This is a genomic window from Chromohalobacter sp. 11-W (genome assembly GCF_029889905.1).
Classification (GTDB): Bacteria; Pseudomonadota; Gammaproteobacteria; order Pseudomonadales; family Halomonadaceae; genus Chromohalobacter.
In genome coordinates this window covers 288,112-403,454 of sequence record NZ_JARANZ010000001.1, presented here as the reverse complement: position 1 = coordinate 403,454, position 115,343 = coordinate 288,112, and the positions used below count along the sequence as shown (strand labels likewise).

General features: G+C 62.8%; 91 protein-coding genes (2 of these 91 only partly in view). 48 read left to right on the top strand and 43 right to left on the bottom strand.

What is annotated here, in order from left to right; translation table 11 throughout:
* A protein-coding gene (locus OP494_RS01770) for a GTP cyclohydrolase II (protein ID WP_280539030.1) crosses the window boundary here: on the top strand, nucleotides 1–676 show its 3' portion. 479 nt of this gene lie to the left of the window's left edge; only the last 676 of its 1,155 coding nucleotides appear in the window; its start codon lies off the left edge, out of view; it ends in the stop codon at nucleotides 674–676.
* A 13-nt stretch (nucleotides 677–689) separates the two neighbouring features.
* Here OP494_RS01770 and OP494_RS01765 read toward each other — a convergent pair whose 3' ends face one another.
* The 4 genes from OP494_RS01765 to recC are packed head-to-tail and all read right to left on the bottom strand — an operon-like array spanning nucleotide 690 to nucleotide 10,895.
* Entirely contained in the window at nucleotides 690–1,523 is an 834-nt protein-coding gene (locus tag OP494_RS01765) for a creatininase family protein (RefSeq protein WP_280539029.1), read from the bottom strand.
* Nucleotides 1,520–3,487: an exodeoxyribonuclease V subunit alpha gene (gene recD, locus OP494_RS01760; RefSeq protein ID WP_280539028.1), complete on the bottom strand. Its 1,968-nt coding sequence runs from the start codon at nucleotides 3,485–3,487 to the stop codon at nucleotides 1,520–1,522. Before recD ends, OP494_RS01765 begins: the two co-directional genes overlap by 4 nt.
* The gene (gene recB / locus OP494_RS01755; RefSeq protein WP_280539027.1) at nucleotides 3,484–7,266 is read right to left on the bottom strand and encodes an exodeoxyribonuclease V subunit beta; all 3,783 of its coding nucleotides are present in this window, start codon (nucleotides 7,264–7,266) and stop codon (nucleotides 3,484–3,486) included. The genes recD and recB overlap by 4 nt, the downstream gene beginning before the upstream one ends.
* Nucleotides 7,263–10,895, bottom strand: coding sequence for an exodeoxyribonuclease V subunit gamma (gene recC / locus OP494_RS01750; RefSeq protein WP_280539026.1), 3,633 nt, complete (start codon nucleotides 10,893–10,895; stop codon nucleotides 7,263–7,265). The genes recB and recC overlap by 4 nt, the downstream gene beginning before the upstream one ends.
* Before the next feature lie 233 nt (nucleotides 10,896–11,128).
* Between recC and bioB the strand changes: the two genes are divergently transcribed.
* The 8 genes from bioB to OP494_RS01710 all read left to right on the top strand — a co-directional run bounded on the left by bioB (nucleotide 11,129) and on the right by OP494_RS01710 (nucleotide 18,787).
* The gene (gene bioB / locus OP494_RS01745) at nucleotides 11,129–12,241 is read left to right on the top strand and encodes a biotin synthase BioB (RefSeq protein ID WP_280539025.1); all 1,113 of its coding nucleotides are present in this window, start codon (nucleotides 11,129–11,131) and stop codon (nucleotides 12,239–12,241) included.
* A gap of 3 nt (nucleotides 12,242–12,244) precedes the next feature.
* Nucleotides 12,245–13,405, top strand: coding sequence for an 8-amino-7-oxononanoate synthase (bioF, locus tag OP494_RS01740; protein ID WP_280539024.1), 1,161 nt, complete (start codon nucleotides 12,245–12,247; stop codon nucleotides 13,403–13,405).
* Nucleotides 13,402–14,130: an alpha/beta fold hydrolase gene (locus tag OP494_RS01735; RefSeq protein WP_280539023.1), complete on the top strand. Its 729-nt coding sequence runs from the start codon at nucleotides 13,402–13,404 to the stop codon at nucleotides 14,128–14,130. Before bioF ends, OP494_RS01735 begins: the two co-directional genes overlap by 4 nt.
* Nucleotides 14,127–14,927, top strand: a complete 801-nt coding sequence (locus OP494_RS01730) for a methyltransferase domain-containing protein (RefSeq protein ID WP_280539022.1) — start codon at nucleotides 14,127–14,129, stop codon at nucleotides 14,925–14,927. Before OP494_RS01735 ends, OP494_RS01730 begins: the two co-directional genes overlap by 4 nt.
* 1 nt (nucleotide 14,928) lies before the next feature.
* On the top strand, nucleotides 14,929–15,630 hold the full coding sequence (bioD, locus tag OP494_RS01725; RefSeq protein WP_280539021.1) for a dethiobiotin synthase: 702 nt from the start codon (nucleotides 14,929–14,931) through the stop codon (nucleotides 15,628–15,630).
* A 62-nt stretch (nucleotides 15,631–15,692) separates the two neighbouring features.
* A complete protein-coding gene (bioA, locus tag OP494_RS01720) occupies nucleotides 15,693–16,973 on the top strand; it encodes an adenosylmethionine--8-amino-7-oxononanoate transaminase (RefSeq protein ID WP_280539020.1) in 1,281 nt (426 codons plus the stop codon).
* Nucleotides 16,974–17,117: 144 nt separating this feature from the next.
* A complete protein-coding gene (locus tag OP494_RS01715) occupies nucleotides 17,118–18,122 on the top strand; it encodes an amidoligase family protein (protein ID WP_280539019.1) in 1,005 nt (334 codons plus the stop codon).
* Nucleotides 18,086–18,787: a type 1 glutamine amidotransferase gene (locus OP494_RS01710; RefSeq protein WP_280539018.1), complete on the top strand. Its 702-nt coding sequence runs from the start codon at nucleotides 18,086–18,088 to the stop codon at nucleotides 18,785–18,787. Before OP494_RS01715 ends, OP494_RS01710 begins: the two co-directional genes overlap by 37 nt.
* Nucleotides 18,788–18,884: 97 nt before the next feature.
* Here the strand turns inward: OP494_RS01710 and OP494_RS01705 are convergent, their stop codons facing one another.
* The 3 genes from OP494_RS01705 to OP494_RS01695 form a co-directional block, all read right to left on the bottom strand.
* A complete protein-coding gene (locus tag OP494_RS01705; RefSeq protein WP_280539017.1) occupies nucleotides 18,885–20,192 on the bottom strand; it encodes an MFS transporter in 1,308 nt (435 codons plus the stop codon).
* A gap of 242 nt (nucleotides 20,193–20,434) precedes the next feature.
* Nucleotides 20,435–20,866: an OsmC family protein gene (locus tag OP494_RS01700; protein WP_246896889.1), complete on the bottom strand. Its 432-nt coding sequence runs from the start codon at nucleotides 20,864–20,866 to the stop codon at nucleotides 20,435–20,437.
* A gap of 84 nt (nucleotides 20,867–20,950) precedes the next feature.
* Nucleotides 20,951–21,550, bottom strand: coding sequence for a DUF1415 domain-containing protein (locus tag OP494_RS01695; protein ID WP_280539016.1), 600 nt, complete (start codon nucleotides 21,548–21,550; stop codon nucleotides 20,951–20,953).
* A gap of 131 nt (nucleotides 21,551–21,681) precedes the next feature.
* Between OP494_RS01695 and OP494_RS01690 the strand changes: the two genes are divergently transcribed.
* Entirely contained in the window at nucleotides 21,682–22,569 is an 888-nt protein-coding gene (locus OP494_RS01690) for an aldo/keto reductase (protein WP_280539015.1), read from the top strand.
* A gap of 22 nt (nucleotides 22,570–22,591) precedes the next feature.
* Here the strand turns inward: OP494_RS01690 and OP494_RS01685 are convergent, their stop codons facing one another.
* The 3 genes from OP494_RS01685 to OP494_RS01675 are packed head-to-tail and all read right to left on the bottom strand — an operon-like array spanning nucleotide 22,592 to nucleotide 24,461.
* Complete coding sequence (locus OP494_RS01685; protein ID WP_280539014.1) at nucleotides 22,592–23,248, bottom strand: FMN-binding negative transcriptional regulator; 657 nt, start codon at nucleotides 23,246–23,248, stop codon at nucleotides 22,592–22,594.
* A 10-nt stretch (nucleotides 23,249–23,258) separates the two neighbouring features.
* Nucleotides 23,259–24,002 (bottom strand): GNAT family protein, encoded by a 744-nt coding sequence (locus OP494_RS01680; RefSeq protein ID WP_280539012.1) that lies wholly within the window; start codon nucleotides 24,000–24,002, stop codon nucleotides 23,259–23,261.
* Nucleotides 24,003–24,014: 12 nt separating this feature from the next.
* Entirely contained in the window at nucleotides 24,015–24,461 is a 447-nt protein-coding gene (locus OP494_RS01675) for a GNAT family N-acetyltransferase (protein ID WP_280539011.1), read from the bottom strand.
* A gap of 92 nt (nucleotides 24,462–24,553) precedes the next feature.
* Between OP494_RS01675 and OP494_RS01670 the strand changes: the two genes are divergently transcribed.
* Nucleotides 24,554–26,056, top strand: coding sequence for a PLP-dependent aminotransferase family protein (locus OP494_RS01670; RefSeq protein ID WP_280539010.1), 1,503 nt, complete (start codon nucleotides 24,554–24,556; stop codon nucleotides 26,054–26,056).
* Here OP494_RS01670 and nfi read toward each other — a convergent pair.
* The gene (nfi, locus tag OP494_RS01665; protein WP_280539009.1) at nucleotides 26,053–26,772 is read right to left on the bottom strand and encodes a deoxyribonuclease V; all 720 of its coding nucleotides are present in this window, start codon (nucleotides 26,770–26,772) and stop codon (nucleotides 26,053–26,055) included. The genes OP494_RS01670 and nfi overlap by 4 nt on opposite strands.
* Before the next feature lie 93 nt (nucleotides 26,773–26,865).
* Here nfi and OP494_RS01660 point away from each other — a divergent pair, with 93 nt between their 5' ends.
* Nucleotides 26,866–28,149, top strand: a complete 1,284-nt coding sequence (locus OP494_RS01660) for an exonuclease SbcCD subunit D C-terminal domain-containing protein (RefSeq protein WP_280539008.1) — start codon at nucleotides 26,866–26,868, stop codon at nucleotides 28,147–28,149.
* Complete coding sequence (locus tag OP494_RS01655) at nucleotides 28,146–31,451, top strand: AAA family ATPase (protein ID WP_280539007.1); 3,306 nt, start codon at nucleotides 28,146–28,148, stop codon at nucleotides 31,449–31,451. Before OP494_RS01660 ends, OP494_RS01655 begins: the two co-directional genes overlap by 4 nt.
* Here the strand turns inward: OP494_RS01655 and OP494_RS01650 are convergent.
* The 3 genes from OP494_RS01650 to OP494_RS01640 form a co-directional block, all read right to left on the bottom strand.
* Nucleotides 31,448–31,729 carry a DUF86 domain-containing protein gene (locus OP494_RS01650; RefSeq protein ID WP_280539006.1) on the bottom strand — a complete coding sequence of 94 codons (282 nt, stop codon included), beginning with the start codon at nucleotides 31,727–31,729 and terminating at the stop codon, nucleotides 31,448–31,450. The two genes, OP494_RS01655 and OP494_RS01650, sit on opposite strands and share 4 nt — an antisense overlap.
* 60 nt (nucleotides 31,730–31,789) lie before the next feature.
* Nucleotides 31,790–32,080 carry a nucleotidyltransferase family protein gene (locus tag OP494_RS01645; RefSeq protein WP_247639354.1) on the bottom strand — a complete coding sequence of 97 codons (291 nt, stop codon included), beginning with the start codon at nucleotides 32,078–32,080 and terminating at the stop codon, nucleotides 31,790–31,792.
* A 191-nt stretch (nucleotides 32,081–32,271) separates the two neighbouring features.
* Entirely contained in the window at nucleotides 32,272–32,760 is a 489-nt protein-coding gene (locus OP494_RS01640) for a hypothetical protein (RefSeq protein WP_280539005.1), read from the bottom strand.
* A 289-nt stretch (nucleotides 32,761–33,049) separates the two neighbouring features.
* Here OP494_RS01640 and OP494_RS01635 point away from each other — a divergent pair, with 289 nt between their 5' ends.
* A complete protein-coding gene (locus OP494_RS01635; protein WP_280539004.1) occupies nucleotides 33,050–34,030 on the top strand; it encodes an alpha/beta hydrolase in 981 nt (326 codons plus the stop codon).
* 125 nt (nucleotides 34,031–34,155) lie between these two features.
* On the opposite strand, the gene wrbA is transcribed toward OP494_RS01635, so the two are convergent.
* The gene (gene wrbA, locus OP494_RS01630; protein WP_280539003.1) at nucleotides 34,156–34,761 is read right to left on the bottom strand and encodes an NAD(P)H:quinone oxidoreductase; all 606 of its coding nucleotides are present in this window, start codon (nucleotides 34,759–34,761) and stop codon (nucleotides 34,156–34,158) included.
* A gap of 109 nt (nucleotides 34,762–34,870) precedes the next feature.
* Here wrbA and argE point away from each other — a divergent pair, with 109 nt between their 5' ends.
* Both argE and OP494_RS01620 read left to right on the top strand, forming a co-directional pair.
* A complete protein-coding gene (argE, locus tag OP494_RS01625; RefSeq protein ID WP_280539002.1) occupies nucleotides 34,871–36,031 on the top strand; it encodes an acetylornithine deacetylase in 1,161 nt (386 codons plus the stop codon).
* Nucleotides 36,032–36,122: 91 nt separating this feature from the next.
* Nucleotides 36,123–36,938 carry an FCD domain-containing protein gene (locus tag OP494_RS01620; protein ID WP_280539179.1) on the top strand — a complete coding sequence of 272 codons (816 nt, stop codon included), beginning with the start codon at nucleotides 36,123–36,125 and terminating at the stop codon, nucleotides 36,936–36,938.
* A gap of 115 nt (nucleotides 36,939–37,053) precedes the next feature.
* Here the strand turns inward: OP494_RS01620 and OP494_RS01615 are convergent, their stop codons facing one another.
* Nucleotides 37,054–38,862, bottom strand: coding sequence for an IlvD/Edd family dehydratase (locus OP494_RS01615; RefSeq protein WP_280539001.1), 1,809 nt, complete (start codon nucleotides 38,860–38,862; stop codon nucleotides 37,054–37,056).
* 496 nt (nucleotides 38,863–39,358) lie between these two features.
* On the opposite strand from OP494_RS01615, the gene OP494_RS01610 reads away from it, so the two are divergent.
* Both OP494_RS01610 and OP494_RS01605 read left to right on the top strand, forming a co-directional pair.
* A complete protein-coding gene (locus OP494_RS01610; protein WP_280539000.1) occupies nucleotides 39,359–40,765 on the top strand; it encodes an MFS transporter in 1,407 nt (468 codons plus the stop codon).
* Nucleotides 40,766–40,799: 34 nt separating this feature from the next.
* Nucleotides 40,800–42,371 (top strand): glycoside hydrolase family 43 protein, encoded by a 1,572-nt coding sequence (locus OP494_RS01605; protein WP_280538999.1) that lies wholly within the window; start codon nucleotides 40,800–40,802, stop codon nucleotides 42,369–42,371.
* A gap of 112 nt (nucleotides 42,372–42,483) precedes the next feature.
* On the opposite strand, the gene OP494_RS01600 is transcribed toward OP494_RS01605, so the two are convergent.
* Nucleotides 42,484–44,229, bottom strand: a complete 1,746-nt coding sequence (locus tag OP494_RS01600; RefSeq protein ID WP_280538997.1) for an IlvD/Edd family dehydratase — start codon at nucleotides 44,227–44,229, stop codon at nucleotides 42,484–42,486.
* A 369-nt stretch (nucleotides 44,230–44,598) separates the two neighbouring features.
* Here OP494_RS01600 and OP494_RS01595 point away from each other — a divergent pair, with 369 nt between their 5' ends.
* Together OP494_RS01595 and OP494_RS01590 are read left to right on the top strand one after the other, a co-directional pair.
* Nucleotides 44,599–45,768 (top strand): fumarylacetoacetate hydrolase family protein, encoded by a 1,170-nt coding sequence (locus OP494_RS01595; protein WP_280538996.1) that lies wholly within the window; start codon nucleotides 44,599–44,601, stop codon nucleotides 45,766–45,768.
* Between the two features lie 207 nt (nucleotides 45,769–45,975).
* Nucleotides 45,976–47,553, top strand: a complete 1,578-nt coding sequence (locus OP494_RS01590) for an aldehyde dehydrogenase (NADP(+)) (RefSeq protein ID WP_280538994.1) — start codon at nucleotides 45,976–45,978, stop codon at nucleotides 47,551–47,553.
* Between the two features lie 143 nt (nucleotides 47,554–47,696).
* On the opposite strand, the gene OP494_RS01585 is transcribed toward OP494_RS01590, so the two are convergent.
* A complete protein-coding gene (locus OP494_RS01585) occupies nucleotides 47,697–49,409 on the bottom strand; it encodes a DEAD/DEAH box helicase (protein WP_280538993.1) in 1,713 nt (570 codons plus the stop codon).
* A 395-nt stretch (nucleotides 49,410–49,804) separates the two neighbouring features.
* On the opposite strand from OP494_RS01585, the gene OP494_RS01580 reads away from it, so the two are divergent.
* A complete protein-coding gene (locus OP494_RS01580; RefSeq protein ID WP_280538991.1) occupies nucleotides 49,805–50,263 on the top strand; it encodes a YaiI/YqxD family protein in 459 nt (152 codons plus the stop codon).
* 9 nt (nucleotides 50,264–50,272) lie between these two features.
* Here the strand turns inward: OP494_RS01580 and OP494_RS01575 are convergent, their stop codons facing one another.
* Together OP494_RS01575 and OP494_RS01570 are read right to left on the bottom strand one after the other, a co-directional pair.
* Nucleotides 50,273–51,274, bottom strand: coding sequence for a glutathione S-transferase family protein (locus OP494_RS01575; RefSeq protein ID WP_280538990.1), 1,002 nt, complete (start codon nucleotides 51,272–51,274; stop codon nucleotides 50,273–50,275).
* 115 nt (nucleotides 51,275–51,389) lie between these two features.
* Entirely contained in the window at nucleotides 51,390–52,304 is a 915-nt protein-coding gene (locus OP494_RS01570) for a LysR family transcriptional regulator (RefSeq protein ID WP_280538988.1), read from the bottom strand.
* A 93-nt stretch (nucleotides 52,305–52,397) separates the two neighbouring features.
* Between OP494_RS01570 and OP494_RS01565 the strand changes: the two genes are divergently transcribed.
* On the top strand, nucleotides 52,398–53,246 hold the full coding sequence (locus OP494_RS01565; protein WP_280538987.1) for a pirin family protein: 849 nt from the start codon (nucleotides 52,398–52,400) through the stop codon (nucleotides 53,244–53,246).
* A gap of 252 nt (nucleotides 53,247–53,498) precedes the next feature.
* Nucleotides 53,499–55,097 (top strand): peptidoglycan DD-metalloendopeptidase family protein, encoded by a 1,599-nt coding sequence (locus tag OP494_RS01560; RefSeq protein ID WP_348521689.1) that lies wholly within the window; start codon nucleotides 53,499–53,501, stop codon nucleotides 55,095–55,097.
* Between the two features lie 69 nt (nucleotides 55,098–55,166).
* On the opposite strand, the gene OP494_RS01555 is transcribed toward OP494_RS01560, so the two are convergent.
* Both OP494_RS01555 and OP494_RS01550 read right to left on the bottom strand, forming a co-directional pair.
* Nucleotides 55,167–56,381: a CmpA/NrtA family ABC transporter substrate-binding protein gene (locus OP494_RS01555; protein WP_280538985.1), complete on the bottom strand. Its 1,215-nt coding sequence runs from the start codon at nucleotides 56,379–56,381 to the stop codon at nucleotides 55,167–55,169.
* 9 nt (nucleotides 56,382–56,390) lie between these two features.
* Nucleotides 56,391–56,969, bottom strand: a complete 579-nt coding sequence (locus OP494_RS01550) for an ANTAR domain-containing protein (RefSeq protein ID WP_280538983.1) — start codon at nucleotides 56,967–56,969, stop codon at nucleotides 56,391–56,393.
* Between the two features lie 363 nt (nucleotides 56,970–57,332).
* Here OP494_RS01550 and OP494_RS01545 point away from each other — a divergent pair, with 363 nt between their 5' ends.
* Nucleotides 57,333–58,688, top strand: a complete 1,356-nt coding sequence (locus tag OP494_RS01545) for an MFS transporter (RefSeq protein ID WP_280538982.1) — start codon at nucleotides 57,333–57,335, stop codon at nucleotides 58,686–58,688.
* Nucleotides 58,689–58,785: 97 nt separating this feature from the next.
* Here OP494_RS01545 and OP494_RS01540 read toward each other — a convergent pair whose 3' ends face one another.
* Nucleotides 58,786–60,291: an NCS1 family nucleobase:cation symporter-1 gene (locus tag OP494_RS01540; RefSeq protein ID WP_280538981.1), complete on the bottom strand. Its 1,506-nt coding sequence runs from the start codon at nucleotides 60,289–60,291 to the stop codon at nucleotides 58,786–58,788.
* A gap of 623 nt (nucleotides 60,292–60,914) precedes the next feature.
* Here OP494_RS01540 and OP494_RS01535 point away from each other — a divergent pair.
* The 4 genes from OP494_RS01535 (at nucleotide 60,915) to preA (ending at nucleotide 66,193) form a co-directional block, all read left to right on the top strand.
* A complete protein-coding gene (locus OP494_RS01535) occupies nucleotides 60,915–61,781 on the top strand; it encodes a nitrilase-related carbon-nitrogen hydrolase (RefSeq protein ID WP_280538980.1) in 867 nt (288 codons plus the stop codon).
* Nucleotides 61,782–61,983: 202 nt separating this feature from the next.
* On the top strand, nucleotides 61,984–63,426 hold the full coding sequence (hydA, locus tag OP494_RS01530) for a dihydropyrimidinase (RefSeq protein ID WP_280538979.1): 1,443 nt from the start codon (nucleotides 61,984–61,986) through the stop codon (nucleotides 63,424–63,426).
* An 89-nt stretch (nucleotides 63,427–63,515) separates the two neighbouring features.
* On the top strand, nucleotides 63,516–64,895 hold the full coding sequence (locus OP494_RS01525; protein ID WP_280538978.1) for an NAD(P)-dependent oxidoreductase: 1,380 nt from the start codon (nucleotides 63,516–63,518) through the stop codon (nucleotides 64,893–64,895).
* Nucleotides 64,895–66,193, top strand: a complete 1,299-nt coding sequence (preA, locus tag OP494_RS01520) for an NAD-dependent dihydropyrimidine dehydrogenase subunit PreA (RefSeq protein ID WP_280538977.1) — start codon at nucleotides 64,895–64,897, stop codon at nucleotides 66,191–66,193. The genes OP494_RS01525 and preA overlap by 1 nt, the downstream gene beginning before the upstream one ends.
* 74 nt (nucleotides 66,194–66,267) lie before the next feature.
* Here preA and OP494_RS01515 read toward each other — a convergent pair whose 3' ends face one another.
* Nucleotides 66,268–66,888 (bottom strand): TetR/AcrR family transcriptional regulator, encoded by a 621-nt coding sequence (locus OP494_RS01515; RefSeq protein WP_075369997.1) that lies wholly within the window; start codon nucleotides 66,886–66,888, stop codon nucleotides 66,268–66,270.
* A gap of 175 nt (nucleotides 66,889–67,063) precedes the next feature.
* On the opposite strand from OP494_RS01515, the gene OP494_RS01510 reads away from it, so the two are divergent.
* Nucleotides 67,064–67,540: a peroxiredoxin gene (locus OP494_RS01510; RefSeq protein WP_277811873.1), complete on the top strand. Its 477-nt coding sequence runs from the start codon at nucleotides 67,064–67,066 to the stop codon at nucleotides 67,538–67,540.
* 76 nt (nucleotides 67,541–67,616) lie between these two features.
* Here the strand turns inward: OP494_RS01510 and OP494_RS01505 are convergent, their stop codons facing one another.
* Nucleotides 67,617–68,060 (bottom strand): Lrp/AsnC family transcriptional regulator, encoded by a 444-nt coding sequence (locus OP494_RS01505; RefSeq protein ID WP_280538976.1) that lies wholly within the window; start codon nucleotides 68,058–68,060, stop codon nucleotides 67,617–67,619.
* A 105-nt stretch (nucleotides 68,061–68,165) separates the two neighbouring features.
* Between OP494_RS01505 and OP494_RS01500 the strand changes: the two genes are divergently transcribed.
* The 3 genes from OP494_RS01500 (at nucleotide 68,166) to OP494_RS01490 (ending at nucleotide 70,653) form a co-directional block, all read left to right on the top strand.
* Nucleotides 68,166–68,765 (top strand): LysE family translocator, encoded by a 600-nt coding sequence (locus tag OP494_RS01500; RefSeq protein WP_040244184.1) that lies wholly within the window; start codon nucleotides 68,166–68,168, stop codon nucleotides 68,763–68,765.
* Between the two features lie 360 nt (nucleotides 68,766–69,125).
* Complete coding sequence (locus tag OP494_RS01495; protein ID WP_280538975.1) at nucleotides 69,126–70,166, top strand: serine hydrolase; 1,041 nt, start codon at nucleotides 69,126–69,128, stop codon at nucleotides 70,164–70,166.
* Nucleotides 70,167–70,221: 55 nt separating this feature from the next.
* Entirely contained in the window at nucleotides 70,222–70,653 is a 432-nt protein-coding gene (locus tag OP494_RS01490) for a GFA family protein (RefSeq protein WP_280538974.1), read from the top strand.
* Between the two features lie 55 nt (nucleotides 70,654–70,708).
* Here OP494_RS01490 and OP494_RS01485 read toward each other — a convergent pair whose 3' ends face one another.
* Nucleotides 70,709–72,199, bottom strand: a complete 1,491-nt coding sequence (locus OP494_RS01485) for a CoA-acylating methylmalonate-semialdehyde dehydrogenase (RefSeq protein WP_280538973.1) — start codon at nucleotides 72,197–72,199, stop codon at nucleotides 70,709–70,711.
* A 96-nt stretch (nucleotides 72,200–72,295) separates the two neighbouring features.
* Complete coding sequence (locus tag OP494_RS01480) at nucleotides 72,296–73,639, bottom strand: aspartate aminotransferase family protein (protein ID WP_280538972.1); 1,344 nt, start codon at nucleotides 73,637–73,639, stop codon at nucleotides 72,296–72,298.
* Nucleotides 73,640–73,807: 168 nt separating this feature from the next.
* On the opposite strand from OP494_RS01480, the gene OP494_RS01475 reads away from it, so the two are divergent.
* Nucleotides 73,808–74,749, top strand: a complete 942-nt coding sequence (locus OP494_RS01475; RefSeq protein WP_280538971.1) for a LysR family transcriptional regulator — start codon at nucleotides 73,808–73,810, stop codon at nucleotides 74,747–74,749.
* Here the strand turns inward: OP494_RS01475 and OP494_RS01470 are convergent.
* Nucleotides 74,733–75,677 carry a DMT family transporter gene (locus tag OP494_RS01470; RefSeq protein ID WP_280538969.1) on the bottom strand — a complete coding sequence of 315 codons (945 nt, stop codon included), beginning with the start codon at nucleotides 75,675–75,677 and terminating at the stop codon, nucleotides 74,733–74,735. The two genes, OP494_RS01475 and OP494_RS01470, sit on opposite strands and share 17 nt — an antisense overlap.
* 96 nt (nucleotides 75,678–75,773) lie before the next feature.
* Here OP494_RS01470 and OP494_RS01465 point away from each other — a divergent pair, with 96 nt between their 5' ends.
* Entirely contained in the window at nucleotides 75,774–76,712 is a 939-nt protein-coding gene (locus tag OP494_RS01465) for a LysR substrate-binding domain-containing protein (protein ID WP_280538968.1), read from the top strand.
* Between the two features lie 16 nt (nucleotides 76,713–76,728).
* On the opposite strand, the gene cobA is transcribed toward OP494_RS01465, so the two are convergent.
* Nucleotides 76,729–77,544: a uroporphyrinogen-III C-methyltransferase gene (cobA, locus tag OP494_RS01460; RefSeq protein WP_280539178.1), complete on the bottom strand. Its 816-nt coding sequence runs from the start codon at nucleotides 77,542–77,544 to the stop codon at nucleotides 76,729–76,731.
* Nucleotides 77,545–77,593: 49 nt separating this feature from the next.
* On the bottom strand, nucleotides 77,594–80,290 hold the full coding sequence (locus tag OP494_RS01455) for a nitrate reductase (RefSeq protein WP_280538967.1): 2,697 nt from the start codon (nucleotides 80,288–80,290) through the stop codon (nucleotides 77,594–77,596).
* Nucleotides 80,291–80,881: 591 nt separating this feature from the next.
* Here OP494_RS01455 and OP494_RS01450 point away from each other — a divergent pair.
* The 3 genes from OP494_RS01450 to nirD are packed head-to-tail and all read left to right on the top strand — an operon-like array spanning nucleotide 80,882 to nucleotide 85,102.
* Nucleotides 80,882–82,147 (top strand): FAD-dependent oxidoreductase, encoded by a 1,266-nt coding sequence (locus OP494_RS01450; RefSeq protein ID WP_280538966.1) that lies wholly within the window; start codon nucleotides 80,882–80,884, stop codon nucleotides 82,145–82,147.
* 2 nt (nucleotides 82,148–82,149) lie between these two features.
* On the top strand, nucleotides 82,150–84,711 hold the full coding sequence (gene nirB / locus OP494_RS01445; RefSeq protein WP_280539177.1) for a nitrite reductase large subunit NirB: 2,562 nt from the start codon (nucleotides 82,150–82,152) through the stop codon (nucleotides 84,709–84,711).
* Nucleotides 84,712–84,739: 28 nt separating this feature from the next.
* Nucleotides 84,740–85,102, top strand: a complete 363-nt coding sequence (gene nirD, locus OP494_RS01440; RefSeq protein ID WP_280538965.1) for a nitrite reductase small subunit NirD — start codon at nucleotides 84,740–84,742, stop codon at nucleotides 85,100–85,102.
* Nucleotides 85,103–85,116: 14 nt separating this feature from the next.
* Here nirD and iadA read toward each other — a convergent pair whose 3' ends face one another.
* From iadA to OP494_RS01425, 3 genes are read right to left on the bottom strand one after another with little or no spacing between them, the layout of a single operon-like run.
* The gene (gene iadA / locus OP494_RS01435; protein ID WP_280538964.1) at nucleotides 85,117–86,286 is read right to left on the bottom strand and encodes a beta-aspartyl-peptidase; all 1,170 of its coding nucleotides are present in this window, start codon (nucleotides 86,284–86,286) and stop codon (nucleotides 85,117–85,119) included.
* Nucleotides 86,283–88,922 (bottom strand): cyanophycin synthetase, encoded by a 2,640-nt coding sequence (cphA, locus tag OP494_RS01430; RefSeq protein WP_280538963.1) that lies wholly within the window; start codon nucleotides 88,920–88,922, stop codon nucleotides 86,283–86,285. Before cphA ends, iadA begins: the two co-directional genes overlap by 4 nt.
* Nucleotides 88,919–89,773 carry a cyanophycinase gene (locus OP494_RS01425; RefSeq protein ID WP_040244207.1) on the bottom strand — a complete coding sequence of 285 codons (855 nt, stop codon included), beginning with the start codon at nucleotides 89,771–89,773 and terminating at the stop codon, nucleotides 88,919–88,921. The genes cphA and OP494_RS01425 overlap by 4 nt, the downstream gene beginning before the upstream one ends.
* Before the next feature lie 350 nt (nucleotides 89,774–90,123).
* Here OP494_RS01425 and OP494_RS01420 point away from each other — a divergent pair, with 350 nt between their 5' ends.
* The 4 genes from OP494_RS01420 (at nucleotide 90,124) to OP494_RS01405 (ending at nucleotide 96,227) form a co-directional block, all read left to right on the top strand.
* Nucleotides 90,124–91,425, top strand: a complete 1,302-nt coding sequence (locus OP494_RS01420; RefSeq protein WP_280539176.1) for an ATP-grasp domain-containing protein — start codon at nucleotides 90,124–90,126, stop codon at nucleotides 91,423–91,425.
* A 42-nt stretch (nucleotides 91,426–91,467) separates the two neighbouring features.
* The gene (locus OP494_RS01415) at nucleotides 91,468–93,510 is read left to right on the top strand and encodes a CocE/NonD family hydrolase (RefSeq protein ID WP_280538962.1); all 2,043 of its coding nucleotides are present in this window, start codon (nucleotides 91,468–91,470) and stop codon (nucleotides 93,508–93,510) included.
* 163 nt (nucleotides 93,511–93,673) lie between these two features.
* On the top strand, nucleotides 93,674–94,582 hold the full coding sequence (locus tag OP494_RS01410) for an NAD(P)-dependent oxidoreductase (protein WP_280538961.1): 909 nt from the start codon (nucleotides 93,674–93,676) through the stop codon (nucleotides 94,580–94,582).
* 232 nt (nucleotides 94,583–94,814) lie between these two features.
* Nucleotides 94,815–96,227 carry a PhoH family protein gene (locus tag OP494_RS01405; protein ID WP_280538959.1) on the top strand — a complete coding sequence of 471 codons (1,413 nt, stop codon included), beginning with the start codon at nucleotides 94,815–94,817 and terminating at the stop codon, nucleotides 96,225–96,227.
* 173 nt (nucleotides 96,228–96,400) lie between these two features.
* Here OP494_RS01405 and OP494_RS01400 read toward each other — a convergent pair whose 3' ends face one another.
* From OP494_RS01400 to OP494_RS01385, 4 genes are all read right to left on the bottom strand, one after another.
* On the bottom strand, nucleotides 96,401–96,643 hold the full coding sequence (locus tag OP494_RS01400) for a hypothetical protein (protein ID WP_280538958.1): 243 nt from the start codon (nucleotides 96,641–96,643) through the stop codon (nucleotides 96,401–96,403).
* Nucleotides 96,644–96,819: 176 nt separating this feature from the next.
* A complete protein-coding gene (locus tag OP494_RS01395) occupies nucleotides 96,820–97,452 on the bottom strand; it encodes a DUF938 domain-containing protein (RefSeq protein WP_280538956.1) in 633 nt (210 codons plus the stop codon).
* A complete protein-coding gene (locus tag OP494_RS01390) occupies nucleotides 97,452–98,126 on the bottom strand; it encodes an alpha/beta fold hydrolase (protein ID WP_280538955.1) in 675 nt (224 codons plus the stop codon). Before OP494_RS01390 ends, OP494_RS01395 begins: the two co-directional genes overlap by 1 nt.
* A 121-nt stretch (nucleotides 98,127–98,247) precedes the next feature.
* Nucleotides 98,248–100,017 (bottom strand): SLC13 family permease, encoded by a 1,770-nt coding sequence (locus OP494_RS01385; RefSeq protein ID WP_075369979.1) that lies wholly within the window; start codon nucleotides 100,015–100,017, stop codon nucleotides 98,248–98,250.
* Between the two features lie 120 nt (nucleotides 100,018–100,137).
* Here OP494_RS01385 and OP494_RS01380 point away from each other — a divergent pair, with 120 nt between their 5' ends.
* Nucleotides 100,138–101,715, top strand: coding sequence for an alkaline phosphatase (locus tag OP494_RS01380; RefSeq protein ID WP_280538954.1), 1,578 nt, complete (start codon nucleotides 100,138–100,140; stop codon nucleotides 101,713–101,715).
* Between the two features lie 25 nt (nucleotides 101,716–101,740).
* Here OP494_RS01380 and OP494_RS01375 read toward each other — a convergent pair whose 3' ends face one another.
* The 3 genes from OP494_RS01375 to OP494_RS01365 form a co-directional block, all read right to left on the bottom strand.
* Nucleotides 101,741–102,730: a TerC/Alx family metal homeostasis membrane protein gene (locus OP494_RS01375; RefSeq protein WP_075369977.1), complete on the bottom strand. Its 990-nt coding sequence runs from the start codon at nucleotides 102,728–102,730 to the stop codon at nucleotides 101,741–101,743.
* 224 nt (nucleotides 102,731–102,954) lie between these two features.
* Nucleotides 102,955–103,200, bottom strand: coding sequence for a hypothetical protein (locus OP494_RS01370; protein ID WP_075369976.1), 246 nt, complete (start codon nucleotides 103,198–103,200; stop codon nucleotides 102,955–102,957).
* 201 nt (nucleotides 103,201–103,401) lie between these two features.
* Nucleotides 103,402–105,495, bottom strand: coding sequence for a methyl-accepting chemotaxis protein (locus OP494_RS01365; protein WP_280538952.1), 2,094 nt, complete (start codon nucleotides 105,493–105,495; stop codon nucleotides 103,402–103,404).
* Between the two features lie 376 nt (nucleotides 105,496–105,871).
* Between OP494_RS01365 and OP494_RS01360 the strand changes: the two genes are divergently transcribed.
* From OP494_RS01360 to OP494_RS01335, 6 genes are all read left to right on the top strand, one after another.
* A complete protein-coding gene (locus OP494_RS01360; RefSeq protein WP_280538951.1) occupies nucleotides 105,872–106,486 on the top strand; it encodes a sigma-70 family RNA polymerase sigma factor in 615 nt (204 codons plus the stop codon).
* A complete protein-coding gene (locus OP494_RS01355) occupies nucleotides 106,483–107,247 on the top strand; it encodes an anti-sigma factor (RefSeq protein ID WP_280538950.1) in 765 nt (254 codons plus the stop codon). The genes OP494_RS01360 and OP494_RS01355 overlap by 4 nt, the downstream gene beginning before the upstream one ends.
* Before the next feature lie 111 nt (nucleotides 107,248–107,358).
* Nucleotides 107,359–107,787 (top strand): hypothetical protein, encoded by a 429-nt coding sequence (locus OP494_RS01350; protein WP_246893880.1) that lies wholly within the window; start codon nucleotides 107,359–107,361, stop codon nucleotides 107,785–107,787.
* 232 nt (nucleotides 107,788–108,019) lie between these two features.
* Nucleotides 108,020–108,616 carry a transcriptional regulator gene (locus OP494_RS01345; RefSeq protein WP_052046591.1) on the top strand — a complete coding sequence of 199 codons (597 nt, stop codon included), beginning with the start codon at nucleotides 108,020–108,022 and terminating at the stop codon, nucleotides 108,614–108,616.
* On the top strand, nucleotides 108,603–109,277 hold the full coding sequence (locus OP494_RS01340) for an isochorismatase family cysteine hydrolase (protein WP_280538949.1): 675 nt from the start codon (nucleotides 108,603–108,605) through the stop codon (nucleotides 109,275–109,277). Before OP494_RS01345 ends, OP494_RS01340 begins: the two co-directional genes overlap by 14 nt.
* 28 nt (nucleotides 109,278–109,305) lie before the next feature.
* Nucleotides 109,306–110,184 carry a glycine betaine ABC transporter substrate-binding protein gene (locus OP494_RS01335; RefSeq protein ID WP_040244240.1) on the top strand — a complete coding sequence of 293 codons (879 nt, stop codon included), beginning with the start codon at nucleotides 109,306–109,308 and terminating at the stop codon, nucleotides 110,182–110,184.
* Between the two features lie 159 nt (nucleotides 110,185–110,343).
* Here the strand turns inward: OP494_RS01335 and OP494_RS01330 are convergent, their stop codons facing one another.
* From OP494_RS01330 to OP494_RS01320, 3 genes are all read right to left on the bottom strand, one after another.
* Complete coding sequence (locus OP494_RS01330) at nucleotides 110,344–113,025, bottom strand: bifunctional acetate--CoA ligase family protein/GNAT family N-acetyltransferase (protein ID WP_280538947.1); 2,682 nt, start codon at nucleotides 113,023–113,025, stop codon at nucleotides 110,344–110,346.
* Between the two features lie 35 nt (nucleotides 113,026–113,060).
* Nucleotides 113,061–114,089: a zinc-dependent alcohol dehydrogenase family protein gene (locus OP494_RS01325; RefSeq protein WP_280538946.1), complete on the bottom strand. Its 1,029-nt coding sequence runs from the start codon at nucleotides 114,087–114,089 to the stop codon at nucleotides 113,061–113,063.
* Nucleotides 114,090–114,780: 691 nt separating this feature from the next.
* A protein-coding gene (locus OP494_RS01320) for a P-loop NTPase fold protein (protein ID WP_280538945.1) crosses the window boundary here: on the bottom strand, nucleotides 114,781–115,343 show its 3' portion. 2,788 nt of this gene lie beyond the right edge of the window; 563 of the gene's 3,351 nt are visible here — the last part of the coding sequence; its start codon lies beyond the right edge, outside the window; it ends in the stop codon at nucleotides 114,781–114,783.

The window sequence follows — 115,343 nt, the reverse complement described above, 5'->3', positions numbered from 1 at the left end:
CGAAGGCGATACGACGTCGCTCAAGCGTATCAGCGAAGCCAACGTGCCCCTCGCCGAGGCCGAAAACGCCCGTTTCGTGCTGTTCCGTGAAAGCGACGGCCTGCGCGAGCATCTAGCGGTGCTAGTCGGCGACCCCGCCGACTGGGCGGATGCCGTGCCGGTGCGTCTGCATTCGGCCTGCCTGACGGGCGATCTGTTCGGCAGCCTACGCTGCGATTGCGGCGAACAACTACGCACCAGCGTGGCGGCCATTAGCGAACGTGGCGGCGGCATCTTGTTGTATCTCGCCCAGGAAGGACGCGGCATCGGCCTGGCCAACAAGCTGCGCGCCTATGGCCTGCAGGATGCAGGACTGGACACCGTCGATGCCGATCAGGTGCTGGGTTTCGGCGAGGACGAGCGGCAGTACCGCGCAGCGCTGCAGATGCTGGCCGAGCTTGCCGTCACGCGCATCGCGCTGCTGACCAACAACCCCGAGAAGATCGCGGCCATGAGCCTCGGCGGCATCGACGTGGTGGGCCGCGAGGCCTGTTACGGCCAGCTCAACGAGCACAATCGACGCTACCTGAGCGCCAAGGCCGAACGCGCCGGACACTGGCTGGAGGACCTGCTCGAAAGCCCCGACGCCACCGACAGGCGCACCCCGCGCCGCGATACGTCGGGCTCGCTCGAATGACGTGACGTACCGCTCACTGCAGCGAACGTGCACGCAGTTGGGTAAGATCGAAGCAGCAGGCTTCCTCGATCACGCGCGCCAGGCGCGCGGCGAAATGAGCGACCAGCCGTTCCCCCAGGGCCGGCGTGGCCAGGGTTGCGTTGCCGACCACGCCGCTGGGGTGCAGGTCCTGCGCCATCCAGGCGAAACCGGCATCGCCCTCGGGGAGTAGCGTGCGCCCGGCGCGTTCCTGATGAGCCCCTAGCGAGACGGCCTCGCCGAGCGCGGCCTGGCGTACCTTGTGCGGCGCCAAATGCATCATCATCGCGGTTTCCAGCGCGCCGCCATGCAGCCCGTGCCGCAACTCCTCGGCGGGCAGCGCGTCGTCGGGCGGCGTAAAGCGAAAGTAATTTGCCTTGACCACCAGTAAGCCATGGCGCTCGCGCAACTTGAGTGCCGCCAGATCGACCACCGCCTTGTTGCCGCCATGGCTATTGAACAGTACCAGGCGACGAATCCCCGCTCGCGCCACGCTGGCGCCGATATCCACCAGATGCGCGATGGCCGTCTCCGGCGTCAGACTCAAGGTGCCAGCGAAGTCACCATGCTCGAGGCTCGACCCCACCGCCAGCGTGGGCAGTATCAGCAAATCCCGCGACGCCGCGACACGTTCACGCATCGCCGCCACCAAGCCCTCGGCGATATCCACGTCGGTGGAAAGCGGCAGGTGCGCGCCATGTTGTTCGATGGCCCCCAGCGGCAACAACGCCACGCTCTCCGGGCCGACGCGACGGGCCAGCTCGGGGCTGCTCAACGACGCCCAGTCGACGCCACCGATCGCGGCATGTTCAGGCGATGAAGCGCTCATGATGTCTCCTCCTCTTCCAGAGCCGACACCCAGTCGGCGAAGCCGCTGTCACGCACCACGCGTCGGTGCAGGGCGCTGTCCATGACCCGCGCGTCGCCGCCGGCCAGCGTCAACTGACGCTTGGCGCGGGTAATGCCGGTATACACCAACTCGCGGGTCAGAATCGGGTTGGCGTGCTCGGGCAACACGAACAGTACATGGGCGAACTCGGAGCCCTGCGATTTATGCACCGTCATCGCGAACACCGTCTCGCAGGCCTCGAGACGCGAAGGCAACACCGCCCGCGCGCCATCGGCGGTCGCGAAGAACACCCGCAGACGCTGCTGCGCCTCGGGGTCGGGCAAGACGATACCGATGTCACCGTTATAGAGCCCCAATTGCGGGTCATTGCGTGTCACCATCACCGGGCGCCCGGCGTACCAGCCCTGATGATCGTCGATGAAGCCCTCGCGCCACAGGCGTGTGGCGATACACGCGTTGAGCCCTTCGACGCCCCAGGGGCCACGTTTGAGCGCGCACAACACCTGGAAGTCCGTGAGCCGTTCCAGCGCCTCCGTCGCCGTGGCGCCTGCCACGATACGCCGGTAGAGATCGCGATAGCCGGCCAACGCGGCGCGCTCGACGGCCGCCTGGTCGCGCGCCGCCGAAAGCCACTGTATATCCGCGTACCCCGCGTCCCACGCGCGGCGAAACGCCACGACGTCGCCGGCATTGGTCGCCGCCGCCAGGGCGCCGATGCCGCTATGCGCATCGAAGCGGTAGCTCTTGCGCAGCATGACCACATGATCGGCCAGTGGCGAGCACGCGGCATCGGGTGTCATCGAGATCCCCGCCAGCCGCTCGAGAACGTCACAGGCATGAGGCGAATAGCCCTGATCCAGAGCATTGGCGCAAAGATCGCCAAGCACCGAGCCGGCTTCCACCGAGGCGAGCTGATCCTTGTCACCGAGCAGAATCAGGCGCGCCTCCGCCGGCATGGCTTCGAGCAGTGCGGCCATCAGTTCCAGATCCACCATCGAGGCTTCGTCCACTACCAGCAGGTCGAGACTCAGTGGATGCCCGGCGTGATGGCGAAAGCGTCGCGTATCCGGACGCGCGCCAAGCAGGCGGTGCAGCGTCAACGCCTCGCGTGGCAAGGCCGCCTTGACGTCATCGCCGACGTCGAGGTCCTTCACCGCGCCGGCAATCGACTCGGACAAACGCGCTGCCGCCTTACCGGTGGGCGCGGCCAGTTGGATACGCAGGCCGTGGCTCGCCTCCGCCGACGACAGCGCCTGCGTCTGAAGCAATGCCAAAAGCCGCGTCACGGTCGTGGTCTTGCCGGTGCCGGGGCCGCCGGAAATGATCGTCAGTCGGTTACGCAGCGCCAGCGTGCAGGCCACCTTCTGCCAATCCGGCGCATCGTCGTGCGCGGTGTTCGCGGCAAACAGCCGCGCTAGAGGCTCGGCCAGCGACGCCTCCACCGCCAGGGGCCGTCCCAGGCGCTCGCCGAGATGCGCCGCCACCGCCCGTTCGGCCGACCAGTAGCGGCGTAGATACAACCGCCCGCCCGCCAGCACCAGCGGCGTGGTGCCCGGCCCCGGCGGCGACACCAACGGCGACGCGGCCAAGCGCGCAGCCCAGGTGGCGCTATCCAACCCCTGCAGGAAGTCCTCGGGGAGCGGCACCTCGGCCTGCGGCGCGCTTTCTTCCAACGGCGGCAGCGAAAGCACATCGCGCGGCGCCGCCAAGGCACGCGACAGCGCCAGGCAGACATGGCCACGCCCCAATTGATGGCTGGCGAGCGCCGCCGCCAGCAGTACCTCGGCGGGTGCGTCGGCGTCGTGCTCGGCGAGAAAGCGCACGAAGTGGGCGTCCAGCGCGCGCAACCAGCCCAGCGCCTCCCACCACGCCAGACTCTCGAACAATCTCGCGCGCGAAGGCGGGGTCGCCTCCAGGGTCAAGGAATATTGCGCGTCGCTCATGCATTCTCTCCCGGGGCAGTCTCAGGCGCGGCGACGCCGTGTTCGCGACGCAGCGCCTCGACGGGCGCCGCGTCGCCGGCGAGCCAGGCATCCAGGGCCTCGATCAAGCGCCGTTCGGGGCGCCGCTGGAAGACGCCATGACCCGGCGTGCCATCGAAGCCGCGCAGGAACACGTAACAGACCCCGCCCATGTGGGTATCGTAATCGTAACCTTCGAGACGCGCCGTCAGCAGGCGGTGCAATGCCAGCACGTACAACACGTACTGCAGGTCGTAGCGATGCGCGACCATGGCCTCGGCCAGCGCCTCGTGGTGATAGTCGGCCAGGGCATCGCCGAGATGATTGGACTTCCAGTCGAGGACGTACCAGCGACCGTCCTCGGCCTCGAACACCAGATCGATGAAGCCCTTGAGCATGCCATTGAGCTTGCGCGGCGCCAGTCGGGGGCGCGGCGTCGGCAAGGGCTCCAATGCGCAGACCAGCGCATCGAGCGGCGTACTCCAGGCATCCTCGGTAGGCAGCCAGAACTCCAGCTCGGCACGCCAGGCGGTCAGTCCATCGAGACGGATCGCCGCGCCCTGATGGCCGGCGAACGGTGCCGGCAGGGCCTGGCACAACCAATCGAGCAATACCGGCGCCCACTCGGCGTCGAAGCCACCGAGGTGCAGGCGCGTGCTGACCAGACGCTGCAATTCGTCGCGATAAGCCGGTTCGCCCAGGCGGTCGAAGTCCACCGCTTCCAGCAGGCCGTGCAGAAAGGTCCCCGGGCGCGGGCCGCGCGGAAAATCACGCAGCGTGCGTGCGGCGGGACGCGGCACCGGATCGCGCTCGCGGCTGACCTCGACATCCAACGTCGCTGGGGCGTCCCAAGGCAGCGCCTGTGCGCCCCCGCCGGTCTCGAGACGCGCGTCGACGATCAACGCCGAATACGAGGCGATCCACCAGTCATCGTCGATGCCCCCCGTAAAACGTCGCGCCGGCGCCATTTCCGGAGCGCCGTCGCCGAGGCTCAGGCGATGCCCGGGCGGCTCGGGCAGTTCTTCGACGTTCAGCGCCGCCGCAAGACGTTCGCGCAAAGCATGGCCGTCGTCATCGGCCTGGCAGCCCAGCAATCGGCCCAGCGCCGTCTCGTGCAGGCAGCTCGACGCTCCGCGCCCGCGCCCCAGTTGCGCGACGCCCAGGCGACAGGCATGCGCGGCCCGCGTGAGCGCGACATAGAGCAGCCGCACGTCTTCGTCCAACCGCGCCTGCTCGGCGGCCGCCAGCTGCGTGTCGTCGGCACCATGTACCCAGACTCGGCCTTGTTGCGGATCGCGCCATTCGAGCAAGCCGGTGCCGCGATCCGGCGTCGCCGGCCGGTAATCACAAACGAACGGCAGCAACACGATGGGATACTCGAGGCCCTTGGCCTTGTGGATGGTGATGACCTTGACCAGGTCCTCGTCGCTTTCCAGCCGCTGGCTGACGGCCTCGGCATCAAGCTCGGCCGCCCCTTCGAGGAGCGCGCGATGCCACCAGCGCAACAGCGCATGTTCGCCGTCGAGCCGGGCCGACACCGTCTGCGCCAGCTCTCCCAGATGCAACAGGTCGGTCAGTGCTCGCTCGCCGTCGTCGCGCTGCCCCAAGCGTTCGGCGACCCGGAAGTCACGCATCACCGCACGCAACATGGGCAGCACACCACGCCGCTGCCACTGGCGATGATAGTCGGCGAAACGCTCGACTTCGCGCTCCCAGGCCAGTTCATCGGCGAGCAGCGTTTCCAGCGTCGCCGGCGTATCGCATAAAAGGCGCGTCGCCAGCGCCGCCTTGAGGCGAGCGTCCTGACGCGGCTGCGCCACCGCCTCGAACAACTGCAACAGCTCGAAGGCCAACGGCGTATCGAAGACGCTGGTGCGCTCGCTGAGATAGACGCTGCGAATGCCGCCCTCGGCCAGCGCGCGACGTACCGCCAACGCCTCGGTGCCCTTGCGCACCAGAATCGCGATGTCCGCGGGACGTACCGGACGCCGGGCGCCGCTGGCAGCGTCGGAGCTGTTATCTACAAAATAAGCACCACCCTCGAGCATCCGCTGGACCTCGGCACGCGCGGCGCTTGCCATGCGGGCCTGATAATCCGCCTTGGTGTGGCGTTCCTCATCCGGCCACCAAGCGCCGAGCGCCGCCATGTCGTGGCCATCGGCATCTACCAGACGCGTCGACTTGCCTTGGGCTTCGACCTCGACGAAAGGGATCTCGTCGCTGCCGAACGGTTCAGGATGGCGCGCGAACAGCGTATTGACCGACTCGACCATGGCGTGACTGGAGCGAAAATTGCGCGCCAGGGTGAAGCGACTCGGGGTTTCGCGCCGCGCCGCCAGATAGGTGTCGATATCGGCACCGCGAAAGGCGTAGATCGCCTGCTTGGGGTCGCCGATCATCAGCAAGGTGGTCGTAGTCTCCACCTCGGGCGCCCGGTAAATGCGCGAGAAGATGCGGTACTGCAGCGGATCGGTGTCCTGAAACTCGTCGATCAGCGCCACCGGTAGCGCCCGACGAATGCGCCCCGCAAGGCGCAGCGCGGCCTCTGGAGCCGCGTCGGGGTCGAGCGCGGCGTCCAGGTCGCACAACAGATCGCCGAATTCCCACCAGCCCTGACGACGCTTCTCGGCGGCGAACATCGCCGCCACCGTGTCGCGGGCATGGGCCAACACTTGCGGCGCCAACTGATCAAAAGGCGTGGCGGTCTCGGCCAGCTCATCGAGCAGCGCGAAAAACGCATGCGTGGGCGCCTCATGCCCCTTCTTGCTAGCCCCTTCGAGTTTGGCCTGGCTCAGCCAGAAGCGGCCTTGGCTGTCGGTCGTGTCGCCATCGCCGCCCGCTTCGAGTGTCGTCAGCCACTGCTCGAATGCCGCCAGGCGTGTCTCGAGCTCTTCCGGCTTGTAACTGCGCTTGTTGAGGGCGCCGCGCTCGAAGGCGTCCTGCAGGCAGGCCGCGATGGCCTCGCGATCCCACGCTTGGCGCAGCCGGGCTTCCAGTTCACTGCGAACGGCCAGCGAGCGCTCGGCGCTCTCCAGCAACGCGCTTAACGACGCGGGCGCCTGGATATACGTATCGTCCCACCACAGCGGCTGTGCCCGGCCTTCCTTGAGCAGCGGCGTCAAGGCACGGCTCAGCGCCTCCGGCCCCTCCCAGCGGCGGCGAATTTCGCGCTGCCAGTGCGCGGCGAGGGGATAGAAATGGCAACGCCAATAGTCCTCCACGACCCGCGTCAACAAAGCCGAGCCGTCTTGCAGCAGCTCGGCACCGAAACGCGCGCCGGCATCGAAGGCATGGCGCGTCAGCATGCGCTGGCAGAAGCCATGGATGGTGAAGATCGCCGCCTCGTCCATCAGGCGTGCGGCCTGGTCGAGGCGCTTGGCGGCACCGGCCAGGGCGTCGTCACCGGCCTCGACCAAGGGCCCCAGCAGCGCTGCGAGGACCTTGTCATCACGCGTTTCTTGCGATGCCAGCAACCAGTCTCGGGCCTCCTTGAGACGTGCGCGAATGCGCCCACGCAGCTCGGCGGTGGCGGCTTCGGTAAAGGTCACCACGAGAATTTCCGGCGGCAACAGCGGGCGCGGGAAATCGTGCTCTTCGCGCCCGGGCAACGGGCCGAGCACCAGACGCACATAAAGCGCCGCCAGGGTGAAGGTCTTGCCGGTGCCCGCACTGGCCTCGATCAGGTGGTAGCCGGTCAGTGGCAGGGTCTCGAGCACCAAGGGCTGAACGGCCGGCGGCGTGGCATGGCGGGGCGACGTCATGAACGACCTCCGTGTACCCGCTGGGTGATTCGCGCCAGCATGTCCATCAGCGGCGCATATTGGATGAGCGAGGCGGCGATGCCGCCCGCTGCCTCGAAGGTGGCGAAATCGGGCCACAGTTGCCCCAGTGCGCCGTCACTCGCGCGCAGCGCCGCCGGCCCGGCGAAGGCATCGGTCTCGTAGCGCGCGATGAGCGCCTCGCGCACGCCGGCATCCGGCGCCTCCCCGGTTGCCAACGGCACCCAGTCGGCACGCGGCAAGCGCTTCCAGACCTCCTTGGCAATCTCGTCGATGGCCGGCCACGGTGCTCGATAGGCACGCGCCCAGGCCGCCAGCAGGCCATCGAGCTCGCCTGCGGCGCTGGCCTTGTCCAGACCCGGAAGGCTCAGGCAGCGATCCTCGAAGATCGCCGTCCATGCGCACGATGCCTCCAACGTGGCATTGGCAAGCAGCCAGCGCAGATAACCGGCATACAGCCGATGCAACTTGCCGACGTGACGATAAGGGCCTTCACCCTCGACCTTTAGATGCCCGTAGTGTCCCGGCTCTAGCGTCACCAGCCGCCAAGGTGCCGAGGCCTCTGCGGGCGCCGCGAAAAGCCCATCCAGACGCGCCTTCAGAGTGAGTGCTTTGTCGTCCAGTGCTTCATGGACAGCGACATAACGCACCAGCGGCGGCGTCGCCGCGGCGCACTCGGCCACCTCGCGGCGCCAGCTTTCCACCTGACGCGACAGGCGCGCCAGGCGCGGTTCGATCAAGGCCTCGCCGAAACCGGCCGTCGGCAAGCGCCCGGCCATGCGCAGCCGCTCGGCGACCGCGGTAAGCGGCACACCATCGCGCGCGCCCTCGAGCAGCTCGCGCTTGAGACCGTGATCTTCCAGGCCATCCGGCGCGAACGGCTCGTTGTCCTCGTCGGGCACATGAGCGTCGGCGAAATGCACGCCCAGGCGCCCGAGATAGACCGTCCAGGGGCGACGCAGCACGCGTTGTAGATCGCCCAACCCAAGCGGTTCACTGGGCAGTTCGACCGTCGTGGCGGCATTCGGTAGCACGGATTCGTCGCGCTCGGGTGGCATATACAGCGCCTCCCAGCTCGACTCATAGGTGAAGCGCGGGTCGTCGCGCTCGAAGTAGCGTCGCGAGAACGGCTGCAGCGGATGTGTCTCGATCAGGCGCTGCGCCAGGCGGGTGGCACGATCGGCGGCATCGCTCTCCGGCACGTCCCAGCCCTGTTCGAGGGTATCGAGCAACTCGCCGAGCAACACCGACGGCGGGCGCGGGGTATTGTCGCGCACGTCGCGCCCCACCCAGGAAAGCGTCAGGCGTTCACGCGCCGAAAGCATGGCTTCGAGCATCAGATAACGGTCGTCGTCGCGCCGCGAACGGTCGCCGGGGCGTGGCCGCGTCGCCATCAAATCGAAATCCTGGGGCTGGCGCACGCGGGGATAGTCGCCGTCGTTCATGCCCAGCAGATAGACATGACGAAAGGGAATCGCGCGCATCGGCATCAAGGTCGCGAAGTTGACCTTGCCGGCCAGAAAGCGCTGCGCGAGGCCGCCTTCGTCGAGTTCGGCACGCAGCGCATCGCGCACCACGCCGAGTCCCACCGGGGCCTCGAAACCGGCCTGCCGACATTGCTGCGACCAGCGCCCCAGCGCCGCGTCGAGACGTGCCACGACATCGTGTTCTTCTGCCGTGGTAGGGCTCAGGCAGGCCGCGAACAAGGCTTGCAGATGCCCCAGCCATGCCTCGGGGGACAACCGCTCGCTCAACGCCGCACACTGCGTTTCCAGAGTGTCGAGCAACGCCGCCACACGCCCGGCGAGATCGGCCTCGAGACCACCCACTTCGGCATACGGCACGATGCCCTGGAAGTCCCAGCGCGGCGGACGCCCCAGTGAGTCATCACTTTCGCCCTGAGCGCCGGTCGAAGCCGGTTCACCCACGGCATAGCCGAGCAGCATGCGCGACAGCCCGAAGCGCCAGCTGTTCTCGCCCAGCGCGGGGAATCCCAGCGAATGGCGATGCTCGGCGCTCAGCCCCCAGCGCACACCGCTGCCGGCCAGCCACTGGCGCAGCCTCTCGAGCTCGGCCTCGTCGATGGCGAAGCGGGCTCGAAAGGCGGGCACTTCCAGCGCATCGAGCACCTCGCTGACCGTCAGACGACGCTCGGGCAAGTCGAGTAACAGCAAGGCCAGCACCATCAGCGGATGCGCCTCGCTGGCGACCTGGTCGGCAATGGTGAAGGGAATATGCCGGGGATGCGACGGCGGCAACTGGCCGAAGACCGCCTCGATGCAGGGCGCGTAGCGGTCGATCTCGGGCACCATGACCACGATGTCGCGAGGCCGCAGCGGTTCGCCCGCCGCCTCGGCGTCCTCGAAGGCCGCCAACAAACGGTCGTGGAGGATCTCCACCTCGCGCAGCGGTGAGTGAGCGCTGACCAGGGCCAGGGAGTCGTCGTCCTCGGCGATCGTTCTCGGCGCGCCTTCCTGTCGGGCGCGCTCGCCGGGGTGCGCCAGTTCGAGCACGTCCTGCTGCAACTGTTGCAACAGCGTCGGCGACTGCGCAGGCGCCATGTCACGAAAGACATCGGTTTCCAGATCGAAGCCGCGCGCGCTCTCGAATTCGTACAGGCCGACGATGAAATCACGCCCCTGGGTGCCCCACCCCGCCAGCAGCGGATTGGCGTGCAGGTGCAGGGCCTCCTCGTCGAGTTCGGCCAACCACGGCGCCTCGGGGTGGCGCGTTTCCTGTTCGTGGCGTGCCTGGGCCGATAACCGCCCGGCGCGCTTGATGGCATCGCGGTCGGAAACGATATCGCCCCAGTAGTGGCGACACGGGTTGGCGATCATCAAAAACACATCGACCACGCCGGAAAGCGCGTGCAAGGCCTCCAGCGTCTGCGCCGGCAACGCCGAGATCCCGAACACGAACAGCCGTGGCGGCATCTCGCGGGGGCGCTCGCGAAGCTGCCGGGCGGCGTCGAGAAAACGCCGGTGCAGACGCGCGCGATGGTGCTCGCGCGCCTGCGCGGGGGCATCTTCGATCAGCGCCCGCCACAGCGCCGGCTGCCAGCGCTGGTCGTCGGGCAACTCCAGAGGCGCGGTCTCGCCGCGCTCCCAGGCTTCGATCCATTCGGGCCGGTAGATCAGGTACTGATCGAAGAGATCGGCGAGGCGCACCGCCAGATGCCAACGGCGCCGCTCTTGCGCCTCATGCGCGGCGCCCGGCATGGGGCTGGCCTCCAGCGCCTCACTCTGCAAGTAATCGCGAAGCGGCGCGTAACAGCTCGGATCGTCAGGCGCGGCCTGCGGATCGAGGCAACGCTCCAGCAGGTGCATCAGGCGCCAGGCCAAGGGCGTCTTGTCGAATGGCGATTGCTCGGGAATGTCATCGCCGAGCACCGCACGATAGGCGCGCCACACGAAGCTCGAAGGCAGCGGGAAATCCACCGAGGCGGCGATGCCGTCGGCTTCCGCAAGCGTCAGGCGCAACCACTGCGCCATGCCGTTGGATTGCACGAGGAAGGTTTCCGGCACCAGCGGCGGTTGGCGATGGCGCCGAATGACATCGAGCGCCAGGGTTCCCAGGTCCTCGAGATGATTGGCGTGTATGACGCTGAACATGGGGGCTCCCGGCGGTCGAGGTAACGTCCAGCGGTATCTTACACCATCGTGTGGATGGCCCCGAGCCCCGAAGGAAGAGGAAGCCGATGCGCCTGGAAGCGACCGCATTCCACAAAACGTGGCCTCGCCGTCGGTTAACCTAAACTAATTAAAAGGTTGACATAGACATGCATCCTCGTACCCTCACGGTTAACTTTTCAACTCACTACAAGTTAACAGATAGCGAGAGCATTATGCCTGCCCGGTTACACGACAACGCTTGGGCCGATCCCTCCGCGGCTCCCCTGGCGGCCATTCGATACGACTGGTCCCTGGAAGAGATCGAAGCGCTGTTCGCGCTACCCTTCAACGACCTGCTGTTCCGTGCCCAGCAGGTGCACCGGGAATATTTCGACCCCAACGCCGTGCAGGTCTCGACGCTGTTATCGATCAAGACTGGCGCCTGCCCGGAGGACTGCAAGTACTGCCCGCAATCCGGGCACTACAACACCGGGCTCGGCAAGGAAAAGCTGCTCGAAATCGAGAAGGTGGTGGAGCAGGCCAAAGCGGCCAAGGATGCGGGGGCCAGTCGCTTCTGCATGGGCGCCGCCTGGCGCAGCCCGCAGGAGAAGGACCTGCGGGTGGTGATGGAGATGGTCGGCCGGGTCAAGGCCCTGGGGCTCGAAACCTGCATGACGTTGGGCATGGTCGACGCCAGTCAGGCAAGTCGGCTGGCCGAGGCAGGCCTGGATTACTACAACCACAACCTGGACACCTCGCCGGAATACTACGGCGAGATCATTACCACCCGTTCCTACGCCGACCGCCTGGATACCCTATCCAACGTCCGTGAGGCGGGCATGAAGGTCTGTTCGGGCGGCATTCTCGGAATGGGCGAAGCACCGCGCGACCGCGCGGCCCTGCTGCAACAACTGGCGGGCCTTGAGCCGCATCCCGAGTCGGTGCCGATCAACATGCTGGTCAAGGTACCGGGCACACCGATGGAAAACGTCGAAGACCTGGACCCGCTCGAGTTCATCCGCGCCATCGCCGTGGCCCGCATCCTGATGCCGATGAGCCACGTGCGGCTGTCCGCCGGCCGCGAGCAAATGAACGAGTCGACTCAGGCCATGGCGTTCCTCGCCGGTGCCAACTCCATTTTCTACGGCGACACCCTGCTGACCACCGGCAACCCTCAGGTGGAACGCGACCGGGCACTGTTCGACAAGCTCGGCCTGCACCCCGAGCACGTCGAAACGAGCGCGCACGAGGCCCACAGCGACGACGAACAGGCCGAAACCGTGCTGGCCCATGCCATCCAGCGCCAGCGCGACGAGGCCCTTTTCTACGACGCTGCCCGGGCCTGAGCCATGCTGTCGCGTGCGGACCTCTGGCCAAAGCGGCTATCGAACGCCGCCGCCCAACGGCAAGCGGGTGGCGGCTGGCGACAGCGTTCTTTACTTAGCGAAGACGACGCCTGCATCGACTTCGCCGGCAACGATTATCTGGGTCTGGCCGACGACCCGCGTCTGGTCGAGGCTCAGGCGGCGGCTGCGAGACGCTTCGGCGCCGGCGCCAAGGCATCGCACCTGGTCTCCGGGCACCTCGACATCCACGAACGACTCGAACGACGCCTGGCCGCGCTGACCGGACGCCCCCGGGCCCTGCTGTTCTCCACCGGCTACATGGCCAACCTGGGCACCCTGCAGGCGCTGTGCGACCGCCACACCTCGGTCTTTCAGGATCGCCTCAACCACGCCTCGCTGATCGATGGCGCAAGGCTGGCCGGCGCGCCCTCACGGCGCTTTCACCATCGTGATTTGACGAACCTCGAACGGCTTCTGGCCCGGGCCCCGAACGATGCCCCGGCGCTGGTGGTCAGCGATGGCGTGTTCAGCATGGACGGCGATACCGCCGACATCGCCGGCCTCGCCAGCACCTGCCGACACCAGGGCGCCTGGCTGATGATCGACGATGCGCATGGTCTCGGCGTGCTCGGCGCACATGGCGACGGTTGCGTGGGACGCGCCCACGGCGTCGACGAGGTGCCGATACTGGTTGGCACCCTGGGCAAGGCACTGGGCAGTGCCGGGGCCTTCGTGGCCGGCGATGCCGCCCTGATCGACCACCTTATCCAGTTCGCCCGCCCCTACATCTACACGACGGCCCAACCGCCCGGCGTGGCGGCAGCCACTCTGGCCGCTCTGGACATCCTCGAAGACGAACCCGAGCGTCGCATCCAGTTATTTGAGCGCATCGCCCGCTTCCGACGCGAGGCCGCCACACTCGGCTTGCCGCTGGCCGACTCCCGCACGCCCATTCAGCCCATCGTGCTGGGCGCCAACGCGCGCGTCATGCGCTGGGCCGAGCGCCTGGCTCGGGCCGGATTACGCGTCGGCGCCATTCGTGCCCCCACCGTGCCGCGCGGCCAGGCACGCCTGCGCATCACGCTTTCCGCCGCCCACGACGATGATGCCCTGAACGCCCTGCTCGACGGGTTGGCCGCCTGCCAGCGAGAGGAGGTCACATGAGCGAATCGACGCCCCCTCGACTGGTGCTGCTCTCCGGCTGGGGCTGCGACGCCCGCCTCTGGCAAGCACTCGACGGATACTGGTCGACGGAAGTCGACGTCGAGACGCCGGACTGGCCGGGCTATGGCGGTCGCGCCACGCCCGACGATCCCGCCTCGCTGGACGAACTGGCCGACACCATGGCGGATGCGATGCCCAGTGACGCCGTCTGGGTCGGCTGGTCGCTGGGCGGTCTACTGGCCGGTGCCCTGATCGACCGGCTGCCCCCGCCCCGTGCCCTGGTGTTGCTGGGGATCGGCGAGCGCTTCCCTCATCCGCAAGGCGTCAGCGAAGCCGACTTGGCCAACTTCCGCGACGCCTTCCAGCGCCATCCGGAGGCTGCGCACGCCCGCTTCCTGCGCTGGCAACTAGGCGGAGAACCCTCCCCCAGGAGCGCCCATCGCCGGCTGCGTGCGATTCTAGGCGACGACGTCCCAACCTCGCCGGCCACGCTGGCCGCAGGCCTCGAGCAGCTCGCCACGCTCGACAACACTTCACGCCTTGCCGCCGCCTCCTGCCCGGTACATCGTCTGGTCGGCACACGCGATCCCTTGCTGGCCCCAGACGTTCTCGCGGGCGCCGATCAACGTATCGAGGACGCGGGGCACTGCCCGTTGCTCAGCCAACCACAGCAGTTGGCGGCGTTATTATCAGGCATCGCCGTCCGCTCGGGAGCGAGACCATGAATACCGCTCCGAGCGCCGTCGAGCCGGCCGAACACGACGAGGCCACCGAGTGGCGCACCCGAGTCGCGCATGCCTTTTCCCGCGCCGCGCCGCATTACGTGCGCCGTGCCACCGCCCAACACGCCATGAGTGAGCACCTGCTGACCCACCTGCCCAGCCAGGCCGAGTGCATCCTGGACTTGGGCTGCGGTCCTGGGGAACTCACCGCCCGACTGGCACGCCATTACCCCGACCACCGTCGAATCGAAGGTCTCGACTTGGCACCGGGGATGCTCGCCGAGGCGCGTCGACGCCATCCTGAAGCGATCCGTTGGGTATGCGGCGACGCCGCCATGTTGCCCCACGCCGACACCAGCTTCGACCTCGTCGTCTCCAACCTGGCGATCCAGTGGTGCCCGGACCTCGACCGGGTACTCAGCGAAATTCGCCGGGTGCTGAGGCCGGGAGGACGCGCCCTGCTCAACACCCTGGCGCCGGGCACCCTGGCCGAGGTTGGCCACGCCTGGACGCGACCCGCCGCGCTGCTCGAATTTCGCGACGCGGCCCGCCATCGCCGGGCGGCCCACGGAGCCGGCTTCCGCCGGGTCGAGGTCACGGCACGTACCGAGCGCTTCCACTATCCCGACCTCTCGGCCGTGATGGCCTCTATCAAGGGCGTCGGCGCCCAAGTGGCGCGTCCCGGCAAGCTGCTGACCCGCAGCGATCTGGCACGGGCCAGGCAGCGTTACGAGACACTGCGCGAAGCTCCCGGCCTCCCCGTGACCTATCACCTTCTGACGCTCGATCTGGAACGCTGAAATGACCGCTTATTTCGTGACCGGCACCGACACCGACGCCGGCAAGACGCTGGTAGCCAGCGGCCTGCTGGCGCTGGCCCGCCGCCGCGACCTGACCACCCTGGGGCTCAAGCCCGTGGCTTCCGGCTGTGACAACACGCCTCGGGGGTTGCGCAACATCGACGCCCTGACCTTGCAGGCCCAGAGCGAGCCTGCCACCGCCTACACCACCATCAACCCCTACGCCTATGCACCGGCCGTTGCCCCGCATCTGGCCGCCCGTCGGGCCGGCAAGATACCCACCCTCGACGCCCTGATCGAGCACGTCGCCGAACCGTTGGCCGAGAAGCGCGACCTGACGCTAATCGAGGGCGCCGGCGGCTGGCGTGTGCCGCTCAACGATACCGAGGACCTCGCTGGCCTGGCGGTGCGACTCGATCTGCCGGTGATCCTGGTCGTGGGTCTCAAGCTCGGCTGCCTGAACCACGCCCGGCTCAGCGCCGAGGCGATCCGCACCGACGGCCTGCCACTGGTCGGCTGGGTCGGCAACCTGATCGACCCGGGCCTGTCCTTCGACGCGGCCTGCTATCGCGACAACCTGGCAACTCTCGAGCGCACTCTGGACGCGCCCTGTCTCGGCATCGTGCCGCGCCTGGTCGCCGACACGCCGGCGGCGCGAGCAGCGGCCGCCGCCGATTACCTGGCGCTGCCCGGCGACGCTTGAGCATCAACAGCATCAGCGGACACCCACGCCACCGACATGCGATTTACATGCGAGGAACCCCGATGACCTCCCCCGTTTGGCACCCCTATGCCCATCTCAAGACCCAGGCGCCATCACCCAAGGTGGTCGGCGGCGAGGGGCCCCGCTTCACTCTGGAAAGCGGCGAGTCCTTGCTGGATGCCACCTGCTCCTGGTGGTGCATGATCCACGGCTATCGTCATCCCCGCCTGGTGCGCGCCATCCAGCAGCAGGCCGAGGAACTCTGCCATGTGATGCTCGGCGGACTGACCCACGCGCCGGCCGATCGCCTGGCCCGGGAATTGGTACGCATCACGCCGGCAGGCCTGAACCACGTGTTCTTCTCCGACAGCGGCTCGGTGGGCATGGAAGTGGCGATGAAAATGGCGGTGCAGTACCACTACCTGCGCGGCAAGCCAGGCAAGCATCGCATGCTGTCCCTGATGAAGGCCTACCACGGCGACACCGCCGGGTGCATGGCGGTGTGCGATCCCGAAGAAGGCATGCATTCGCTGTTCGCCGGGCTCCTGCCACAGCATCGCTTCGCGCCCGCGCCCACCGCCGGCTTCGACGCCAGCCGCGACGAGGTGCAGCCCGACCTCGACGCCCTGCGCGGCGTGCTGGAGGCCAACCATCACGAGATCGGCGCGCTGCTGATGGAGCCGCTGCTACAGGCAGCCGGCGGGCTCAACATGACCTCGCCCCACTATCTGCGTGGCGCCCGGAAGCTGTGCGACGAGTTCGACGTGCTGCTGGTGTTCGACGAGGTGGCCACCGGCTTCGGCCGCACCGGCAGGATGTTCGCCGCCGACCACGCCGACGTGACGCCGGACATCATGGTGCTCTCCAAGGGCCTCACCGGCGGCTACCTGGGCCACGCCGCGACGCTGGCCACCGACCGTGTACACGACGCATTCATCGGCGACAGCGAGCTGCACGCCTTCATGCACGGCCCCACCTTCATGGGTAATCCGCTGGCCTGTCGCGTCGCGCTGGAGAGCCTGGCGGTGTTCGAGGAAGACGACTACCTGGGCCGCATTCAGGCGCTGAACGGCGTGCTGCGCGAGGAACTGCTCGACGATGCGGAGCTGCGCGCGCACCCGGACGTGGCCGACGTGCGCGTGCTGGGCGCCACTGCGGTGATCGAGGTCCACGATGCCGAGGCGCTCAAAGGCGTGGCCGACTTCGCCCGATCCCGAGGCGTGTGGCTGCGTCCCTTCGGTCGCTGGCTATACACCATGCCGGCCTACATCACCTCGAGGCACGACTTGCGCCAAATTACCGGTGCCATGAAGCACTGGTTTTTCGAGTGCCACACTACTTGAGCACGCGATGAGACCGCTGAGCCCCCAATATCCAGATGCCCCGGCTAGGAGCCGGGTTACATCTTCGCCCATCGGCAATGTTAACCTATCGGGCTCATGTGCCCTTTCATTCACCGGCACCGCGAATTCCGCGAGGAGTCATCCGTGCAGCCATTGCCGCCTCCCTACCCGAATACCGCCGAGGGACGCCCACGGCGGGTCGGCGTGGAAATCGAATTCGCCGGCATCATGCCCGACACCGCCGCGCGGCTGGTCGCCGACTGCTTCGGTGGCGACATTGTGCACAGGAGCCCCCACCGCATGAGTGTCGAGGACACGCCCTGGGGTAAGTTCACCATCGAGCTGGACAGCAAGTACGTCCATCCCGACGACGCGGTCATGAAGGCTAACAGGATGGCGCCCGGGCAGGCGGCGTCAGCGGGACGCGAATGGCGCGTGGAGTTCCATCAGCGTTCGCGCGAGTGGCTCGGCGAAATGGTCGCCGGCCTGGTGCCCACCGAAATCGTCTCGCCGCCGATTCCATGGTCGGAACTCGGCGAGTTCGACCGACTCTTCGAAGCCTTGCGCCGGCATGGCGCAGAAGGCACCGATGCCAGCGTCTTCTATGGTTTCGGGCTGCATCTCAACCCCGAAGTCCCCGCGACCGATACGCCGAGCGTCCTTGCGCATCTGCAGGCCTATATCATCCTCGCCGCCTGGCTGCGCGATCAGATCCGGGTCGACATCACGCGCGAGATACTGCCGCATACCAACCCCTTTCCCAAAGCCTATGCCTTGAAGGTTCTCGACCCTGATTACGAGCCGACACAGGCACAGTTGATCAGCGATTACCTACGCGACAACCCGACGCGCAACCGGGAACTCGACATGTGCCCCTTGTTCGCCCACCTCGCGCCCGAGGCCGCGCATCCCTTGCTCCAGGAAAGCCTGGTCAAGCCGCGCCCCACCTTTCACTATCGTCTGCCCAACGCCCAGCTCGACACGCTCGACTGGGGCAGCGTCACGGAATGGAACCGCTGGGTAACGGTCGAACGCCTCGCCGCCGACCCGCACAGTCTGCGTACTCAGATGCAGGCTTATCGCGCCCACCATACGCAATCGACGATGGGGCAATGGCGGGACAAACTGAAACGCTGGGTCGAGAAATGAGTTCACGACCGCTGATCGGCATCACCACCTCGGACCACAAGAGCTTCCTGGCATGGGCATGCGACCGGCTGGCCGTGTGGCGTGCCGGCGGCCAACCAGTGCGGCTATCGCCCTCGCGCGAGATTCCCGAAGGGCTGTCGGGATTGATGATCGGCGGTGGCGACGACATCGGCGCCCAGCTCTACGGCGGAGAAATGCGACTCGACGTGCGCGTCGACCCGGCACGCGACCGGCTGGAGCTCGCTCTGCTCGAGCGCTTTCTGCCCCAGCAGTTGCCCGTGCTAGGCATCTGCCGAGGCGCGCAGATCATCAACGTGCACTGCGGCGGCACCCTGATCGGCGATATCTATACCACCTACGATCATGTGCGCCGCCAGCGCACCGTGCTGCCTCGCAAGCAGGTCGACATCGCCACCGGGAGCCGCTTGCATACCCTACTCGGCGTCTCGCGCTGTCGCGTCAATAGCCTGCATCACCAGGCAGTGGATCGACTCGGCGAAACCCTTCACGTGGTGGCACGCGACCGCGACGGCCTGATCCAGGCCATCGAGGCACCCGAATGCCCCTATCTGGTCGGCGTACAGTGGCATCCCGAATTCCTCATCTTCAATCGCCCTCAGCAGCGACTGATTCGTGGCCTCGTCGACGCCGCGCGCCAGCATTGAGCTCTTTACAACGCTGACCTTCCCACACGACGACGCCCCGCATGATAGCGGGGCGTCGTGATCTGCGTGCGGCTTTCGTTGAGTACTTTTCAGCGGCTCATGAGGCCATGACCGCCAGTCGCCGACCACTCGTCGCACGCATCAGATAAAGCCCGATGACGATGCCCAATCCGCCTAACCCGGCAACATAGACCGCCGGAAACATCGGATGTACGGTCATCAACACCGACACCACGATGGGTGTGAAACCGCCGAAGATCGCATAAGCCACATTGTACGAGAACGACAGCCCCGTGAAGCGCACCATCGCCGGGAACGACTTGACGGCAATCGTCGGTACCACGCCGACGATGCCCACGGCGAAGCCGCACAGGATGTAAAGCGGCGTCAGCCACTCGGGATGCGTGCCGATGGTGGTCATCATCGCCCAGTAGCTGATCGCCAGCAGCAACCCCCAAAGCATGATGGTAGGGCCGCTGCCGAAGCGGTCCGCGCTCCAGCCCGAGGCCAGGCACCCGACCACCACGCCGAGGATGGCATAGACATTGGCCAGCGAGGCATCCAGTCCGTAACGGCTTTGCAGAAGGCTCGGCGTCATCAGGATTACCACCACGACGGCGGCGGTCAGAATCCAGGTGACGGCCATCGACAGCACCACGCTCGGCAAGTGGTTCCGCAAGACACTCTTGACCGGTAGCTCCTCGGCCAGCGCCTTCTTCTCCTGCATCTCGGCGAACACCGGTGTCTCCTGCAACCAGCGACGCAGATACACGGCCAACAGCCCGAACACACCACCGATCAGAAACGGAATCCGCCAAGCGTACGCGGCCAACTCCGCATCACTGTAAGTGGTCTTGATGAACGCCGACATCAGCGAGCCGATGAGGATCCCCGACACCAGGCCAGCGGACAGCGTGCCGCAGGCAAAACCCACATGGCGACGCTTGACGTGCTCGGTGACGAACACCCAGGCGCCGGGCACTTCACCGCCCACCGCGGCGCCTTGCAGGATACGCAGCGCTACCAGCAGCAGGGGCGCCGCATAGCCCAAGGTGTCGTAGGTCGGCATCAAACCGATCAACAGCGTCGGCACCGCCATCAGGAAGATCGACAGGGTGAACATCTTCTTGCGCCCCAGCAGGTCGCCGAAGTGCGCCATGATAATGCCGCCCAACGGGCGTGCCAGATAGCCGGCGGCGAAGATCCCGAAGGTCTGGATCTGGCGTAGCCATTCGGGCATCTCGGGGGGAAAGAACAACTGCCCCACCACCGTCGCGAAATACACAAAGATGATGAAGTCGTAAAACTCCAGTGCGCCGCCCAGGGCGGACAGTGACAGCACCTTGACGTCGCGGCGATTCAGCGGGCGCGACGAGGCCGCATCGGTCTCTTGCGAAGTAGTCATGATGAATGAGGTCTTCCGTCGAATGATCGTTGGTTCTGTTATATGACGAACAGCTGCGTCCAGCGTCGCGATACCTGAGTAAGGCGGGAGGTACCGACCGACGAGCGTATAGGAGGCTAACAGATTCGCGGAAAGACTGCATCGGCGACGTTGTCAAGCACCAACGACGCGAAGGAAGGGATGCCTATGAAAGAGCCGGCACAAGGCCGGCCCCGGAGAAGCGATACCGCTCTCAGCTTTTATCAGCTTTCGAGCGTTGCATCCAGCGTGATCTCGGCATTCAGCACGCGCGAGATTGGGCAGCCTTCCTTGGCCTTGTTGGCCGATTCCTCGAAGCCTGATTGATCGATGCCCGGCACCTTGGCACGGGTGACGAGGTGCACCTTGGTAATCTTGAAGCCACTGTCGTCCTGGTCCAGCGTCACGGTCGCCTCGGTACGCACATCGTCGGGATCGTGTCCGGCCTCTCCCAGAATCATCGACAGCGCCATCGAATAGCAACTGGCGTGGGATGCCGCGATCAATTCCTCGGGATTGGTCCCCGGCTCGCCTTCGAAGCGCGTGTTGAAACCATAGGGATTGTCCTTGAGCGCACCGCTCTGAGTGGAGACCGTCCCCTTGCCGCGCTTGAGACTGCCTTGCCAATGGGCGGAACCGGTTTTCTCGATACTCATTCGTGCCTCCTTTCGTGAGTGGGCGTCATGCCCTTACACCATAGTCCATGTGGGTGATGTCGTGGACTTCAAGGGGGCAAGGGGTCAATCGCTCGCCCGCACGCGACGACACGCCGCCCACTGCTCGGCCAGCGCAGCGCTGCCCATTTCACGCAAGGATGCGACATTTTCCTCGGGGATCGACTCCGGCGCGGGATGATTCGCCACGGCGGCTTCGACACTGCGCTCACGCAGGAGATGCCACATCGGCCAGGGCGAACGATTGGTGTAATTGGCGGGATCGTCGGCCGCGACGCCCTCGAAGTCAGTGTTCTCAAAGACCTCGTTCTCAAAGACATAGTCGGGATGAAAACTCGCCAACTGATATATTCCCGCGTACCCCTCCGCTTCTAGCAACGCTTCGGCGACGCCTAGCAGATCCAGATAATCGTCGAAGTCGGCCAACCCCTCCGGCAGGATCATCAGCGTGGTTTCGATCGACGGCTCGCCGTCCAGCCGCTGACATTCCTCGATCAAGGTATGCAGAAGCCGCTCGGGGTCGGCATCGCCCGCCACGACATAACGCAGGCTGTCACGGCGCACCTCGCGGCCGGCGAAGGGGCAAACGTCATGCGCCACGACGAAGTTCGCGACCCAGGCGCGGGTCATGGCGATGATATCGGCATCCAGGGGACGCTCGGACATGTGAATCGATCCTGAAACGAGAAAGGGCTGACAGTATAACGGACTTGTCGTGCTCTCCGTGTCAGCGCACCCTGAAGGTATTCGCATTCACCCATACTATCCCCTCATGCCAATGCCAGGGAGGCAGCGATATGGTCAAACTCCTTTCCCCCGACACGCCTAGCGTCACCCTCGCCGCCACCACCCGGGAACCCGCCGTCACGTTGCCCGCCATCGGCCAGGGAAGCTGGCACATGGGCGAGAACCGTGCCCCGCGCCGCGACGAAGTTCACGCCCTGCAATACGGCCTCGACCTGGGCATGACACTGATCGACACCGCCGAGATGTACGCCGACGGCGGTGCCGAGGAAATCGTCGGCGAGGCCCTGCGCGGGCGTCGCGACGAGGCCTTCGTGGTCTCCAAGGTCTACCCGTGGAACGCCGGCCGTCACGACGCCGTCGCCGCCTGCGAGCGCAGCCTGAAACGCTTGGGTACCGATCATCTGGACCTGTATCTACTGCACTGGCCCGGCAACGTGCCCTTGGAAGAAACGCTGGAAGCCTTCGAGCATCTACAAGCCCAAGGCAAGATTCGCCGCTACGGCGTCTCCAACTTCGACGTCGACGACATGCAAGCCCTGCATGCCTTGCCCGGTAGCGATGCCTGCACCGTCAACCAGGTGCTCTATCATCTCGGCTCGCGGGGTATCGAACATAGCCTGCTGCCCTGGCAGCGCGAACACGGCCTGCCGACCATGGCCTACTGCCCCTTGGCTCAGGGCGGGCGAGAGCTCGAGCACCCCGAGGTCCGCGCCATTGCCGACGAGTTCGGCGTCAGCCCCGCACAGGTCCTTCTCGCATGGGCAATTCGCCCGGTGAACGACCAGCGCGACGTTATCGCCATTCCCAAGGCCGTGCAGCCCGCCCATGTCGAAGCCAATGCCGCCGCCATGAGACTCACGCTGGACCACGCCAGCCTCGCGCGGCTGGACGCCGCCTTCCCCGCGCCGTCACGCAAACCGCCGCTGGATATCGTCTAGGCACATCGCCATTCGGGGAGCGTCAATCGTCGGTCGGCATTCCGCTGAGACAGGCGGCATCGCCTTCGCTGTAGCCATACTCATCTCGCAAGCCTCCATAAATGGCTTGACGCTCCTCGACCGGCTTGTGCTGGCTCGCCTTGCGCTTGCCTTCGAGTCGATCGACGGTGATCTCGATCCCGACGATGGCGCGGCACATCGCAGCGATGTAATCGTCGGGGGCATCCTCAACCCGCCAAGGCCTTTCACGCTTACCTTCGAAACGTTCGGTAAGCGCTGTCACCGTCTCGACTAACCAATGCGGATCGTCGATCAGTCGCAATCTGCCATGCGCATGCACGACCTGATAATTCCATGTCGGCACCACCTTGCCGTGTTCACGCTTGGCCGGATACCAGCTCGGCGTGATATAGGCCTGAGGGCCGTGAAAGATCACCAGGGCCTCGATGCCGTCCAAGGGACTTTCTAGCTCCCTGACAAGCGGGTTGGCACGCGCGATATGGCCAAGCAGGATATCCGATGCGCACTCGTCCTCCGCCGGTGCCAGCAAAAGTGGCAAGTGATCGGCGCTTAACTCGCCGGATGCATCACGGGTCACCAGCGTGGCGAAGGGGGCAGCCTCGATGATGCGACGGCACTCGTCACGGCCATCGAGTCGAAATTGAGACGGCTGATACATGGCTCGACCTTCAGGACAGGGAAATCGTGGCAGTCATCGACGATAACGATTGGCGCTGGCAGCCCGCCGTATCGAAGTTTTCGGGAGCCAGCCAGCGACGGTGACACGCGCGAACCACCGGCCACTCAGCGTCTAGCACCGAGAACCAGGCCGTGTCGCGATTGCGCCCGGCGACGACTCGATGCTGACGGAAGACACCCTCGAAGCGAAACCCGAGTCGCTCGGCGGCGCGGCGCGAGGGCGCGTTCAGGGCGTCGCACTTCCATTCGAGGCGTCGATATCCCATCTCGAAGGCGTGCGCCATCATCAGCATCAGCGCTTCGCTGGACATCGGCCTGCGTGCCATGCGGGGTGAGAAGCTAAGATGGCCGATCTCGATGCGACCATCGACCGGCACGATATTGAGATACGTCGCCATGCCTGCCGCTTGCCCATCGGCGGGATCGATCACGGCATAGCAGAGCGGATCCCACGCCGCGCTCATACGCGACAACCAGGCTTGGCAGCCGGCCTCGTCATCGAAGGGGCGACCGCCCAGATAGGTCCAGCGAGCACGCGCATCGGGATCGTTGTCGAATTCCGAAGCCGGCATCCGCCATGCCTGCCACAGTGCCTCGGCGTGACGGTTGGCATCCAGCGGTTCCAGCCGGCAGAACCGCCCCGCCAGAGGCTCGCTATCTGGCGCTGGCCGCGGTTGCCAGTGAGCGAGAGCGGGGCCGACCGGCTGTCCGTAAGCGTTATAGGCTTGGCTCATGGGAGATTTTCCTCAAACCGTTAGCAAGTAGGTATCGAAGTCCTCGTCGCGCCGCCAGCCGAGCGTTCGATAACGCGCTTTGGCAGTCTCGTTGTCGACCTGGGTACGTAGCATCAGTTGCGGAAAACCATGGGTGCGAGCCAACTCACGCGCCGCTTCCAGCAAGGCGCTCCCGGCACCCTGACAGCGAGCGTCAGGCAATACGAACAGGTCGTTGAGGATCCACCGCGACGCCAAGCTGGTCGTGGAAGGCACCGGGAAGAATTGTGCGAAACCGACGGCGCGACTGTCCTCCTCGACCGCCAGCAACACGTACGCATCCCCCTTTTCGAAGCGCTCGCACATAAAACGCCGGGCACCGTCGAGATCGCTGGGCTGACGATAGAACTGGCGGTAGCCATCGACCAGAGGCACCAGGTCGTCGAGCTTTTCGCGTGTCGCATGGGTAATCGTGATCATGGCAAGACTCGCGTTCGGATATGACGAAGCATTAGTCTGGCGACATAACGGTTCCCCAAGAAGAACCAATATTGCCGATATGTGAGGAACCAGTGATCGATCCGAATGCCCACCGGCTCTGGATTCAGGAGGCGTTGAATCTTCAACTCGCCGAGCCGGACGACCGCACGCTCAGCCAGCGTCTTTATGATGCCCTGCGCAGCGGCATCCAGCAGGGGCAACTGCCCCATGGAAGCGCCCTGCCCTCATCCCGACAACTGGCCTTCAGCCTGGGTATGGGACGCAATACCGTGCTGAGCGCGGTCGACCGACTCATCGCTGAGGGCTTTCTGGTATCGCGTCCGGGGGCCGGGGTTTTCGTTGCCGATTGGCAGTGGGGAACACAGCAACGCCTCGAAGCGCCAGCACCGCTATCCGTGGCGCTCTCGCAACGCGGCGAACGTCTCCTCGAATTCACGGCGCCCTCGAGCGAACGCCATACTGCCTTCGCTCCGGGCGTACCGGCGCTGGACCGTTTCCCCCGTGAACGCTGGCAACGCTTGCTTAGACGCCATCAGCAGCGAGCGCCGGTGGAATGGTTCGATTACCAGAATGCAGGGGGCGTCAGCACGCTACGCGAGGTGCTGTGCGATTACCTGCGCCTATCTCGCTCAGTGCGCTGCCAACCGGAGCAGATCCTGATCACCCAAGGGGCGCAGCAGGGCTTCGAGCTGATCGCACGACTGCTCGCCGACGTCGGGGATAGCGTCTGGATGGAGGAGCCCGGCTATGGCGGCGCGCAAGCCTGTTTTGCTTCGGCGGGACTGGCCCTGCAGCCGGTATCGGTCGACGGTGACGGCTTGAACGTCGCGTCATTGCCCGCCGAGACGCCACCCCCCAAGCTGATTTATGTGACGCCATCGCACCAGTACCCCAGTGGCGCGACCCTGCCGCTGTCACGCCGTACGGCGCTGTTGGCGTTCGCCCAGCGACATGGCGCTTGGATCATCGAGGACGACTACGACAGCGAATTCCGCTATACCAGCGCGCCGATCGCCTCGCTTCAGGGGCTGATGGATAACGCCCCGGTGATCTATGTCGGCACCTTCAGCAAGGTTCTCTATCCGGGACTACGGCTGGGCTATCTGGTACTACCACCGTCGCTGGTGGCGAACTTCCAGCGCATCAACGCCCGCCTGCACCGAGAAGGGCAATATGTCGCTCAGGCGGCGCTGGCCGACTTCATCGGCGAGGGTCATTTCTCGCGTCATGTAGCGCGCATGCGCAGGTGCTACCGACACCGCCAGGCCGCGCTTCGCCAGGCGCTGGCGCCGGCGGTTTCCAGCGGGCTAGAACTCTCCTCCGGCCACGCCGGGATGCATCTGGTCGCATATCTGCAAAGCCATGAACTGGAACGCGAACTGGTCCACCGAGGCAAGCAAGCGGGCCTGCGACTCTCACCGCTTTCCGGCTTTTATCTGCAAGCGCCCAGCCAGCCGGGGCTGGTCCTCGGCTATGCCGGCGCAACGGATGCCGAGATCGAACGCGCCGGCCGGTGGCTCAGCGAAACGTGGCAGTCACTGACACTAGACGCAGCCAACAGTAGCCCCGACTAAGCTTTGCCCCGCCGCGATGCCAGCCGATCCGCCAGCCGCGTCGGCTCGGGCAGTTTAGTCTTGCCCAGGCAGGCGTTCGTCCATTCCAGCGCTGTGGGCAGGTCCAGCCGATGTCCCGGTGAAACGATTACCGGTTTGACGTTCTCCCGCGAGCGCAACATGGCACCGATGATCACGCGTCCTTCGGCATCGGTTTCGACGTCAGCGGGGTCCTCGGCGCGGCGACGGTCGGTGAGCGGCGTCCATTCACCGCGCATGGCCGGTACTTCGCCGTGACGACCGCAAAGCACCTTCTTGGCCACACCAATCGTCGGCAGATCGAGCCATAGTCCCAGGTGCGAGGCCACACCGAGACGCCGTGGATGCGCGATGCCCTGGCCGTCGACCATCACCAAGTCGGGGCACGACGCCAGCCGCCCAAAGGCAGCCAGGGCGGCGGGAATCTCGCGAAACGACAGCAACCCCGGAATATAAGGCATACGTGTCGGCTCGCGGTGTACCACCGACTCTCGCAACGTCAGCGACGGCCACTCCAGCACCACGACCGCCGCACGCGTCGTCTCGCCGCCATCCTCGAAGCCGATGTCCACGCCCGCGATGCAGGTCACCGCCTCCGGCTTTCCGTGCCTGACCACGCGCGGTGCCAGGCGACGCTGCAGTGCCACGGCCTCCTCGGGGGTCAGCGTCCAGGCATGCAGATCTTCATGATGTGTCATACCGCCTCCTTGTGGTTCCTTCTCCTTGTCAGTGGCCCCATTGGGCCGCCCTCCCGCAACCGGTAGACTGACACTCCGGTATAGGAGATCTGCGTGAAACTCATCCACACAGCGGACTGGCATCTCGGCCAGACCTTCCACGGGCAAGAGCGCCACACCGAGCAACGCGCGTTTCTCGACTGGCTATTGGCGACCCTCGAAACGCGACGCCCGAACGCCCTGCTCATCGCAGGCGATATCTTCGATGTCGTCAATCCATCGCTGCGCGCCCAGGAGATGCTCTACGACTTCATCGTCGAGGCGCATCAGCGCTTGCCGCAACTGACCATCGTCATGATCGCCGGCAACCACGACAGCGGCAACCGTATCGAATTGCCCGCGCCACTGATGCAGCGCCTCAATACCCACGCCCTGGGCCGGGTGAGCTGGCTCGACGACGGACGACTCGACGCCGAACGCCTACTGGTACCGCTGACCGATGCCGAGGGCGAAGTTCGCGCCTGGTGCCTGGCGCTGCCCTTCTTGCGGCCCTCCGAGGTCACCGGTGGTACAGCACCGAGCGGCGACGAGACCGACGACGCCTCACGCAATACCTATGTCGCGGGCATCACACGCGTTCACCAACAGCTCATCGACGCGGCGCGCGAACGGCGCGTCCCCGGTCAGGCGCTGATTGCCATGAGTCACGCTCATCTGCACGGCGCCGCGGTTTCCGAGGCCAGCGAGCGGCCCATCGTCATCGGCGGCGAAGAATCGATCCCGGCCTCGTTGTTCCCCGCCGACATCGCCTATGTCGCACTGGGTCACCTGCATCGCGCCCAGCAGGTCGGCGAGGAGCGCATCCGCTACAGCGGCAGTCCATTGCCGCTGGACTTCAGCGAGGTGGCCTATCCCCATCAGGTCATCGAAGTCACGCTCGACGGCGACGCCTTGCGCGATGTCGAGAGCCTGGCGGTCCCGCGTCCGGTGGCCATGCATCGCCTCGGCCCGGCGCCACTCGACGACGTGCTCGCCGAGCTAGACGCCCTGGCGGATACGCCCGAGCTATCGACAGATCAGGGACGGGATCTCCCTAGAGAACGCTGGCCCTGGCTCGAGGTACGCGTCGAACTCGACGCCCCGATGCCCGACCTGCGCGCCCGGGTAGACGCGGCACTCGACGGCAAGCCACTGCGCCTGCTGCGTCTGGAGCGCCGCCTGCCGCGAGTCGCCGCCGAAGACGCGCCCGCCCGCATCGACCTGGCGGCGCTCGGCCCGCGCAAGCTATTCGAGCGTACCTGGCAAGCGCGCTGGGGGGAGCCACCCGCCGACGACGTACTCGCCGACTTCGACCGGCTACATCAGGACGTGCTCGACGACGAGGAAACCACGACATGAAGATCCTCGCCCTGCGCCTGACCAACCTTGCCTCGATCCCCGGCCCGCTCGAACTCGACTTCACCGCCGCGCCGCTCGCGGAGGCCGGCCTGTTCGCCATCACCGGCCCCACCGGCGCCGGCAAAAGCACCTTGCTCGACGCCTTGTGTCTGGCGCTCTACGGCAGCACGCCCCGGTTGCGCCAGGCGCCCGGCCAGAACGCCCCGCTGCCCGACGTGGGCGACGCTACCCTCAATACCGCCGACCCGCGCACCCTATTGCGCCGAGGCACCGCCAGCGGCCATGCCGAAGTCGATTTCCTGGGCCGCGACGGCCGCCGCTATCGCGCCCGCTGGGCCGTGCGCCGCGCCCGCGAGAAGGCCGATGGCAAATTGCAGAAGATCGAGCAGTCGCTCACCGATCTGGATAGCGATCGCCTGCTGACCACCCAGAAACGCGAGTTCGACCGCCTGCTGCCCGAGCGTCTGGGGCTCAGCTTCGAGCAATTCACCCGCGCTGTACTGCTGGCCCAGAGCGAATTCGCCGCCTTCCTCAAGGCCGACGACAACGAGCGCAGCGACCTGCTCGAACGCCTCACCGGCACCGCCGAGTACTCCGAGATTTCGGTCGCCGCCTACCGCCGCGCCAACCAGGCCAAAAAAACCGTCGATGCGCTGGAGGCCAAGCTCGCCGACGACTTGCCCGCCGAGGCCGAAGCGCGCGCCGCACTCGAAAAGACCACCGAGGCTGCCCAAGCCGAGCTCGACACCGTGCAACGCCATGCCAAGCGCCTGGAGACACAGGCACAGTGGCACGCCACGGAGGCCAAGCTTCGCGATGCACACACCCAAGGGCAGCGCGAGCACTGCGATGCCGAGACGCATTGGCAAACGCTGGCCCCAGCCCGCGCCGACCGTGACTGGCAGCGCCTGATCGCGCCTCAACGTCATCGTCTGGCACGTCAGGCCTCGCTACCCGACGAGATCTCGCGTCTCGAGACGACTCATGCCGACACCTGCGAGGCCCTGGCGCAGGCCGAGGCCACGCAGCAGCAGGCCAAACAGACCCACGCCACGGCCGAACAGGCCCTTCAAGACGCCGACGCGGCACGCCGCACGGCCGAGCCTCAACTGCATCAAGCCCGCGAGCAGGCACAGCAACAGGCTACCCGCGAGCATCAGTTGGCCGAGCTCGACAACACGCATGCCGCGCATCGCCGCGAAGCGCAGGCGCTGACTACGCGCCACCAGGAAGCCCACGCGACACAGCAACGCCAGCGCCGCCAGCGCGATGACTGGCAAGCCACCCTGCGCCAGTTGATGGGCGAGCATACCCGCGTGGAAGACGCCCGCCAGGCCGTTCAGCGCGCGCATGATCATGCCGCTCGACGTCACTTGGCACTCGGTGAGCTGCAAAGCCGCTGGCAGACCGCCTACCGTGCCGAGCACACCCAGCGCACGCTCAATGAGCGCCTAACAAAAGATTCAAAGCGCCTCGAGGCATTGATCACCCAAGGCCAGGCCGCGCGTCAACGCCTCGATGAGCATGAGCGCCACTATCGCAGCGTGCTGGAATTCGTCGAACGCGGTCGCGCAGTGCGCAGCGAGAGTGTCACGCACCTGCGCGACGCCCTCGAGGAGGGCCAGCCCTGCCCGGTGTGCGGCGGGCTTGAGCACCCTTGGCGCCACCAGCCGCCTCAGACGCCCGAAGCCGCCCAGCTTGCCGCGCAGCAAGCGGAAGAAGATCGTCAGTTGACGGACGCTCAGCAGCAACGCGACCACGCCCAGCAACAACGCGATGAACTCCTAGGCCAGTACCGCGCGCTGGAGGCCTCGCTCACGCAACAACGCCAGGACGCTGCGGATGCCGATAAGCGCCACCAAGAGGCGCATCAGGCACTCGACGAACATCCGCTATACGCCGAGCTTGCCAACATCGATCCCGATCGGCGCGACACCTGGCTGACCGAACAACGCCAGACAAGCGACGCCCAACGCGCGCAACACGAGGAAACGCTTCAGGCCCTTGCCCGCGCCGAGGCCGAGCTGGCACCGCTCGACGAGGCATTGCGCCAGAGCGAGCTGACACTGGCGCAACTCGACACCCAGCGCATCCGCCTCGACAAGGAACTCACAGAACTCGATGCGCGTCTGCCACCGTTACGCTGCGAGCGCGACGACATCGCCGCTCGGCTCAAGGCTCTGCTCGGCGAGCATGCCTCGCCGGATGCCTGGCAACAGCAGCTCGATACGCGGCAGGCTTCCGCGCGCCAGGCGCGGGATACGGCGCTTGCCAAATGCCATGACAGTGAGCGGGAAACCCAGCGACTTGCCCAGCAGTCGCACTACGAGGCCGAGCAGCTTGCCAAGCTCAAGCAGGAACTCGATACCCTCGCCCGTGAGCTGAATGCCTGGCGCCAAGCTCACCCTGAGCTGGGCGACGCCACCCTGCAGCGGCTACTCGCCGAAACCGACGACGCCACCGAACGCCGGGAACGGGAGCTGACTCAAGCCGAGCAGGCCCGCCAGCAGACCAGCGCCACCCTCGGCGAGCGCCGCCAGGCCCTCATCGCGCATCGCCACGACCAGGCTTTGACCGAGCACGACGCCAGCGCAGACGCTCTATTGAGCGAGGCAGTCGACGCCCGGATCGATCAGCGCCGGGAGGCGCTCGACACCGAGCGTGACGCCCTGTCACCCCGACATGATGCCGCCCAGGCACACCGTGACGACGCCCTGCACGCCCTGCGCGACGACGACCGCAAGCGTCAGCGCCAACGCGAAGGGCAAGCCGAGCTCGACGCCGCCCGCGCCGAGTACCGTCGCTGGGGCCGCATCAGCGAGCTGATCGGCTCCGCCGACGGCAAGGTCTTCCGGCGCATCGCGCAGGCCTACAACCTGGAGCAACTGTTGGAACATGCCAACGCGCATCTGACGGGGCTGAGTCGCCGTTACAAACTAATTCGCGGCGGCAGCGAGCTGGGGCTTCTGGTGGAGGACCGCGACATGGGCGACGAGCGCCGCTCGGTACATTCGCTCTCCGGCGGCGAAACCTTCCTCGTTTCGCTGGCGCTGGCGCTGGGACTCGCCTCCATGGCCTCCGGCGAACTCGTCATCGAATCGCTGTTCATCGACGAAGGCTTCGGCAGCCTCGACCCGCAATCCCTGGCGCTCGCCATGGACGCCCTCGACGGTCTGCAAGCGCTGGGGCGCCGCGTCGGCGTGATCTCGCATGTACAGGAGATGCACGAACGCATCCCGGTGCAGATTCAGGTCGAACCGCTGGGCAATGGGACGAGTCGAGCGCGGTTGGTGAGTACCTAGGTGTACTTTAAAACCTCTAGCCGTACGCGAAGCTCGGGGATATGCGTCTGAATGATGCTCCAGACAGTATCGGCATCAATTCCGAGATAGGCATGTATGAGGCGATTCCGCGTGGCGATGATCAGACGCCATGGAATCTCCGGGTGAGCGGCACGTATATCATATGGAATGCGGGTAGCTGCCTCACCGATCAATTCCAGATTGCGGAGGGTGGCATCATATGTCAGGTCGTGCTTAATGAAGCTTTCTTGATCCAGTCCATCAGTGTAAGCAAGCACTTTTCTGAGAAGCCGATCATGTCATCAATGTAGAAGCGCCACTCTCGTGGTGGTCTATTTTCAGACATGCATGGCCTCGCGCTCGATGAAAGGTCGAAGCTCGGAACGCAACGCCTTATCGGTCACCAAGTCCACCGGACGCCCCAAGAGATCTTCCAAATAGAATTGCACCCCGAAATAGCGATCTGCCGTTGCCGGGCCCTCGAAGCTCACCAGGACATCGACGTCACTGCGCTCTTCCGCCTCATCGCGCGCCATGGAGCCGAAGAGCGCGAGGTCCCGAACACCAAATTGCTGGACCATGGCAGGCAGGTGCTGCCTCAGTAACGACAGCGTTTGCAATTTGTTCATCTTTTACCTCCATGTCGGGCAGTAACGGACTCACTGCGCCCTTTGCCTCATGTGCGCTTAGCATAGCACCCGGCACTCCCGCATCAACGACCTCCAAGGAGCCCGTCACCCCATCTCGCTCGGACCTCGGCCCTGACGACGCAGAACAATCGCCGCGCTGAACGGCCGCCTCCGCCGTCCTCGGCTCGGCATCATAACGCCCGAAGCCGCAACCAGAGGCGGCCGATACCGACGGAGCTGGCGAACAGTATGATCCCGATACTCGCGGAGAGACCACCACGCCAGAGACTGTCTGGACTGGCGGCGCCCAGCGTTTCCAGTCGTGCATAATGCGTGCCCAGCGTGACCAGACCCGACGCCAGATAACCGATGCCAATCAAGGCAGTCCCCACGGCCATCAGAGTCGCCGACGAGGCTGAGACTTCCCCCTCAGAGGATGTTAACCATCGACTGATCGGCTTACGCGCCAGGAGAAGCCCCGCTCCAAGCAGTACACCGACGAAGAAATGCACACCCTGGATGGCGAGCATATTCGGTGCCTCCGCCTCTTGAGCTACCGACGAACTGGACCAGACAATATAAAGAGACGTGGCCTGGTTTGAGAGCGTCCTGACCAGCAGCCAGATCCCCGCAATACCCAACAGCGCTTCGCACAACGAGCGAGTATGGAAACTGGGCATATATCTCCTTGTAGTGAGGGCATGTCGAAAAAATCGCGTTCCGTGTACATGCCCTCAACATGTGTCGATGCCGTGAACATATCAACTTGCTTCCCATAGAGTGCCATTGAGAGGCCATCCCTCGGTAGCCAGGCATTGCGTACTATTTTGCCATCAACGACTCTGTCAGCAACGAAGGCGGTATCCGAGACACCAAGCTGATCGACACCCTATCCGCTAATCGCCCACGCTGGTGATGACGCAACGCGTGGCGACATAAGAGGCCCAGAAAACCTGACACGAGGTTCCCATGAAATTCGCCATTGGCTTACTCTTGCTGATCAGCGTGGGGCTGGTGGGCGCTATCGCCTTGGCGCTTATCTTCGGCGGTCCGTCCCACCCACCAACCTTGGAAGGCGTCAATGCGCCATTCAAGACACTCGATAATAGCGACCTACCGGTACTCAGCACCTATCAGGCGCGAGACGGCAAGCCTCTCGGATTCCGCCGTTACTCGCCTGCTACCCGCGCATCACATGGCAGTGTGGTGCTGCTCCACGGCTCCGCTGCTGACAGCCGCAGCATGCACCCGCTGGCCAAGGCGTTCGCCGCCGCCGGGTATACCGCATACGCGCTGGATGTTCGCGGACACGGTGCCTCCGGCACCCGCGGCGACATCGCCTACGTGGGACAACTCGAGGATGATCTAGAAGACTTCGTGCATGCCGTCGACCCGGTCGCACCCTGCACGCTCGTGGGTTTCTCTTCCGGTGGTGGATTCGCGCTCAGGGTGGCCGGTAGTCAACGCCAGCAGCTGTTTTCCAGCTACCTGCTACTGTCGCCGTTCATCAGTCAGGAGGCACCCACGTACCGGGCAGATAGCGGCGGCTGGACCCGCATCGGATTACCGCGTTACATCGCCATCACGCTATTGAACCGGTTCGGTATCGACGCCTTCAATCATCTGCCCGTGGTACGTTATGCCATCGATGAGAGTGCCGACCTGACACCGGCCTACTCATACAACCTGGCCCAGAATTACCGGCCGATACCCGATTACCGGGCTACCCTACGCGCGACTCACCACCCGATGCTTGTGCTGGTGGGCGAGGATGATCAAATCTTTCGTGCCGATCAGTTCGTCTCTGTGTTTCAACACGCCGGCAGCGACGTAGCGGTCGATCAACTCCCCGACATCGACCACATCGGTCTCATACTCGATCCCGACGCCATCGATGACACCGTCGCCGCTATCCAGGCGCTGAACGGGCAGAAAATGTCAGCCCCGTAGTAGGACGGGGTAAATACCTAGGCGACGTGTCAAAAACACGCACTTCGTGTACTGATCCCTGACACTAAAACGCCGCGCCCGAAGGCACGGCGTTTTGGTGTCTTTCGAAACGCTTCGGACGGCGCTCAGCCGGCGAGCTTGGCGGCCATTTCGGCGGTGTGCTGGCCCTGAAAGCGGGCGATGGTCAGTTCGTTCGCGCTGGGTTGGCGGCTGCCGTCGCCACCGGCGATGGTCGTCGCGCCGTAGGGCGTACCGCCGGAGACTTCCTCAAGCTCGCTCAGCGCCGCGCAAGAGTACGGTACACCGACGATCGCCATGCCGTGGTGAAGCAAGGTGGTGTGAATCGAGGTCAGCGTGGTTTCCTGCCCGCCGTGCTGGCTGGCGGTAGACGTGAAGGCGCCGCCCAGCTTGCCAATCAGCTTGCCTTGCGCCCAGAGACCACCCGTCTTGTCCCAGAAATTGCGCATCTGCGACGCCATGTTGCCAAAGCGCGTGGGCGTGCCGACGAGAATCGCATCGTACTCGGCCAAGATGCTGGGGTCATCCAGCACGGCGGCGGTGCTGTCTGCCTTGTAGCCAGATTTTTCGGCGACGTCAGCGGGCACGAGTTCGGCCACGCGATACAAATCCACCTGGGTGCCGGCCACGCCGCGTGCGCCTTCGGCGACGGCATTGGCCAATGTTTCGATGTGCCCGTAACTGGAGTAATAAAGGACGAGAATCTTGCTCACGTGGGTACTCTCCTGACTGGATGTATGGACGCTCTCAAGATGGCGCACGCTCGCGCCAGCGTCAAAGTGACGTGCTAGGCTGGCGCAAAACATTCCGCTGGAGGCCGCCATGCCCAACACCACTGCCCTGCTCGAACGCCTGATTGGCTTCGACACCGTGTCGCGACACTCCAACCTGGAATTGATCGCCTTCATCGAGGCCTACCTTGCCGAGCATGACGTACCGTGTACCCGCATTACCAACGATGACGGCAGCAAGGCAAACCTGCTGGCCCGCATCGGCCCCGAGGTGGCGGGCGGCGTGGTGCTGTCCGGGCATACCGACGTGGTCCCCGTAGACGGCCAGCCTTGGAGCAGCGATCCCTTCACGCTGACCGACAAGGACGACGGCCGCCTCTACGGCCGCGGTAGCTGCGACATGAAGGGCTTCATCGCCAGCGCACTGGCACAGGTACCGCGGTGGCAAGCGCGCGACTTGCAGCGCCCCATCTACCTAGCGTTTTCCTACGACGAGGAAGTCGGCTGCCTGGGTGCGCCGCGCTTGATCGAGCGACTGATGGCCGATGCGCCGACGCCGGCGGCAGTCATCGTCGGCGAGCCCACGCTGATGGCGCCGGTGGTGGCCCAGAAAGGCATCACCAACCTGCGCACCACGGTGACCGGTCGCGAAGCACACTCCAGCCAGGTACGCCAGGGCGTCTCCGCCGTGCATGTGGCGGCTCGCTTGGTGACGCGCATCGAGGACATCATGGCGGAGCTGGTCGCGGAGGGCCGTGTCGATCCACTCTTCAATGTGCCCCACTCCAGCCTGCACGTCGGCAAGATCCAGGGCGGTACGGCGATCAATATCATGGCCCGCGAGTGTCATTTCGATTGGGAAATCCGTCATCTGCCAACGGACGGTTTCGACGCCTTGTTCGAGCGTTTCCAGCACTACGCCGAAACGCTGATGCACGAATTACGCCCACGCGCACCGCAGATCGACATCCATACCGAGCATCTGACCGAGACCGTGCCCGCTCTGGCCGACCGTGATAACCAGACGGCGCTCGAGTTCTGTCATGCATTGCTGGGCGCTACCGACAACCAAGCCGTGGCCTATGCCACCGAGGCCGGTCAGTTCCAACGCGCCGGCCTGCCGACGATAATTTGCGGCCCCGGCAGCATCGCTCAGGCGCATCAGCCCGACGAATATCTGGACGTTGCCCAGCTCGAGGCCGCCGATGCCTTCATGACTGCGCTTGGAGAGCGTCTGGCAGCCTCCGGCTAGACTCAGAGTCATCGCGACCTTCGCATTGGGCAAACATCGTCAGGTGTGCGGCACGTGGCGCATGACCACCGACCATCGGCGCCTTGTCGAAATGTTCGACATATGCCAGCGTGAGCGAAATGATTCGGAACGATGTCACGTGAAGAGCAAACAAACCCCATCCCGCAAACGCCCTAGCGTCGCCGAGGCGCTAGCGAAGGAGATCTTCTCCGGCGAGTATCAGCCGGGGGATTTCGTGCCGCGCGAAGTCGACCTGTGCGAGCGCTTCGCCCTCAATCGCTCGGCCGTGCGCAGCGATCTTCGCCAGTTGGTCGATGCCGGGATCATCGAACGCATCTCAGGGCACGGCTCGAAGGTCCGCGAGTATCCGGAGTGGAACATTCTCGATGCTCAAGTCACCGAGTGGATGACGCGCTATGCGGCGCCCAACCCCGGTGTGCAGCGCGAGATTCTGGCCTTTCGCCTGGACGTGGAGCCCTATGTCGCCATGACCGCCGCCAAGCACGCGACGGCGCATGACTTGGTCGCCATCGAGGAGGCCTTCAACGGCATGGGCAGTGATCTCGACGACCCCGCTTCCAACCGTGACGGCCGCCTGCATAGCGACTATGACATCGCCTTCCATGTGGCAATCTTCAAGGCCACCCACAACATCGTCTGGTCACAGCTTTCACACATTTTGCGCCCCTCGATATTGCTGCTAATCGAGACCTCGAACGTTAGCGCCAGCGACCCGGCGCAGAGTCTGGAGCGCCACCGGGTGCTGATGGAAAGTATTCGCGCACGCCGACCACACGATGCCTTTCGCGCCTCGCAAGCCGTGCTCGCCGGCACCGCCAGCGCCTTGGGGCTGGAGATTCCCGACACACCGCTTGGGCATAGCGCCGAGCTGTTGTCCGAAACCTGACACGCCTCAAGTTCCACGCTCTCAACGCAAGCTCCTGAAACACGAAAAGGGCGTCGCATGGCGACGCCCTTTTGGGTAGCTGAATGCTCAGCGGTGAGTACCTGGTAATGAATACTCAGTGATTGTCGCGAGGCGGGCTCTGGCGGGCGACATCGCGATACTTGGTGGCGGGGCCCAGCGTCATGCCGCGATCGAGCTGCTCGACCATGCCGCGCTGAATCTCCTGCCAGGGCGTCTGATCCACCGGGTAGATGTAACCGCCGCGTGATTCCAGCGCCGCGCGACGTTTCGCCAACTCGGCGTCATCGACCAGCAGATTGGCTTCGCCACGCTTGAGATCGATACGAATCCGGTCACCCGTTTCCAGCAGAGCCAAGCCGCCACCCACCGCCGCTTCGGGGGCCGCGTTGAGGATCGAGGGCGAGCCCGAGGTCCCCGACTGACGACCGTCGCCGATGCATGGCAGCGATTCGATGCCTTGACGGATCAGCGCCTCCGGCGGCTGCATGTTGACGACCTCTGCGCTCCCCGGATGGCCGATCGGGCCGGCCCCGCGCATGATCAGGATGGTATTCGCGTCGATCTCGAGCGACGGATCGTCGATGCGCGCATGATAATCCTCGGAGCCGTCGAATACCGCCACCTTGCCTTCAAAGGCATCCAGATCATCGGCCTGACTCAGGAAACGCTGCCGGAAGTCGCTGGCGATCACGCTGGTCTTCATCAACGCCGAATCGAACAGATTGCCCTTGAGGTTGATGAAGCCGGCCTCTTCCACCAGCGGATTGTCGTAGCGGCGAATGATATCGTCGTCCAGGGTTTCACGCCCGTCCGTATTCTCCGCCAATGTCTTGCCGTTGACCGTCGGCACATCGCCATGCAGACGTCCGGCCTTGATCAGTTCGCTGAGCACCGCGGGCACGCCACCGGCCCGGTGGAACTCCTCGGAAAGATAGATCCCCGCCGGCATCACGTTGGCAAGTAGCGGAATTTCGTGCCCGAGGCGCTGCCAGTCGTCGTTGGTCAGCTCGATCCCCGCGTGGCGGGCGATGGCATTGATATGCACCGGCGCATTGGAGGAACCGCCCAGCGCAGAACACACCACGATGGCATTTTCGCAGGCCTCGCGGGTGATGATATCCAGCGGACGCAGGTCTTCCCACACCATGTCGACGATGCGCGTCCCGGTCTGGTAGGCAACCATCGAGCGCTCCTTGTAGGGCGCCGGGATCATCGCCGAGCCGGGCAGACTCATGCCCAACGCCTCGGCCATGGAATTCATCGTCGAGGCGGTGCCCATGGTGTTGCAGTGGCCCACGGAAGGCGCCGAATCGGTGGCGCGGGACAGAAATTCCTCGTAGCCGATATCCCCCGCCGCAAGACGCTTGCGCAGTTCCCAGATGATGGTGCCCGAGCCCACGCGTTCCTGAGTGCCGCGCCAGCCATTGAGCATCGGCCCGCCGGAGAGCACGATCGCCGGAATGTTGACCGTCGCCGCCGCCATCAGGCAGGCGGGCGTGGTCTTGTCACAGCCGGTGGTCAGCACCACGCCGTCTAACGGATAACCATGCAGGACTTCCACCAGGCCCAGGTATGCCAGGTTGCGATCCAGCGCTGCCGTCGGCCGGCGCACGTTTTCATGGATGGGATGCAGGGGAAACTCGAACGGCACACCCCCAGCGGCGCGGATGCCATCCTTGACGCGTTTTACCAGGTCGATGTGGTGACGATTGCAAGGCGTCAAGTCGGAGCCCGACTGCGCGATGCCGATGATCGGCTTGCCGCTCTTGAGTTCTTCCAGCGTCAGGCCGTAGTTCATGTAGCGCTCGATGCATAGCGCCGTGGTCCCCGGATGCTCGGGATTGTCGAACCACCAGCGCGAACGCAGTTGATCGGGGGTCATGCGGCGATTGTCGGCGGACATCAGGTTATCTCCTCTCGAAAGAACAATCGGCTCCAGTGTAAGTCAAACATATTACGAGTATGTTCAACATACTCCGATAGGTGTAGAGACTCTGCTTCCTTGCGCCGAGCAACGCCGCAACGCCGCAACGCCGCAACGCAAGAAGGCGACCCATTAGGCCGCCTCCAGGGCAACGTTGATATCCAAGGTATCAGCCATGAGCTCCCCAAAAGCTCAAACCCTTGGTTAAAAGAATTTTTTACCCTTCCAGCTTGACGAGGCGAACAAGCATTACTCATACCGCACGGTATGCCTGATCCATAAACGGATAATGGGGGTTATGACCAACGTATAATGGCAATCTCTTTATTAATCAACAAACATCTACTTAGTTAAAAGTAAAAACTAATGGCTTCCATCACTCCCACAATGGATATGCAAGTAGTCGTTCGGCATGACGCCATTACGTCTTCAGGTAACTTGAGGTCAGCCCCCTCTCATGACAACGAGGTCCACCATGACGGCAAGTTCACAGACTTCAACAGCTCCTGGCGAGCACGCAACGTATACTGCTTCTCTGGCCCCACCAGTCGAGAAGATCGGCCTTCTCGAGAAGATCGGCTATGGTTGTGGCGACTTGGCAAGCAATTTCATCTGGCAAGCGATGAGCATCTTTATCGTGTATTACTACACGGATGTCATCGGCGTCGCCGCCGGAGTTATCGGATCGATCATGCTGTTTTCACGCGTGTTTGACGGCGTCTCGGATATTGCCATGGGTTACGTCATCGACAAGACGCGTTCCCGGCACGGCAAGGCAAGGCCCTGGCTGTTGTGGCTGGCAGTGCCCTTCGCGCTTTCAGCAGTATTGCTCTTTGCCGTGCCCGATGTTTCTCCCTTTTGGCAAGTCGTTTACATTGCCGTGACCTACAATGTGGTCTGCCTCGTCTATACGGGACTCAACGTCCCTTACGGGACGATGAATTCGCTTATAACTCAAGACCAGTATCAACGCTCTTTGTTGAACATCTTCCGAATGAGCCTAGCCCTCATAGGTGTCTTGTTGGTCAGCAACCTAACACTCCCTGTCGCGACACTGCTCGGCGGCGAGCAATTCGGCTGGGTCGTGACTTTCATGATTTTCGGTTCGGTCGGTACTGTACTGTTCATCTTCACCTTCAAGACGACACGAGAACGCGTCAAGCCCGCCATCCACAACCAACGAGACTCGACCGTTTCACTCAAAGAAAGCCTGCTGACACTGTGCAAAAACAGGTATTGGGCTCTGGCAACATCGTTCATCCTGATGACCTATATATTTAACGCGCTCAACTCTGGTGCCGTGGTCTATTACGCAGAATATATCCTGGACGATACCTGGATGGTAGGAATCGTCACCACTGCTTATATCGCCTTCATCCTCGTGGGAATGGTCTGCGTGGCCCCGATCACCAAGCGATTCGGCAAGCGCAATGCGATTATTGTCGGCGAATTGATCACCATTTTCGGCTATCTCGTGATGTTGATCGACCTCAGCAACGTGACACTGCTCATCGCCGGAACCATCATCCGAGGCATCGGCAAGGCACCGATCAATGGCAGCATGTTTGCCATCCTGGGCGACACTATCGAGTACGGCGAATGGAAGACCGGTGTCCGTAACGAAGGCATGGTCTATAGCGGCGGCAGTATGGGTATCAAAATGGGCAGCGGGCTAGGTACGGCGCTCATCGGTTGGATACTCGCCTTCGGTGGCTATATCGGCGGGGGTAGCGAACAAAGCGCAGCCGCCTTGCTATCGATCCAGACTCTGTTCATTTATCTGCCACTCGCGCTTTGCGTGCTTCTTATAGTACTCATGCTTTTTTACGATCTCGATAAACGCTATCCGAGCATCATCGAGGATCTCAAGGCAAGAGCTTGAGTTCACACCGCTTGGCAACAAGGAAGCCGATCATATGGCGATCATTACCAATCCCGTCTTGCCTGGGTATCATCCGGATCCCTCGATGCTACGAGTAGGCGACGACTATTATATCGCGGTATCCACGTTCGAGTGGTTTCCCGGCGTGCAAATCCACCATTCCAGAGATCTGGTGCATTGGCGGTTGCTCACGTATCCGCTGACGCGCACTTCTCAGCTCGACATGGTTGGCAACATCGACTCGGGCGGTGTCTGGGCACCTTGCTTGAGTCACGCTAATGGCCTGTTCTATCTAGTCTATACCGACGTCAAAAGCCGAAAAGGAGCATTTAAGGATACCCATAACTATCTCGTTACCGCCGAAAATATCGAAGGCCCTTGGTCCGATCCCATCTACCTGAATAGTAGCGGCTTCGATCCCTCCCTATTCCATGATGACGATGGATCGAGCTGGCTTTTGAACATGATTTGGGATTTCCGCAAGGGGCACAACTCTTTTGCTGGCATCGCACTCCAACGTTACGACCCAGCCACCTGTTCTCTAACCGGCCCCATAAGCAACATCTTTAAAGGTACTCGCCTCGGCGTGACAGAAGCGCCTCACCTCTACAAACGCAACGGTAATTATTATCTGATCACGGCCGAAGGGGGTACTGGCTATACCCATGCCGTCACAGTGGCACGCGCTTCCTCCTTGCTAGGCCCCTACGAAGTCGATCCCGAGAACCCTGTACTTACCTCCGATCAAGGTCAGCGAGATCAATTGCAAAAGGCAGGTCATGCCAGTCTCGTCGAGACACAAAACGGAGAATGGTATATGGCCCATCTATGCGCTCGCCCGGTCGTGGAAGACAAATGCATTCTCGGACGCGAAACGGCCATTCAAAAATGTCACTGGACCCAGGACGGATGGCTACGTGTCATGGATGGCCCTCACCCCAGTATCAACGTAGAGGCACCGAAGCTACCGCCCCACCCCATGCCGACGGAAAACAACCTGGACGAATTCTCTTCTCCCGAGCTGAAGGGCTACTGGGATTCACTACGGCGAGCCTTCAGCGAGGACTGGATATCGCTCTCCGAGCGTCCTGGTTTTTTGCGTCTCAAAGGGGGCGAATCGATGCAGTCGACGCATCGCCAAAGCCTGCTGGCAAGGCGACTGACGGACTTTCATGTCGAGGTCGAAACCCTGCTCGAGTATTCGCCAGAAAATTTCCAACAAATGGCAGGGCTGATCATCTATTACGATACAACCGATTATGCCTACTTGTGTGTCACGCATCATGAGGCACGAGGAAAGTGCCTCGGTATCACCGAATCCCGCCATGGGGAATACGATGAGCTGCTGAGGGAGAGAGTCGCACTCCCGGAAGGCCCGATTCGCTTGATGGCAACGATCCACAAGGAACGGCTACAGTTCCACGTTGCGTCAGGTGATGAGGCGTGGCGCACCATCGGAGATGTGATCGATCTCCGCCATCTTTCCGATGATGCTGCCGATTACATACGTTTCACCGGCACTTTCGTGGGGCTCTGTGCACAGGATCTAGGTGGCCGGCGCCGAGCCGCCGACTTCTCCTACTTTGACTATCGCCCTCTGCCATAAACGCGACATCTTCCAACAGGCGTAGATGCCTCGTCACGCCCCTATCTTCTTGCCCCATGCGCAAAGAGGGCGACCAATCGGCCGCCCTCTTGCTCTGTCCGCGTCACTCAGCTCAGTGCGAGTGCCGCGGTACCTCTGCACCACGACAGCCGACCAGGAAGTCGAAGTCGCAGCCTTGATCTGCCTGGAGCACGTGTTCGATGTAGAGCTGGCGGTATCCGCCGGTACTGGCGATGCGCGTCGACTCGGCGGTGGGGTCGGCCTCGGCCAGGCGTGCGGCAAGCTCGGCATCGTCGACCTCTAGATGCAACGTGCCGGCATAGGCATCGAGGGCGATCAAGTCACCATTCCGGACTGCCGCGAGCGGCCCGCCGGCAGCGGCTTCCGGCGCTACGTGGAGAACCACGGTACCGTAGGCGGTGCCGCTCATGCGCGCATCGGAAATGCGCACCATGTCGGTGATGCCCTGCTCGAGCAGCTTGGACGGCAGCCCCATGTTGCCGACCTCTGCCATGCCGTGATAACCGCGCGGCCCGCAGTTTTTCATCACCAGAATATCGTCGGCGGTGACATCGAGATCGGGATCGTTGATGCGCGCCTTATAGTCATCGAAATTCTCGAAAACCACGGCACGGCCACGGTGCGTCATCAACTCGGGCGTCGCCGCAGAGGGCTTGAGGACGGCGCCATTAGGCGCGAGATTACCGCGCATCACGCACATGCCGCCGTCCTCGCGCAATGGCGTGTCGAGGGGGCGAATCACGGCGTCGTTGTAAAGCGGCGCATCCTCCACGTTCTCCCACAATGTCTTGCCGTTGATGGTCAAGGCATCCTTGTGCGGCAGCCGGTCGGCCTCGCCAAGGCGCCGCAATACGGCTGGCAAGCCGCCTGCATAGTAGAACTCTTCCATCAGGTAGCGCCCCGAGGGCTGCAGATCGACGATGGTCGGCGTACCGCGACCGATACGCGTCCAGTCGTCCAGCGTCAGGTCGACCCCGATGCGTCCGGCGATGGCTTGCAAGTGAATGACCGCATTGGTCGAACCGCCGATGGCTGCGTTGGTGCGAATAGCGTTCTCGAAGGCTTGCTTGGTCAGCACCTTGGAGAGTTTGAGATCCTCGTGGACCATCTCGACGATACGATTGCCAGACAGGTGGGCCAACACATAGCGGCGCGAATCGACCGCCGGAATCGCCGCATTGTGGGGTAATGAGGTTCCCAGCGATTCGGCCATGCAGGCCATGGTCGAGGCGGTACCCATGGTGTTGCAGGTACCGGCAGAGCGCGACATGCCCGCCTCGGCGGCCATGAAATCGTGCAGCGAGATCTTGCCGGCTTTCACTTCCTCGGAGAGCTTCCACACCACGGTGCCAGAACCAATGTCCTTGCCCTCGTGCTTGCCGTTGAGCATCGGGCCGCCGGTGACCACGAGAGTGGGAATATCGCAGCTCGCCGCGCCCATCAAAAGCGCCGGCGTGGTCTTGTCGCAGCCCACCAGCAGAATCACGGCATCGAGCGGATTGCCGCGAATCGCCTCCTCGACATCCATGCTCGCCAAGTTGCGGGTGAACATCGCGGTGGGTCGCAGGTTGGACTCACCGTTGGAGAACACCGGAAACTCGACCGGGTAACCGCCAGCCTCGAGCACCCCTTTCTTGACGTGTTCGGCGAGCTTGCGGAAATGAGCGTTGCAGGGAGTGAGCTCCGACCAGGTATTACAGATGCCGATGATCGGCTTACCCTGGAATTCATGGTCGGGAATGCCCTGGTTCTTCATCCAGCTGCGATACATGAAGCCGTTCTTGTCGGCAGTGCCGAACCACTCGGCACTGCGCAGTCGGCGGGGGGACTGGCTCATCAGGGGCTCCTTCTCGTGGCATTCGCATTAGCGTTGCCAACACCATAAACGCCCCTTTCAATAACCGAATAATGTCAAAAAAGACCTTCTTTGATGTAAAAAAAAATATCAAAAATAATATCGCGCTTTTTCCACCCTCTTCAGGAACAGGCATCGAGACTTAGGTGCAATGCCAAAAAGTGGCGTCAGAATACTGATTAAAAAGATTTTTTCTCTCACGAACGTGGAGATGGGAGCGTCGATCACCCCCCATGCCCGCAGCCCCGGCATCAGGGGTAGGTTGCAATGGGTATACCAAAGTCTATGTTGAACATGTAAGCACTATGTTCAACATTTACCGCCTGATGCGACGAATCCAAGGGCGCTCCCATGAATGAATTTCACCCGTTTCTCCCCCAGGATGCCGGCAACGATAGCTTGATCGGCCGCGTATGGGACCCCGATGCGCAAGGTCCCCGCCTGGTCACCGTACGTGACGGCATGCTGCACGATATCAGCGCGCTGGCTCCCACGTTCAGCGCCCTGCTGGAGTTCGACGATCTACCAACACGCATCGCCCAAGCGCCGGATGCTCCTCTCCTCACGGTCAGCGATTGCCTGGAGGCCTCGCTCGATGCCGAGGGCGACCCCGCTACCTGGCACCTTCTGGCGCCCTGCGACCTTCAGGCAATAAAGGCCTGCGGGGTAACGTTCGCGTCATCGATGTTGGAGCGGGTGATCGAGGAGCAAGCGCGTGGCGATAGTCAGAAAGCCGCGACATTGCGCGAGACCGTCACCTCGCTGATCGGCGACGACCTTTCCCGGCTGACGCCGGGCTCCGCCGAGGCCGAGGCCCTCAAGGCCAAGCTGGTAGAGCTCGACGTCTGGTCGCAATACCTGGAAGTCGGCATCGGCCCCGATGCCGAAGTGTTCACCAAATCGCAACCCATGTCGGCGGTAGGCCTAGGGCACCGTGTCGGTATTCATCCGGCCTCGAAGTGGAACAACCCCGAACCCGAGGTCGTGCTGGCGGTGGACTCGCGCGGCCAAGTACGTGGCGCCACGCTCGGCAACGATGTCAACCTACGCGATGTCGAAGGACGGAGTGCTCTGTTGCTGGGCAAGGCCAAGGATAACAACGCCTCCTGCGCCATCGGCCCCTTCGTGCGCCTGTTCAATGACGACTTCGACATCGACAGTGTCCGCGCCCTGGAAGTCACCCTGGATGTCCGCGGCGAGGATGGTTTTCACCTAGATGCGGTGAGCTCGATGAATCAAATCAGTCGCGACCCGCTCGATCTCGTCGACCAAACACTGGGGGCGCATCACCAGTACCCGGACGGCTTCATGCTGTTCCTGGGAACCTTATTCGCCCCGACCCAGGACCGTGATACCCAAGGTAGTGGCTTCACTCACCACCTCGAAGATGTGGTGACCATCGCCACGCCCACACTCGGGGCGCTGGTCAATCGCGTCGACACCAGCGACCGCATTCGGCCCTGGCAGTTCGGTAGCGGCGCTCTGCTGAATTATCTCGTACGACAGCGTCCCGGCGCTTGACGGTCGGCTTTTCAACACCAACATGGCCTGCCACTGAAGATTTGCGCCTGGCCATGACATCCACTCAAAACAGTACTCTCGATGACATGGGAGGCGCACGCGACGCCACGGGGTCACGCCGCAACATCGGTGCGACTTAACGCCCCTTGACTCTAGCGCTCAGCGTCGCCATGTCTCATATATGCCCATCAATGCCAGGAGGCAAGCATGATATTGGAAGGCAAACAGATTATCGGACAAGACATCGCAGCCGGCCCCGGCACTAGCTTCCAGGCGGTTGACCCCGCCAATGGCGAGACTCTGCCACCCGAGTTCCCCAGTGCCGATAGCAAGCAGGTCGAGCGCGCCTGCCAGCTCGCCTGGGAGGCCTTCGATGCGTATCGGGAAACCTCTCTGGAGGAACGGGCCAAGTTTCTGGAAACCATCGCCGAGGAAATCGAACACTTGGGCGGTGGCCTGATCGAACGTGCCATGAGCGAAAGTGGCCTGCCGGTCGCACGTCTGGAAGGTGAGCGTGGACGTACCTGCAACCAGCTACGCCTTTTTGCGGGTGTCGTCCGTGCTGGTGAATGGCTCGATGTCCGTGTCGACCCGGCGCTGCCGGAACGCACTCCCATGCCGCGCCCTGACCTTCGTCAGCGCCATATTCCTCTGGGGCCGGTCGCGGTCTTCGGCGCCAGCAACTTCCCGCTAGCCTTCTCCGTGGCCGGCGGTGACACCGCTTCCGCATTGGCATCGGGCTGCCCGGTGATCGTCAAGGCGCACTCGGCGCACCCCGGCACCTCCGAGCTAGTGGCACGCGCCATCCAAAGCGCCGCCAAGAAGTGCAACATGCCTGAAGGCGTGTTCTCCATGCTCTTCGATGCCGGTTACGAAGTAGGCACCTCGCTGGTCAAACACCCCAACATCAAGGCAGTCGGTTTCACCGGCTCGCGCAAGGGTGGCCTGGCGCTGCAACAAGCCGCGCAATCGCGCCCCGAGCCGATTCCGGTCTACGCCGAGATGAGCAGCATCAACCCCGTATTCTTGATGCCCAAAGCGCTTGAAGCGCGCGGTACCGATCTCGCCCAAGCCTTCGTCGGATCTCTTTCCATGGGCGCAGGCCAGTTCTGCACTAACCCGGGCCTGGTGATCGGTCTCAAGAGCCCGGCACTGGATAGCTTCATCGAAGAAGCCGGCAAGGCACTCAAGGAAACGCCGGCAAATACCATGCTGACGCCCGGAATCCATTCGGCCTACGAGCAGAGCGTCGCCAAGCTGGCGGGCAATGCCAAGGTGAACGAAGTGGGCCGCGGCCTGACCGGCGAAGGTGAGAACCAGTGCCAGGCCGGCCTCTTCACCACGCAAGGCGCCGATGTGCTGGCCGATGAATCGCTGCAGGAAGAAGTCTTCGGCGCCACTTCTCTGATCGTGATCTGTAGCGACATGGACGAGATGAAGCGCGTGGCCGAAGCACTGGAAGGCCAACTGACCGCCACCCTGCAGATGGACGAAGGTGATACCGACGCCGTCGCACGCCTGCTGCCCACGCTGGAACGCAAGGCGGGTCGCATCATGGCCAACGGCTGGCCGACCGGTGTCGAGGTCTCTCATACCATGGTCCACGGTGGTCCCTTCCCGGCCACGACCGATTCACGCACCACCTCCGTAGGCAGCGCCGCGATCTTCCGCTTCCTGCGTCCGGTGTGCTATCAGAACCTGTCCGATTCGCTGCTTCCCGAGGCCCTCAAGGAAGCGAACGGCCTCGGCCTGAAGCGTCTCGTCGACGGCAAGCGCGAGGGATAAACGTTCCCTCCTGATGTGCCTGAGTCCTTCGCGATGAGGGCCATCAGCAACGCAAAACGCCCCATGGCAGTAACATTGCCATGGGGCGTTTTTCATGGCCGCTCGTCAGGTGACGAGCGGCGCGCGAGCCGTTAGCGGCTAGATCACGCTTGCGAGCGATTCCGCTGGGGAGCGTCTCCGTTTTCACGTTGACGCCGCGGGGCACGCTCCTGGTCACCGCCACGATCCTCGGCAATCTCCAGCGGACGACCGGCGACACGCGCTTGGCCGATGCGCGACAGCACAGCGGTCGGCAGCGTACTCGGCAATTCGACCACAGAGAAGGCATTGCGGATGTCGATACGACCGATCTTGCCACCGTCGATGCCGCCTTCATTGGCCAATGCACCTACCAATTGGCCGGGCTTGACGCCATCCTTATGACCTACCGACACGCGGTAACGCGTCATGCCAGCGCTCGGGCCACGATCACGACGATTGGGTTTTTCGTCGCGACCACCCCCCTGGCGGGCGGGACGACGCTCGCCCGGCTTCGGCAAGCGACCGATGGGGGCCTCGCCGGAACGCGCCATGCTGGCCATGGCACAAGCCAGGTCCACGGGATCATAACCGTCGTCGGCCAAGCCTTCGATCAGCTCACGCTGATAGTCGCTGCCTTGCTCCAGCGTCTTCAGCACACGCTCACGGAACAGCTTGTCGCGATGGGCACGGATGACAGACTCATCGGGCAGCTCGACTTCCTGCATCGGCTGACCGGTCACACGCTCCATATCACGTACGCGGCGCTGCTCGCGGCCACCGGCGAAGGTAATCGCCACGCCCTTGCGTCCAGCGCGCCCCGTCCGCCCGATGCGGTGGGTATACGCCTCGCCGTCTTGCGGCAGGTCGTAGTTGAAAACGTGCGTGATACGCGGCACGTCGAGACCGCGCGCGGCAACGTCGGTGGCGATGAGGACATCGACCTTGCCACGCTTGAGGCGATCGACGGTCCGCTCGCGCAGACTTTGATCCAGGTCGCCGGACAGCGCCGCCGCGTTCACGCCACGCGCCAACAATTGCTCGACCAGCGTGGTGCAGGCGGCACGTGTGCGCACGAAAGCGATGGCGGCGTCCACCGGCTCGACCTCGAGCAAGCGCGATAACGCCTCCAGCTTGGCGCCACCTTCGATACGCACCAAGCGCTGCTCGATGCCTTCGGCCGTCTTGGTCTTGGTTTCGATCATGATCCTGAGCGGATCGACCAGGTAATGATCGACGATGCGCGAGATTTCATTGGGCAAGGTCGCGGAGAAAAATACGCGCTGCGCCTCTTTCGGCGTGTCGGAGACCACACGCTTGACGTCATCGATGAAGCCCATGCGCAGCATTTCGTCGGCCTCGTCGAGTACCAACGCATTGAGGCCGTCGAGTTTGAGGCTGCCACGGTTGAGGTGGTCGATCACGCGTCCCGGCGTGCCCACGATAACCTGGGCGCCACGGCGCAACCCACTGAGCTGTTCGCGATACTCTTGGCCACCACACAGGCTGAGAACCTCAAGCCCCTTGAGGTCACGGCCGTACTGGACGAAAGAAGCGGCAACCTGCTGTGCCAGCTCACGCGTCGGCGCAAGCACCAGCACTTGCGGCTCGCGACGCTTGAGGTCCAGACGCGACAACAGCGGCAAGGCAAAGGCAGCGGTCTTGCCCGTACCGGTCTGGGCCTGGCCCAGCACATCGCGCCCTTCAAGCAGCGCGGGAATGGTTTTAGACTGAATCAGTGAGGGCGTCTCATATCCCAATGATTCGAGCGTAGAAAGAAGAACAGACGGCAGCGAAAGCTCGGCGAAAGTCGGCGAGGCAGCGGGAGTCGTGGTCATGTCACACCTTGGATAGCCGGAGCGAACCGGCGGAAAAATTCAAGGCGCCTTCATTGCCCATCGGCCGCTCGGCCTGGGGCATCGAAACAAAAGGCGCCGGTCGCAGCACCTGCGTCCTGCCGCATACGCGGCAGCTGTGGCGACCTTACGCGTCGTGGCGCGCCATCGATGCGGCAAGCGCTCTCACGGCCGGCTCGAAGCGAGCGGGCAATGCGCCTTGCGCAGAAACGTCCTTTAGGCTCTATCCACGTTGGGTGGAAGGCACATCGCACAGGGACGAATACAGGATGGAGGGGTCAACACATGCGAGGAGGTGGCATACTACCATCGACCAATGGCTTTGCCCAATCTTATTCGTTCATCAAGCCCTATTAGCTTATCGAGGGAGTCTCCCCATGCCGACGTTGTGGATCGACGCCGACGCGTGTCCGCGTCATGCCCGCGAAGTCATCGTACGTGCCGCCGAGCGCACTCAAACGCCGACACGCTTCGTCGCCAATCACCGCCTGCCCTTGCCGCCCTCGGCCTGGGTCAGCGCGCTGGCCGTTCCCGGTGGCTTCGATGCCGCCGACGACGCCATCGTCGACCGAGTGTCGCCGGGCGACCTCGTTGTTACCGCCGACTTGCCTCTGGCGGAGGCCGCATTGGCGCGCGAGGCCGAGGTCATCACCAATCGTGGCGAAACGCTGACCCGCGACAGTATTCGCGCCCAGGTACAGATGCGTGACTTCATGGAAACCCTACGCGCCAGCGGCGAGCATACCGGTGGCCCCAAACCTTATGGCGACGTCGAACGACGCACCTTCGCCAATGCGCTCGATCGCTGGCTGACACGCGCCCAACAGCGACGTTGATACATCGATCTAAGCGCCACGAATCCCCTTGCCCGGCAACCGCTCGCGGTCATGGGGACGCTCCAGCGTCAGTACCGGCCCCTTGGGGACGATGCGCGTGGGGTTGATGGTGTCGTGGCTATAATAGTAATGGCGCTTGATGTGATCGAAATTCACCGTCTCGGCAATGCCTGGCCATTGATAGAGCTCGCGCAGATAATTCGACAAATTGGGATAATCTTCGATACGCCGGAGATTGCACTTGAAGTGTCCGTGATAGACGGCGTCGAAGCGGATCAACGTGGTGAATAGCCGAATGTCCGCCTCGGTCAGCCACTCACCGGCAAGATAACGCTGCGTGGCGAGCCGTGACTCGAGCCGCTCGAGTGCCTCGAACAACGCCTTGACGTGTTTCTCGTAGACCGCCTGCTGCGTGGCGAAGCCAGCCTTGTAAACACCATTGTTGATGTGATCATAAACATCGGCGTTGACGGCATCGATGGTCTCGCGGAGATCCTCTGGATAAAGATCCAGCCGGTTACCGGTCAAATCATCGAATGCCCCACCCAGCATGCGTACCAAGTCGGCGGACTCATTGTTGATGATACGTTTCTCACGCTTGTCCCACAGCGCCGGCACCGTTACGCGCCCGGTATAATGCGCATCGGTCAGCGTATAAAGCTGGTGGTGGTAGTCGACGCCATTGAGCGGATCGCCACTCGAGCCCTCGTCGATGGCGTAGGACCAGCCCTGCTCCAGCATCAGCGGACTGGTATGTGATACACCGACCAAGTCCTCGAGCCCCTTGAGCTTGCGCATGATCAGGGTGCGATGCGCCCACGGGCACGCCAGCGACACATACAGATGGAAGCGCCCCGCCTCGGCCGCGATACCCGGCTGGCCTTGCGGTCCCGGCGCACCGTCCGGCGTCACCCAGTCACGCAACTGGGCGGACTCGCGAACGAACTCACCACCGTGCTTCTTGGTGTCATACCACTGGTCGTGCCAACGTCCTTCGATCAACAGTCCCATATCTTTACTCCTACACCGATCCTGACGCTTATTGAGCGGATGGCCGGCGCTTGGCCATCCTCGATGCCGCTCAGCATAGAACGATTGATTCGATGCTCAAGCGCATTAAAGCGCCCTAATCATTCGTTTCTATCGAATGTTCATCACAGCAATCGGTCACGGCTTCGTGCAGGGCCGCCGCCAACGCCCGCGTGGCGGGCCCGGCGCGGTCCCGGTCGCGAAAGATTAACTGCATCGGCGTTTCGCGACGCCCCCCGAGCGCCAGAGGCAAGGGGACAAGCGCCCCCATGCGCAATGCCTCGCGAATGCGGGTCGTCGGCATCCAGGCGAACCCCAACCCACGGCACAGCATGTCGAACGACGTCACCAGGTGACTCAGGGTCCAGCGCTGCTCAGCCTTGAGCCACCCGGCATCCATCGACTGATGTAGCGCCGAATCTCGCACCACCAATTGACGATGCTGCTCCAGATCGCGCAGGTCGAGTTCACGTCCCAGATGCTGCAGGGGATGCTCGGGATGCGAGACAGCCAAAAACTCCACGTTGACCAATGGCTCGCCCAGAAAACCCTGGGCGGCGATGCCGGACACCACCAGGTCGGCTCGTCCATCGTAGAGCATCTCGACACCGCCATTGAGCACGGTTTCATGCAGTTGCACGCGAACATGGGGATAGTGGCGCGAGACACTGTCCAACGCATGCGCCAAGGCATCCGTCGGAAAGATCTGATCGACGGCGATCACCACCTCGGCTTCGAGCCCCTCGCCCAAGCGCCCGGCGACATCTTCCAGGGCCTCGGCGCTTTCCAGCAATTGCCGGGCACGACGTAGCAACATGTCGCCCGCCTCGGTCAATCGCACCTGGCGCCCCACGGGTTCCAGCACCTGGACGCCTAACTGCTCTTCAAGCTTGTGCACCGCGTGATTGAGCGTGGAAGGACTCTTGTGCACGGCTTCGGCGGCACGTGCGAAACCGCCATGATCGACCACGGCGGCGAGCATTCGCCATTGCGCTAACGTGACATTGACCATTCGATTATCCCGAAGGTTAGGAGCAAAAATATGCGATTAATTTTCGAAAAATACGAACTAGAATGCCAGTCATGGTCATCAAGAGGGTTCACCATGACACACACGACGCAGGCTGACCGCCAGATCAAACACATTCGCTCTAGCCACCCAAGCCAAGACGGCGATGGCGTCAAGATCAAGCGCCTCCACGACTTCGAAGGTGGGCTCGATCCTTTTCTCATGCTCGACGAGCTGGGGTCCGATCGGCCCGATGACTATATCGGGGGCTTTCCTCCACACCCACACCGGGGCATGCAGACGCTTACCTATGTCATTCACGGGGGGCTAACGCACGAAGACCACCTAGGTCACAGCAGCACCATTCATGCCGGCGATGCGCAATGGATGCACACCGGACGCGGGATGATCCATTCCGAGATGCCGCTGACCGACAGCCAAGGACTCCACGCCTTCCAGTTGTGGATCAACCTACCGGCACGCGATAAATTAAGCACAGCCACTTACCGCGATATACGCGCGCAGGAAATGCCACGTCTCGAAGGGCAAGCCGCTCACTTGGTCGCTCTCGGCGGTCGCTGGCAAAATGCCACGGCCAGCGTCGACGGCCCCCTCGATGCCCTGGCCGGCGATGCTGGCGTCGCCGATGTACGGCTCGAATCGGGTACCTTGTCGCTAACGCAACTAGGTGACGAGACTCTGCTGGTATATGCCTATCTAGGTACGGTAAAGATTGGTAACCAAGTGGTAAACGCTGGTCATCTCGCAGTGCTCGAGGCAGGCGATACGCTCACCCTGGAATCAAACGGCAAGGCCGGCGCTTTGCTCTTGCGTGGCACCCCCCACCGCGAGCCTATCGCCCACTACGGGCCTTTCGTGATGAACTCGCGCGACGAGCTGGAGGCCGCCATGCAGGCCTATCGAGACGGCAGCTTGACCGACTAAAATCATGTCGCTACGGTACATCGCATGGCACCGGTAAAGGACTACCAACATAGCCACGTTATAGGCAAGCGGATAACATCGGCTTGCCTATGCTGTATGCATGAACAGGATAGGCATTTCATTTAGCATGAGTTATCGTTTCGATGCCTTTTATCTATTTAACGTTCACGTATACGGCTTCTATTTATCATGCTGCGGATTCTTCATTCGCTGCCCCGCACACATAAATTAATTTTGTTACCGGTCGCCACCATGGTGACCATGCTGGGCGCGCACAAAATCGTTACCGTCATCGACGACAATGGTGGCACTTCAGCCACTCACCAGATCACTCAAGACGTCGACGACTCTCGTTCGTCGTCTCCTTCGTTGGCGAGCAATGCCCTCGACACCTTGGAAACCGTCACCACGCGCGACATTCCTCTGAGCGAGCTCAAGGCTCAGGAAATCGTCGATGTCGACTTCGTCGACAAGGCACACGCGGCTGATGACACCGTGGCCGAGGCGCCCGCCTTCAAGGCACATGCCGCTCCTCCTTACCTCGCCGCCGAGGCTCTCCACGCGGCCATTCAGTTGCCTGGACTTCTCTCCGAGGACGAGCTCGACGATGAGGCCTTGGGCGGAACGTCCTACGAAGACTTTTCCATCGACCCGACGGAATTGCACGACGAGGATGGCCCCCCCGATCTTGAGCGCGAGATCGCTACACAGCAGGAATTCGTGCCGGAATGGGAAACCTATACGGTACAGAAAGGTGATACGTTCGCCTTGACGGCGGAGCGTACCCTAGGCTTGGGGTACAGCGATGTCATGCACATTCTGGACAGCATTCCCGACAAGAGCGCCTTGACCCGCTGGCGTGTCGGGCGCTCGTTCGATTACAAGTTCGATCAGGAAGGCGACCTGCTCGCACTGCGTGTCATGAAAAATGCACGTGAAGGCTACTTGATTGAGCGCAAGTCCCCCCAAGACGATTTCGACGTCTCCAATATCCTCAAGGCCACTGAACCGTCTCAGCGTCTTTTTGCCGGCACGGTCAACGGAAGCTTCACTCTTTCGGCGGAATCCACAGGGCTTTCTCGCGCCGAAGTCGCCCAGTTGACGAGCCTGCTCTCGAAGAAATTGGATTTCCGCCGCAATACGCGTGCCGGCGATCATTTCCAGGTACTCGTCGAATCCGACATGCTGGAAGGTGAAAGCGTCGATTCACGGATTCTCGCCGCTCAGTACCAAGGCGATCGCATGAACCTGACTGTCGTACGCAATAACGCCGACGACCAGTTCTATACGCCCGACGGCCAGAGCCTCGATCCAGCCTTTAACCGGTATCCGTTCGAGGGGCACTATCGCATAAGCTCGCCGTTCAATCTGCGGCGCACGCACCCAATCACCGGACGCATCAGCCCGCACCGAGGTACGGACTTCGCCATGCGTACCGGCACGCCCGTCGATGCACCGGCTGCCGGCCGCGTCATCAAGTCCGCCTATCAGGCGGGTGGCGCCGGCAACTACCTCGTCATTCGCCACGACAACGGCTACAAGACGCGCTACATGCATCTCTCCAAACGCCTCGTCTCTGAAGGCGATCGTGTCGAGATGGGTCAAAAAATAGCCTTATCCGGCAACACGGGGGGTAGCACGGGCCCACACCTGCACTACGAGGTAATGGTCAACAACCGCTCCGTGGACGCCATGCGCGTCAAGTTGCCCGAAAACCAGAGTCTGGAAGGCAAGGCATTGGCGGCATTCCAGAAGGAATCCAAGCCGCTACTCGCCAAACTGGAAAGCGACAGCGATACACCCGCCATCGCAAGCGTGCATCTCGACGAGAAACCGGGCGACGAAGGCTAGAAAACTCGCCGAGAATCCACACAAATCGCCTCACCATTGCGGTGGGGCTATTTGCGTTTGGGGCCTCGTTCAGCCTTGGCCCGAAAAACGCCCGCCGCCCAACAGCCGATCGCTCCCCATGGCGATATCGCCACGGCGCCCTTCCAGCGACCATTCGGTCGTATGCTCGCCTTCGCTTTTGTCATCGACGAGCGGATAGTTGATGCCAAGATCATCGGCCGCTTCGCGGAAAAGATCCGGCCGCACGCAACGTGTCAGGCAGTCCTCGAGCGCTGGCGTGGTGACACCCAGGTGCTGCCAACGCCGCATCTGCTCAGCGTACCAGCGTAGATGAGACCGCCAAGGGAAGTTCGCGGCATGCCGATGGAACACACTCGCGCCATGCGGCGCCGGTGTACCTTCCGCCGCCATGCTTTCCTCCACCACGGTGGGTGGCACGTCCAGATAGCCCTTTTCGCACATCAAGCGTGCCGCCTCGATACGCTGCGACGGGGCTTCCAGCCAGGCGCAAGCCTCGAGTAGCGCTCGTAACACCGCGCGGTGCGTGGCCGGATAGGCATCGGCCCATGCCTCGCGTACCGCGAAGACTTTTTCCTGCCCATGCTGCCAAATGGCATGACTGCCGATCAGCACGCGGCCGCTTTCCCGACGCGCCGCGAGCGTATTCCAGGGTTCGCCGACACAGTAGCCATCCAGCCAACCGGCCTCGAGTTGCTCCGCCACCAAGGGCGGAGGCACCACGCGCAATTCGAGATCACGATCAGGGTCGACACCGCCTTCCGCCAGCCAATAGCGCAGCTGATAGCGGTGCGAAGAAAACGGATACACGCTAGCGAAACGCAACGCCGGCTCGCCAGCGGCTCGCCGTTGGCGCACCACCGCCGCCAGTGCACGGGCGGAAACCGGTGCCTGCGCCATGGCCTCAGGGTCGGCTGCCTGCATGCTGGCATACAGCGCATTGGACACGGTGATGGCATTACCGCCAAGGTTTAGTGTCAGTGCCGAAAGCATCGGCGTAGGGCGTCCATCGAATCCCAATGTCGAGGCCAGCGGCATCAAGGGCAGCATTTGCGCACCATCGAGGAGCCCGAGTTGCATACCATCGCGCACACCGGCCCACGACGACTCGACTTGCAGTGTCACATCCAGCCCTTGCGCCGCGAAGAAGCCGCGTTCTCGCGCCACCACCAATGGCGCAGCATCGTTGAGCGGCAACATGCCCAGGCTCAGCGTAGCGCGCTCGGGCGAGGGCCACTCGCCTCGAGGCGCTTGAGGCTCGTTCATCATTGTCTCCTACGACTCGACGTCATCGCTGGCCAGGACGACCTGAGCCACCTCGTGAATGGTCAGCCGACGATTCATGGCGTGCTTGCGTAGCCACTGATAGGCGGCGTCTTCGCTGAACGCGTGCGTTTCCATCAACTGGCTCTTGGCGCGCTCAATGGTGCGCCGCTGCGCCAGCGTGGTCTGAGTCTTGGTCAGTTCGCCCTTGAGAGCGCGATGCGCTTCGAAGCTGGCAATCGCCACATTGACCATCGAGCGCACCAGCGCTGGCTGCACATCCTCGACCACGTAGGCGCTGACGCCTGCACTCGTCGCTTCACGCGTCAAGTCCGGCGTTTCTTCCTCGGCGAGCATGATCATCGGCTTGGGGAAGCGGCGACCCAGTTGGCCCATATGCTCCAGGGTATCGCGACTGGGCAGCGCCGCATCGATGATCACCGCATCCGGCTTGACGCGCGTCATGATGGCGTAGAGATCGTCATGCTCGTCGGCACGCGTCACGACCTCGAATCCTGCGTCGCGCAACGCATGTTCGAGTGCTCGCGAACGTTCCGGACGCGCATCCACGATCAGCACCTTCACGGTCATGCGCTTTCCTCCCCTGGGTGCTTGTCGAGTTGTAATGCAGGTTACATGCCAGGTAATGCCCTGCGGCAGCCCATGCCACACGGACTCTGCACATCAGCAGTGCGTCAACGATGCATTACAAAGGTGCGATAGCGCTTCAAGGCGCACCAAAAACATGCCAATGCGCCGCTGTGGAGGGATAAGCCGGGGCATTCATCCTCGCTCTGCTTCATTGGCATGGCTTTTGCTTTTTATGGAACAGCAAGACGTGGACCAGGCTCGCCAAGTGAGTACGAGTGCGTCGAACCCCAGGCCCGGCCCTTCCTGACGAAGGTTGCCGACGTCACGTTCGATCACCGCCACTCCAACGCTAGAGGATGAGCCATGGAAATCCGCAACAAAGCCAACAAGATACGGCTTTTCAGCCTCAAGACACCACAGATGCGCGCCTTCCACATGTCGTGGTTCGCATTCCACGTCTGCTTCTTCGGCTGGTTCGGCATCGCCCCGCTGATGGCCGTAGTACGTGAAGACCTTGACCTGAGCAAAACCCAGATCGGCAACACCATCATCGCCTCGGTGGCCATTACCGTTCTGGTACGCCTGGTGATCGGGCTTCTCTGCGACAAGATCGGCCCCCGCAAGGCTTACACTTGGCTGTTGTGCCTCGGTTCCCTGCCGGTAATGCTGATCGGCCTCGCCGACAACTTTGAAACCTTCCTGTTGGCGCGGCTGGCCATCGGCGCAATCGGCGCCTCCTTCGTCATTACCCAGTATCATTCCTCGATCATGTTCGCGCCCAACGTTGTCGGCACCGCCAACGCCACCACGGCGGGCTGGGGCAACCTGGGCGGCGGCACGACGCAAATCCTCATGCCCTTGGTCTTCGCCGGCATCATGATGCTGGGCGTGAATGAAGCGCTAGGCTGGCGCCTGGCCATGGTGGTGCCCGGCATCGTACTGTTCGCGACCGGTATCGCTTACTACTTCTTTACCCAAGATGCACCGAACGGCGACTTCGACGCGCTGCGAGCGCGCGGTGAGCTCCCCTATGCCGAGAAGGAGCACGGCATGGCGCAAAGCTTTGGCGCCGCCATGCAGGATGTACGCGTCTGGGCGCTGTTCATCGTCTACGCAGCCTGCTTCGGCGTCGAGCTGACCATCAACAATATCGCCGCCATTTACTTCTTCGATAACTTCGAGCTCGACCTGGCTACCGCCGGACTCATCGCTGGGCTATTTGGACTAATGAACCTGTTCGCTCGTACCTTGGGCGGCATTTTCTCAGATCTTTTCGCCCGCCAGGGTGGTCTCAAGGGTCGCGTGCGTTGGCTATTCATCGCCATGTTCTGCGAAGGCATCGCTCTGATGGGATTCGCCCAGATGCAAACGCTGGCGCTCGCCATCGGCATCATGCTGGTCTTCAGCCTATTCACCCAGATGGCGGAAGGCGCCACCTTCGGGATCGTACCGTTCATCAACAAGAAGGCCCTCGGCGCCGTGGCCGGCATCGTCGGCGCGGGCGGCAACGCTGGCGCCGTGGCGGCGGGATTTCTGTTTCGCAGCGAATCGCTTTCCTATCAGCAAGGCCTCTTCTTCCTCGGCGTTGCGGTTATGCTCGCCTCCTTTTGCACCATGCTCGTCCGATTCTCGCCGCAGGTTCTGGCCGAAGAAGACGCCGCCTATCGCGACGCCGCCGCAGGCAACGCAACTCCCGTCGATGCCATTGCGGCACGTTGAACCACATCTTCCTTATTGACCCACGTAAAAACCACCGCCCTTGGGCGGTGGTTTGCGTGTAGACAACAGGACATCACGATGACCGCATCGCGCTCGCTCAGGTGCCCACTTTATCGGAAACGACATCATCTTGGCTCACCGGCTTGGCGAGTCGGTGGCTTGCCACATAATAGATCGCTGCTCCCAACGCCGAGCCGGTAAACCAGCCGTAATCGTAGAACCAGGTCCAGGCGCCCGTCGTCAGCGAGAAGACAGTCAGCGCCACCGGCACGAAGAAGGCGATGAAACCGGCCGGATTGTAAGCCGGATAGGCCGCACCGTCCTTGTACAGGCTGGCAACGTCGAGTTTCTGGCGCTTGATCAGGAAGTAATCGACGATCATGATCCCAGCGATCGGCCCCAACAGGCTCGAATACCCCAGCAACCAGTTGGAATACAGGCTCTCGAGGGTCACGTCGGAAACGATCACGCCGGCTTTCTGCAGCAGGTCATACCCCATCAGCAGCACCCCGACCAGACCGGTCATCAGCGTGCCACGCGTCTGATTGATCAGCTTGGGCGCGATATTCTGAAAGTCGTTGGTCGGCGACACGATATTGCCGGCGGTATTGGTCGAGATCGTCGCGATGATGATCAGCACCATGGCGATGACCACCCAGAAAGGATTGTCGATACGCCCGATCAAGTTCACCGGGTCGGCAATCGTTTCACCCACCAGCGACGCCGACGCCGCCGTCATGACAACGCCGAGCGAGGCAAAGAAGAACATCGTCAGCGGTAAGCCGATGATCTGGCCAACGATCTGGTCCTTCTGACTCTTGGCAAAACGACTGAAGTCGGGAATATTGAGCGATAGGGTCGCCCAGAAACCCACCATGGCCGTCAGTCCGGCGAAAAAGTAGCCGTATACCGGCTCGCCCTCGGGTCGCGACGGCGGCTGGCTCAACAGCTCGGTCATCGATACGTGCGGCATGGCCCACACCATCAAGCCAACAGCGACCGCCAACAGCAGCGGCGCCGAAAGGGTTTCCAGCCACTTGATCGACTCGGCACCGCGGATCACCACATAAAGATTCATGGCACCGAACAGGAAGAAGCCGATCACCTCGCCGAGCCCTTCCAGCCCACGCCAGGGCGGAAAGACCGCCGACAGCAAAAGGTGAATCGCCAGCCCACCGAACATCGTCTGAATGCCGAACCAGCCGCACCCGACCAGTGCCCTGATCAGGCAGGGAACGTTGGAGCCACGAATACCGAACGACGAGCGCAGCACCACCGGAAACGGGATGCCGAACTTGGTGCCAGGGAAGGCGTTCAGCGTCAGGGGCACCAGGATCACGATATTGGCAATCAAGATCGTGACCAACGCCTCGCTCACCGAGAGGCCGAAGTAAGCGGTCAGGATGCCGCCCAGCGTGTAGGTCGGTACGCAAATCGACAGACCGACCCACAAGGCCGCGACGTTCCAACGCGACCAAGTACGCTCTTCGAGTCGTGTCGGGGCGATATCCTCATTGAAGCGTGAACTTTCCCGAACATCGTCACCGACCTCGAGCTCGACGAGATCGCCACGCTGTACCGAGCGTGAAGTGTTTGCCGTCATTGTTGTTATCTCCTCATGCGGCCGCCGACTCCCCGCACCGGGAAGCCATGCGTTGTGTTGAATACTGACTGTCGCTTGCCACTTTCCCGCAAAAAGCGTGCCCAACTTGACGTTTTGATGAAGGGGCACCCTTGAAAGCCGCCCTAGGCGACCCTGGCCGCTTGCAACAAGTCATTGATTTCAATAAACCAATCAATCCTGCCTATATCGTCAACTTTTGAGCGATATCATCACTACGAACATTAAGCATGCCTTATCGGGCTGGATGGCAAGCATCCTGACACTCTAGACAATTTCTATAATGGTGCATAACAACGCCACTCAGCCTTCCCATTTGTCTTGATAAACATCATATCTATATGTTTTAAAAGTAAAAAATAACTCATATTTTTGAATGAAAGGCTTGGTGCATGCCCTGCATCCTTATAGGGAATTCGTTGTTAATTAATGAGTTACACTATTTTAAGACCATGACGAAAATTTTAAAAACATCTTGAAATAATACCTGAAGAGCGACTAGGTTTTTACTATCCTGACTCTACAGACAGGTTTTAGAAAAAGAGAATCAATACATGCCGACGCATGACGAGCGTTAACAACAAGCACAAGATGAGGATTGATTGATGGAAAAAGTAAAGATCGGCTTGATCCAGATGGCCTTGAAGGCCGAGACCGACCTCGAGCCGGCCGCTATCCGCGATGCCATGAACGAGGCGCATTTGCCCTACATCGAGCAAGCCGCCGAGGCCGGTGTCCAGGTGCTGTGTTTCCAGGAAGTCTTCAACCAGCCCTACTTCTGCCCCAGCCAGGACAAGAAGTGGTACGCCGCCGCCGAGAAAGTCCCCGAAGGGCCGACCTGCCAGATGATGCAGAAACTCGCGGCCAAGCATCACATGGTGATCATCGTGCCCATCTTCGAGGAGACCGGCCCGGGCATCTACTACAACACCGCGGCAGTATTCGATGCCGACGGCAGCTATCTCGGCAAGTACCACAAGACACACATTCCCCAGGTCGCCGGCTTCTGGGAGAAGTACTTCTTCAAGCCGGGCAAGTCGAACTGGCCGGTCTTCGACACCGCCTACGGCAAGATCGGCGTGTATATCTGCTACGACCGCCACTTCCCCGAAGGCTGGCGCGCCCTGGCACTCAACGGCGCCGAGATCATCTTCAACCCCTCGGCGACCGTCGCCGGCCTGTCGCAATACCTGTGGGAACTCGAACAGCCCGCCTCGGCCGCCGCCAACGGCTGCTTCGTCGCCGCCATCAACCGCGTCGGCACTGAAGCGCCTTGGAACATCGGCGAATTCTACGGCAACTCCTATATCGCCAACCCGCGCGGCCAGATCGAAGCCAAGGCCAGCGCCAGCGAGGACGAACTGCTGATTCACGAGGTCGATCTGGCGATGGTCCGCGAGATTCGCAACACCTGGCAGTTCTTCCGCGACCGCCGGCCGGAGACCTATACGCGGCTCACCGACGGCGAATAATCGGTCTGCCGGAAACGGACTGCGCTTGCCAATACGGCGTTGAACAAAGCCTCAAGGTGCTCATTTACACCAGTAAACTCCGCCCTTTCGCCTTTGTTCGCCTTGTCTTGGCTTCGCTCGTCGCGTTTCTGGCTAGACCTCGGACAACTGATGCACCGATTCAGCAACCCGATAAGACAACAATTCCAAGAGGTGAGAGACCATGACCATCCTGATCCGTGGCGGCACCGTCGTCACCCATGACGATACCTACCGCGCCGACGTGCTCTGCGTGGACGGCAAGATCGCCGCCGTCGGCGTCGACCTCGAAGCCCCGGCCGACGCCGAGGTGATCGACGCCAACGGCCAGTACGTAATGCCCGGCGGCATCGACCCGCATACCCATATGCAGTTGCCGTTCATGGGCACCGTTGCCAGCGAGGATTTCTACACCGGCACCGCCGCCGGGCTCGCCGGCGGCACTACCACAATCATCGACTTCGTGATCCCCAGCCCCGGCCAGCCGCTGATGGAAGCCTTCGAGACCTGGCGCGGCTGGGCCGAGAAGGCCGCCAGCGACTACGCCTTCCATGTCGCGGTGACCTGGTGGGACGACAGTGTCCACGAAGACATGGGCACCCTGGTGCGCGAACACGGCGTCAATAGCTTCAAGCATTTCATGGCCTACAAGAACGCCATCATGGCCACCGACGACATCCTGGTGGCCAGCTTCACCCGCTGCCTGGAACTCGGCGCAGTGCCCACCGTGCATGCCGAGAATGGTGAACTGGTCTATCACATGCAGCAGAAACTGCTCGCTCAAGGGCTTACCGGCCCCGAAGCCCATCCGCTGTCGCGCCCGCCGCAGGTCGAAGGCGAAGCCGCCAGCCGCGCCATCCGCATCGCCGGCACGCTGGGCGCACCGATCTACGTGGTTCACGTCTCCTGTCGCGACGCGCTCGACGAGATCACCTACGCCCGCCGCCAGGGCCAGCCGGTCTACGGCGAATGTCTCGCCGGGCACCTGATGATCGACGACAGCGTCTACCGCAACGCGGACTGGGCCAAGGCCGCCGCCCACGTGATGAGCCCCCCGTTTCGCAGCAAGGAGCATCAAGACGCGCTTTGGACCGGTCTGCAATCCGGCAACCTGCAGACCACCGCCACCGACCACTGCTGCTTCTGCGACGATCAGAAGGCGATGGGCAAGGACGATTTTACCAAGATCCCCAACGGCACCGCCGGGATCGAGGATCGCATGGCGGTAATCTGGGACGAAGGCGTCAACGGCGGGCGTATCTCGATGCAGGATTTCGTCGCCGTCACCTCCACCAACACCGCCAAGATATTCAACATGTACCCGCGCAAGGGCGCGATCCAGGAGGGCGCCGACGCCGACCTGGTGGTCTGGGACCCCAACGCCACGCGCACGATTTCCGCCAAAACCCACCATCAGAACGTCGATTTCAACATCTTCGAGGGCAAGACGGTGCGCGGCATCCCGCGTCATACCATCAGCCAGGGCAAGTGGGTGTGGCGCGATGGCAAGGACCTGCACGCCGAGAAAGGTGCCGGTCGCTATATCGAGCGGCCCGCCTACCCCGGCGTCTACGACGTGCTCAAGAAACGCGCCGAGCGTAACGCGGCCACCGCCGTCGAGCGCTGAGCCGCACCTTCGTCGCTGACCGAATTGCATAACAAAAAGCGGCCCGCCGATGCGCTCTAAGCGAACGGCGGTGCCGAAGGAGAGCTACCGTGACCCACCCTCTCAACCACCTGACCCGAGCCGGCGATGGCACCCGTGATAGCACTACCGCGCTCGAGGCCAACTTCAGTGACCTGCACCCGCCGCTGACCCAGCGCCAGGCGTTCATCGAGAGCCAGCGCTGCCTGTACTGTTTTGATGCGCCCTGCGTCGAAGCCTGTCCGTCGGATATCGACATTCCGCGCTTCATCCGCGAGATCGCCGAGGACAACATCAACGGCGCCGCACAAACCATTCTCGAGGAGAACATCCTCGGGGGCAGTTGCGCCCGCGTCTGTCCCACCGAGATCCTCTGCGAGCAAAGTTGCGTGCGCAATCACGATGCCGAGTGCCAACCGGTGCTGATCGGCCTGCTACAACGCCACGCCGTCGATCACATGCACTTCGACGGCCATCCATTCATGCGCGCCGCCGACACCGGCAAGCACATTGCCATCGTCGGCGCCGGGCCGGCCGGACTGTCTTGCGCGCATCGCCTGGCCACCTACGGTCACCGGGTGACGATCTTCGAGGCCGAAGCCAAGACCGGCGGCCTCAACGAATACGGCATTGCCCGCTACAAGCTGGTCGACGACTACGCCCAAAAGGAGATCGACTTCCTGCTCGAGATCGGTGGCATCGAGATCCGCCACGGCCAACGTCTGGGTGACAATCTCGCTCTCGACACCCTGCAACGCGACTATGACTCGGTGTTTCTGGGCCTGGGCCTCGGCACCAGCCGCCAGCTCGGCTTGACCGGGGAACACGCCGTGGGCTTGATGCCCGCCACCGACTACATCAAGGAGCTGCGCCAGACCGATGACCTGAGCGAGTTGCCGCTGGCGAAGCGCTGCGTGGTGATCGGGGCCGGCAATACCGCCATCGACATGGCGGTGCAAATGGCTCGCCTGGGTGCCGACGCGGTCACCCTGGTCTACCGGCGCGGGGTCGAGTCGATGGCCGCCACCGGCCACGAACAGGAAATCGCCAAGGCCAACGGCGTACGTATCGTCACCTGGGCCCAGCCCGAACAGGTTCTGCTCGACGATACCGGACGCGTGGCCGGCATGCGTTTCGCGCGCACCGAGTCCCGCGGTGGGGCGCTGGCTACCACCGGCGAAACCCTCGACATCCCTGCCGACGCGGTGTTCACGGCGATCGGCCAGGCCTTCGACGCCGCCAGCCTGAGCGACGCCAGAGCCGGCCAGCTCGGCCAGGAAGCCGGCAAGATCGAGGTCGACGGCAACTTTCGCACCTCTCTGGCCGGCGTGTTTGCCGGCGGCGACTGCATCGCAGCCGGACAGGACCTTACCGTCCAGGCCGTGCAGCACGGCAAGCTGGCCGCCCAGGCCATCCACAACGAGATCATGGCCCAGCAGGAGGTCGCGTAATGAAGGCATCCGCGAAAAAGCCCAACGTCGATCTAAGCATCGAATTCGCCGGCATCCGCTCGCCCAACCCCTTCTGGCTGGCGTCCGCCCCGCCCACCGACAAGGCCTACAACGTCGAGCGCGCCTATGAGGCCGGTTGGGGTGGCGTGGTCTGGAAGACCCTCGGTGAGGACCCCGCGGCGGTCAACGTGTCGTCGCGCTATTCGGCGCACTTCGGCAAGAACCGCGAGGTGTTGGGCTTCAACAACATCGAGCTGATCACCGACCGAAGCCTGGAGATCAACCTGCGCGAGATCACCGAGGTCAAGAAGCGCTGGCCCGACCGCGCGTTGATCGTCTCGCTGATGGTGCCCTGCGTCGAGGAGAGCTGGAAGGCGATCCTGCCACTGGTGGAAGCCACCGGCGCCGACGGTATCGAGCTCAACCTGGGTTGCCCGCACGGCATGCCCGAGCGCGGCATGGGCGCCGCGGTAGGCCAGAACCCCGACCTGATCGAGCAGGTCACGCGCTGGTGCAAGCAGTATTATTCCAAGCCGGTAATCGTCAAGCTGACGCCCAACATCACCGACATCCGCGCCCCAGCACGGGCGGCGATGCGCGGCGGCGCCGACGCAGTATCACTGATCAATACCATCAACTCGATCACCTCGATCGATCTCGATAACATGGTCGCCAAACCCACCGTGGGCAGCCAGAGCACCCACGGCGGCTACTGCGGCGCGGCGGTCAAGCCGATCGCCATGAACATGGTCGCCGAGATCGCCCGCGATCCAGAGACTCAAGGTCTGCCGATCTGCGGTATCGGTGGCATCTCCAACTGGCGCGACGCCGCGGAGTTCGCCGCGCTGGGGGCCGGCGCGATGCAGGTATGTACCGCCGCCATGCTCCACGGCTTTCGCATCGTCGAGGAAATGCAGGACGGCCTGGCGCGCTGGATGGCCGAGAAGGGCTATCGCAGCCTCGCCGAGTTCTCCGGCAAGGCAGTGGCCAATACCACCGATTGGAAGTATCTGGACATGAACTTCCAGACTATCGCGCACATCGATCAGGACACGTGCATCCAGTGCGGGCGCTGCTACATCGCCTGCGAGGACACCTCGCATCAGTCGATCGCCAAGCTGATCGACGCCAGCGGCGCGCGGCGCTACGAGGTGATCGAGGAGGAGTGTGTGGGCTGCAACCTGTGCCAGATCACCTGCCCGGTCGAAGACTGCATCAGCATGGTGCCGCAGCCAAGCGACAAACCCTACATGAGCTGGAACGAGGACCCGCGCAATCCGTTTCGTGAGTCCGCCTGAACACGTTCCTGCCCACTCGAGCGGTGCCCCTGGCAACAATGCTGGGGGCGTCTTCCGCTCATAGGACGGTCATGTCACGGCGATAACCCTATCCCACGCAAGATAACGCTAGTCACCGACTGCACCGCATGCTCGAACTGAGTGTCGTCGAGGGGTGCATCATCGTTGAGGAGATAAATCTGGTAATCGAAATCGGCATAATGCTGGGTCGATGCCCAGATCATGTACAGCAAGTAGGACGGCTCGACAGGCCAGATCTGCCCCGCCTCGACCCATTCACGTATCTTCGCCTCCTTGAGCTTGGCCCATTCATAGAGGTTATCGCGAAGTGAATCGCCGATGACCGCGCCCCCTTGCATGACTTCGGCTGCCCAGACCTTGGATCCTGCCGCGCGGCCGCGCGAGTGGTTCATCTTGGCGCGAATGTAAGTTGAGAGCACGATGCGCGGATCGTCATAAAGCTCGAAGCACAGCGCATCCTGCTTCCACACCTCGAGGAGTTCGAGCAGGACGTCACGGTACAGCTCTTCCTTGGTGGAAAAGTAGTAGTGCACATTGGACTTGGGAAGCCCCGCCAATTGCGCGATCTCCCCCATCGAGGCGCCGGCATACCCTTTCTCTGCAAACACCTGCTCCGCCGCCAGCAGGATCTTCTCCACGTTCTGCTGACGAATCCATCCTTTTCGTCTGGCCATTGCTCTCTCAATCCGGTTGAACCCTCACGCTATGGTGCGAGTCTACCATCGCTCTCACCACACTTGGCGCCACGCGCCCCAACCATCACGACCGACCGGATACCCGAGGGTTGCGGTATGCCGATCTAATAGCGCACTGTGAATGATCAGGACCGATCACCTAAAGGAGTTCACTATGACCATCGCGCAAGGCGACAAGCTACCCAGCGTCACCCTCAAGACCAATGGCGCCAACGGCCCAGAAGACTTCGATACCGGCGAGTTCTTCGCTGGCAAGCGTGTGGTGCTGTTCGCGGTGCCCGGCGCCTTTACGCCGGGATGCTCCAACACCCACATGCCGGGCTTCGTGATCAACGCCGACGACATTCTTGCCAAGGGAGTGGACGCCATCGCCTGCCTGGCCGTCAACGACGCTTTCGTGCTCGGCGCCTGGCAGCAGGATCAAAACGCCCAGGCGATTACCATGCTCGCCGACGGGCATGCCGACTTTACTCGCGCCATCGGCATGGAGAAGGATGCCAGCGGCGCCGGCATGGGAACACGTAGCCAGCGTTACGCCATGATCGTCGACGATGGCGTGGTGAGCTACTTAGGCGTCGATGAGAAGGGCGTCGAGAAGAGCAGCGCCGAAACCATCCTCGCCAATCTATAAGGCTATGCATCGGCGTCCTGCCGATGCTCGCTACTGCTTCCTTCCTTGGCCGGTGCATCGGGCACCGGCCGACCGATTAACGCCGCTCGTCTTTCGGTGAACTCATCACGATATGCGTCGTGATCGCACTGACATGGGGCTGCGTCCCCAGCATTTCGGTGTGAAAGCGTTTGTAGCTCGCCAGATCCTGGCTTTCGACCCGCAAGAGATACTCGAACGTGCCGGCGATGTTGTGACATTCGACCACGTCGGAGGCGACATACATGGCACGCTCGAAGCTTTCCTGAGCGGCCTTGGTGTGCGATGACAGTCCCACCGTGACATAGGCCACGAACCCGCGCCCCATTTGCTGGGGATCGGTCACCGCACGATAGCCACGAATCACGCCCGTGCGCTCGAGCTCCTGAACACGACGCAGGCATGCCGAAGGCGATAATGCGACACGTTCGGCCAGCTGCACGTTGCTGATACGACCATCCTGCGTGAGCTCTTGCAATATCCTGCGGTCTACAGCATCCATTTCATTCCTTCATTGCATAAAACGCGCAAAAACGACGATATGAGGGCCAATATTGCGTCACGATTCTCTTAAAATTTCACGCCACGTGCAAAGAGAGGATCGTCCATGAATTTCCCCACACTCGCCGCGCTGCTGGGCTTCGCGCTGGTCACCACCGCGACCCCGGGGCCGAACAACCTCATGCTCATGGCTTCCGGTGCCAACTTCGGGTTTCGCAGAACAGTGCCGCACATGATCGGCATCGTCGGTGGCTTGACCGTATTGACCTTGATGGCTGGTATCGGGCTGATGGCGCTGTTTGACGCTTTCCCCCTCCTGCGTAACGTTCTGGAAGTCATCTCCATCGGTTATCTGCTCTGGCTGGCCTGGAAAGTCGCCACGGCCGCGCCGCTGAAAGACACGGCGGCCGGTGGTCAACCAATGACCTTCTGGCAAGCCGCGGCCTTTCAATGGGTGAATCCCAAGGCGTGGGCGATGGGCCTGTCGGCGATCACGCTTTACGCGCCCGACCGCTCGCTACTATCCATCATGCTGGTGGCGGCTGCCTTCGCCCTGGTCTGCTTCCCGGCGATTTCCATTTGGGCCTGGCTGGGCACGGTGGTTCGCCAGTGGCTCTCAAGCGCCCGGCGTCGCCGCGCGTTCAATATCGCCATGGCCGCATTACTCGTGGCCTCGCTCTATCCGGTGTTGGGCATCGGCGGGTAATTGCTGCTCACTCATGGTGCGCCAATCCCATGCAATTCTCCGTCTTGGCGCATCCTTCGCCGCAGCACCCCACCCTGCGGCATTCTACATCGACGCCCTGAATTTCTAGGTCATTGTTTTACATTGTTTTTATAAAAAACGGCACGCATTTCGCTATCTATAAGATACGAAGAACGCCAACCATCGAATCCGGCGCCTTCTTCCCCCTTTTTTAGCGTCGTTGCCCAGCAGCGATGAACCGAGTGAGCTGGCGTGCTCCCCTAGTCCCCTTCTTGGGGACTTTTTTTTGCGCTTATCTTTTGGGGTCTCTACCGTCCATCAGCCACACTCATCCTTTCCCTGCAATGGAATGCGTACCGCATGTTGCCCTTACGACGCTGCCCCTGGCGCTTATCGCTACTGACCATCACGCTCGCCGCCATGGCGATACCGGCGATACCGGCGATGGCGGCGATGCCGGCGATGGCGGCCATTGATCGCACGGCACTCGAAGAAGCCGCACAACGTACCGGGGCTTTGCCGCGTACGCATACGCTACTGATGGCCGTCGACGGCGACACCCTTATCGAACGTGGCTGGCGCGGGCACGACGTCGACGAGACAGCCAACATCAAATCGCTCTCCAAGGTGCTGATCTCTGCATTGGTGGGCGCCGCTATCGCGCGTGACGTCATCCAGGGCGTCGATCAGCCGATCACTGACCTGCTCGGTGATCGCGTCCCCGCCGAGGCCGGTCCGCGCGTCGCTGACATCCAGGTCGGCCACCTACTCTCCATGCAGGCCGGCCTGGAGCGTACTTCCGGCGCCAATTACGGTGGTTGGGTGGCCAGTGACAACTGGGTCGGCAACGCCCTGTCACGCCCCTTCGTCGCCGATCCCGGTGGGCGCATGCTGTACTCGACCGGCAATAGCCATCTGCTCTCTGCCGCGCTGACCGATGCCAGTGGTCGCGATACACTCACGCTGATGCGCGAGTGGTTGGGCACGCCCCTGGAGATCGCAATACCGCCCTGGACGCGTGACCCTCAAGGCATCTATTTCGGGGGTAATGAAATGGGGCTCTCGCCGCGCGCCTTGTTGAAGATCGGGGAGCTATATCGTCAAAAAGGCATGTACGAAGGCGAACGCGTGCTCCCCGCCGAATGGATAGAGCGCTCCTGGCAAGCGCGTACCCGTTCGCACTTCAATCAAGACGACTATGGCTACGGGTGGTTCATTACCCAGCTAGCCGATACGGCGGTCTATTATGGTTGGGGGTATGGGGGACAGTTACTGTTCGTGGTACCGGCACATGACGCTACCATCGTCATGACCGCCGATCCCACGCCACCTTCCAATGGCAGCGATTATCTGGATCGCGCCAAGGCAGCCGCGACCGATCTGATCGAAGCCATCGATTGATATCGGCATCATGTCTTGCCGACAACACAGCCATCACCCAACAAGGAGTCGCTCAATGTCAGCCCCTCATGAAAGCCAAGGCACCTGCCTGTGCGGCGCTGTCAGCATTCGCGTGTCGCTCGCCAGTTACGGCGTGAGTGTCTGCCACTGCCGCATGTGCCAAACCTGGAGTGGCGGTCCGATGCTTGCCATCGAAAGCGACGAGCCAATGACGTTCGAGGGCGAGGAAAACGTCAGCGTTTATGCGTCTTCGGACTGGGCCGAACGCGGCTTCTGCCAACAGTGCGGCACGCACCTCTTCTACCGTCTCGCCAATGGCCAGCACTACGCCTTTCCCGTGGGCCTGCTGGATGCCGGCGAACCCTGGACGGTCGCCCAGCAGATCTTCATCGATGAAAAACCCAGCTTCTACGATTTCGCCAACGACACGCCGCGCCTGACCGGCGATGAGGTATTCGCGCAATTTGCGGGCAGCGCTGGCAGCTAGTTGCCGCTGACAGCCATGGAAAGCAATGGCCCCGCATGTGCGGGGCCATCGAGTTTCAGGAGGGGAAGGAGAACTGCGCGCCCTCGCGGACGCCGGCCGACGGCCAGCGCTGAGTGACGGTCTTGCGCTTGGTGTAAAAGCGCACGGCGTCCGGCCCGTAGGCGGCCAGGTCTCCGAACAGCGAGCGCTTCCAGCCACCGAAGCTGTGATAGGAAACCGGCACCGGCAGCGGGACGTTGATGCCGACCATGCCCACCTGGATATGATCGCTGAAGTAACGCGCCGCCTCGCCGTCACGGGTGTAGATGCAGGTGCCGTTGCCATATTCGTGATCGTCGATCAGCCGCATCGCCTCTTCCATTGTGCCGACACGCACCACCAGCAGCACCGGGCCGAATATCTCCTCTAGATAGCAGGTCATGTCGGGCGTGACGCGATCGATCAGAGTGCCGCCAACATAAAAGCCGTGCTCATAACCCGGCACCTGGACACCGCGGCCATCGACCACGATTTCGGCGCCCTGCTGCTCGGCGCTGTCGATGTAACCGCTGACTTTCTCCTGGTGGGCCTTGGTAATCACCGGGCCGAAGTCGTTCTCGGCGTCATGGAAGGGGCCAACCTTCAGGGTCTTCATCTGCGTCTGCATCTTGGCAATCAGTGCATCGGCGATCTCGTCGCCCACGGCCACCGCGACCGATAGCGCCATGCAACGCTCGCCGGAGGAGCCGAAGGCAGCCCCGTTCAGGGAATTGACCACGTTGTCCATGTCGGCGTCGGGCATCACGATGGCGTGGTTCTTGGCGCCGCCGAGGGCCTGGCAACGCTTGCCGTTGGCACTCGCGCGGCGATAGATGGTTTCGGCGATTGGCGTGGAACCGACGAAGCTCACGGCCTTCACGCGGTCGTCGTCGAGCAGGGTATCCACGGCTTCCTTGTCGCCGTTGACCACATTGAGCACGCCGGCGGGCAAGCCCGCTTCCAGGGCCAGTTCAGCGATGTAGAGCGCCGAGGTCGGGTCGCGCTCGGAGGGCTTGAGCACGAAGGTATTGCCGCAGGCGATAGCCATGGGATACATCCACAGCGGCACCATGGCCGGGAAGTTGAACGGCGTGATGCCGGCCACCACGCCCAGCGAGTGGAACTCGCTCCAGGAGTCGATGCCGGGCCCGGTGTTCTTGCTGTACTCGCCCTTGAGCAATTCCGGTACACCACAGGCGTATTCGACATTCTCGATGCCGCGCGCGAGCTCCCCCTTGGCATCGTGGACGATCTTGCCGTGCTCCTGGCCGATCAGCCGAGCGATCTCGTCGGCGTTCTGCTCCAGCAACTGCTTGAAGTTGAACATCACCCGCGCCCGCTTGGCGGGCGGCGTATCGCGCCAGGCCGGATAGGCGGCCTGGGCGGCGGCGATGGCGTCCTCGACGGTGGCCTTGCTGGCCAGGCTCACCTGGCCGCCGACCTCACCGGTGGAGGGATTGAAGATGTCCTGAGTGCGTCCTTCTCCGGCGACGCGTGAGCCGTTGATCAGATGGCCGAGTGTGGTCATGTATCACCTCTTGAATGTAACCGTAAGAGAAATGCTTGAGTGCCGGTGTTCCGATGCGCTTTCCGTGGACAAGTCTTCGCGAGGGCGCTGCCTGATTTATTCCAGTTCGCCGATGGCGTCGCCCAGCACATTGACGAGGCGATCGATCTCCTCGCGCTCGACGATGAACGGCAGTCCGAGCTGGATGGTGTCGCCGCCATAGCGCACGTAGTAGCCCTTGTCCCAGCACTTCATGGCGATCTCGAAAGGACGCCGCCCCGGCTCGCCGGGGTAAGGTTCGATCTGCAGGGCGCCGGCGAGACCATAATTGCGGATGTCGCTGATGTAGCGCGTCCCCTTGAGAGAATGCAGCGCATTTTCGAAGGTCGGCGCCATTTCCTTGACTCGCTCGATCAGGCGGTCGTTCTCGAGCACATCCAGTGCGGCCAAGGCGGCGGCACAAGCCACCGGGTGCCCCGAATAGGTATAGCCGTGGGGCAGCTCGAGCATGTAATCGGGGCCGCCCTGCTCCATGAAGGTCCGATAGATCTCGCCTTGCACGATCACCGCGCCCATGGGTACCGCCCCATTGGTCAACTGCTTGGCGACATTGAGAAGGTCCGGCACCACGCCGAACTCCTCGGCCCCCGTCATCGACCCCATGCGCCCGAAGCCGGTGATGACTTCGTCAAAGATTAGCAGGATGTCGTGCTGGTCGCAGATCTCGCGCAGGCGCTTGAGATAGCCTTTGGGCGGCGGAATCACTCCCGCGGAGCCGGCCAGCGGCTCGACGATCACCGCCGCGATGTTGGAGGCATCATGCAGCGCGATCAGTTCCAGCAACTCATCGGCGCGCTTGGCCCCCCGCTCGGGCATGCCCTGGGTGAAGGCGTTCTCCGGAAGTAGCGTGTGCGGCAGGTGATCGGCATCCACGCCCTGGCCAAACATGGTGCGATTGGCGCCAATGCCGCCCAGGCTGAAACCGCCGAAGTTGACGCCGTGATACCCCTTGGAACGCCCGATCAGCTTGGTCTTGCTCGGCTTGCCCTTCTTGCGCCAGTAAGCACGCGCTATCTTCAGCGAGGTATCGGCACTCTCCGAGCCTGAGCCGGTGAAGAACACATGATCGAGGCCCTGAGGCGTCAATTCCCGCAGGCGATGCGCCAGCTCGAAGGCCTTGGGGTGGCCGTACTGGAAGGCCGGCGAGTAATCCAGCTCGCCGAGTTGGCGACTGACCGCCTCGGTGATTTCGGGGCGGCAATGCCCCGCACCGCAGGTCCACAGCCCCGAGAGCGCATCGAAGACTTGGCGCCCCTGGGCATCGGTAAGATAGCTGCCCTTGGCGCCCACGATGAGGCGTGGGTCGCGCTTGAATTGCCGATTGCCGGTATACGGCATCCAGTAGGCGTCCAGCTGCTCCGGGCTCAAACCCGCCATGGGGGGAAACTCGCGATCCGACATGTCTTCTCCTGCCGATAGGCGGTGATGAATGGTGCTATCGAAAATCTAGGCGGGGCAGCGGATAAGTTAAATCCAGAAATACTGAATCTCATTCAAGTCACTGTTTAACTTTATTGGCTGGCAGGGCTATCCTCGCAGGTGTCCGTCGTCGAGATGAGGAATCCCGTCATGCCTTCCCGCAGCGAGACCCTGATGGGCCAGCCGAGCGATGCCGACCTGCGTCTGCTGAGGATCTACCGCAAGGTCGTGGAGTGCGGCGGGTTCTCCGCCGCCGAAGTGGAACTCAACATCAGCCGTGCGGCGATCAGCATGGCGATGAATGACCTAGAGACACGGCTCGGCCTGCGGCTCTGCCAGCGAGGACGCAGCGGCTTCGCCCTCACCGACGAGGGCGCCGAGGTCTACGATGCCACCCTTCAGCTGCAGACGGCCGTGGCGGGGTTCCGGACACGCGTCAATGGCTTGCATGCCCGTCTCAAGGGCGAGCTCAGCATCGGCATCACCGATAACCTGGTGACCATGCCCGAGATGTATATCACCGATGCCCTCAGCGCGCTCAAGGCGCGGGGGCCCGAGGTGCGCATCAATATCCGCATGATTCCGCCCAGCGACATCGAGCTGGGCGTGCTGGACGGTCGCTTGCATACCGGCGTGATACCGGCGCTCAAGACATTGCCCGGGCTTGCGTATCTGCCGCTCTACGAGGAAGCGTCGCGGCTCTACTGCGCCGCCGATCACCCGCTCTTCGACGTCGAAGACGTGGACGAGGAGCGGCTCGCGGTACATGATGCCGTGGTGCCCGCCTACGCCCAGACGCCGGAGGTCAAGGCGTGCCATGCTCCGCTCAAGGCCGCCGCCTCGGCGACCGACCGCGAAGGCATCGCCTTCTTGATCCTGTCCGGCCGCTATATCGGCTACTTGCCGACCCACTATGCCGAACGCTGGGTGCGCGACGGCCGCATGCGTGCCTTGAACCCCGAACGCTGGCATTACCTGACCCACTACAGCGCCATCACTCGCAAGGGCGCACCGCCCAACCTGGTCGTGGAAAGCTATCTCGAGGAGCTGGGGCGCCTGATCCAGGCGCCTGCAATCAAACCTTGCGACTGACCAGTACGATGCCCGAAAGAATCGCTGCGCCGCCGAGCACGAAGTTCCAGGTCAAAGGCTCGTCAAGAAGTACAGCCCCTAAGAGCACCCCGAAAATCGGTGACAGGAACGAAAACACACCCAGCTGCGAGGCCCAGTAACGGCGCAGCAGGGCGAACCACAACAGTAAGGCACCGAACGAGATGACCAGCGTCTGGAAGGTCATGCTGGCCACGGCCATGCCGCTGGGCGTGGCCTGCTGCCAATCGCCCAGCCATAAGGTGATTGGCAACAACAGCGCGCCCGCGGTCAGGAGTTGGTACGTCAGCGTCTGTACGGGGGGCGCCTCGGAAAGCGAGGAGCGACGCACCACCAGGGTGGTGGCGGCCCATGACAGCCCCGCCAGCAATCCCAGCGCGTCGCCCAGGAGAATGTCGCCGGCCGGCGCCCCGGGTGCGGCCGAGGGCGCCATGGCGACCAGCATGCCCACGAATGCCACGCCGATCCCCCACCATTGGTGCCGCGCCAGCTGTTCGCCCGGCACCCAAAGATGCAGTCCCAGGGCAGCGAACACCGGCGCCGTGTACAGAAACACCGACATGTGCGACGCCAGGGTGTAGTTGAGCCCCCAGGCGACGAAACCGAACTCCCCCGCAAAGCCCAGGCCGACGAGAATGCCCGCGCCCAGTCGGCCACGAAACGCCGCCAGGCCGATGCCCTGAATACGCGCGACGATCAGCACCATTACCCCCGCCAGCAGCGAGCGCAACGCGATCTGGCTCAAGGGCGTGATATCGTCGGCCACGGCCTTGATAGCCACCTGCTGCAGTCCCAGCACCAGACAAAATCCGGTCATCGCGATGCCGGCAGGCATATCCAGGCCGCGGCGCAATCGAGGCGACGCCTCCCCCGACCTTCCCACGACAGCCTCCGAAGTCGACTCCGTCATGATCGCACCTCCATTGAATCGAGACTCAGTGGAGCATTTGCCGCGCTGCGATCCAAACGATTAATCTGCAGCCTCAGGCTCAGGAAAACTCAACTCATGAAGATAGAGCGATTGCCCCTCAACGCGCTGCGCGCCTTCTCGGAAGCCGCACGAGCGGGAAGCTTCAAAACAGCGGCGGAGCATTTGGCCGTGACACCCGGCGCAGTTAGCCGACAAATCAAGCAGCTCGAAGAACGGCTAGGCGTGGCGCTGTTCGAGCGTCATGCCAACGGCGTGCACGTAACCGATGCCGGCCACCTGCTGGCCGAGGATGTCGATGCCGGTCTGTCGCGCATCGCCAACGGCGTACAAGCCGTACATGAACGCGCCTATGCGGCCACCACGCTGACTCTCAGCGCCCCGCCCTCCTTCACTCAATTCTGGCTGCTCCCGCGTCTGGCGGCATTCGAAGCACTGGAAAGTCACGTCGAGATCTCCCTGGACGCGGACCAGAACCTGAGCGACCCGATATGGCACGGTGATGGCGCACGGCTCGCCCTGCGCTACGGACGCGGCCCCTGGCCCGGCGTTCACAGCGAGCGGCTGCTCGAGGACGCATTATTCCCCGTCTGCTCTCCCGCCCTATTGGAACGATCCCCCATCGACACCCCCGTCGACCTGCTTGCCCACCCCTTGCTCGAGGTGGTCTGGCAATCGCGACAGAACGTCGACTTCCCCGGCTGGCGAGACTGGTTCGACGCCGCCGGACTACCGGGCAAGACCCTGCCGATCCAGCAGCGATATTCCCTCTACGGACTGGCCCTGGACCAAGCGATCGCCGGGCGCGGCGTGATGCTCGCCAACCCTGCCATCGTCGCCGACCGCCTCGCCAGCGGCGTATTGGTACGCCCCTTCGGGGATCGCCACGTGATCGACTCACCATTCACCTACGACTTGATCCTTCCCGACACCGGCCAAGCCCCACCCGCGATCCAGCACTTCATCGACTGGTTGCTCGACGAAGCGGCCAGGTTTCGAGACGGCAGCATTGGCTGACACGCCAATTCCAGCGTCATGCCTGCGTAACGAGGCGGCCTGCGTGGTGGGTCGCGTCGGCCATCGTGACCACGCTGCCCACGACGATCAGGCACGGTGAGGGCAACGGCGTGGCGGCGAGCCTGCCCGGCATGTCGTCAAGGGTGCCGATCAGGGTTTGCTGTTCGGGCAGCGAGGCATTGGCGGCGAGCATGATCGGCCAGTCGTCGGGCAGGCCGGCGTCGCGCAACCCGCGACAGATCGCGCCAACCTTGGAAAGCCCCATGTAGAACACCAGCGTCTCGTCGCGGCGCGCCAGTGCGGACCAGTCTGGCTCGCCACTGGCGCGGCAATGCTGGGCGGTGACCAGCCGTAACTGCTGTGCGTGGGCGCGGTCGGTGAGCGGCATGCCCAGACTGGCAGCCGTGGCGGAGGCGGCGGTAATACCGGGGACGACCTCGGTAGGCAGCCCCGCTTTGGCCAGCACGGCGAGCTCTTCGCCCATACGGCCGAAGATACCCGGATCGCCGCCCTTGAGCCGCACCACCGACTTGCCTTCGCGCGCCAGCCGTGTCAGCAAGGCGCCGATCTCGGCCTGTGGCACGCTGTGATGCCCGCGGGCCTTGCCGACATCGTAACGCTCACGCTGAGGAGGGATCATCGCCAGGATGTCATCGCCGATCAGGCGGTCATAGACGATGGCATCGGCTTGCGTAAGAAGGCGCCAGGCACGCAGGGTCAGCAGGTCCGCACTGCCCGCCCCTGCTCCCACCAGATAGACATGACCGGGCCGCGTGGCACGACCCACCGCTGGTGTGCGAGCGAGCGATGCCCCGCTGCGATCTTCCCGCATACCGGGCCACCAACTCGACAGCAAGGCACTCACGCTTGCGATAGATGTATCAGGCCGTTTCCAGCGCTTCATCAGTCCCAGCATTCGCCACCTCCTCTTCGAGCAATGACTTGAGTTCGGGAATGCAGGAACCGCACTGAGTCCCGCACGCCAGGCGCGCGCCGAGCGCATCGACGTCGGTATCGCCACCGCGAATCGCCTCACGGATCGCCGTGGCACCAACCTGATGGCAACTGCACACCACCGGGCCCGTATCGGCCTGCCCCGAGGCGCTGCCCGCCAGAACGCGGCGACGCTGTTCGTCGGTCAGCGCGGCGTCGCCGAAGCGTGCATCAAGCCAGGCCAAGCCCGGCAATTCGCTGGGTGGCCCGACCATCAGCCACCACACCAGACGCCCATCGCGAAGCCCCGCGGCGCGCAGGCGCCCACTCGCCGCGTCCTCGCACCACAGCGTCGCCGCCACTCCGAACTGTTCGGCACACCAGGCCGGCCAGTCATGCGATGACGCGCCCACATCGCTGGCCAGTTGCCAGCGCTCGGCATGATGCAGTGGCATGCGCGCCCAATAAGCGAGCGACGCACGTTCGGGCAACCCGCCACTATCGTTCGCGACCAGCAGCGTCGCCTCCTCGGCCACGTCGAGCGGCTCACAGGCCACCGCGCCATGCTTGGTCTCCGGCTGTCCCGAGAGCGGATCGGTCAGCGGCGCGAACAGCGTGCCGACACGCCCGGCCCCGGTGAACTGGGCGTTCCAGTGGATGGGAATGAAGACGTCGCCACGCCGCTGCGACGTGGTGATACGTACCCGTACCCGTGCTTCACCCTGGCGATTGAAGACTCTCGCCAGCCCCCCGTCGACGACGGCGTACGCACGGGCATCCTGCGGGTGGATATCGACATAGGGTTCGGCGCGATGATTGAGCAGGCGCGGCGCTCGCGCGGTACGCGTCATGGTATGCCATTGATCGCGCACGCGACCGCTATTGAGGCGTAGCGGGTAGCAAGCCTCCAACGCCTGCTCGGGCGGCACCGGACGCACCGGCACCAAGCGTGCCAGGCCGTCCGGGGTGGCGAAGCGCCCCGTCTCGAATAACCGGGCGGTGCCACTCGGCGCCTCGGCGGTCACCGGCCACTGCAGCGGCGCCAGCGCGTCATAGGCGTTACGATCCAGATCACTCAGGGCGGAAATATCAAACAGACGCGGTATTCCGCCAGCGTGGTTGCCATACCCCGAGAGTCGCGCGTGCTCGACAAAGATATCGCGAGGATGGCGATACTCGAACGCTTCTTCATACCCCAGATGCTTGGCGACTTGGGTGATGATCCACCAGTCGTGACGCGCCTCACCGGGCGGCGGCAACATGCCGCGCTGGCGCGAGATTCGCCGCTCGGAATTGGTCACGGTGCCATCCTTCTCCGACCAGGAACTGGCCGGCAGCACGATATCGGCATAGGCCAGGGTATCGGTATCCGCCATGCATTCGGAGACGATCACCAGTGGGCATTTCGCCAAGGCGCGCTTGGCTTGGCCGGCATCCGGAAGGCTGACCACGGGATTGGTGGCCATGATCCACAGCGCCTGGATCTCGCCACGCTCGATGGCCTCGAATAGCTCGACGGCCTTGAGCCCCGGGCCCTCCGGCAGATGAGGAGCATGCCAAAATTCCGTGACCAGTGCCTGGGCGCCCGGGGTGTGATAATCCATGTGCGCGGCGAGCTGGTTCGCCAGGCCACCCACCTCGCGCCCACCCATGGCATTGGGTTGGCCGGTGATCGAAAACGGCCCCGCCCCCGGCAGGCCAAGCTTGCCGCACGCCAGATGGCAATTGATGATGGCGTTGCACTTGTCGGTGCCACTGGTGGACTGATTGACGCCCTGGGAATACAGCGTCACCACGTGCAATTGCGAAGCGAACCAGTAATAGAAGGTTTCCAGGGCCTCGATGTCCAATTCGCAATCGTCGGCGATACCCGCAAGCGTCGTCGCTTCGTCACGGGCCGCCGCCAAGGCATCGTCTAGCCCTTGGGTATGGCGTTCCAGATAGACCGCATCCAGCTTGTCCTTGTCGGCCATGAAGGCCAGCAGTCCATTGAAGAGCCGCGCGTCGCTGCCAGGAGCGATGGGCAGATACAGGTCGGCGATCTCGCAGGTGTCGGTCACCCGGGGATCGATCACCACCACGCGCATCAAAGGGTTGCGCTGCTTGGCGGTGCGCAAGCGCTGGAAGAGCACCGGATGGTTCCAGGCCAGGTTGCTGCCCACCAGCACCACCAGCTCGGCCTCTTCCAGGTCCTCGTAATTGCACGGCACGGCATCGGCACCGAAGGCGCGCTTGTAGCCCGCCACCGCGGAAGCCATGCAGAGCCGCGAGTTGGTATCCAGGTGCGGTGAGCCCAAAAAGCCCTTGAACAACTTGTTGGCGGCGTAATAGTCCTCGGTGAGCAACTGGCCGGAGAGATAGCCGGCAATCGCCTGGCCGCCATGTTCATCGCGCACCGCCGCCAGGCGTGTCGCCACCTGGTCGAGCGCATCGTCCCAACTCACCTCGCGCCCATCGACGCGGGGCGCGAGCAGACGCCCGTGGTCGCCCAGCGTTTCATGCAACGCCGAGCCCTTCACGCATAGCCGGCCGTAATTGGCGGGATGCGCCCGGTCGCCTTCGACGCCCGTCATGACGCCGTTCTCGATGGTTGCCGCGACGCCGCAACCAACGCCGCAATAGGGGCAGGTCGTGTGCTGCTGCATGCTGTCTCGCCCTCCACCTGCAAACGCAAAAGGCCCGACCCCGCGGAAACGGGATCAGGCCTCTTTGCCTGGTTGGGCGGCGCGTGGGCCGCCCGCCATGATGAATTGCGTCTCGCCGCCGTTGGCGTTCTCGGCGCACCGTGGCCGAAAAATGACGTACCCCATTCAAGCAAACACGACGCCAACCCATCGTTTGCGCCATTAAAACAAGCCCTTATGCCGCAAGGCATGACGACGATCCAGCGCTCGGGGGGCAAACGGCACTAGACTGGTGCAGGCATCGGCGTTCGCGCACAGCCATCGTTCACGCCGGTTGCCTTCCTGTCTCGCCGGGGCCAGCCGGCATTGCGTAACCGACTGAATAAAAAGCCTTGTCCGGTGACTGGCACGCCTCTGGCATGACATCGAACAAGGCGGGTCAACGTCGACCCCTTGGGCACGAGACAGGCATGCGTCTCGCGCCGGCCGGAGCCGACACAGGGCTCGCGACAACACGATTCTCTTCAGGCAAAGGCGCCTGGCATCCGGTTTCCCCGCCGGGTGTCAGGCGCTTTTGCGTTTCTGCTTCACACTGTCAGGGAGGCAGACGGCATGAGTGCATACGACGAACATCTGGTGATCGTCGGCAACGGCATGGCCGGGCACCGGTTGCTCGAGACCGTGCTGGCGCACCCTCACCGCCCGCGCCATATCACGATTCTCGGCGACGAGCCGGCAACGACCTACAACCGTATCCTGCTCTCGCCCTGGCTGGCCGGCGACATGGACCGCGAGGCCCTGACGCTGCGCCACCCCGACTGGTATGCCGCGCAGGGCGTTTCGCTGATCGTCGGCGAGCGCGTCACCGCCATCGACCGGCAGTGCCGGACATTGACCACCGACCAGGGGCGCCGACTCGCCTACGACCGGCTGGTGCTCGCCACCGGATCGCGTGCCGCACGCCCCGCGGTGCCGGGCAGCGACCTCGACGGCATCCACGCCTTCCGTGATCTGGAGGACGGCGAGCGGCTGGCCAGCCTGGCCGACGCGGGCGGCCGCGCCGTGGTCATCGGTGGCGGCCTGCTCGGCCTGGAGGCTGCCGAAGGCATGCGCAAGCGCGGCATGACGGTCAGCGTCGTGCACCGCGCAACGCACCTGATGAATCGCCAACTCGACCCCACCGCCGCCGACATGCTCGCCGCCGAGCTGGGCGCCCGAGGCCTCGAAATCCACACCGGCGCCGATCTCGCGGCCTATGCCCCGGATGCCGACGGCCAGCGCGCCACCGGCGTCGTCCTGAGCGACGGGACCACGCTCGCGGCCGACTGCATCGTCGCGGCGATCGGCATCGTGCCCAACACCTCACTCGCCGAACGCGCCGGTCTGGCGACCGCGCGCGGCATCCAGGTCGATGCCTTCATGACCACGTCCGATCCGAACATTTCGGCGCTCGGCGAATGCTGCGAGTTCGAGGGCACCACCTACGGTCTCGTCGAACCCATCTGGCGCCAGGCCGAGGTCCTCGCCGCCCGGCTATGCGACGAAACGCCCGCGCCTTATCGCGAACGCCCCTGCGCCACCAAGCTCAAGGTCAGCGGTATCTCGCTGTACGCCTTCGGCCCGATCGCGCCCACCTCGGCGCACGAGGTGCTGACCTACCACGATCCGCATCACGGCGACTACCGCCGCCTGCTGCTGCGTGACGGGGTCATCGACGGTGCGGTGCTGTACGGCGACACCGGCGACGGGCCCTGGTACTTCCAGTGCGCCCTGGCCGGCGACGATCTGAGCGCCTGTCGCCAGGCCCTGCTGTTCGGCGCCAGCGACGCGCAACCGTTACTCGATAAGCTCGACACTCTATCGGAGGAAGCCGCATGAGCATGCCCACATCCCCCAACGCACCGCGCTTGATCATCATCGGCAACGGCATGGTCGGCCACCACCTGGTCGAGCAGCTCATCGCATGCGGTGCGCCCCGCGACTACGCCATCACCGTGTTCGGCGAGGAACGTCACATCGCCTATGACCGGGTCCACCTGTCCGAGTACTTCAGCGGGCGCGATGCCGACTCGCTGGCGCTTGCCAGCGCCGACGACTACGCCGCGCACGGCATCGACCTGCGCCTGCACGACACGGTGACCGCCATCGACCGCAACGCCAACGAGGTCGTCACCGAGTGCGACCGTCATCCCTATGACCGCCTGGTCCTGGCGACCGGCTCCTATCCGTTCGTGCCGCCAATTCCCGGCAACGACCGCGAGAAATGCCTGGTCTATCGCACCCTGGACGACCTCGACGCCATTCGCGAGGCCGCCGAGGATGCCACCACCGGCGTGGTCGTCGGCGGTGGCCTGCTGGGGCTGGAGGCCGCCAATGCCCTGCGCGGTCTGAACCTGGATACCGCCGTGGTCGAGTTCGCGCCCCGTCTGATGCCCATGCAGGTGGACGCCGAAGGCGGCGCATTGCTACGCGAGAAGATCGAAGCCCTGGGCGTGCAGGTACTCACCGATCGCGCCACGCAGCACATCGAGGCCGGCGAGACGAGTTTTCACCGCATGGTCTTCCAGGACGACAAGATGCTGGAAACCGACCTCATCGTGTTCTCCGCCGGCATCCGGCCCCGCGATCAACTGGCGCGTGACTGCGCCTTGGAAATCGGCGAACGCGGCGGCGTGGTCATCGATGACCGCTGCCTGACCAGCGACCCCGCGATCCTCGCCGTCGGCGAGGTCGCATTGTGGAATCAAAGCATCTTCGGGCTGGTCGCGCCGGGCTACCAGATGGCGAAAGTCGCCGCCGCCACGCTGACCGAGGGCAATGCGACCTTCACCGGCGCCGACATGAGCACCAAGCTCAAGCTGTTGGGCGTGGATGTCGGCGCCATCGGCGATGCTCATGGCGATCGCACGCCCGGCGCTCGCACCTTCCGCTACCTCGACGAGATCAAGCAGGAGTACCGCAAGCTAGTGGTCTCCAGCGACGGCAAGAAGCTGCTGGGTGCCATGCTAGTGGGCGACAACGCCACCTACGACACCCTGATGCAGTACTACGCCAACGGCCTCGCGCTCCCCGAGGACCCGGCCTCGCTGATCCTGCCATCCAGCGAGGGCGCGCCGACGCTGGGGCCGGATGCCCTGCCGGACACCGCCACCCTGTGCTCGTGCCACAACGTCACCAAGGGGGACGTCTGTGCCACGCTCGACGCCGGCGCCCTGGATCTGGCCAGCGTCAAAAGCGAGACCAGGGCCAGCACCGGCTGCGGCGGCTGCGCGGCGCTGCTCAAGAGTGTCGTCGACCACGAGCTGGCGGCCCGCGGGGTCGAGGTCGACCAGTCGATCTGCGAGCACTTCGCGCATACCCGCCAGGAGCTCTACTCCCTCGTTCGCGTGGAGGGCATCAAGACCTTCAGCGAACTGATCGAAAAGCACGGCACGACCGCCGGTCACGGCCTCGGCTCTTCATCAGCCCCGAAGCTTGGCTCTTCATCAGCCCCGAGGCTTGGCTGCGATATCTGCAAGCCCGCGGTGGCCTCGATCCTCGCCGCCTGCTTCAACGAGCCGATCACCGATGCTGCTCACGTGCCGTTGCAGGACACCAACGACACCTTCATGGCCAACATGCAGAAGAACGGTACCTATTCGGTCGTTCCGCGTATCCCGGGCGGCGAGATCACGCCCGAGAAGCTAATCGTGCTGGGCGAAGTCGGCAAGAAATACGGTCTCTACACCAAGATCACCGGCGGGCAGCGCGTCGACCTGTTCGGCGCCCAGTTGCATCAGCTCCCCGACATCTGGGGCGAACTGATCGTGGCCGGCTTCGAGACCGGCCACGCCTACGGCAAGGCCACGCGTACCGTGAAGTCCTGCGTGGGCAGTACCTGGTGCCGCTATGGCGTGCAGGACAGCGTGGGCATGGCGATCCGGCTCGAGGAGCGCTACAAGGGGCTGCGCTCACCGCACAAGCTCAAGTTCGCTGTCTCAGGTTGCACTCGCGAATGCGCCGAAGCGCAAAGCAAGGACGTCGGCGTGATCGCCACCGAACACGGCTGGAACCTCTACGTCTGCGGCAACGGCGGCATGCGCCCGCGTCATGCCGAGCTGTTCGCCACCGATCTCGACGACGCGCAGTTGATCCGCATCATCGACCGCTTCCTGATGTTCTACATCCGCACCGCCGACCGTCTGCAGCGCACCTCGGTATGGCGCGAGAACCTCGAAGGGGGGCTCGACTATCTCAAGGACGTGGTGCTCGACGACAGTCTCGGCCTCGCCGACGAGCTGGAGGCACAGATGCAGCACGTCATCGACACCTACGAGTGCGAATGGGCCAACACCCTCTCCAATCCAGAGAAGCTCAAGCGCTTTCGCACCTTCGTCAATGACAGTCGCCCCGACCCGGACATCATTGCCACCGAGGAGCGCGGCCAGCTAAGGCCCGCCTAAGCTATTGGACACTAATGAGGAAAACACCATGAACACTGCAACAGCCCTCAAGAGCGAAGTGACCTGGCAAACGCTGTGCTCAAAGGCCGATCTGGTGGCCCATTCCGGCGTGGCCGCCTGGCTGGACGGCACCGACACGCAAGTCGCGCTTCTGTACCTGCCCGGCCGGACGCCCGAGGCCTACGCCGTGGACAACCACGACCCGTTTTCCAACGCCAACGTCATCGCGCGCGGCATCGTCGGCGATATAAAAGGCGAGCCGGTCATCGCCTCGCCACTTTATAAGCAGCACTTCCGCTTGAGCGACGGCGTCTGCGTCGAGGACGAAAGCGTTCGCCTGCATACCTGGGAGATCAAGATCGACGGCGACGACGTCATGATCAGAGCATGACGTCTACCGATCATCTAGGCGTCGACATCGCCGTATACGCAGCGCCCCGCGACGAAGGTACGCTGGGAACGCAGGGCCTTGTCGAGCAGCGTGATATCGGCATCGAACCCCAGCGTCAGGCGACCCTTGTGAGCATGCAGACCCAACACGCGGGCAACGTTAGCGGTCAGCAGCCCCAGCGCCGCTTCGAGTGGCAATACCTCGTCATGCACGAGCCGTTGCCAGTCCGCGATCAGCGCCGTATTGCGCGCCACCTGCATGCCCACGTAGGCGCCATCGGCGTCGAACTCCGGCAGGCTGCCATTGCAGTCCGAACTCAGGGTAATGCGCGATGGCGGAACGCCACACGCCAGGAGACGCGACACCGCGTCGAAGGCGGATAGCCCGTCGCCCGCGTCTTCGAAGGCGGTGACATCTACGCTTGCACCAAACGCCAGCGCATAATCCGCCGCGTCCTCGAGCAGCTCAGGACGGCGATTCACATGGGTCGGGATGATCTGATCGGGAGGAATCTCGGTCTCTTCAAGCAAGCGCCGCAGAGGCGCCAGGCCTCGCTTGCCATCGCCGAGATGGAAATGGCAGATGCCCCGCTTGCCGGCCAGCATGGCGCCGACCCGCGCGTCGCTCACCAGCCGTTCGAGTTCATCCTGACGCGGCTGGCTCGAGCGGTGATCCGAAATGGCGATTTCGCCCACCCCGATGACCTCGGGAATCCAGGCCAGATCGCGCTGGATATCGCCGGTGAGGGTCGGCGCCGGCACGCGATACGCCCCCGTGTACATGTAGGCGGCCAGTCCGTCGGCCGCCAGTCCTCGCACCGCGGCCAGCAAGTCGGCCGGCGAGCGGCTGATGCTGTCGGTGCCCAGCACGCCCACCACCGTGCCGATGCCCATCGACGCAATGTCATGGGCGCTGATCGGCGGGCAGCGCGTACCGCAACCGCCCTCGCCTCCGCCCCCGGTGACGTGCACGTGCTGGTCGATGAAGGCGGGCACGGCGATCAGATGGCGCGCATCCACTTCTCGCACAGGCCAACCATGAGGTACGGCAAGATCCTGTCCCAGCGCCACGATTTTCCCACCGGCCATGAGAATATCCGTCGCCTCGCATCGCTCGGGGATAAACGTCTCGCCGACACGCAGCAGGATCAGCGTATCGGCAGGGCGTGTCTTGTTAGAGCTCATGGACGGACTCCCACGCCACCTTTTGAGGGCATCGGGGGCTCGAAACGCTGCCCACGCAAACGCTCGGTGACGGCATCGACATCATCCACCAGCAACACCAGTAGATCACCCTCGGCGGCCTCGTCGAGCGCCCGATCAACTGCATCGACTTCTTGCATGACGGTCTCGACCCGACACTCATTTGGCACCGACGCCGCCCCCTCGCACAGCAAATCGATGGTTTCCCCCTCGGGACGACCCCGCGGCGCGGTCTCGCAGAAGAATACGACGTCATGCATATGCGCAAGCAGCGCCCCCAGCGCAACCAGATCCTCGTCACGCCGATTGCCTGGCGCGCTGGCCACGCCGATACGCCGTTGCGCCGGGATACGGCTGACCAGCTCGCTCAAGGCCTCGAGTGCCGGCACATTGTGGCCGTAGTCGATCAACACCTTCACGCCCCCGGCCTCGATCAGGTTGGTGCGCCCTGGATTCTGCCCCGGCGTCGGATGGAAGGTCTGCAAGCCCAACTGTATATCGGCGATACTGAGCCCCAGTGCATGCGCGGCAGCACTCGCCGCCAGGGCGTTGGCGATATTGAAGCGCGCGAACCCATCGAAGGTGATCGGCGCGTTCGCCACGGGAAGTACCTCAGCCACCACCTGGCCTTGCAGCATCACGATATGGCCGTGATGCACCGTGAAGGCGACGCCATGGTCGCTTACATGCTCGCGTATGATGGGCGAGTCGGGATCCATCGCAAAGTAGATGATGTCGCCACGCGCCCATTCGCCACTCGCCAACACGCGCGGATCGTCGGCATTGAGCACCGCCGTGCCCGACTCGCCGACCGCATCGATCACCACACTCTTGCAGCGCGCCAGCTCGTCCAGAGTGTGAATGTCGCTCTCACCCAGATGATCGCTGGCAATATTCAACAACACGCCGACCTGGCATTCATCGAACCCTAATCCCCGGCGCATGATGCCGCCACGCGCGACCTCGAGCACGGCATACTCGACGGTGGGCTCGCGCAGCACCGTCGCGGCGGCCTGCGGCCCACTGTAGTCGCCGCGCATGATGGCGTGATTGTCGATCTCGATGGCCCCGGTGCAGGCCGTGCCGACACTGCGCCCCGCCTGGCGCAATAGATGCGAGATCAGGCGGACCGTGGTGGTCTTGCCGTTGGTGCCGGTGACCGCCACGATAGGAATGCGGCCGTTATCCTCGCTCTCCGGGAACAGCATATCGACCACGTGCTGGCCAACATCTCGGCCGGAGCCATGGGTCGGGGAAAGATGCATACGAAAGCCCGGCCCGGCATTGACCTCGACCACCGCCGCCGATTGCTCCTCCAAGGGGCGTGTCAGGGTCTCGGCGAGCAGGTCGATGCCGATGATATCGAGGCCTACCAGACGGGCGATACGCTCCGCCGTGTAGATCACCTCGGGATGCACATCCTCGGTGACGTCCGTCGCCGTACCGCCGGTGCTCAGGTTCGCGGTAGGCTTGAGATAGACGATCTCATCGCTTGAGATGACGCTGTCCAGCGTCAGGTTCTGCTGCGCCAGCAGCCGAAGCGTCTGTGCATCGACATCGATCTGTGTCAGCAGGTTTTCATGGCCGATGCCACGGCGCGGGTCGCGGTTCTCGTTGTCGATCAATGCCCGCAGCGTGCTTTTGCCATCACCGACCACATGGGCCGGACGCCGCCTGGCCGCCGCCACGAGCTTGCCGTCGATCACCAGCAGCCGGTGATCTTCTCCCCGTATATACTGCTCGATGATGACTGCCGCGTTGTGACCGGACGCGACCGCAAACGCATTCTCCAAGGACTGGTCATCCTCGATATCCGTGCTGACACCGCGACCGTGATTGCCGATCAACGGTTTAACGACGACTGGATAGCCGATTTCATGTGCGGTTTCGAGCGCCTCGTCGCGTGAATGGCAAACGTGTCCACGCGGTACAGGGATACCCGCCTCGCCAAGAATCCGTTTGGTCCAATCCTTGTCGTGGGCGATGCCATGGCCGAGCAGGTTCGTGCGACAGGTCACCGTCGCCTGAAAGTGTTGTTGGCGATAACCATGCCCTAATTGTACGTAACTGGTGTCTTCGTCGAGGCGCGCATAGGGAATTCCACGGCGCTGCGCGGCCGCCACGATCGAAGCGGTCGATGGCCCCAGCATGTGTGCGTCACGTACATCCTTGAGGCGGGCGATGATCGCATCGATATCGCTATCTTCACCGGCGAAAAGCCGAGTGACGATCTCCACCGCCTCGACCCCAGCCGCCAGTCCACATGCCTCGTCGCGGTAGCGATAGACGACGTTATAGATCCCCGTCTCGTAGGAATCGACCGTCTTGCCATACCCGACCGAGAAGCCGATCAGGTTCTGCAACTCGATCGCCACATGCTCGACGACATGACCGGCCCAGGTACCACGCGTTAGTCGTTCTAGAAAGCCCCCTGGACGCCCCACCGAGCAACGATGTTCCTCCAGTGTCGGCAACAGCTGGGTGATGCGTTCGACGATACCGGGCACGGTATCGCTTGGCCGCGCCTCGAGTTCCTCGATATCCAGACGCATGAAAATCGCCGGGTAACGGCTGTAGTAGTTCGGTCCTCGCAATGCACGGTGCTCGAGAATCTTCATTCTTGGTGCCTCCCTGCCAATACCGCTTTCAGTTCCTCGGCCACCAGATAGCGCCGCGCATCGAGATCGTAGCCGTGGCCGCTGACCATGGCGTGCAGGATCATGTTCTCGATGGCGACCGGCTCGCCCATTTCCAGTTCCGCAATGTTGGAACTCGCCAGATCCCGGCTATCGATGATGATCACATGCCCGGGTCCGATGGTTTCGAGGATACGATTGGGATAGATGATGACGGCGGCGTCTTCGCCCAGGCCGACCCCCAACTGCTCGGGATTGCTGGCGCCTACCTCCATGAGGCGCGTGAATCGCCCACGTTCGAGAAAATGGCTGTCGATGACCATGCCGCGCACGAAACCAAGGCCGAAGGTCATGTTCACCGCGCCCTTGCGCAGCGCATCCGAGGCCGATCCGTTGTAGATCATGGTGCTGGGCATCGCCGCCGCCCCGGCACTGGTACCCGCCACTACGGCGCCCGCTCGCAAGCGCTCGCGGATGGCACGCAACGTGGCGGAGCCTCCCAGCACGGTGGTCAGGCGCAGTTGGTCGCCCCCGGTGAAGAAGATCACCCCACTACGTTTGATCAACTGGGCATTGTCGGCATCGGCAGCTTGCTGGCGATCCTGAATATCCAGCGCATGGACCTGGGTCGCGCCCAAGCGCTCGAAGGCGGCTTCATAACTGGGAAGAACCTGCTCGGGAATACTGCTGGCCGTCGCGATGACGGCAACTTCGTGATTATCCTCGGGCGCTAGCTCGAAAACGCGCTTGAGAATGGCAAGTTCCGAAGACCTGTCCTCGGCACCACCAATGGCCACGATGTGGCCACATACGGCAGGGGGTCGTGACGTCATATTCCTCTCGTCGCCTCGCAACGCTTTTTAGGAAATACTGAACCATTACCTCTTATACAGGTAATGTCGTATCGCGTGACAATCGAACCCGGTTCTTCACTTATAACAGCCTTACCTCATCCCCGCCAGATTAATGACACCCCGCCGGCACGGACTATTCTTTTCCCGTAAAACAATGAGATTCCCGTTTACCCCCATATTGGTCCAGCGCATTCGTCACAACACGCTATTCTTCAGACATTGGCACCTCCCATTCCCAGCCTAAAAGGGCAGGACAACCAAGAGCGGTACGAACCATTGCGCTTCGGCTACAAGGACACCAGCAGCCGAGCTTGCGCCAGGAGGCGATTATGAGCGACAAGAACGTGTTCGTTGTCGGGTTGGATGAACTCAATAGGAAACGCCTTGAACATCTGCGCGGTGCCGAAAACTACCGGTTCCATGGTGTGATCGAACCATCGGAGGTTTACGACACGGAGATCTTCCCCATCGAAGATATGCTGTCCCGGGCCGAGACGCAGCTGAATGAATTCCATGATTCGATCGACGCCATCGTCGGCTACATGGACTTCCCCGTGTCGACCATGCTGCCCTTACTCTGCGAGCGTTTTGGTACGCGCTCCACCAGCCTGGAAAGCTTGCTCAAATGTGAGCACAAATATTGGAGCCGATGCGTACAACGCGAGGTCATCGGCGACTACATTCCCCGCTTTACCGCATTTGATCCCTTCGACTCTGAGGCGCTACACAAAATAGGTGAAGAGGGTCTTTACTTCCCTTTCTTCGTCAAGCCGATCAAGTCATCGGGCTCACGCCTGGGGTTTCGTATCGAGAGCCCTGAAGATTTCGAACAGGCCATCTCACGACTTTGTGAAGACATCGGGACGATTTCCGAGCCTTTCAACTTTGTCCTAGATCACGCCAAACTACCCGATGATGTGCGCGCCATCGATGGTGGCCATTGCATGGCTGAAGAGATCATCGGGGGCTGGCAATGCACGGTGGAAGGGTATGTCTTTCAGGGCGAAGTCATTCCCTACGGCGTCGTCGACTCGATTCGCTATCCTCAGGTATTAAGCTTCTTCTATTATCGATATCCATCACGCCTTCCCGATCATATTCAAGAAAAAATGCGAGAACTCACTCGCCAAGTAATGAAACATATCGGCTATGACAACGCCGCCTTTAACATCGAGTATTTCTGGGATGAAGTACAAGATCGCATCTGGCTATTGGAGATCAATACGCGTATCGCGCAATCGCATTGCGATCTTTTCGAAAAGGTCGACGGGGTCAGTCACCAACAGATAACGGTCGACCTGGCACTAGGCCAACTACCCGACATGCCTTATCGGAAAGGAGATTTCAAAGTCGCGGCGAAATTCTTCTATCGGGTGTTCTTCGTCGATGCCACTATTAGCCGCGTGCCGACGGAAGAAGAAATAGATGCCTTGGAGCAAGCATTTCCCGGTACCGTCATCACACTGCAAGCCGAGATCGGCACGCGCCTGTCCTCCCTTCCCGAGCAAGATAGCTACAGTTTCGCCCTGGCTTATATATGGATGGGCGCGGACGACGATACTTCACTGGAAGAAAACTACGCGCGGCTCGCCGAGCAGCTACATTTCGAGTTCGAGGAGATCATCGGCTAGCGTTCTTACCGTCGTCCTAAACCTCACTCACGGGAGCACTGCATGCACATCGTTCGCCATTTTCCCCGCCAGATTCACGAGGAGGAAGACTGGATCACGCTCGCCGATGGTTGCCGGCTGGCCGTGCGTATCTGGCGCCCAATGGATGCCGAACGCGAGCCCGTACCGGCGATACTCGAGTATCTGCCTTACCGCAAGCGCGACCTGACGGCGATGCGCGACGCTCAGTCGCATGCCTACTGGGCCGGCCACGGATACGCCGGGGTGCGCGTCGACATTCGCGGTAGTGGTGAATCGGATGGCGTGCTGCGTGATGAATACCTACAGCAAGAGCTCGACGATGGCGTCGAAATTCTGAAGTGGCTGGGGCAACAAACGTGGTGTACCGGAGATGTCGGCATGATCGGCATTTCCTGGGGCGGCTTCAACGGCCTGCAAATCGCGGCATTGCAGCCCCCTGAACTCAAGGCGGTCATCACCCTGTGCTCGACCGATGACCGCTACGCCGACGACGTCCATCACATGGGCGGCTGTCTGCTCGGCGACAACTTGTCATGGGCCTCGACCATGTTCGATGCCAATACATGTCCCCCCGATCCAATGCTCGTCGGCGAGCGCTGGCGCGAGATGTGGCAGGAGCGCCTCGAGGGCAGCGGCTTGTGGCTGGCAAAATGGCTTAAGCATCAACGTCGTGACGACTATTGGAAACATGGCTCGGTGTGCGAGGACTTCTCGCGCATTCGCTGCCCCGTCTACGCTGTCAGCGGCTGGGCCGATGGCTACTGCAACGCCGTGTTTCGCCTACTCGCGGGGCTCGAGGTCCCCCGCAAAGGCCTGGTGGGCCCATGGTCGCACAAGTATCCCCATCTCGGCGTACCGGGCCCCGCCATCGGCTTTCTACAGGAATCGCTGCGCTGGTGGGATCACTGGCTGAAGGACAAAGACACCGGGATCATGGACGAGCCGATGCTGCGCGTCTGGATGCAGGAGTCGGTGCCGCCCTCGGCCCGCTACGAGACACGCCCCGGGCGCTGGGTATCAGAGCCCAGTTGGCCGTCACCGCGCATCGATATGCAGCCCTTTCGCCTGACCAGCGGCCACGACCTGCTGCCGATGACGACGGCATCCACTCTGCCCGAGAACCACGACGAGACGCCGCTGACGATACGCTCACCGCTATCGGTGGGACTTTTTGCGGGCAAGTGGTGCTCCTACAACGCACCGCCGGATCTACCGCACGACCAACGCGACGAAGACGGCGGCGCGCTGGTTTTCCAGACGGCACGGCTCGACCAGGACATCGAGATCTGCGGGCAGCCTGTGGTCGAACTCGAGATCGAGGCCGACCAACCGGTGGCGATGGTCGCCATACGCCTCAGCGACATCGCCGAGGACGACAAAGCCACGCGAATTTCCTATGGCCTGCTCAACCTGACCCACCGTGACAGCGACGAACATCCTCAGCCACTGGAACCGGGCGAGCGCTATCACGTGCGCGTGCTACTCAAGCATATCGCCCAGCAGTTCCCCACAGGCAACGCCATTCGGCTGTCGATCTCAAGCAGCTACTGGCCGCTGGCATGGCCCGCGCCGGCCCCGGTCAAGCTGACGATTCATCCCACCGGCAGCCGGTTGCTATTGCCATGTCGCGCGCCTAAGCCCCAAGAAGAAGCCGCGCTGCCCGAATTTGCGCCGCCGGAGGCCGCCCCACCGCTCGCCAAGACGCTGATACAGCCCAGCCAGGAAACGTGGCGGGTGATACGCGATCTCGCCAATGACCAGACCACGCTCGAAGTCATCAACGACGAGGGTACTTTCCGACTTGACGATATCGATCTTGAACTCTCGGTGCGCATCACCGAACGCTACACCTATGCCTACGGCAACTACGACAGCATCAGCGGTTGGACCCAGTGGGAGCGTAGCTTTCGGCGGGGCGATTGGGTGGTACGCAGTGTGACCCGTACCTTGATGACCTCCACTGCGGAAAGCTTCCGATTGCGTGCCACGCTGGATGCCTACGAAGACGAAAGCCGAGTCTTTGCCAAGAGCTGGGACGAGGAGATTCCGCGCGACCTCGTTTAGTAGGTTGCCTGAGCCGTACCCTATTCCTCCGCTATCTGGAGCGGCGCGATACATCGCGCGTCGCTCCATCGTCGAATTAATTCTTGCCTACTAATGCCCACCTACTCATGCCTATCCACCATGCAGTACAGTGCATATTGATCCGATCTCGAGGAGGAACGATATGACCCAACGTATTCTGTTTACCGGCGGTAGCGGCAAGGCGGGTCGACATGTCGTGCCCTATCTGCTGGAGCGCGGGCACCGGGTCGTCAACGTCGACCTGACACCACTGGATCATCCCGGTGTCGATAACATCATCGCCGACGTCACCGACAGCGGCCAGATGTTCAACGCATTGAGTAGCTATGCCGCCTTGGATGAACTGGAGCCGGGCACCGGTGTCCCGCACTTCGATGCCGTCGTGCATTTCGCCGCGGTGCCGCGCATTCTCATCAAGCCCGATAACGAGACGTTCCGCGTCAATACGATGGGCACCTATAACGTCATTGAAGCCGCGGTAAAGCTCGGCATTCGCAAGATCGTTTTCGCCTCGTCCGAGACCACCTATGGCGTGTGTTTTGCTGACGGTGTCGTCCAACCGCAGACGCTACCGGTGGATGAGGAGCACCCGACCGCGCCGATGGATAGCTACGGTATGTCCAAGGTCGTCAACGAACGCACCGCACAAGCGTTCCAGAAGCGTTCGGGCTTCGACATCTATGGCCTGCGGATCGGCAATGTCATCGAGCCTCACGAGTACGCGGCGCACTTCCCCGCCTACTTCGCCGACCCGGCACTGCGGCGGCGCAATATTTTCTGTTACATCGATGCGCGTGATCTCGGCCAGATCGTCGATCGCTGCCTGACGACCGACGGCCTCGGCTATCAGATATTCAACGCCGGCAACGACGATAATTCCGTCAATCTAACCACGCAGGAGATTATCGAACGCTTCTATCCCGAGGTGCCCGTGACCCGTGAACTGGGCGAACACGAGGCGCTTTACTCAAACCGCAAGATCCGCGACATGCTCGGATTCCGTGAAGCGCATGCGTGGCGGCGCCATGTCGCCGACCCGCGAAACCCATAGCGTCGGCGGCAATATCAAGCTCGGTACACAAACGACTAGCGTCTCAAAAATTGCAATTTTTTGTCGCTCGGCCATGCTTAAGCCATACGACACGCGAAAGGAGAATGCCCGACACCCCACCTCGACCGGACTGTTTCGCAGGCGACGCTGCCAGGGTGGGTCGGGCGCCACAGGGGCGCAACACCCTCCTGTCAGGGTCGGAGAAGCCGTTAACCAAGGAGTGCTTCCCCCGATGGTGAGACTCGACAAGAAAGTGACCCGGCTCTACGTGCTGGATACCAATGTCCTGATCCATGACCCCGCAGCCCTGTACCACTTCGAGGAACATGATGTCGTCATCCCCATGACGGTGCTCGAGGAGCTCGACAAGCACAAGAATGGGATTCGTGAAATCGCCCAGACCGCGCGGCAAATCAGCCGCACCCTGTCCGACCTGACTTCTCGCTTCACCCCCGAGCAAATTCAAGAGGGCATCCCGTTACCCGTGAGCCACGGCCCTAGCGGCCGCCTGCGTTTCCTGTGCTACACCGACCTCAAGACGCTCGACCCGTTGGTCGACTCCCCCGATAACCGTCTGCTCGCCGAAACCTGCCGCCTGCGTGACGAACGTCCCGACGCATCGGTGATCCTGGTCACCAAGGACATCAACCTGCGCGTCAAGGCGGCGGCGCTGAACGTGCCGGTGGAGGATTACCTCAACGACCGCGCCTACGACGACCTCGACGCCATGATCGAGGGCGCCAAGGTCTACGCCGAGGCCGGCGAAGAAGGCCGAGGACTGTGGGACCGACTCAACGTCGAAGTCGATGTCGAGCGCACCGAAGACGGCACCTTCTATCACCTCGCCGGCGAGCTTCCCAAGGACTGGCACGTCGGCATGCTGGTATCGGACAGCGACAACGGCGCCGGTTTCGAAGCCATCGTACGCTCGCTCGCGCCGAGCCGTGCCACGCTGCAACTGTTGACCAACTACCGTCATCACGACGGTGTGTGGGGCGTGCATGCCCACGACAGCCGCCAGAACTTCACCCTCAACCTGCTGATGGATCCCGAGATCGACCTGGTCACCATCGCCGGCAACGCCGGGACCGGCAAGACCTACATGACACTGGCGGCGGCCTTCCAGCAGACCCTGGATAGCAAACACTTCGAGCGTATCGTCTTCACCCGCGCCCCGATCCCCATGGGCGAGGATATCGGCTTCCTCCCCGGCACCGAGGAAGAAAAAATGTCGCCCTGGATGGGCGCCTTCCACGACAACATGGATAACCTGCTACGCGACGAACAACACGGCAGCTCGAGTTGGAGCGACGGCGCCACCCGCCAGTTGATCGGCTCCCGCGTGCAAATCCGCTCGCCGAGCTTCATGCGCGGGCGCACCCTGAGCGACACTTTCCTGATCATCGACGAGGCCCAGAACTTCACCCCCAAGCAACTCAAGGCACTGATCACGCGGGCGGGGCGCAATACCAAGCTGGTACTGCTGGGCAACGTCGGGCAGATCGACACGCCCTATCTCACCGCCAATACCTGCGGCATGGCCTACGCCGTGGAACGCTTCCGCGACTGGCCGCATGCCGGCCATGTGACGCTGAAAAGCGTCGAACGCTCACGCCTCGCCCTCGCCGCGGAGGAACTGCTCTGACACCGCTTCGCTAACGCAACGCCCCTTCCTCCCTTTCAACGTAACGCCCCTTCCTCCCTTTCAACGTAACGCGCCCCGACCACAAGGCCGGGGCGCGTTCTTTGCAACTGACATTACCGCTAATTTGTACCGCCACCTAGGCGAGCATGGGGTCACGCAACGTCGCGGCGGATCTACTCTTCGGTAGAGGACGGTTTGCGGTTATTGACCACGTCCTCGATGAGCTGCTCGTTCTCGCTGCGCGGCATCTCGTCGAGCATTTGCTTGGCGGTCTGGTAATCGCCGATTTCGGTATTGCACGAGCTGCAGAACACGCGGTCATCGGGTTTCTGCGCCTGGGAGACCGTCACCTTGTGACTGCCGCAATTCGGGCATCCCTTGGGTAAGCGCAACTCGACGGAAAAATCTTCGTTCATCGCCTTTCCTCCATGATCCTGCAGTGGCGGAACGAGCGCCGCGCCGCGACCCTCGCAATCCATGTGTCTATCTATCCATGTGTCGATCTATCCATGTGCCTATCCACAGTGTTTGGGGCCAGAGCGGAGAAATCAAGCGCAGGCACTTTTTATGCAACGTTAGCGCCCAAGCAGCGTTAGCGCCGCCGAAAGACCACGCCCAGATTGTTCGCCGGCAGTTCATCGATACGCTGCAAGGCAAGCCCGTTTTGCTGGGCCTCGGCCTCGACATCTTCCAGCGCACGAATGCCCCAGGCGGGGTCGCGCTGGCGTAGATCGGCATCGAAGGCCGCATTGCTCTCAGCAGTGTGCTCGCCATCGCGCATGAACGGGCCATAGACGACCAGCACGCCATCTTCGGGCAAGCGACGCCCCGCCTCGCGCAACAGCGCCTGGGTCGACGCCCAGGGCGAGATATGCAGCATGTTGATGCACAGTATGGCAGACGGCTCACCGGCGTCATCCGGCCAGGGCTGCGTTACGTCCAGCGCCAGGGGTAAGTGCAGGTTGGCAAGTGCCGCGTGACGCTGCCAGGCGGCAATGGAGCGCCGGGCGCGTTCGCTCGGGTCGCTGGGCTGCCAGGTGAGCGCGGGAAGATGCTCGGCAAAATACACGGAATGCTCACCGCTGCCACTGGCGATCTCCAACACATGCCCCGAGGCGGGCAGCACCTCGCGCAGCAGCGTCAGAATAGGGTCACGGTTGCGCTTCGCGGCAGGCGTAGAAAGGCGCACGCCATCACCGGGCTCAGGTGTGTCCATCGTCTGCATCACGCCCTCTCTGCGCCTAATCGCGCATTCAGCCAGTGACCAATGTCGACGATCTGCTCGGGGCACAACGCATGCTGCATGGGATAGGTACGGTAATTCACCGCGTAGCCCAGTGCCTCAGCCCGCTCGGCGCCCTCGTGGCCCAAGGTTTCGGGCACCACCGGGTCGAAGCTACCGTGATGCACCTCGATGGGCAGCGCGCGATTGGCTTCGCTGGGCTGGATCGACTCGGCCGTCGCGAAGTAGGTCGAAAGTGCCAGCAGGCCCGCCAGTGGCTGGGAATAGGTCAACGCCGCGTGGTAGGCCACCGCCCCGCCCTGCGAGAACCCGGCAATGACAATGCGGCGGCTATCGATACCCTTGGCGATCTCGGCGTCGATCAGCGCATGCACTCTGTCCGCCGAGGCCTTGAGCTGGTCCTCGTCGATGCGGCGGCCCAAGTTCATGTCGAGGATGTCATACCACGCCGGCATCTCCATGCCGCCGTTCACTGTCACCGCAAGGCGTGGCGCATGCGGCAGGATGAAGCGCACCGCCAGCGAGTCATCCAGCGGTAATGCCGGCACCAGCGGCTCGAAATCGTGGCCATCGGCGCCCAGCCCATGCAGCAGAATCACCGTCGCATCGGCGGCGCGGTGGTGGGGTTCGATGATCAGTGGCGAAGAATCGGCCATCGGCTCGGCTCCTTGAAAGGCATTCGAAGATACAAAGACTCAGGATGTGCAAAACGCCCAGCGCTGTCCATGCCGGCGGCGATGTTTAGCCGCCACGGCCTAGATCGCGTCTGAAAAGCACCTAGAAAGGCCAGACCATCGGGGTCAGTACTAGTGTCATCATGCCCACCAACACACTCAATCCACCGCCCACACGCAGATAATCGCTGAAGCGATACCCGCCGGGCCCATAGACCATCAAATTGGTCTGGTAGCCAATGGGCGTCAAAAAACTCGCCGAGGCGGCGAACATCACCACGATCACGAACGGCATGACATCCACCCCCAGTTGCTGTGCGGCGCCGGTGACGATGGGAAAGCTGATCACCGCCGCCGCGTTGTTGGTGACGATCTCGGTGAGCAGCGCCACGACCAGATAGGTACCGATCAGCAGCAGATACGGGTTGCCATCGGCCAGTGCCAAGGCGACTTGGGCCAAGGCCGAAGCGGCGCCAGAACTTTCCATCGCCGCCCCCAGGCCGAATGCAGCGGCGATGGTCAGCAACACCTGCGTATCCAGCCCCCGCCGCGCGGCACTGATCGTGCAGCAACCGGTCATCAACGCCAAGGCGGCGCCGAGCATCGCCGCCTTGAGCAGGCTCAACACGCCGAACGCCGCCAGGGCGACCACCCCCAGCATGATCGACCACGCCAACCAGGCACGCTCATGGTGCGGGCGCGCCTGGCCGTTGAGCTCGCTGATCAGCAGGAAATCTCGCGACTGGCGATGGCGTTCGATGAACGCCGGGCGTACTTCCATGAGCAGCACGTCCGCCGGCTGTAGCTGGATCTGCCCAAGATTGCCGGAAACCCGCTCCCCATGGCGACAAACCGCCAGTACCGAAGCGCCGTAGAAGGTACGAAAATGCCCTTCGCGCAGCCGTCGTCCCAAAAACTGGCATTGCTCGGACACCACCGCCTCGACCAGGCGCCGCTCGGCGAAGGACTTCTTGAGACTCGACTGCCCCTGCCCGGTAGGCCGCAGACCGCGAATCTGCTGCAGCTCCACCGCCGCTTCCGTGGTGCCGGCAAACACCAGGCGGTCATTGGCCTTGAGACGCTCGCCGCGCCCCACTACCGAGACGATATTACCCTCACGTTCGATCTCGACCAGAAACAACCCATCAAGGTGGCGAAGTCCCGCCTCTTCGACGCTCTTGTCGACGATGGGGCCTTGCGGGTCGACCTGCATCTCGATGGTGTACTCGCGCGGGTTCTCGAATACATCCGCCGCCGTGCGACGTTTGGGCAGCAGCCAGCGCCCCACCAACATCAAATACGTCAGCCCCACCAACGCCACGGGCACGCCGACCCAGGCGATGTCGAACAGATGCAGGGCCCGCTCGGGATAGCGCTCGCGCAGCAAGCCATCGACCACCAGGTTGGTACTGGTGCCGAGCAGCGAACAGGTACCGCCCAGAATCGAGGCGAAGCTCAGCGGCATCAGCAAGCGGTGTGCCGGCAAACGTAGACGCCGGCTCCAGCTCAGCACCGCCGGCAGAAACGTCGCCACTACCGGCGTGTTGTTGAGAAAGGCGCTGGTCGCCGAGACCGGAAGCAGCAATCGCACCTGAGCGCCCAGCTCATGGCGCGGACGCCCCAGCACGTAGCGGATGAGCAGGTCGATACCGCCCGTCTCGCGTATGCTGGCCACCAGGATGTACATGAAGGCCACGGTGAAAAGGCCGGTGTTGGAAAAGCCGGCCAGGGCCTCGTCGGCGTTGATGACGCCAGCACCGAACAGCGCGATCACCGCGCCCATGAGAATCACGTCCGGGCCAAGGCGACTCGTCGCCATCAATAGAAAAGACGCCGCCACAATGGCCAGCGTCAGCCAAGCATCGAATGGCATACCGCCAGTGTCCTAACAAGAGATACGATGCCCGCATTGTGACGAACCGCGAATATTCCAGGAAGTTATTTGTGGGAATGGCCTTAGATACTTTTTGATCTATACAGACAAGGAAAGCCCATGGTTCGCTGGTGGCTGACACTGCTACTCGTCAATGCCGCGCTCATCGCCACGGCACTTCCCCGCCTCGGCAGCGCCGCCATGCCCTGGCTGGCGTTGGAGGGGCTGATACTGGTCGGCGTGCTGAGCCTATGGCCCCGGCAGCGCCTGGCGCGCCGGCTATTGTCGTACGGCAGTGCCGTGCTGATCGTGCTGGCGCTGGCTTGCGCGTTGGGCGATGCGATCACCCAGGAGATCCAGGGCCGGCCGCTCAATCTCTATCTCGATGCCTCGCAGGTACCGATCCTGCTGGAGTTGTTGCGCGACAATCTGGGCCTACCGGTGAGTATCGCACTGGTGGCCGCGACGCTCCTGGCGCTGCTGGTCATCGGGCTCGGTTTGGGACGCCTACTGGTGAGCCTGCCACGCCACGGCGCACCTCGCCGCTGCGCCTGGAGCACGCTGGTGATCGGCGCAGGACTGGCACTGCTCGGCCTCTGGCGCGACATGGCGCCCATCGGCACGCCCGGCATCACCCTGCTCACCGAGCAGGCCACCCGTGCCTATGAAACGCGTGCGTCGCTACGCGATTTCGATGCACGCCTGTCGATGCGTGAATCTCCGCTCGACGCGCCGGGCGGTCAGCCCTTGCCCGGCCTCGCCAAGACCGATGTCATTCTGGCGTTCGTGGAATCCTACGGCATGGCCGCGCTCGAACGTGCTCCCTTTGCCGGCCCCGTGAACGCACGCCTCGACGCCATGGCCGAGGCCTTCGCACAAGCAGGGCTCAGCGTGGCCAGCGGCCGGATCACTTCACCCACGCTCGGCGGGCAGTCACGCCTGGCGCATGCCAGCGTGCTCAGCGGCTTATGGGTAAATTCACCGCTGCGCTACGCACGATTGCTCGAGAGCCCGCGCGCCACCTTGATCGACGACTTCGAGCGCACAGGACACACCAGCGTGGCCATGATGCCGGCGATCTATCGGGATTGGCCGGCGGGACGTCGACTGGGCTATGACGAGATCCACGACGACGCGCGGCTCGACTATCGCGGTCCGCGCCTGGGCTGGGTGACGATACCCGATCAGTTCGTCTGGCATCGCCTGCGCCAGGTACGCCGCGAACATCGCAATCCGCTGTTCGCCGAACTGGCCCTGATCAGCAGCCATGCGCCTTGGGTACCTGTGATCGAACCGCTGCCATGGGACGCACTCGACGACGGCCACGCCTTCACGCGCTGGGAAGGCGAAGGCAGCGACTTCCTCGAACTTTGGGGGGACAACGACGGCATGCGGCAACGCTACGGCCCTGCGCTGGCCTATTCGCTGGCAGTCGCCGGCGAATACGCCGCGCGTTACGTGAACGACGAGACCCTGATGATTTTGCTTGGCGATCACCAGGCCGCGCCGGGGATGCTAGGCTTCACGCCCGACCGCGAAGTACCGGTGCACGTCATCAGCGGCGACCCCGACTTGATCGCGCCACTCCTCGAGCACGGATTCCAGCATGGAATGCAACCGTCCCACGACAAGCCCGCGCGCTCGATGGCCGAGCTGCGCGGGCTACTGCACCGGCTTTATGGCGTCGAGGCCAACTGACGCCCGACGCCCTACCATCATACGATCAGGCACGCGCCCGGTCGCGGCGATCCTTGATCAAGCTCGCCACGCCAGTGCTCACCAGCGCGCCAACGATGATGGTCATCGACAACCAGATGGGGATCTCGGGAATCGACTCGATGGGATGGCCGCCGTTGATGAACGGCAGCGTGTTCTCGTGCAGCGCTTCCAGCACCAGCTTGACGCCGATGAAGCCCAGGATCACCGACAGCCCCAGCCCCAGATAAACCAAGCGCGACAATAAGCCACCCAGCAGGAAATAGAGCTGCAGCAATCCCAACAACGCGAAAGCGTTCGCCGTAAAGACGATGTAGGGCTCACGCGTCAGCCCATAGATGGCCGGAATGGAATCCAGCGCGAACAAAAGATCGGTGAAGCCCAGCGCCACGATCACCATGAAAAGTGGCGTCACCAACCGCTTACCGCCGATCTTCGCGATCAAGCGTTGGCCATGATACTCCTCGGTTACCGGTAGCCAGCGCTGTGCCAATCGCACCGCCAGATTGGGGCGGTATTCCTCTTCTTCGTCATGCTCCTCGAAGCTTTCTTTACCCAGTTTGTAGGCCGTCCACAGCAGGAAGGCACCGAAGATATAGAATACCCAACTGAACTGATGGATCGCCGCCGCGCCCACGGCGATGAAAATGCCGCGCATGATCAAGGCGATGACGATGCCGATCAGCAGCGCTTTCTGTTGGTGAATACGCGGCACCGCGAACTTGCTCATGATGATCACGAACACGAACAGATTATCCACCGACAGGCTTTTCTCGGTGATGAAGCCGGCGAAATACTCGGCGCCGTGCTGCGGCCCCCAAACCAGCCACAGCCCTGCCCCGAACACCATGGCCAAGGCGATGTACACACAGCTCCACGCCGCCGACTCCTTGAAGCTCGGCGCGTGCGGCTTGCGGACATGCGAGAAGAAATCGAAAACGAACAGCGCGATGATGCCAGCCACAGTGGCCAGCCATACCCACAGGGGGACGTGCATAGGTCTACCTCCGGTCAACGGTCAACGTTGCCGAAGGTCTCTCCCGCTTGGCATGAATGCCGAGCCTCTGTCACCGGGGCGTTGCGCCCGTGCTGACGATGACAGCGCGAAGCTGTGAGCCTGGCGGCCCGCTTCGGGAATACTCCCCTTCCGCTGCGGCGCATTGTGGGGCGAGGCATGCCACAACGCAACGTTTATCGTCGCGGCGGCACGCCTAGGTCACCTCAACCCCAGCAATACACGTAGCGATAGGCCGTTTCCGCCAGGCGCGAATCAAGCCCCCAAGGCGAAAAACGCCGCACCATCTCATCGATGACATCGCGCAGCGGACGTGATGCCTCGCGAACTTTCGCCTCGATGATGGTCCCGATCGTGAACAAGGCACTGTTTTCAGGGCTGGTGTCATCCACGCGTGGGGTGTCCAACCACGGCGCATTGCGCGCCAGCTCGACATCTTCCTGGGTAATCATCTCCCAACCTCCCGATACATTTGCTGTCTCGCTTGTTGTGTGTAACTCACGGCTACTTATACGACTTTAGTTCAAAGAGCGAAGTTCCGCCATGCGTCACATCAACGCAATCGTCATGTGGTAGAGCGCGCTTTTCTACCCTACGCAAGAAACCCGCCGGCGATGTCCGGCGGGTTTTCGTAGTGGCCCGAGGGCCGCGCATCAGCGCGCGTGCGAGTCGCTCGGCAACGCAGCCGGCTGGCTTTCCCCTTCGCCACGCTCACGCAGCGTAAAGGCCCCGACGGTCTCGGCAAGGCGCTGTGACTGGGCCTTGAGCTCGGCGGCGGCGGTAGCGCTCTGTTCGACCATGGCGGCATTCTGCTGCGTCATGTTGTCCAGATCGGTCACCGCTACGTTGACCTGGCCGATGCCGTCACGCTGCTCGCTGGTCGCGGCGCTGATCTCGTTGAGCACATCCGTGACGCGTGTCACGCCATCGACGATCTCGTTCATCGCCGTGCCTGCGCTGCGCGCCAGTTCGGCGCCGCTCTGGGTCTTGCTCGAGGCGTTGTCGATCAGCGACTTGATCTCACGGGCGGCGTCGGCGCTGCGCGTGGCGAGCTGGCGCACCTCGCTGGCGACCACTGCGAAGCCACGCCCTTCTTCACCGGCACGCGCCGCCTCGACGGAGGCGTTCAGGGCCAGCAGGTTGGTCTGGAAGGCGATGCCATCCATGGTGGTGACGATCTCGGCGACTTGCTGCGAGGCCGTCTCGATCTCGTCCATGGTCTTGACCACGTCCCCGACGACCTCACCACCGCGCGTCGCCGACTGACTCGCCGATTGGGCCAGGCCGCTGGCCTGACTCGCCGAGTCCGCGGTATGCGAGACGGTGCTGGTCAGTTCCTCCATCGAGGCCGAAGTTTCCTGCAGGCTGGAGGCAGTCGTGTCCGTTCGTCCGGCGAGATCCTGGCTCGCTGAAGCAATCTCCGAGGACGCCACGCGGACCGAATCGCTGCTATCGCGGACATCCAGCAGTACATCGTTCATCTTGTCGGCGAAGGCGTTGAACTGCGTCGCCAGCTCGGCGATCTCGTTGCGACCGCGCACCGGTAGACGCTGTGTCAGGTCGCCGCCACCGGAGGCGATATCACGCATGCGTCCGGCCAGCTGGCGCAGCGGCCGCGACAGGCTGCCGCCCAGCAGCCAGCTGACCAGCAGCCCCAATGCCGCGATGACCGCACCGACCGCGATCATGCCAAACATATCGGCCCGGCGCTGATCCTCAAGATCCCCTTGGAGGTTATCGGCCCCCGCCATGACCACATCGGCCGGTAGACGAATCATCACCGTCCACGGCTCGCTGTCTTCCATCAACTTAAACGGCCAATACAGCTCGATCATCTCGCCCGAATCGTCGCGTACCGGTTCGCCTTCACCAGCACGGGTCAACCGCGCACGAATGGCCTCGTCGAAAACATCTTCCGCCTGTTGTCCCGCCGCCTCGTCATGACCGGTATAGGCGGTAACGCCACCACGCGGCGCGATCAACGCCATTTCCCCGGCACCGTCAAACAGCGTCTCGTTGGCGTCGCTCAACAAGGTCTGGATGAAATCCACTGACAGATCGACCCCGGCGCTGCCACGGAACTCGCCATCGACCATTACCGGCACGTTGAACGACGTCACCATCAAGGTCTTGCCGTTGTAATCGTATGGCGCGGGATCGATGACGCAGGGCTTCTGGGTCTCGCGGGGGCAGAGATAGTATTCGCCCTCACGAATGCCGCTGTCCTGAAGCGTCTCGCTTTCCATGGTCTCGCCCAGGGGCAGCACCTCGATATCGCCCGACTCGGTGCGATACCACCACGGCATGAAACGGCCATTCGGGCCGTAGCCGGCGTCTTCACGGCCCGTATATTCGCTGTCATCGCCGAAGGCGTTGGGCTCCCAACCGATGAAGGCATCCAGCAGATCGGGGTTTTCTGCCACTGTGTCGCGGACGACGTTCGACAGTTCCTCGCGGGACAACGAGACACCTCGGTCCTCGCCCATCAGCTCATTGAGCGAGGCCAGGTTACGCGCTTGTCCCAGTGCCTGGGTCAGGCGGGTCTTGATCTGCTCAGCCTGAGTCGAGGCCACCGCGTCCAAACGTTGCTCAATGTTTTGCTCGAGCAGTCCTCGCGTTTGTTTCTCGACGAACTCCGCCGACCGAGAATTAGCAAAGGTCGCATAGCCGACCAAGGCCACCACCAGCACCACGATGCAGGCCCCGACGAGCGTCGCGACCAAGGTGCGAATCGATTTGAAATGCATGCTCATACCTCCCGCCGTGACGGCTCGGTAAAGGAACATGCAAGGCGTGGCGACGCCGATACGGCACCGCCCGCCACGTGGCAGCACATGGTCAAGCAAGACAACATGGAAACGATCTCGTTTGGGAGAGGGTTCGAACTGGGAAGGAGCATGGAATCGATGCCCCGTACCCACGCGTATCGGCATGTCATAAGTAAACTTTAGGCCGTACGCCTGATCGCGCCCGGTTGTGGTGCCAGGCCTACAGCACCGCAAGCGTCAGGCGCACACGCCCTGCTTGTAATGACCACGGGGGTTTTGCAAACTGCCTCGCGATGGCGCGGATACAGATGCGCCGCCGACAGCATGCCCCAACGACGACAACAGGGAACGTGGTATGTCCGATGCCTCAAGACGCTCTCCGAGGCGCTCCTCGATAGCGGCGGATGATGCCTCCGCCGCGCCTTCCACTGCAGGAGAACGCCTGCCCGAACTGCTTCGGCGCGTGGCCCAGCGTGATCGCCGCGCCTTCGAGCAGTTGTATGCGGCCACGTCGGCGAAACTCTATGGCACGGTACTGCGTATCTTGAAGGAGCGGGGTCGGGCCGACGACGTGGTTCAGGAGGCCTACGTCACGATCTGGCAGAAGGCGGCACAGTTCGACACCGGGCGTGCCTCGCCGATTGCCTGGATGGTCGCCATCGCCCGCCATGCCGCCATCGACGAGCTGCGTCGCCAGCCCCGGGCCCCGCACGAGCCGGAAGAGGCGCTGGCCCACACGCCCGCCGATGAGCCCAGCGCCCGTGAGCACCTGGAGCACGAGCAGGACGCCAAGCGGCTGCATGCGTGCCTGGAAGCGCTCGAGGCCGAGCGCCGGGACATGGTCCGCCTCGCGTACCTGGATGGCTGGTCGCGCGCCGATCTGGCCACGCATTTCGAGCAGCCGGTGAACACCGTCAAGACCTGGCTCCATCGGGCCTTGAAGCAACTCAAGGGGTGCCTGGCACCATGACCGACCACGACGACATCGACATGCTGGCCGCCGAGTACGTACTGGGCACTCTCGACGCCGAGGAACGCGCCGAGGTAGCCCAGCGCCGGCAGCACGACGCCGACATGGAAGCGCGCATTCTCGCCTGGGAGGCGCGTCTCGCCCCGCTCGGCAACGAGGTCGAGGCCATCGCCCCGGGGCCGGATCTGCTGGAAAGAATCGAGCGTCGCATCGACGAACTCGAGGCGACTTTTCAGACAAAATCCAAGTCGGAAGACGACACCCACGGCGCGACCCAGGTGATCGCGCTACGCCGCCGCCTCGGTTTCTGGCGCGGGTGTACCGGCCTGGCCACGGCCGCGGCGCTGATACTCGCCGTGGTGATGATCGCGCCATTCGACGACACGCCGGATGCACCGCCCTTCGTGGCCGTGTTCCAGCAGGACGACCAGCAGCCGGCCTTCATGCTTTCCGTCGACCTCGACAGCCGCCGGCTCAACGTACGCCCGGTGACCGCCAAGCCGCTGCCGGACCGCAGCTACCAGCTATGGATCAAGGCGGAGGCACTAGGGCCCAAGCCCCGCTCGGTGGGCGTGCTGAACGACGACTTGAGCCTGCCGGCCGACGCCCTGAGCGACTACGATTCCGAGTTGCTCAAGCGGGCCACCTTCGGCATCAGCATCGAGCCGCCAGGCGGTTCCCCCACCGGCCAGCCGACGGGCTCCGCGATTCACGGCTATCTATATCCCACCGACCGGGACGCGGTATCACAGCATTTGTGAATTTTTTTCGCGTCGAGGTGAAACCTTACCCGGGCTCCTTGCGTAACTAAGAGCACGCCCATCTCAACCACTTCCCAAGATGGGGCGTGCTCGGAACTCAAGGAGAGAATGATGACCAAGCTCATGGCAAGTGCATTCGTATCCGCCACCCTGCTCGCCGGCGCCTCCCTGGCCCAGGCGGAAATGCACGGTGACATGCATCCACAGGTCTGGGCCGACGATCAATCCGTCACCGGCGGCACGGTCACCGCGGAAAAGGTCACGGCGGACAGCAACGGCTGGCTGGTGGTCCATCGCACCGACGAGAGCATGAAGCCCGGCCCCGTGGTCGGTCACGCCCCGCTCAAGGAAGGCGAGAACATGGACGTCACCGCGTTGCTGACCGAAGACGTCAGTGCCGGCGATCACCTGATGTTGATGGTCCACAGCGAAGAAGGCGGCATGGAGCCCGGTGTGTTCGAGTACACCCTCGGCGCCAAGGAAGACGGCCCCATCAAGATGGACGGCAAGCTGGTAACCGAGACCATCACCGCGCAGTAACCATTCTCCGGCATGCCGAGAGACGGAAGGGGCCTAGCGGGCCCCTTTTTTGTGCCTTGCGCCGTGCTCGCTGGTTCATTCCGCAGGAAGCTTTTATTTCAGCACTTCCAGGGAATAGACCCAGTTGGCCATGATCGTCGATGCGGTCAACCAGATAAGCAATTTGACGGCACTCACCTATTTGTCTAAATTGTTCAAAACATTTTGAACAAACTGAACAAAAGAGCGTGCCATGCAGAAAACCGACACACAGCGCCTGGAAGAAGCGCGCGATGTCATGATCAGCGCCCTTGCCCAAAGCATGGTGGCCTACGGCGTTACGCCCTCGGTGGGACGAATCTACGCCGTGCTCTATTTCTCCGCCTCACCGCTGACACTGGACGACATCAAGGACGAGGTCGCCATGAGTAAGGCGAGCGTCAGTACCGGTGTCCGCGAGTTGATCGACACCGGCATGGTGTCGAAGGTGTGGAAGAAGGGCGACCGCAAGGACCACTACATCGCCGAGAAGGACTTCTTCAAGAATTTCCTGAACTTCATGGTCAGGATGCTGCGCCTGGAACGCGGCATCATTCATAAGGCGGTCGAACAGACCGAGCCGGTGATGCGTGAGATCGCGGATCACGGGGCGGACAGCGAGACCAGGGAGATGGCTGCAAAAGACCAGGCCTTGGTCAGCGGTTCGAAAACGTACCTGACCTGGATCACACAGCTGGCCAATGCCATGGAGTCGGGAGACATCTTCGAGCATTTTCCCCGGCCCGAGCGCGATACGCCGCTGTCGGACCGCCATTCCCCCCAAGAGAACATCAAGCATGAAGACAAGTGAAACCGCCCTGGTCGTGATCGATGTGCAGAAGGAAAGCGGCTTCAGCCTGCGCGGAATGGATGGCGTGGTGCGCAATACACAGAGCATGATCGAAGCCTGCCGAGCGGCCGGCATCCCGGTCATCTACACGCGCCAAATCAATCGCCGTGACGGTATCGGCCTCTCGCTCGACGAGCCCCGCCAGGCCGGCGGCGAACCGCACTTCTACGCCGATAACCGTGACAGCATCGAGATTGTCGACGAGATCCGGCCACAGAAAACCGACATCGTGATCGACAAATACCGCTGGAGCGCCTTCTTCGAAACCAGCCTGGACCTGATGCTGAAAAGCCTCGGCGTGAAGAACCTGATCATCGGCGGCGTGGTGACGGACGGTTGCCTGATGACTTCGGTCTTCGACGCCTACTTCCGCGACTACCGCATCCAACTGGTTCACGACATGTGCACCGCCTCCAACGAAGGCGCCCACATGGCCGCGATGCTCCACATGGCCAACTGGGTCTACTCCCTGGAAGTGCTGAATACCGACAACATGATCAAGTGCCTGGAAGGGCACGAGTATGCCGCCTGGCAAGCGGATGACGCCGATGCCTTGCAGTTCACGCCGGAAACACTGCGCGAGACCTTCGCCACGCTGACCGCTGCTGCCAACAAACAGTGATCGAAACACTCGAACACAGGAGAACAACATGAGGTTCACACAATTATCGACATTGCTGACTGCCACATTGATGACGGCAGGCGTCCAAGCCGCCGACCAGCCTCCGCTGACCGCTGACGGTGTCGAAAACGCCACCATCACCTTCGGGATGCCGGCCTGGACCAGTACCGAAGCACCAACGGCCATTGCCGAGCAGATTTTGGAAGAGGCAGGCTACAACGTCGAAAAGACACTGCTTGCTCAACCAGCAATCTTCCAGGGCATGCAGGCCAAACAGATCGATTTTTTCATGGACGCCTGGCTACCCTACACCGAGCAGGCACTGTGGCGTGAATACCAGGATGATCTGCAGAAAGTTGCCACCAGCTATGAAAACGTGCCGCTAGGCTGGGTGGTCCCTGCCTATGTCGAAGAAAAGACCATCGGCGATCTGGAAGGCAAGGCGGATAAATTCGACGGCCAAATAGTGACCATCGGCGCCGGAGCGGGCATTGTCGACCTCTCCGAGCAGGTAATGGCGGATGAAGACTATGACCTCGATGGGTATCAACTTGCCTATACCAGCGAAGCCGCCATGATGGGCGTAATCAGAGACAAGATGCCCAACGAAGAGCCGTTCATCATTACCGGCTGGCGTCCGCACTCCATGTTCTCGCAATACGATTTGAAGTTCCTGGAAGATACGGAAGGACACTTCAAATATGACAACGTCTACGTCCTCTCCTATCAGAGTATCGAAGATAAATACCCGCGCGCTTACGACATCATGTCCCGCTGGAGCATTAACGTGGCCGATCTGGAAGCGATGATGGCTGCGTACGAAAACGACAATGTGTCATTCGAGGACTCCGCCGCCGCATGGATCAAAGATAACCGCGAGCGCGTGGACGAGATGCTCGGGTATTGATTGGATGCCTGCGTAGCAACATAGACGCAGGGCAATGCCGACGACATCTCCCTCCTCGGGACCATGCTCGGCGAACACCTCGCGATTGGAGTCATCTGCATCTTGTCTCCTCGATGATCGGCCGGGGTGCCCGGCCGCTTGTCGCCATGGAACGTGTCGTTACGGCGCGGGGCGTATCAGATCGAGACTCAGCGTCACGGTATCCACGGTGTCGCCGGCGGGCTGGGTCACGAACCCCAGCGCCGCCGCCATCTGCCGCATGGAGTGATTTTCTCGCAACACATCGGCGAAGATCTGGCGAATGCCGGTCTCGCGGGCATACGCGAGCAGCCGCTGCATCAGGCGATAGCCGAGGCCGGTGCCCTTCTTGTCGCTGCGGACCATGATCGCGAACTCGGCCTTTTCCTTGTCGGGGTCGGCGGAGAGCCGCACCACGCCGACGATGGCCGACTCCCCCGGCGATGTCGCCACGAAGGCCATCTCACGGTCGTAGTCGATCTGCGTCAGGCGCGCGGCGAAGGCATGATCGAAGGGCTTGATGGCCGCGAAGAAACGCATCCGCACATCCTCGGGCGTGGAATTGCGCAGCATCTCGACCAGCGCGCCCTCGTCCTCGGGGCGAATGGGTCGCAGGCAGTAACGCTGCCCGGCGCGCGTCTCGATTTCTTCCTCCAGCTGCTGCGGATACGGCCGAATCGCCAGGGGCTTGCGCTGGTCGCCCTCGGCGCGGACCACGATGCGTGCATCCAGGGCGATCACCCCGCTGGCATCCGTCAGCAGCGGATTGATGTCGAGTTCGACCACGCGCGTCAGGTCGCTGACCAGTTGCGAGACCTTGATGAGCGTCGCTGTCACCGCCTCAATATCGGCCGCCGGACGGTCTCGATAGCCGCGCAACAACCGCGCCACGCGCGTCGAGGCGATCATGTCCCGCGCCAGCAGTGGATTGAGCGGCGGCAGCCCCACCACCCGGTCGCCGATGACCTCGACCGCCGTGCCGCCCTGGCCGAACACGATCACCGGCCCGAAGAGGCTGTCTTCGGCGACGCCCACGATCAGTTCATGCGCGCCCGGCCGGCGGATCATCGGTTGCACGTTGAAGCCCTCCACACGGGCCTCGGGCTGGGCACGCCGCACCGCCGCGAGCATGTCCTCGGCGGCCTGCGTCACGGCGCCGGACGAGGCCAGATTCAACTGCACCCCACCGACATCCGATTTATGCGAGATATCCGGCGAGAGGATCTTCAGCACCACCGGAAAGCCCAGCCGCTGCGCCGCCTGACTGGCCTCTTCCGGGGTCCGCGCCACGATGGCGGGTACCGTGGGGATGTCATAGGCCGCGAGCACCGCCACCGCCTCCGGCTCGGTCAGCACGCTGCGCCCCGCCGCGATCACGCCGTCGATGACCGCCTCCGCCTTGGCCGGCTCGAGGGCAACGGCCTCGGCCAGCGCCGGGGGCGTTTCCATCAGCGCCTGCTGGTTGCGACGGTAGCTGAACAAGTGCGAGAAGGCCCGGATGGCCTGCTCCGGCGTCTCGTAGGTGGGCAGGCGCTGCGCGGCGAACAGATGCCGTGCCTGGTCGGGCGCCCCCTCGCCCAGCCAGCAGGTCAGCACCGCTGCCTGCCGCATGCCGATCGTCTCGACCACCGCCCGGGCCGCGTCCAGGCTATCGGCGACCGCCGCCGGACAGTTCATGACCAGAATCGCATCCGCGCCGCGCTCATCGAGCAGCGCCTCGAGAGCGAGCGCGTAGCGCCTCCCCGGCGCATCGCCCAGAATGTCCACGGGATTGGCATGCGACCACGCCTCGGGCAGCGCCTCGTTCAGGCGTGCCAGCGTCGTCTCGGAGAGTTCGGCCAGGTGCCCGTTCTCGGCAGCCAGCGCGTCCACCGCCAGCACGCCGATGCCGCCACCATTGGTGAGAATCGCCAGCCGGTCGCCCTTCACGCGGATGCCGGTCGCCAGGGTGCCAGCGGCCTGGAAAAGCTCGTCCAGCGTTGACACCCGAAGCATCCCCGCGCGCCGGAACGCCGCGTCGTAGACGGCATCCGCCCCGGCCAGCGCCCCGGTGTGCGACAGCGCCGCCTTGGCTCCCGCCGTGCTGCGGCCGGTCTTGACCACCACTACCGGCTTGTTGCGCGAGGCCATGCGCGCCGCCGAGAGAAACTTGCGCACCTCGGTCACCGCTTCGACGTAGAGCAGGATCGAGCGGGTCTTGGGGTCCAGGGCCAGGTAGTCGAGCATGTCGCCGAAATCGACATCGCTCATCGCCCCCAGCGAGACGACGTGCGAAAAGCCGATGCCGCGCGCCGAGGCCCAGTCGAGAATGGACGTCGCCACCGCGCCGGACTGGGTCACGAAGGCGACATCGCCCTTGGCAGGCGTGAGATGCGCGAAACTGGCGTTGATGCCCATGTGCGGCGCCAGGATCCCCAGGCAATTGGGCCCGACGATGCGCATCAGATAAGGCTTGGCGGCATCGAGCATCGCCTGCTTGAGCGCCATGCCCTCGGGGCGCGCGCCCTCGCCGAAGCCCGCCGAGATCACCACCGCCGCGCGGCAGCCACGCTCGCCAAGCTCGCGGATCAGCCCCGGCACGCTCTCCGCCGGCGTGGCGATGATGGCCAGGTCCGGCGCCAGCGGCAGCTCGGCGATGCTGTGATAGTTGAGGGTCGAGCGGATGGCCCGCTCGTGCGGGTTCACGGTCAGGATGGGCCCCGCGAAACCGGCCTCCAGCAGATTGCGCGCCAGCACCGTCCCCACCGAGCCCGGCCGGTTGCTCGCCCCGACCAGGGCGATTGTGGCCGGGGCGAACAACGCATCCAGATTGCGAATCGACATCGGGCCTCTCCGGTCCGTTCAGCGAGCGGCAACCATCAGGCGGTCAGCAGCATCTTGATGGCCTTTTCCGACGCGGCACGCGAGAACACCTCGTACGCCTTTTCGATCTCGTCCAGCGCGAAACGGTGGGTGATCAGGCTTTCAGCGTCGATGCCGCCGGTCTCGAGAAACCGCATGAGCACGGGAATGGTATTGGTGTTCACCAACCCGGTCCGGACCGTGACGTTCTTGATCCACAGCTCCTCGAGGCGCAATTCGACGCTGCGGCCATGCACGCCGATGTTGGCGAGCCGTCCGCCCGGACGCAGGATGCGCTGGCAGGTATCGAACGTCTCAGGGATACCCACGGCCTCCATGGCCACGTCGACGCCCTCGCCGTCGGTGAGCGACATGATCGTCTCCACCGGATCGGCACTGACGGTATCGGTCGCGCCTAGTTGCCGCGCCACGGCCAGGCGGTTCTCGTCCGGGTCGACCATGATGATGCGTCCCGGCGAATAGAAGCGCGCGGTCAACAAGGCGGCCAGCCCGATGGGCCCAGCACCGACGATGGCCACGGTATCCCCCAGCGAGACCTCGCCGTTCAACGCACCGATCTCGTGGCCGGTGGGAAGGATATCGCTCAGCATCAGCGCCGCGGCAGGCTCCAACCCCGGCGGCAACCGGTACAGGCTGTTGGCGGCATGCGGGATGCGCACGACCTCGGCCTGGGTGCCATCGATCTTGTGACCGAGAATCCACCCGCCATCGCGGCAATGCGCATACATGCCCTGCTTGCAGTAATCGCAGTGCCCGCACGACGTGATGCACGAGATCAGCACCTGATCGCCGACCGCGAGACCGCTGACGCCCCCGCCGACCTCCTCGATCACCCCGATGCCTTCATGGCCCAGGGTGCGCCCCGGCGTCACCGCCGGCACATCGCCCTTGAGGATGTGCAGATCGGTGCCGCAAATGGTGGTATGCGTCACCCGCACGATGGCATCCGTGGGTTGCTCGATTGCGGGTCGTTTCTTCTCCTTCCAGGCCCGCTGCCCCACTCCCTCATAGACAAGCGCTTTCATGTCACCCTCCCCGGGTAACGCCTACCGCGACTCGGCAAGCCCTCGCCTGAGTATAGAAAGCGCTGGGGAATGGGGATTGATCAGGGTCAAGTTTTTGGAAGTGACATTGCCTATTAGCGAACTCTTTACGCAGGGCCACCATCCGCGGCTCATACTTGGGCGACGGAAGGCAGGTAGGAAGCGCATCTAGGTTGCGAACCGACACTGCCCGCCCCTCCGGTCAGTTAGTGAAGACCCGGGCGTCGAGTGCGCGAAACGACGCGCCTACCCGGGGCGGCAGGCCATCACCAAGTATAGGAAGCGTGGAGGATGGCGGGATGACGGCGGTCAAGCGTATGGCGTGGCGGAGAGACGCCACAGCAACGCCGAGAAGCTTCTCAAAGCCTCAGAGTCCTGAACGAGAGTACTTCGAGAATGGTGGGCCCAGCAGGACTTGAACCTGCGACCAAGGTATTATGAGTTAAGCCTAACGCGTACCATTCCAAGTCAATACTTGAAAAGGTGCATACATGCCTCTATCGACCTTCATACGTTTACAGCATCGACACGATGTACACACCATTTCAGGAAGATTATGTGGCGATCTAAAAAGCCGACACAATAAAAAAACCAGATCTTTCCAGCATCTAAAAAATGCAAAAACTCTAGCGTCACCACAAACCTACTTCATACAAGCATAAAACCAAAAACTTCAACTACCCGATTGCTCTTGCAGATCCAAACCTTCCCGAACCACTCTACAAAAAGAATTTTCATGTTTATTGACGATCTCAATAAAATCTTCTTTTGTACCTTTCTCACAGCTTTCTAGACACTTCTTAACTTTTCCCAAATGCTTTTCATAAAGCTCAGCCCACTCATCGTTAGCAATAGCACACAAGTTAGAATAAATCCTATTAAGGCTTAGATCAGGATATTCTTCAAGAGGCATTTCATAAGTTATATCTGAATAAATAGTAAAAAAACTTTCTACCCCATCTTTTTCAAGGTAGTGAACTCCAGCTTTATCTATGATATCTTGGCCAATAGCTCTATATGATCGATTCTTTATACAAGAAACAACGTACTCCCAATCACCAGATCTTGTCGGAAGCTTTTGCTCACCCCTTATGATATCACAGGCATGATCAACTATTACCGGCCTATAAATTCCAGCTGAAAGTTTGAAGGAAGAATCAACTTTCTTAACGGCTATAAGCAAATCAAGATCATTGCCCTCTTCATATAGAGCTTCTGAAAACTCAGCTACACTCA

What these genes read in the sequence shown, in the direction of transcription:
- OP494_RS01765 (WP_280539029.1), bottom strand. Translation starts at nt 1,523, where the DNA reads ATGAGCGCTTCATCGCCTGAACATGCCGCGATCGGTGGCGTCGACTGG.
- recD (WP_280539028.1), bottom strand. Translation starts at nt 3,487, where the DNA reads ATGAGCGACGCGCAATATTCCTTGACCCTGGAGGCGACCCCGCCTTCG.
- recB (WP_280539027.1), bottom strand. Translation starts at nt 7,266, where the DNA reads ATGACGTCGCCCCGCCATGCCACGCCGCCGGCCGTTCAGCCCTTGGTG.
- recC (WP_280539026.1), bottom strand. Translation starts at nt 10,895, where the DNA reads ATGTTCAGCGTCATACACGCCAATCATCTCGAGGACCTGGGAACCCTG.
- bioB (WP_280539025.1), top strand. Translation starts at nt 11,129, where the DNA reads ATGCCTGCCCGGTTACACGACAACGCTTGGGCCGATCCCTCCGCGGCT.
- bioF (WP_280539024.1), top strand. Translation starts at nt 12,245, where the DNA reads ATGCTGTCGCGTGCGGACCTCTGGCCAAAGCGGCTATCGAACGCCGCC.
- OP494_RS01735 (WP_280539023.1), top strand. Translation starts at nt 13,402, where the DNA reads ATGAGCGAATCGACGCCCCCTCGACTGGTGCTGCTCTCCGGCTGGGGC.
- OP494_RS01730 (WP_280539022.1), top strand. Translation starts at nt 14,127, where the DNA reads ATGAATACCGCTCCGAGCGCCGTCGAGCCGGCCGAACACGACGAGGCC.
- bioD (WP_280539021.1), top strand. Translation starts at nt 14,929, where the DNA reads ATGACCGCTTATTTCGTGACCGGCACCGACACCGACGCCGGCAAGACG.
- bioA (WP_280539020.1), top strand. Translation starts at nt 15,693, where the DNA reads ATGACCTCCCCCGTTTGGCACCCCTATGCCCATCTCAAGACCCAGGCG.
- OP494_RS01710 (WP_280539018.1), top strand. Translation starts at nt 18,086, where the DNA reads ATGGCGGGACAAACTGAAACGCTGGGTCGAGAAATGAGTTCACGACCG.
- OP494_RS01705 (WP_280539017.1), bottom strand. Translation starts at nt 20,192, where the DNA reads ATGACTACTTCGCAAGAGACCGATGCGGCCTCGTCGCGCCCGCTGAAT.
- OP494_RS01700 (WP_246896889.1), bottom strand. Translation starts at nt 20,866, where the DNA reads ATGAGTATCGAGAAAACCGGTTCCGCCCATTGGCAAGGCAGTCTCAAG.
- OP494_RS01695 (WP_280539016.1), bottom strand. Translation starts at nt 21,550, where the DNA reads ATGTCCGAGCGTCCCCTGGATGCCGATATCATCGCCATGACCCGCGCC.
- OP494_RS01690 (WP_280539015.1), top strand. Translation starts at nt 21,682, where the DNA reads ATGGTCAAACTCCTTTCCCCCGACACGCCTAGCGTCACCCTCGCCGCC.
- OP494_RS01685 (WP_280539014.1), bottom strand. Translation starts at nt 23,248, where the DNA reads ATGTATCAGCCGTCTCAATTTCGACTCGATGGCCGTGACGAGTGCCGT.
- OP494_RS01680 (WP_280539012.1), bottom strand. Translation starts at nt 24,002, where the DNA reads ATGAGCCAAGCCTATAACGCTTACGGACAGCCGGTCGGCCCCGCTCTC.
- OP494_RS01675 (WP_280539011.1), bottom strand. Translation starts at nt 24,461, where the DNA reads ATGATCACGATTACCCATGCGACACGCGAAAAGCTCGACGACCTGGTG.
- nfi (WP_280539009.1), bottom strand. Translation starts at nt 26,772, where the DNA reads ATGACACATCATGAAGATCTGCATGCCTGGACGCTGACCCCCGAGGAG.
- OP494_RS01655 (WP_280539007.1), top strand. Translation starts at nt 28,146, where the DNA reads ATGAAGATCCTCGCCCTGCGCCTGACCAACCTTGCCTCGATCCCCGGC.
- OP494_RS01645 (WP_247639354.1), bottom strand. Translation starts at nt 32,080, where the DNA reads ATGAACAAATTGCAAACGCTGTCGTTACTGAGGCAGCACCTGCCTGCC.
- OP494_RS01640 (WP_280539005.1), bottom strand. Translation starts at nt 32,760, where the DNA reads ATGCCCAGTTTCCATACTCGCTCGTTGTGCGAAGCGCTGTTGGGTATT.
- OP494_RS01635 (WP_280539004.1), top strand. Translation starts at nt 33,050, where the DNA reads ATGAAATTCGCCATTGGCTTACTCTTGCTGATCAGCGTGGGGCTGGTG.
- argE (WP_280539002.1), top strand. Translation starts at nt 34,871, where the DNA reads ATGCCCAACACCACTGCCCTGCTCGAACGCCTGATTGGCTTCGACACC.
- OP494_RS01620 (WP_280539179.1), top strand. Translation starts at nt 36,123, where the DNA reads ATGTTCGACATATGCCAGCGTGAGCGAAATGATTCGGAACGATGTCAC.
- OP494_RS01615 (WP_280539001.1), bottom strand. Translation starts at nt 38,862, where the DNA reads ATGTCCGCCGACAATCGCCGCATGACCCCCGATCAACTGCGTTCGCGC.
- OP494_RS01610 (WP_280539000.1), top strand. Translation starts at nt 39,359, where the DNA reads ATGACGGCAAGTTCACAGACTTCAACAGCTCCTGGCGAGCACGCAACG.
- OP494_RS01605 (WP_280538999.1), top strand. Translation starts at nt 40,800, where the DNA reads ATGGCGATCATTACCAATCCCGTCTTGCCTGGGTATCATCCGGATCCC.
- OP494_RS01600 (WP_280538997.1), bottom strand. Translation starts at nt 44,229, where the DNA reads ATGAGCCAGTCCCCCCGCCGACTGCGCAGTGCCGAGTGGTTCGGCACT.
- OP494_RS01595 (WP_280538996.1), top strand. Translation starts at nt 44,599, where the DNA reads ATGAATGAATTTCACCCGTTTCTCCCCCAGGATGCCGGCAACGATAGC.
- OP494_RS01590 (WP_280538994.1), top strand. Translation starts at nt 45,976, where the DNA reads ATGATATTGGAAGGCAAACAGATTATCGGACAAGACATCGCAGCCGGC.
- OP494_RS01585 (WP_280538993.1), bottom strand. Translation starts at nt 49,409, where the DNA reads ATGACCACGACTCCCGCTGCCTCGCCGACTTTCGCCGAGCTTTCGCTG.
- OP494_RS01580 (WP_280538991.1), top strand. Translation starts at nt 49,805, where the DNA reads ATGCCGACGTTGTGGATCGACGCCGACGCGTGTCCGCGTCATGCCCGC.
- OP494_RS01575 (WP_280538990.1), bottom strand. Translation starts at nt 51,274, where the DNA reads ATGGGACTGTTGATCGAAGGACGTTGGCACGACCAGTGGTATGACACC.
- OP494_RS01570 (WP_280538988.1), bottom strand. Translation starts at nt 52,304, where the DNA reads ATGGTCAATGTCACGTTAGCGCAATGGCGAATGCTCGCCGCCGTGGTC.
- OP494_RS01565 (WP_280538987.1), top strand. Translation starts at nt 52,398, where the DNA reads ATGACACACACGACGCAGGCTGACCGCCAGATCAAACACATTCGCTCT.
- OP494_RS01560 (WP_348521689.1), top strand. Translation starts at nt 53,499, where the DNA reads ATGGTGACCATGCTGGGCGCGCACAAAATCGTTACCGTCATCGACGAC.
- OP494_RS01555 (WP_280538985.1), bottom strand. Translation starts at nt 56,381, where the DNA reads ATGAACGAGCCTCAAGCGCCTCGAGGCGAGTGGCCCTCGCCCGAGCGC.
- OP494_RS01550 (WP_280538983.1), bottom strand. Translation starts at nt 56,969, where the DNA reads ATGACCGTGAAGGTGCTGATCGTGGATGCGCGTCCGGAACGTTCGCGA.
- OP494_RS01545 (WP_280538982.1), top strand. Translation starts at nt 57,333, where the DNA reads ATGGAAATCCGCAACAAAGCCAACAAGATACGGCTTTTCAGCCTCAAG.
- OP494_RS01540 (WP_280538981.1), bottom strand. Translation starts at nt 60,291, where the DNA reads ATGACGGCAAACACTTCACGCTCGGTACAGCGTGGCGATCTCGTCGAG.
- OP494_RS01535 (WP_280538980.1), top strand. Translation starts at nt 60,915, where the DNA reads ATGGAAAAAGTAAAGATCGGCTTGATCCAGATGGCCTTGAAGGCCGAG.
- hydA (WP_280538979.1), top strand. Translation starts at nt 61,984, where the DNA reads ATGACCATCCTGATCCGTGGCGGCACCGTCGTCACCCATGACGATACC.
- preA (WP_280538977.1), top strand. Translation starts at nt 64,895, where the DNA reads ATGAAGGCATCCGCGAAAAAGCCCAACGTCGATCTAAGCATCGAATTC.
- OP494_RS01515 (WP_075369997.1), bottom strand. Translation starts at nt 66,888, where the DNA reads ATGGCCAGACGAAAAGGATGGATTCGTCAGCAGAACGTGGAGAAGATC.
- OP494_RS01510 (WP_277811873.1), top strand. Translation starts at nt 67,064, where the DNA reads ATGACCATCGCGCAAGGCGACAAGCTACCCAGCGTCACCCTCAAGACC.
- OP494_RS01505 (WP_280538976.1), bottom strand. Translation starts at nt 68,060, where the DNA reads ATGGATGCTGTAGACCGCAGGATATTGCAAGAGCTCACGCAGGATGGT.
- OP494_RS01500 (WP_040244184.1), top strand. Translation starts at nt 68,166, where the DNA reads ATGAATTTCCCCACACTCGCCGCGCTGCTGGGCTTCGCGCTGGTCACC.
- OP494_RS01495 (WP_280538975.1), top strand. Translation starts at nt 69,126, where the DNA reads ATGTTGCCCTTACGACGCTGCCCCTGGCGCTTATCGCTACTGACCATC.
- OP494_RS01490 (WP_280538974.1), top strand. Translation starts at nt 70,222, where the DNA reads ATGTCAGCCCCTCATGAAAGCCAAGGCACCTGCCTGTGCGGCGCTGTC.
- OP494_RS01485 (WP_280538973.1), bottom strand. Translation starts at nt 72,199, where the DNA reads ATGACCACACTCGGCCATCTGATCAACGGCTCACGCGTCGCCGGAGAA.
- OP494_RS01480 (WP_280538972.1), bottom strand. Translation starts at nt 73,639, where the DNA reads ATGTCGGATCGCGAGTTTCCCCCCATGGCGGGTTTGAGCCCGGAGCAG.
- OP494_RS01475 (WP_280538971.1), top strand. Translation starts at nt 73,808, where the DNA reads ATGCCTTCCCGCAGCGAGACCCTGATGGGCCAGCCGAGCGATGCCGAC.
- OP494_RS01470 (WP_280538969.1), bottom strand. Translation starts at nt 75,677, where the DNA reads ATGACGGAGTCGACTTCGGAGGCTGTCGTGGGAAGGTCGGGGGAGGCG.
- OP494_RS01465 (WP_280538968.1), top strand. Translation starts at nt 75,774, where the DNA reads ATGAAGATAGAGCGATTGCCCCTCAACGCGCTGCGCGCCTTCTCGGAA.
- cobA (WP_280539178.1), bottom strand. Translation starts at nt 77,544, where the DNA reads ATGCGGGAAGATCGCAGCGGGGCATCGCTCGCTCGCACACCAGCGGTG.
- OP494_RS01455 (WP_280538967.1), bottom strand. Translation starts at nt 80,290, where the DNA reads ATGCAGCAGCACACGACCTGCCCCTATTGCGGCGTTGGTTGCGGCGTC.
- OP494_RS01450 (WP_280538966.1), top strand. Translation starts at nt 80,882, where the DNA reads ATGAGTGCATACGACGAACATCTGGTGATCGTCGGCAACGGCATGGCC.
- nirB (WP_280539177.1), top strand. Translation starts at nt 82,150, where the DNA reads ATGCCCACATCCCCCAACGCACCGCGCTTGATCATCATCGGCAACGGC.
- nirD (WP_280538965.1), top strand. Translation starts at nt 84,740, where the DNA reads ATGAACACTGCAACAGCCCTCAAGAGCGAAGTGACCTGGCAAACGCTG.
- iadA (WP_280538964.1), bottom strand. Translation starts at nt 86,286, where the DNA reads ATGAGCTCTAACAAGACACGCCCTGCCGATACGCTGATCCTGCTGCGT.
- cphA (WP_280538963.1), bottom strand. Translation starts at nt 88,922, where the DNA reads ATGAAGATTCTCGAGCACCGTGCATTGCGAGGACCGAACTACTACAGC.
- OP494_RS01425 (WP_040244207.1), bottom strand. Translation starts at nt 89,773, where the DNA reads ATGACGTCACGACCCCCTGCCGTATGTGGCCACATCGTGGCCATTGGT.
- OP494_RS01420 (WP_280539176.1), top strand. Translation starts at nt 90,124, where the DNA reads ATGAGCGACAAGAACGTGTTCGTTGTCGGGTTGGATGAACTCAATAGG.
- OP494_RS01415 (WP_280538962.1), top strand. Translation starts at nt 91,468, where the DNA reads ATGCACATCGTTCGCCATTTTCCCCGCCAGATTCACGAGGAGGAAGAC.
- OP494_RS01410 (WP_280538961.1), top strand. Translation starts at nt 93,674, where the DNA reads ATGACCCAACGTATTCTGTTTACCGGCGGTAGCGGCAAGGCGGGTCGA.
- OP494_RS01405 (WP_280538959.1), top strand. Translation starts at nt 94,815, where the DNA reads ATGGTGAGACTCGACAAGAAAGTGACCCGGCTCTACGTGCTGGATACC.
- OP494_RS01400 (WP_280538958.1), bottom strand. Translation starts at nt 96,643, where the DNA reads ATGAACGAAGATTTTTCCGTCGAGTTGCGCTTACCCAAGGGATGCCCG.
- OP494_RS01395 (WP_280538956.1), bottom strand. Translation starts at nt 97,452, where the DNA reads ATGCAGACGATGGACACACCTGAGCCCGGTGATGGCGTGCGCCTTTCT.
- OP494_RS01390 (WP_280538955.1), bottom strand. Translation starts at nt 98,126, where the DNA reads ATGGCCGATTCTTCGCCACTGATCATCGAACCCCACCACCGCGCCGCC.
- OP494_RS01385 (WP_075369979.1), bottom strand. Translation starts at nt 100,017, where the DNA reads ATGCCATTCGATGCTTGGCTGACGCTGGCCATTGTGGCGGCGTCTTTT.
- OP494_RS01380 (WP_280538954.1), top strand. Translation starts at nt 100,138, where the DNA reads ATGGTTCGCTGGTGGCTGACACTGCTACTCGTCAATGCCGCGCTCATC.
- OP494_RS01375 (WP_075369977.1), bottom strand. Translation starts at nt 102,730, where the DNA reads ATGCACGTCCCCCTGTGGGTATGGCTGGCCACTGTGGCTGGCATCATC.
- OP494_RS01370 (WP_075369976.1), bottom strand. Translation starts at nt 103,200, where the DNA reads ATGATTACCCAGGAAGATGTCGAGCTGGCGCGCAATGCGCCGTGGTTG.
- OP494_RS01365 (WP_280538952.1), bottom strand. Translation starts at nt 105,495, where the DNA reads ATGCATTTCAAATCGATTCGCACCTTGGTCGCGACGCTCGTCGGGGCC.
- OP494_RS01360 (WP_280538951.1), top strand. Translation starts at nt 105,872, where the DNA reads ATGTCCGATGCCTCAAGACGCTCTCCGAGGCGCTCCTCGATAGCGGCG.
- OP494_RS01355 (WP_280538950.1), top strand. Translation starts at nt 106,483, where the DNA reads ATGACCGACCACGACGACATCGACATGCTGGCCGCCGAGTACGTACTG.
- OP494_RS01350 (WP_246893880.1), top strand. Translation starts at nt 107,359, where the DNA reads ATGACCAAGCTCATGGCAAGTGCATTCGTATCCGCCACCCTGCTCGCC.
- OP494_RS01345 (WP_052046591.1), top strand. Translation starts at nt 108,020, where the DNA reads ATGCAGAAAACCGACACACAGCGCCTGGAAGAAGCGCGCGATGTCATG.
- OP494_RS01340 (WP_280538949.1), top strand. Translation starts at nt 108,603, where the DNA reads ATGAAGACAAGTGAAACCGCCCTGGTCGTGATCGATGTGCAGAAGGAA.
- OP494_RS01335 (WP_040244240.1), top strand. Translation starts at nt 109,306, where the DNA reads ATGAGGTTCACACAATTATCGACATTGCTGACTGCCACATTGATGACG.
- OP494_RS01330 (WP_280538947.1), bottom strand. Translation starts at nt 113,025, where the DNA reads ATGTCGATTCGCAATCTGGATGCGTTGTTCGCCCCGGCCACAATCGCC.
- OP494_RS01325 (WP_280538946.1), bottom strand. Translation starts at nt 114,089, where the DNA reads ATGAAAGCGCTTGTCTATGAGGGAGTGGGGCAGCGGGCCTGGAAGGAG.